Here is a 111378-nt window from a genome sequence, read left to right as displayed (position 1 = left end):
TTCACAATCACCCGCGGTCTTCCTCCTCACTTGGCACAACTGGAGGCTCTGGTGTCAGCCGTTATACTGAAGAAGTAGAGGTATGCCGGACAAGCGCAATGGCGCTTGCGGTACCAGTCCATAGGCGAGCTGTTTGTAGATCTCGATAGCGATATGAAGCGGCGATACTCCCCGCGTCATGGTGCAGTTGCAGGCTATCGTGATATGAATCAACAAATTTTTTTATCAAAATTGTAATACTCCTACATTAGTAGGAAAGTTACAGTTTTCATGAGGTGGGGTCGGTATTGGCCCTGGGTCGAGCGGGGGAACCTCGGCCACTCATGTCGGATTTGAATTTTCATTTCCCAAAGTCAGAGGGTAACCATGATTAAGAAGATTGGTGTATTGACCAGTGGTGGTGACGCACCTGGTATGAACGCGGCTGTTCGCGGTGTTGTTCGTGCAGCATTGTCTGAAGGCCTGGAAGTTTACGGTGTTTACGACGGCTATCAGGGCCTGCACCAGAACCGTATTGAAAAGCTGACTCGCTCAAGCGTATCAGACGTCATCAACAAAGGCGGTACATTCCTGGGTTCTGCTCGTTTTCCTGAGTTTAAGGAAGAGAAAGTTCGCCAGCAAGCGATCGAAAACCTGAAGATCCACGGTATCGACGCACTGGTTGTGATCGGTGGTGACGGTTCGTACATGGGTGCGAAGAAGCTGACTGAAATGGGCTACCCATGTATCGGTCTACCGGGCACAATTGATAACGACGTTGCAGGTACTGACTACACCATCGGTTACCTGACGGCGCTGAACACGGTTATCGATGCGATTGACCGCCTGCGTGACACGTCTTCTTCTCACCAGCGCATTTCGATTGTTGAGGTAATGGGCCGCCACTGTGGCGATCTGACCCTGATGTCTGCGATTGCCGGTGGTTGTGAGTACATCATTACACCAGAAACGGGCCTGAACAAAGAAGAGCTGCTAGCGAAGATCAAAGAAGGGATCTACAAAGGCAAGAAGCATGCGATTATCGCTCTTACCGAATTGATGACCGATGCCAACGAGCTGGCGAAGTACATCGAAGACGAAACCGGCCGCGAAACACGTGCAACTGTGCTGGGCCACATCCAGCGCGGTGGTCAGCCTACAGCCTTCGACCGTATCTTGGCATCACGCATGGGTGCCTACGCGGTGGATCTGCTGATGGAAGGTCACGGTGGCCGTTGTGTGGGAATCCAGAACGAGCAGATGGTACACCACGACATCATCGATGCTATCGAGAATATGAAGCGTCCAGTGCGCAAAGATCTGTACGAGTTGGCTGACAAGCTGTTCTAAGATCTGCTGTGATAGAAAAAGCCGGCCGAGTGCCGGTTTTTTTATGCCGCTGCCGTTGTGGCTGCAACAAAAAAGCTACCCGAGGGTAGCTTTTCTATTTGTTGTTCTTAGCCAAGAACAGGATTATTTCTTCGCTTCAGCTGCGGCTTTAGCGATTGCTGCGAAGCTGGCTGCGTCTAGCGCTGCACCGCCAACTAGCGCGCCGTCGATGTCTGGCTGTGCGAAGTAAGCGGCAGCGTTTTCTGGCTTAACTGAACCGCCGTACTGGATCACAACTTTCTTCGCTACTTCTTCGCTCTTCTCAGCGATGTGAGCACGGATAGCGGCGTGGATGCGCTGTGCGTCATCAGCGGTTGCTGCTTTACCGGTACCGATAGCCCAGATTGGTTCGTAAGCGATGATCGCACCTTCAAGCGCTTCAACACCTTGAGTGTTGATCACTGCGTCGATTTGACGAGCACAAACTGCAACTGTTTCGCCAGCTTCGTTCTGTGCTTCTGACTCACCGATACATAGTACAGGTGTTAGGCCGTGCTCTTTTAGGAACGCGAACTTCTTGGCAACGAACTCGTCAGACTCGTTGTGGTAGTCGCGACGCTCAGAGTGACCGATGATGATGTGGCTTGCACCAAAGTCTTTCAGCATCTCTGGAGAGATATCGCCAGTGAAAGCACCGCTCGCGTTAACGTCAACGTTCTGTGCACCTAGGATGATTTTGCTCTCAGCTTTGCCGATCAGTTGCTCAGCCAGGTCAAGGTACATAGCTGGTGGCGCAACGGCAACGTCTACACCTTCAAGACCCTTAAGTTCAGCATCAAGGCCCTTAAGAAGGTTAGATACCATTTCTTTGCTACCGTTAAGCTTCCAGTTACCCATAACCACAGGATGGCGCATAGCTTTTCTCCATATCAAATTGACTTAAAAAATACTCAATAGCTTAGCATACAGCCCGGGGGAGCTACCCGCCATTAGCGGTGCTAAACACTAGGCTATAGAGTATCACTGGACGGGGTTGCCTGCGGTCTTATCTGTTAACACCGAAAGCAGCGCCAACATTACCACAGCTTAGGAAATCAATTTCCTGTCCGAAATCATATCTGTGCTCGGTTGTACCCTTTTCCCCGCCAAAAGTGAACCGCTACGCGGGAATTTTTTTCACACTGGTGCGAATCGCACCATGGCGGGGAAAAAAAAGACAGTGATCCGTGATTGAAATATAGCCTGTATCTTTGGCGTCGTGGGATAAGATCCGCTAAGGTTGAGGCCCATTTTAGGATAAAGCTATGCGAAGTATAGCTTTTTCCGGTCAAAATAAGTGAAGTGTAAAGCGCAAGGAGGAGCGGATGCCTAACTTAGTGATGGAGTATGCTGAGCCCGTGGTCGAGCGGGTCAATATTCCGGGGCTTCTCGATGATCTACATACCATTTTGCTCGAGTGCGGTATCTTCGAGCCTGAGTCGGTGAAATCGCGCAGCTACCGCTGCCATAATTGGCTGGTGGGCGAGAGCCGCGATCTCGATACCTTCATCCATATCGAGCTGACCATGCTCTCCGGCCGCAGCGCCGAGGTCAAGCGCGAATTATCCCGCGCCCTGATGAGCGCTCTAGAACAGCATGCCAGTACCATCAATAGCCTGACGGTGGATATCCGCGATATGGACAGCGACTGTTTCCTCAAGGTTAGCTGTTAGGCTGATTTGTCTTGTGAGCCCGGCCGGGCAAAGGGCTTTATTTCGGCCTGATGTTCGGTCAGGGTCTGCGGTGCGTTGAGGGCTTGGGCAAACCGCTTGAGCTGCTGCTGCAGCTCTGCCATCAGCATGATATTGGTATGGTTAGGGTTCTTGCCTTTGGCGATCACCTGGTTGATATGGCTCATCTGAGCCCGCAGCCGGGGCTGCATCTCGCTGCTGGCATTGCGGATGATCTCCTCGCTCATTGCCAGCCGCAGGGCTTCGAGCTTCTCCGGCTCCTTCTCGGCCATGGTTCTCAATTCATCAAATGGTGGCAGTGTCTGCATCGTACTTCCCCTTACGCCAAAAACCGCGGTGCGTGGACTGGCGTGATGCCTATCCGCGCGGTTGCTATGCAATAAAGTTAGTTGTCAGCAGGGCGATAAACTGGCTCAGGAATGAGACACGGCAGCATTTTGTCGGGCAGGAAGAAGGGCAAGCCCGGCTGGCCGGGCCTGCCGTAGTTTACCAATAGTGTTCGGTGGTGATTTGACCGGGCTGGCGGCGCAGGTTTTTGCTAAATCCCTTTTGCTCCAATACCGCTTTGGTTTCCCGAACCATTTCAGGGTTACCACACAGCATGATTTGGCTTTGCTCAGGCGTGAGGGTGAGGCCGACATGGCGCTCTAGCATGCCGTCCGCGATGGCCTGGGGGATACGTCCCGGCAGAGCCGGGGGGGCCGGCTCCCGGCTGACGAAGGGCTGGACGATCAGCTGCTCCGGGTACAGCTCTTTAAGCGTATTGATCTCGGCCTGATAGCTCAGGTCAGCCGAAAAGCGTACCGCATGGACCAGCACGATTTTGCGAAATCGCTGCCAGGCCGCGGACTCGCGCAGGATGGAGAGGTATGGGCCGATGGCGGTACCGGTTGCCAGCAACCATAGGTGATCGCTGTCAGGAACCTCCTCCAAGGTGAAGAAGCCGTTGGCGCGGGCGGAGATGAATACCTGCTGGCCAGGCTTGAGGGCGTGGAGCCGGGGGGAGAGCAGGCCGTCGGCGACTCGGGTGGCATAGACTTCGATCTGATTGCTAGAGGGAGGGTTAACGAAGGAGTAGGCGCGCTGGATCATTTTGCCGTCGATCTCCAGCCCCAGCTTGGTAAACTGGCCAGCTTTGAACGGCTCGATATTGGCTTGCAGCACTAAGCTGAACAAGTCATTGTTCCAATGACGGTTTTTGATAACCTCTGCAGGGATCCAGTCAGCCATAATGTTCTCCTCGTTATGATTTTATTATTCGATATGCACAGCGCCTCTCTCCGGCAATGATGTGTTCCTGTCTGTTGACCTGGTATTCGCTGCCCAGCAGGCGTTGGAAAACTGCCAGCTCGGACTGGCACAGTGATGGGCAGCGTTGGGCCGCGTGGCATATCGGGCAGTGGTTTTCTATCAGCACGAAATCTTCACCGTCCTGATGAAGCTCGGCCATGTAACCTTCCCGCTCCCTGAGTGTAGTCAGGATTTGCAGTTTTTCTGCGATATTTTCCACCCCGGCCAGTTGGGCTTGGTATTGTTCAAAGGTTTGAGCCTCTCGCCGATCGACAACTTTGCTCAGCCCATCCAGGCCAAACAACTCTTCGACAGAATCAAGCATTTGAATAATAAGATCGCCATGGCGATCGGCAAAACGGCGATGGCCTTTTTGGGTCAGGCGCCAATGGCGGGTTGGCCGGCCGACTTTGGCTTTGATGTCTTCGAAGTCGACTAGGCCATCTTCTTCTAGCCCCTGAAGGTGTTGGCGCACTCCCATGGTGGTGAGCTGGAAGTCCTCGGCCAGCATCTTGGCGGTAACCGGGCCGTCACGCTTCATCCGGTAGAGTATTTTGTCGATGGTTTTCATGGCCACCCCAGGTAACAAGTTAGCATAGTTAATTATGTAGTCAGGTTGGTAAATAAAGCAACAACTTTACAAAGTCAAAACGCGGCAGGTGGTAAGTAGGGCAGCTGTGGGGGGGCGGAGACAAAAAAGCGCGCCGATTGGCGCGCTAGATAGAAGAAGAGCGATATCTTACAGGATGTGGCCCTTGATAGCGTCGTCTTTGCGATCCAGGTAGTGGGTCGACTTGATTCGACGGATAGTACGGCACTTGCCGCGGATCAGTAGGGTTTCCGTGGTCGCGATGTTGCCCTGGCGGCTGATGCCATCCAGCAGATCACCCTTGGTGATGCCAGTACCGGCGAAGATCACGTTATCGCTCTGTGCCATGTCTTCCATGCGCAGCACGGTGTTTGGCTCGATACCCATTTCACGGCAGCGGTCGATTTCCATCTGGCCGTGCTCGCGGTTTTCCGGTGTGTCGCCTTTGACTTCGTGGCGAGGAAGCAGGCGGCCGTGCATGTCACCGCCCAGCGCGCGGATTGCGGCGGCAGAGACCACCCCTTCTGGCGCGCCGCCGATGCAGTACATAATATCGACTTCGCTGTCAGGCATACAGGTCAGGATAGATGCCGCAACATCGCCGTCTGGTACGGCGTAGACGCGGATACCCATGGCTTGCATCTCGGCAATAACCGCATCGTGGCGCGGTTTCGCCAGCGTGATCACAACCAGGCTTTCCAGGGTCTTGCCCAGGGCTGCAGCCGTTGCTTCCAGGTTTTCTGCCAGCGGCTTGCTCAGATCAATCACGCCTTTGGCACCCGGGCCGACAACCAGCTTTTCCATGTACATGTCAGGCGCTTTGAGGAAAGAGCCTTTCTCGCCAGCGGCCAGTACCGCCAGGGCATTGTTCTGGCCCATCGCTGTCATGCGGGTCCCTTCGATTGGGTCTACCGCGATATCTACTGCATCACCGCCGGTACCGACCTTCTCGCCGATGTAAAGCATAGGCGCTTCATCAATTTCGCCTTCACCGATTACGATTTCACCTTCAATCTCGGTTTGGTTAAGCAGCGAGCGCATAACCTCAACCGCAGCACCGTCTGCTGCATTCTTGTCGCCACGGCCTAGCCATTTGTAGCCAGCCAGTGCAGCGCCTTCAGTGACACGAGAAAATGCCATCGCCAAATCGCGTTTCATGATTACTCCAGAAATAGAAATCAGTGGGCTAGGGCCTGTAGGCTACAGGCCCGAATAAATCTGGCGGCGATTCTAACACAGGTTGCAAGGAAACGTTTGCGTTAGCGCAAAAATGTTTATTTCTTGGTGGTTCGCCGCCAGTCGACGAAAAAAGGCCTGCTAGTGCAGGCCTTGATAGAAAACTTGGGTAACGCTTGAAGCGTGTACTACGGGACGGGAATTAGATGTCGTCTTCGACTGCCCAGCCCTTGGCACACTCGACTGCGCGCTTCCAGCCGTTGTAACGGCGGTTACGCTTGCCATCGTCGTTGCAGGCGACGAACTTGCGATCCAATACCGCTTTGTCTTTCAGTTCATCGATACTGCCCCAGAAGCCAACAGCCAGACCAGCGAGGTAGGCGGAGCCCAGTGCGGTGACTTCGGTAACCACGGGACGATGGACTTCGGTATCAAGGATGTCTGACTGGAACTGCATCAGGAAGTTATTGGCCACGGCACCACCGTCGACACGCAGGGTACCCAGCTTGATGCCGGAGTCAGCCTGCATCGCATCCAGTACGTCACGGGTCTGGTAGGCGACACTTTCCAGCGTTGCACGGATGATGTGGTTGCTGTTTACGCCACGAGTCAGGCCGACGATAGCACCACGGGCATATGGGTCCCAGTATGGGGCGCCAAGGCCGGTGAATGCAGGAACGACATAGACCCCATTGGCACTACCGACTTTTTCGGCGAAGTATTCGGAGTCTTTGGCGTCATCAAGCAATTTCACTTCATCGCGTAACCACTGGATAGAGGCGCCGCCCATAAATACCGCACCCTCAAGGGCGTAAGCCACTTCGCCTTTAGGGCCGCATGCCAGCGTGGTCAGCAGGCCGTTGTGCGAGGTCACTTTTTCCTTACCGGTATTCATCAGTAGGAAACAGCCCGTTCCGTAGGTGTTCTTGGCCTGGCCTGGTTCCACACACATCTGGCCGAATAGGGCTGCTTGCTGGTCACCGGCAATACCGGCGATTGGAATACGGGTACCGCCCTTACCACCGATGTTGGTTTCGCCGTAGACCTCAGACGACGATTTCACTTCCGGCATCATAGAAAGCGGAATATCCAGTGCTTTGAGAAGTTTTTCGTCCCACTCCAGGGTGTTGATGTTGAACACCATGGTGCGCGAAGCATTGGTGTAGTCGGTAACGTGGACGCGTCCCTGGGTCATCTTCCAGATCAACCAGGTATCCACGGTACCGAACAGCAAGTTACCGGCTTCGGCCTCTTCGCGGGCGCCTTCGACATTGTCGAGGATCCACTTGATTTTAGTGCCAGAGAAGTAAGGGTCGACCACCAGACCGGTGTTTTCGCGGATGTATTCTTCCAGGCCGGCTTTTTTCAGCTCTTCACAGGTATCTGCCGTACGGCGGCACTGCCATACAATGGCGTTGTAAACCGGCTTACCTGTGTTCTTGTTCCAGACAATGGTGGTTTCGCGCTGGTTGGTAATACCGATACCAGCGACTTGGTCCGAGCGGATCCCAGCTTTGGCCAGGGCTTCAACCAGTGTTGAGCTCTGGGTCGCATAGATTTCTAGAGGATCATGCTCGACCCATCCAGCCTTGGGGTAAATTTGGGTGAATTCACGCTGTGACGAGCACACAATGTTGGCGTTGTGATCAAGCACCACGGCACGGGAGCTGGTCGTACCCTGATCGAGTGCAACAATGTACTTTTGCTCAGTAGTCATAACGGTTTCCTCTCATTGTCATTATATAAGGGTAGTAGAGTGTGGTGTTCGGATCGGCCTGTGCGGAGGCAGGCCGATAATGTTCTCGCTTTATGAAGTTGTTACTAGGCGTTTGCGGCTTCTTCTGCCGTGTCTTCGCACTGGTTCGGCAGGGTGCAGCGGTTGCCTGGCAAGTAGGCACCGATGGCTTTCGGGTATAGCCAACCACCGAAGGCGGCACCCATGATAGGGGCAAGGATAGGTACAATCATGTACGGGATATCTTTACCACCGGTCAAAGCCATATCACCCCAGCCAGCTAGGAAGGCGAAGAATTTAGGGCCAAAGTCACGGGCCGGGTTCATCGCAAAACCGGTGAGTGGACCGAGTGAGCCACCGATAACCGCAATCAAGATACCGATCAGCAGCGGGCCCATTGCGCCACGTGGCGCGCCGTTTTTCTCATCACCAATTGCCAAGATGGCAAACATCAGTACCGCAGTGATCACAAACTCCACCGCGAAGGCACCGGCAAATGACAGTGCGGCATGCGGGTAGGTCGAGAATATGCCGGCAGTCGCCAGGCTAGCTTCGCTACCACGAACAATACCGTTGGCCGCTTCGAACTCGATGAACAGGTTGCTGTACAGGCTGTAGATCAGCGCCGCGGTGCAGAAAGCACCGAGTAGCTGGGCAGCAATGTATGGCAGGACTTTACGCTTATCGAAGCCGTGGAAAAGGGCAAGGGCAATGGTGACGGCTGGGTTGATATGGGCGCCGGAGACACCCGCGGTACAGTAGATGGCGATGGCCACACCAAGGCCCCACATAATACTGATCTCCCACTGGCCGAACTCGGCCCCTGTCAGCACCAGAGCGGCGACACAGCCGACGCCGAAGAAGATCAGCAGCCCAGTACCAATGAACTCGGCCAGGCATTCGCCGAGCAGGGTGTGTTGTTTTTGGGTAGTCATTGTTCAGTCCTTTTGTCTAATGTCGTAGGGGTATAGCTATTTTTGTATTTATGTGGGGCTAATGTACTCGAATCTACTAAGAATAAAATTGCCCTGCGCGAAAACTGTGCGTTCGAGCATAAAATGTTTTTTTGTTTTGCGCGTTCGCGCAAACGGTTGCCGTTTTGCGGGAAAATCCCCCATTGCTACTGGTTGCGTAGTTGCTCGGGCGGGGTAAAAATGTGCCTTGATGGTAGGTGTTTGTTTATATAATAAAAAATCCGACCTAAAAAGGTCGGATGTGCCAGAGGGGCAAATTCTTGGAAAATTCCAAGAGAGATACGATCAAGGTAAAAATTAGCATGCTGTTGGTGCATTAAAATAGAGTTTGATCGCAATTCTACGCATTTGGCTGTGTCGCAGGATGAAATTTGTACGGCTTGCTCATTTCTTTTGCCAAGCGGTAATAGCGAGGCGACAGTGGTATTGCAAACACATGGAAAGCAAGGATTTGATTAAATTCGTGCAAAATTTCCCCATTTACGACAAAGCATGGTATTTGTAGATGTCAGAAGGCGGTAGCCTCGTTAGAATAGGCGGTAATTAATCGTAAACGTGCCTGTGGGACGTTGCCTTAAACGGTTAGGGCAAACTGATAGGCTGAATACAGGTGGACAATATGTCATTAGAAATGTTGGAAAAGCTGGAAGCCAAAGTACAAATGGCTGTTGATACAATTTCTCTGCTACAGATGGAAATTGAAGAACTAAAAGAAAAAAATGATAGCCTGGCTGGCGAAGCGCAGGCACTGCGTTCTGGCCGCGAAGAGCTGGAGCAAGAGAATAACAAACTGCGCCATGACCACCAGGCATGGCAGGAGCGTGTTCGCGCGTTGCTGGGCAAAATGGAACACGTGGAATAAGCGTACTTTTGCTGGCAGCCGAAGTGTCTGCTACCAAAAATAAAAACAGAGCCGAAGGGCTCTGTTTTTTTATGTCTGTACAATAGGCGCAACTGGGATAAGCGCTAGTCGATATCCAGCGGCTCGGGGGACAGGATCACACCGGTATTGTCGGCATAGATATGATCTTCCGGCAGGAAGGTGACCCCACCGAAATTGACGGCGATATCCATTTCGCCGATGCCGTTTTCATCGGCGCCGACAGGGATTGAAGCCATGGCCTGAATCCCGATATCCAGCTCGTCGAGATCATCCACGTGGCGGACACAGCCATAAATGATCAACCCTTCCCACTGGTTATCGGCTGCCAGCTGGGCAAGCTCGGCATCGAGTAAAGCTCGGCGCAGCGATCCGCCGCCATCGACCAGCAATACTCGGCCGGCCCCCGGCTCTTGCAGCGCAGTGCGGAGCAGCCCGCAGTCCTCGAAGCATTTGACCGTGGTGACTTGGCCGCCGAAGGAGCTACGACCGCCATAGGAGCTGAACATGGGTTCGACGACGTCAACTTTGTCGAGATAGATATCGCATAACTCGGACGTATTGTATTCCATAATCGCGTTTCTTCTGTGGCAATTGAAAAGGGTTAGTTGGCCGCTGGCTGGCGCGGCCAAACTTAACTTGTTGAAAGTATAACTAGTTAATAAGCTTTCGCACAAGGAGATATCCTTGCCGCTAGCATGGTTACTTAGGCGGCAGCCAGCACCACCCCCGCGGCGAACAGCAAGTTGGTCAGCAAAGCGCATTTGACCATGGTCGCCATCATCGGGCGCAGGGCCGCACCGTCAGCCGATTGCAGTACCTGTTTGCCGTGTTTGAACAGCAGCGGGGCACTGAGGATAAACAGCCAGCCGAACGGCGAATGCAGCTCCAGCAAGGCAAACAGTGCCAGACACAGCACGCTGCCAACCAGCAAGAAAAGGTGGTACTTGCGGCCCCATTCCGGCCCCATGCGAACGGCCAGAGTCAGTTTTCCGCACTCGCGATCGTTGTCGATATCGCGCAGGTTGTTGATATTGAGCACGCCCACGGCCAGCAGGCCACAGGCCGTTGCCGGCAGCATAATGATCGAATCAATCTGTCCGGCCTGCAGGTAATAGGTGCCTGCGACACCTAGCCAACCGAAGAACATTAATACCGAAAGATCGCCCAAGCCACGGTAGCCGTAGGGCTTATTGCCTACGGTGTAGGCGATTGAGGCGACAATCGCCATCAGGCCGAGCAGCATGAAACCAACCATATCCTGCAGGTTGTTGGTGGCGATGAAGATCAGGCTCAAGCCGCTGATTGCCGTCAGGGCAATATTGAGCAGCATGGCCTTGCGCATGGCTCCTGGGGTGACCAGACCTGACTGCATGGCGCGCTGCGGTCCCAGCCGCTGGTCGTTATCCGTGCCTTTTACCGCGTCACCGTAGTCATTGGCGAGGTTGGAGAGAATTTGCAATAACAGAGCGGTCAACAGGGCCAGGCCTGCTATGACTGCGGAGAAACTTCCTTGCCATCCTGCTACTGCACTACCACAAACAATTGAGGCGATGGCCAGGGGCAGGGTCTTCGGCCTTGCCGCATCGAGCCAAATTGTGAGAGAAGATGATTTCATAATGTGATTTACCGATAACCGAGTAGGTGCTTATTATGGCGTAACTGTAGCAGGGGGCAACTTTATCGCCACTTTGTTTGTTTGAGAACAAAAAAACGGCACCCGCTGGGGGTGCCGTTTGTTGTCATGCGCTGGGATGGATCACAGGATGAAGCGGCTGAGATCTTCGTCTTCGACTAGCTCGCCCAGGCGTGATGTCACGTAGGTATCGTCGATCACAATCTTGTCGCCGGATTTCTCAGAAGCGTCGTAAGACAGCTCTTCCATCAGACGTTCCATCACCGTGTGCAGCCGGCGGGCACCGATATTCTCGGTACGTTCGTTCACCTGCCATGCCGCTTCGGCCAGCTTGTTGATCCCGCTCTCGGCAAACTCGATGTCCACCGACTCGGTTGCCATCAGGGCTTTGTACTGCTCGGTCAGAGACGCATTCGGCTCGGTCAGGATGCGCTTGAAGTCGTTGCTGGTCAGGGCTTCCAGCTCTACACGGATCGGCAGACGGCCCTGCAGCTCAGGGATCAGGTCTGATGGCTTGGCCACTTGGAAAGCACCAGAGGCCACGAACAGGATGTGGTCGGTACGTACCATGCCGTGCTTGGTTGAGACTGTGCTGCCTTCAACCAGCGGTAGCAGGTCGCGTTGGACACCTTCGCGCGATACATCCGGGCCGGAGGTGTCGCCGCGTTTACAGATCTTGTCAATTTCGTCGAGGAATACGATACCGTTGTTCTCGACCGCGAAGATCGCCTGCTCTTTGAGCTCTTCCTGGTTAACCAGCTTGGCGGCTTCTTCTTCGGTCGCGGCTTTCATCGCGTCCTTGATTTTCATTTTTCGCTTCTTGGTGGTGTTGCCCGCCAGGTTCTGGAACATGCCCTGAAGCTGGTTGGTCATCTCTTCCATGCCTGGAGGCGCCATGATCTCGACACCCATTTGCGGGGCGGCAACATCAATTTCGATTTCCTTGTCATCCAGCTTGCCTTCACGCAGCTTTTTGCGGAATGACTGGCGGGCCGAAGAGTTGTTGTCGGCTTCTTCGTTCTGGCCCCAGGCATCGCGTGCCGGCGGCAGCAGGATATCCAGGATACGGTCTTCGGCCAGTTCTTCGGCGCGGAAGCGCACTTTTTCCATCGCCTGTTGGTGGGTCATCTTCACTGCGACATCCGTCAGATCGCGAATGATGGTTTCGACTTCTTTACCCACGTAGCCCACTTCGGTGAACTTGGTGGCTTCGACCTTGATGAACGGCGCATTGGCCAGTTTGGCCAGGCGGCGGGCAATTTCGGTTTTACCGACACCGGTTGGGCCGATCATAAGAATATTCTTCGGGGTGACTTCGACACGCAGCTCTTCAGGGAGTTGCATGCGGCGCCAGCGGTTACGCAGGGCAATGGCCACTGCACGCTTAGCTTTGTCCTGACCGATAATGTGGCGGTCAAGCTCATGGACGATTTCGCGAGGAGTCATTTCAGACATAGCCCTTCCTTATTTCTCTTCAAGCTCTTCAATGGTGTGGAACTGGTTGGTGAAGACGCAGATATCACCGGCAATTTTCAGTGATTTCTCGGCGATTTCGCGGGCGCTGAGATCGGTGTTCTCCAGCAGGGCTGTTGCTGCGGCTTGGGCGAAGTTGCCGCCTGAGCCAATGGCGATCAGGTCGTTTTCAGGCTGAACCACATCACCGTTACCTGTGATGATCAGCGAGCCGGTCTCATCAGCGACGGCCAGCAGGGCTTCCAGTTTGCGTAGCATACGGTCGGTACGCCAGTCTTTTGCCAGTTCCACTGCCGCTTTTAGCAGGTGGCCTTGGTGCATTTCCAGCTTGCGCTCGAAACGCTCGAATAGGGTGAAGGCGTCCGCTGTACCGCCGGCAAAGCCAGCCAGCACTTTGTTGTTGTATAAACGGCGCACTTTGCGGGCGTTACCTTTCATAACGGTGTTGCCCAGGGATACCTGGCCATCACCAGCGATAACGACTTTACCGTTTCGACGAACAGATACGATAGTTGTCACGGTCTTACCTCTTTTGGTCTGCTCCGGCCAATTGCCGGTCTCGATATATTGCAGATCTGGGGACGGGGTGAAGAAGTTTCAAGGGGAAAAAGAAAAGGATGAAGGGTAAAGGCGGGAGTGGTTGTGATGCTTGTTGAACACAGAATTAAATTTCAAAGACGCATAAATACAATCCCTGTAGCTCTAACTCACCTTCCATGGTGAGTAAGCTTTGAAATTTAACCCTGTGAACAAGCTGAAAAAATAGGTTAATTTTCCATATCTTGCTGTTGCTTATTCCCAGAACCAGATCGCGCATGGCTCGATACCGGCACGGCGCAGCTGGTTGCGATCACTCTCCGCCTTGCGCTTTTGCGGGTACGGGCCGAGCACCACCCGGTACCAGTTGCCTTTTTCGCCCTGGCTGACCTTGACTTGGCTGGTCAACCCCTGGAAGGCAATCATCGCCTTGCGCTCTTCGGCTTGGCTCTCGCTGCGGTAGGCGCCGCACTGCATCAGGTACGGGCGGGTAGGAGCTTGCTCTTTCTTGGCTTCAACCTGGACTTCCTTGTTTTCCAGCTCTTCGATGTAACGCCACTTCTCCTCCGGCTTCGGCGGTAGCGGCTTGGTCGTTTTGGGCGTGGTCACAGGTTGCGGTTTGACCGGCTTGGCCGGCTCAGACTTGGCTGCCGGTGGGCTGGTTTTCGGCTGAGATTGGGGCGCCGGGTTGGCGGACAGGAAGTACAGTCCATAGCCCAAGGCACCGACCAAGCACAGGGCGACAGCGGCCCATTTGAACGGGAAACCATTACTTGGGGCTTGATTGCGGTTGCCACGGGGTTTCTTGGCGGCGGCTCGGCCGCGTTTGACGTAATCTTTGGTAGCCACGGTGTTGATCAGTTTAAGATGATTAGAATAAACCTATGGTACAAATTTGCGTCAGCTCTGACCAGACCTTGCGATGCATCCTGACTTTCAGGTTGCACCGTAAGGCATGGGTTTTGTGAGCTCGCCCTAAAAAAACAGCCAATACGGCCGGTTAGGGTTAATTGGCCGGTGGCGCGGCACTTTCCCTGATGACCAGCTTGGCATCGAGCAGGCGAGAGCCGGAGGCGATATCTTTGCCCTTGAGGATATCGAGCAGCATCAGCATCGACTGGCGGCCGATCTCATAGCGCGGCTGGGAGACTGTGGTCAGCGGCGGATCGCAGTATTCGGCAAACTGGATGTCATCGAAGCCGACAATCGACAGGTCTTGCGGTACCCGGAAGCCCAGTCGCTTGGCCTGCTGCATGGCACCAATGGCCATGACATCGTTGTGGCACAGCAGGGCGGTTGGCGGTTCCGGCAGCGACAGCAGCGCGGTCACGGCCCGGGCACCACCGGCAAAGCTGAAATCACTCTTGACGGTATACGCCGGATTCAACTCGGCCCCGGCGCGGCGCAGTGCCTGCTGGTAACCCTGCGAGCGGAACTGGCACAGGGCGGCACTGTCGGGACCGGCAATTTGGGCGATGTGCTTGTGGCCCATCTGGGTCAGGTAGTTGACGGCCTCGAAGGCTGCGGTCAGGTTATCGATATGGACGGTCGGCAGCTCGAGCTCCGGCGCAAATTCACACGCCATAACCATCGGCGGCAAGTTCTTCTGCTCGGGTTTGCTGACATCAAAGGGCAGGTCGGTGCCGAGCAGTAACATCCCGTCAGCTTGCTTGGTGAATACGAGGTTTACGAATGAATTCTCGCGGGTTTTCTGTTGCCCGCTATCGCCAAGCAGGACCAGGTAGCCATGCTCCATTGCCGCTTCTTCGATACCGCGAATGATTTCGGTGAAATAGGGATCACAGATATCGGGTACGATAGTGACGATGGTTTTTGATTCGTTGCGACGTAGATTCCTAGCCAGTGAATTGGGTGAATAGCCAGCATCCATGACAGCTTGCTCGACCTTTTTCCGGGTCGATGCTGACACTTTTTCCGGGTTCATCAGGGCACGGGAAACCGTGGCCGTCGAGACACCGGCGAGCTGGGCAACATCCTTCATTGTCGCCATAGTTAAGGTTCCTCTCTATTATTTTTCTCTCTTTTGCCGCTGGGGGATCATGGCCAAAACGGCCGATACCTGAGCCAGCGAGCTTGTTATTGTAGGCTGTCTGCCGGGGATTAAACATGCTTTAAACAGCATAAATTACATCCGATATGTGATGTACGTCGCATTGTTCATTTTAAGTTAAATCTTGCGGTTCGACATCAATTGACCAGCGGATCTTCTTGGCGAGGGGCAGCAGGGCAATCGCCGGCTTGGCGACCGACAGCCATTGCTGCAGCGCCCTGCGGCTCGGTGCTTGCAACAGCAGCTGCCAGCGGTAGCGCCCCGCCCGGCGAGCCAGTGGAGCCGGGTTGGGCCCCATCACCTGAGTATCCTGGCTGGCGACAGGGCTGGTCTCGAAAATCCCCCGTACCTGCTGCAGAAACTGTTCGACCAGCTCGCTCTGGTTGGCCTCGGCCCGAAGCAGGGCGAGGTAGGTAAAGGGCGGCAGCCAGGCCTGCTTGCGCTCGTTCAGGGCCTCGGCGGCAAAGTGGTCATAGCCCCTGTAGAGCAGCGATTGCAGTAGGGCATGTTCCGGGTGGTGGGTCTGCAGGACCACCTCTCCGGGCTTGCTGGCCCGGCCCGCGCGCCCGGCAACTTGGATAAACAGCTGCGCCAGGCGCTCGCTGGCCCTGAAATCGTTGCTGAACAATGCGCTGTCGACATCAAGCAGCGCAACCAGAGTGACATCGGGGAAATGGTGCCCCTTGGCCAGCATCTGGGTACCAATCAGGATTTGGTACTCGTTGTTGCGAATTGCCTCGAGGTAATTCTCTAGGCTGCCCTTGCGCCGGGTGCTGTCGCGGTCGATACGTACTGTCTTGAAGGTTGGAAAGAGCGTCTCGAGCTGCTGCTCGAGCTGCTCGGTACCGACCCCGACCGCGTTGAGCTGGGTCGAGCCACACTGGCCGCAATGGTGCATCATCGGCCGCTGGGTGGCGCAGTGGTGGCAGCGCAGTTCGCCGCTCTGCTGGTGGAAGGTGTAGTAGGCATCGCAGCGCTGGCATTCGGCCAGCCAGCCACAGTCATGGCAGATCACCGCCGGGGCGAAGCCGCGGCGGTTGAGAAACAGCATTACTTGGTTGCCGGCCTCGAGGTGCTGGCGCATCCGGGCGATCAGCGGGGCGGATAACCCGGCCTCGAGGAACTGTCCCTTGACGTCGAGCACGCCGTGGCGGGCGGCCTGCGCCGAGCCCGCCCGGCGCGACAGGATCAGGTGGTGGTACTTGCCGCTCTTGGCGTTGTGCAGGGTCTCCAGCGCCGGGGTGGCCGAGCCGAGGACTACGGGGATATTGGCCTGGCTGGCGCGCATTACCGCCAAGTCTCTGGCATGGTAGCGCAGGCTGTCTTGTTGCTTGTAGGAAGCGTCATGCTCCTCGTCGACAATAATGATGCCGAGGTTGGCAAACGGGGTGAACAGCGCCGAGCGGGTGCCGATGATGATTCCGGCCTGGTTGTCCCGGCCAGCGAGCCAGGCCGACAGGCGCTCGGTGTCGTTGAGCCCGGAGTGGATGGTTTCCAGCGGCACATTGAAGCGGCGGCGGAAGCGGTTGATGGTCTGCGGGGTCAGGCCTATCTCGGGGACCAGGATCAATGCCTGCTTGCCGGCGGCCAGCACCGGTTCGAGCAGGTTGAGATAGACCTCGGTCTTGCCCGAGCCGGTGACGCCTTCGAGCAGGTAGCAGCCGAAATCCGGGTTGGCGTTGACGCTGGCAATGGCCAGGGCCTGCTCTTCGTTGAGCCGGGGCTTCTCCTCGGTGACGGCAAACTGAGACAGCCAGTGGCGCAGGGCAGGGGTTTGCTCGATGGCTTCGATCCAGCCTTTATCGGCCAGTGCTTTAAGGGTCGCACTGCTAACCTCTTCGGCCAGCATGGCCTCGTGGCTCAGCGCGCCCTGGCGCAGCATGGTCAAGGCTTGGACCTGGCGCGGGGCGCGCTTGAGGGTGGTCAGCGGCTGATTGTGGCCACTTTCGGTCAGCTGCCACATTTTCAGTGCCGAGGGGGCGGCCTCGCGGCCTTTGCGCAGTAGGGCGGGCATGGCGTTGGCCAGGCTGTCGCCGAGCGGGTATTGGTAATATTGGCTGGCCCAGGTCAGCAGCTTGAACAAGCTCGGCTCCCACAGCGGAGCCGAATCTAGTACGGTGTGGATGGGCTTGAGCTGGTTGATGGCAAAGTCGGAGGTATCGGTCAGTGCCATTACGATTCCGACCAGTTGCTGGCGCCCGAACGGCACTTTGACCCGCCCGCCGACGACAGGCTGCTGGCCGGGCTTGACCAGGTAATCAAATTGCTTGTCTAGGGGAACAGGAAGGGCCACTCGGGCAATGTTGGGCGTCATATTTAACCGCTAAATCCGCATCTACTAAGATAGAGAAGTGTACCTTGCCCGGCGTCAGGCGGCAAAGCGGCGAAAAAAGGCGCATATCGGTTGATCTGGGCTGCGCGATTGATTACTATACGCCGCCTGAATTTGGCGTATTGGCAATGTCGCCGTTACGCTTGTTATTAACGACGTGTGGTGCCCGGCTTTGGATCGGGAGAGCGACACGGCCTTACTTTTGAGGTTATCCCATGAAACAAGGTATTCACCCAGAGTACACAGCAGTAAACGCACGTTGTTCTTGCGGCAACACTTTCGTATTTAACTCTACTATGGGTAAAGACATCAACCTTGATGTATGCGACAAGTGTCACCCATTCTACACTGGTAAGCAGCGTCAGGTTAGCTCTGGTGGTCGTATCGACAAATTCAACAAGCGTTTCGGTGCGCTTTCTAGCAAGTAATTGCCAGATGAATTTCGAAAAAAGGGATGCGCAAGCATCCCTTTTTTTATGCCCGTTTTTTATCCCACGTTTTACCCGCTTTATACCTAATCTGCATGTCTCGGCCCGTGGCGCTGGTAAATCACACCGAGAGTTATCCGTCAGGCCGCCATATTCCCCTCAGGTGTCGGGCATTCCGCCCGGGAATCATTGGATCGACCAGATGTTCGGTGCTAGGATTTCGTGCTGCCATAGAATATGATCTATGTCTAAATTCCAAAATAAAGTCACCTCCAGTCAGGATTTCGAACACTATGTCTGAAGATTTTCGCCAACAGGCCCTTCATTACCATGCTTACCCAGTACCCGGCAAAATTGCTGTAGAGCTGACCAAACCGGCCAATACCGTAGAGGATCTCGCGCTTGCCTACAGCCCGGGTGTTGCTGAGCCCGTGCGTGAAATCGCGCAAAACGCGGAAAATGTTTACAAGTACACCGGCAAGGGCAACATGGTTGCGGTGATCACCAACGGTACGGCAATTCTGGGTCTAGGCAACCTTGGCCCATTGGCTTCAAAACCTGTGATGGAAGGTAAGGCTTTGCTGTTCAAGCGTTTTGCTGGCCTTGACTCGATCGATATCGAAGTCAAGCACCGTACGATTGATGAGTTCGTCGATACGGTTGCCAATATTGCCGATACGTTCGGCGGTATCAACCTGGAAGATATCAAGGCGCCTGACTGTTTCGAAATCGAAAAACGCCTGATTGAGCGCTGCCACGTCCCGGTGTTCCATGATGATCAGCACGGTACGGCGATTGTGACTGCAGCGGGTATGCTCAATGCGCTGGAGCTCCAAGGCAAGAAGATCAGCGAAGCGGTGATTGTCTGCCTGGGTGCCGGTGCGGCGGCGGTGGCGTGTATGGAGCTGCTTATCAAGTGCGGTGCCCAGCGCGAGAAGATCTACATGCTTGACCGCAAGGGCGTGATCCATACCCGTCGTGACGACATCAACGAATACAAGCAGCTGTTCGCCAACAACACTGACAAGCGTACTTTGGAAGATGTGATCGAAGGGGCCGATATCTTTGTCGGGGTATCAGGCCCGGATCTGCTGGCACCGGAAGCGCTGAAGCTGATGGCAGACAAACCGGTGGTGTTTGCGTGTTCTAACCCGGACCCGGAAATCAAGCCTGAGCTGGCCCATGCGGTGCGCGATGATCTGATCATGGGGACCGGCCGTTCGGACTACCCGAACCAGGTTAACAATGTCATCTGCTTCCCGTTCATTTTCCGTGGTGCCCTGGATGTTCGTGCCAGCGAGATCAATGACGAGATGAAGCTGGCCGCGGTGGATGCTATCCGGGCGCTGGCCAAAGAGCCGGTACCGGCTGAGGTGATTGCCGCCGCCGGTGCTGACAAGCTGGAGTTTGGCCCGGATTACATCATTCCTAAGCCGATGGATCCTCGCCTTCTGCCACGCGTGGCCAAGGCCGTAGCCCAAGCCGCCGTGGAATCGGGCGTGGCCCAAATCGACATGCCAGCCGGTTATATGGAAGCGAAATAATTTTCGTACATTGCACCGTAAACGAAAAAACCAGCCGCAAGGCTGGTTTTTTTATCGTCAAAATACGGTGGCATTATTGACGCAGACGAATGCACATAGGCTTATTCGGTAATGTCTTCGTAGTTGATCCCCATCTCTTCCATCAGGGCCTTGGCTTCGGCCGGAAGGTCGTCTGGACGGTCTTTACGGATGTCGTCATCAGTAGGAAGCGGCTGTCCGGTGTAGGCGTGCAGGAAAGCCTCGCACAGCAGCTCACTGTTGGTAGCATGGCGTAAGTTATTGACTTGGCGGCGGGTACGCTCGTCGGTCAGAATTTTCAGTACCTTCAATGGAATCGAAACTGTAATTTTTTTTACTTGCTCGTTTTTCTTACCATGTTCCGCGTAAGGGCTGATGTATTCGCCATTCCACTCTGCCATTTTTTACCTTCTCAGCGATATAAAAGTGATGAAATATAGTATGCCTGAATTTTAGCGGGATTTACCGCCATAAGCAAAGACATATAGACGTCTAGAAGTGTTGACGTCCTCTTTGTTTGTGGTTATGTTGTTGCATAAAAGTTATTCACCAGGGCCGCCCTGACAAGGAAAGTAATTATGTGTGACAAGAAGCTAGCCACCGTCGCTGTTCGCACCGGCATCGAATCTGATACCCAGTACAATGCTGTGGTACCCCCTCTCTATTTGACCTCGACCTATAGTTTTGCGCAGTTGGGCGAGGTGCCACAGTATGATTACTCCCGCTCTGGCAACCCGACCCGCAATACGCTGGCCGATGCGCTGGCTGAGCTGGAAGGGGGGGCTGGTGCCGTCGTAACCAACTGCGGAACGGCGGCGATTAACCTGCTGGCTTCTGCATTGATCGGGCCGGATGATTTGATTGTTGCCCCCCATGATTGCTATGGCGGTACTTACCGCCTGTTCAATTCCCGGGCGGCGAAAGGCGATTTCAAAGTCCGCTTTGTCGACCAGACCGATCCGGCAGCCCTGGCCGATGCACTGGCGCTGCAGCCCAAGTTGATTTGGGTGGAAACCCCGTCGAACCCCCTGCTGCGTATTGTCGATGTGGCTGAGCTTTGTGCCGCGGCCAAGCAGGTTGGCGCGCTGGTCGCGGTCGACAACACTTTCCTGTCTCCTATCCTCCAGCAGCCTATTGCCCTTGGGGCAGATTTTGTTGTCCACTCCACCACCAAATACATCAACGGCCATTCGGATGTGGTCGGCGGTGTGCTGATCGCCAAGCAGCAAGAGCATGCCGAAGAGATCGCCTGGTGGGCGAACTGTATCGGTGCAACCGGGGCGCCGTTCGATGCCTATATGACCCTGCGGGGCCTGCGTACACTGGCGCCGAGAATGCGCATGCACGAAGAAAACAGCCGCCAGATCTTGGCCTACCTCCAGCAGCAGCCGATGGTGGGGACGATTTACCACCCGAGCCAGCCGGAGCACCCAGGCCATGCTATCGCCCTCAAGCAGCAGAAGGGCTTTGGGGCGATGCTGAGCTTTGAAATAGCGGGCAGCATGGCGCAGCTGGAGGTGTTTGTGAAGGCGCTAAACTGTTTCTCATTGGCTGAATCGCTCGGCGGGACCGAAAGCCTGATTTGCCACCCGGCCAGTATGACCCATCGTGCGATGTCAGATGAGGCCCAGGCCGAAGCGGGTTTGAAGCCGTCTCTGCTGCGGCTGTCGGTAGGGCTTGAAGATCCCGAGGACTTGATTGCCGATCTGGAACAAGCCTTCAACCTAGCGGCGGAGGGCGTGTAAATGAGCGTTTTGGAAACACGTCAGCTGCATAAGTTCGGGGGGAGCAGCCTGGCTGATCCGCAGTGCTACCTGCGGGTCGCGGAGATCTTGCGCGAGTATTCGAGCGCGAGTGATTTAGTGGTGGTGTCGGCGGCCGGCAAGACCACTAACCGTTTGATTGAGTGGCTTGAGCTGTTGGAGAAAGACGGCCGTCGGGCTCACGAGGCGTTGCAGTCGCTGCGTAAGTTCCAGCAGGAACTGATAGAGTCGCTGCTCGAGGGGGAGGCAGCCGATGCGTTGTTGACCCAGCTGCACCTTGAGTTGGGGGGGCTGTCCGCCATGGCGGAAAAGCCGCTGACCGAGGCGGAGCAGTCCTGGGTGCTGGGCCACGGCGAGCAGTGGTCGGCGCGGTTGTTGGCCGCGTTGTTGAACAAGCAGCAGCTGCCGGCTGTCAGCCTCGACTCGCGCTGCTTTCTGCGCGCCGAGCGGGCAGCCCAGCCGGAAGTCGACCGCGCCCTGTCTTGGCCGCTGCTCAAGGAGCAGTTGGCCCAGTACAGCCATCAACGGGTGGTGATCACCGGATTCATGGCCCAAAACGGGAGCGGCGAGACGGTGCTGCTCGGCCGCAACGGCTCTGACTATTCGGCCACCGTGATCGGAGCGCTGGCGGATGTCGAGCGGGTCACGATTTGGAGTGACGTCGCCGGTGTCTACAGCGCCGACCCGCGCAAGGTTGCCGATGCCTGCCTGCTGCCACTGCTGCGCCTTGATGAGGCCAGTGAGCTGGCGCGCTTGGCGGCACCGGTATTGCATAGCCGTACCTTGCAGCCGGTGGCACAGAGTGCCATTGATCTGACCCTGCGTTGCAGCCACCAGCCGGAGCAGGGCTCGACCCGGGTTGAGCGAGTCCTCGCCTCGGGACGCGGCGCCAAGATCATCACCTCGCTCGATGACGTGTGCCTGATTGAACTGTCGGTGACCCGAGCCCATGACTTCGCACCGATTGCCACCGATATCGAGCGCTTCCTGCAGCGTACCCAGCTGCAGCCGCTTGCCAGCAGCGTTGAGCCGGACAAAGGCCGGGTGCAGCTGGCTTATACCGCCGAAGTGGTCAATAGTGTGCTGGCCCAGCTGCAAGATAGCGGCATCGTGGCGGAGCTAAGGTTGCGCGAGGGCTTCTCGCTGGTGGCGGCAGTGGGGGCCGGGGTGGTGAACAATGCTGTGCATTGCTACGGCTTCTACCAGCAGCTCAAAGGCCAGGCGCTGGAGTTTATCGCTGAGTCGGAATCGGGTCTGAGCTTGGTCGCGGTGCTGCGCAAAGCCGATACCGATAGCCTGATCCAGGGGATCCACCAGAGCTTGTTCCAGGCCCAGAAGCGTATTGGCCTGGTGCTGTGTGGCAAGGGCAATATCGGTAGCCGCTGGCTCGAGTTGTTCGGGGCCGAGAAGGCGACGCTGGAAAAGCGTCACGGAATGAGCTTTACCCTGGTTGGGGTGGTTGACAGCCGTCGTCACTGGATTGACTTTGACGGCATCGATGCCGGCCGAGCCCAGCATGCCTTTGATGACGAAGCGGTGGAATATGAAGGTAGCGAGTGGCTGTCGGTGCTGGCCAGCCACACCTATGATGACGTGATCGTGCTGGATGTGACCGCCAGCAGCGAGCTGGCTGCGCGCTATCCGCAGGTGGCCGAAGCGGGGCTGCATCTGATTTCGGCCAACAAGGTGGCAGGCTCTGCCTCGGGTGATGATTACCATCAGGTGATCGATGCGTTCGCCAAGAGCAGCCGGTTCTGGCTCTACAACGCGACCGTCGGGGCCGGCCTGCCGGTCAACCATACGGTGCGTGATCTGCGCGAGAGCGGCGATGTAATCATTGCCTTGTCGGGGATCTTCTCCGGAACCTTGTCGTGGCTGTTCCAGCAGTATGATGGCTCGGTGCCTTTCTCGCAGCTGGTCGAGCAGGCCTGGCAGCAGGGGCTGACCGAGCCAGATCCGCGCCATGACCTGGACGGCAGCGATGTGATGCGCAAGCTGGTGATCTTGGCTCGAGAATCCGGTCTGTCATTGGAGCCTGAGCAGGTCAGGGTGGAAACCTTGGTGCCTGAGTCGCTGGCTGCTCTTGGGGTCGATGACTTTTTCGAACAGTCCGTAGAGTTGGATGAGCTGCTCTATGAGCGGCTGGGCAAGGCCCAGAAAGAGGAGAAAGTCCTGCGCTATATTGCCCGGCTTGATCGCCACGGAAAGGCGGCGGTGGGGATCGAGGCGTTGCCGCGCGAGCATGCTCTGGCTAACTTGCTGCCTTGCGATAACATCTTTGCGATTGAAAGCCGCTGGTACCGCGATAATCCGTTGGTGATCCGTGGACCGGGGGCGGGCCGTGATGTGACGGCCGGGGCGCTGCTGTCGGATATCAACCGCCTGGCGTCGATGTTGTAATCAGGCTGCCAACTACCGCCTCTCGTCAGTGAAATTCACTGGCTAAAGGAAGGTGATCCAGTGCAATGGTCTGGGTGGTTGAGCTTGCCTAGCTCAAGTGTCCATGACTATCGTTTATGACCGACAAGCCCGCTGTTTGCGGGCTTTTTAGTGGCCGGGCAATGTTGAAGATCCTGCAATTTGAAGTTGAGAAATATTCATGATCATCGTGTTGACATTAAATTGGTTACAAGACATTCTGTAGACATATAGACGTCTAAACGGTTATTTGGATGACGTCAGTTTTAGGGAGCGGCCGCGTGCCAACAAGAGTAAGGAATGGATTATGGGGTATTCATACGCAAGCCACTTGGATTCACTGAACCAGAATATTGCTGACATTGACGGCAACATCAATGTGTCGTTCGAATTCTTTCCGCCAAGCAGCGAGCAGATGGAGCAGACGCTGTGGAATTCCATTCACCGCCTGAAAACGCTGCAACCTAAGTTCGTCTCGGTGACTTACGGGGCTAACTCGGGTGAGCGTGACCGTACCCACTCGATTATCAAAGACATCAAGGAGCAGACCGGCTTGGTGGCGGCACCGCACTTGACCTGTATCGATGCGACCCGCGATGAACTGCGCAGCATTGCCCGCGACTACTGGAACAACGGTATCCGCGATATCGTTGCCCTGCGCGGCGATTTGCCGGCCCAGGGGGTCAAGCCGGATATGTATGCGGCGGACTTGGTTGAGCTGCTGCGCTCGGAAGCCGACTTCGATATCTCGGTGGCAGCGTACCCGGAAGTGCATCCTGAAGCCAAGAGTGCCCAGGCCGACCTGATCAACCTCAAGCGCAAGGTCGATGCCGGTGCCTGCCGTGCCATCACCCAGTTCTTCTTTGACGTTGAAAGCTACCTGCGCTTCCGTGACCGCTGCGTGGCGGCGGGGATCGATGTTGAAATCGTACCGGGGATCCTGCCGGTTTCCAACATGAAGCAGGCCAAGCGCTTTGCCAACGCCAATAACGTCAAGATCCCGGGCTGGCTGGAGAAGCAGTACGAAGGGCTGGACGACGATTTGCTCAGCCGCCAGATGGTAGGGGCCAGCAATGCGATCGATATGGTGCGGGTACTGAGCCGCGAAGGGGTGAAGGACTTCCACTTCTATACCCTTAACCGCGCCGAACTGACCTATGCCATCTGCCATACGCTGGGGGTGCGTGCCAAGGCCTGATGCGAGAAGGCCGGCACCAAGTGATAAATAAAAGAAAAGCCGCTCGGAGCGGCTTTTTTATGTTCTTCGCTGAAGTTAAAACTTACAGGGCAACAGGGCTGCCAGCGGAGTCCATGTCTTTCAGCTCAGCCAGTACTTCTTCGGCCCAGTCAATCCATGCCTGACGGTTGTGGATCGCTCGGCGAAGGGTTAGACGGTCAAGACGGGATTGGCGATCGAGGTTCTTGTGGTCAGCAAAATGGATTTTCTCCATTTCGTTGTAATGGTTGATTAGTGTGTGTGACTCTTCGATCAGGCCTTCAAGCTGCTGCTGCATCGGCTCTGAATTGTGGACACCGCACACGACCAGCTTGGCAGAAAATTCATCGCGGATGGTTGGGTTTCGGGCTGGCTCTTGGAACCACTCAAACAGTGCCTGACGGCCCAGATCGGTAATGGAATAGACCTTGCGATCGGGTTTGCCTTCTTGCGGCTCCAGTTTGCAGGTTACCTGGTCATTGCCGGCCATCTTGTTCAGCTCGCGGTATACTTGCTGGTGGCTGGCTTTCCAGAAGTAGCCAATACTGTGGGAAAACTCTTTGGTGATATCGTAACCGGTGGCATCTCGGTTACTCAACACAGTCAAAATAACGTGTGGTAGTGACATCTCTTCTATCCGTTAAAATACTACAAAAAAATAACTCAATCGGCATGGCCTGAGACGGCCGCAACGTACCCATCGCTCATTGGCGTTTTTATAATCGTGCTGTTGCAGTGCCTGATCAAGATCACGTAGCATACACATCAATGAGCTAATTTTCGACATCAGAGCGTGATATCGACGAAAACTGGTGCAACCAATTGCCCGTCTTGTGATGCTGGTCTATATATTGCCTGTTATTTGCTATTCATTCTTTGATGCAAATTGTTTTGCATCAAACAATTTCACTGCGTGTGGTTTAGTTTAGTTAAACCCGTGTTGGCAGTACTGTCTCAATAGTGAGGCGATGTGAAGTTGTGGAGAAAAGAAAAGGCTAGCGCATCAGGCGCTAGCCTTTTATGTCGAATATGTCGCGTGCCGGTTAGCCGGTGTTTCGCATACCGGTCGCGATACCAGCAATGGTGACCATCAGTGCTTCTTCCAGCATCGGCGATGGCGTCTCCTGGCGGCGGGTACGGTAGAGCAACTCGGCCTGCAGCATATTCAGCGGCTCGACATAGATGTTACGCAGGCGGATTGACTCGGCACCCCATGGGTTTTGTTCCATCAGGTGGGCACTGTTTTCCACGTTCAGCACCGCCTTGATGTCTTTTTGCAGTTGCTCACGTAGCTTCTGTCCCATAGGCCACAGTGACTTGTCGGTCAGGCGCTGGTCGTAGTATTCCGCAATGCCGATATTGGTCTTGGTAAATACCATTTCCAGCATCCCCAGGCGGGTTGAGAAGAATGGCCACTCGCGGCACATTTCCTCAAGCTGAGCGGCATGGCCCTTGTCAATCGAGAACTGGATGGCCTCACCGGCACCCAACCAAGCTGGCAGGATCAGGCGGTTCTGGCTCCAGGCGAAGATCCATGGGATCGCGCGCAAGCTTTCCACACCGCCTTTCGGGTTACGCTTGGCTGGACGTGAGCCCAACGGCAATTTGCCCAACTCGAGCTCAGGGGTTGCCGCACGGAAGTACGGGACAAACTCCGGATTGCCACGCACCACATCGCGGTAAGCGTCGCAGGACACTTCAGACAGCACATCCATCAGCTCGCGCCATTCTTGCTTCGGCTGCGGAGGCGGCATCAGGTTCGCTTCCAAAATTGCGCTGGCGTACAGGCTCAGGCTGTTTACCGCTACTTCTGGTAGACCCAGTTTGAAGCGGATCATTTCGCCTTGCTCTGTCACACGCAAGCCGCCTTTCAGGCTACGTGGTGGTTGAGACAACAGGGCCGCGTGCGCTGGCGCGCCACCTCGGCCGATAGAGCCGCCACGGCCGTGGAACAGGGTCAGCTCGACGCCAGCTTCCTCACACACCTCAACCAGCGACTCCATCGCATGGTACTGGGCCCAGCCTGCGGCCATGACGCCGGCATCTTTGGCGGAGTCGGAGTAACCGATCATTACCATCTGGTGGTTCTGGATATAGCCACGGTACCAGTCGATGTTCATCAACTGCTTGATCACGCCCTCGGCATTGTTGAGATCGTCCAGGGTTTCAAACAGCGGGCAAACATCCATACGGAACTTGCAACCGGCTTCTTGCAATAGCAAGTGAACAGCCAGGACATCAGATGCGGTGCGGGCCATGGAAATCACATACGCGCCCAAGGCTTCGCGAGGCTGGTCGGCAATGGCCTTGCAGGTTTCGATCACTTCTTTGACTTCGTCAGAAGGTGCCCAGTCGCGCGGTAGCAACGGACGTTTGGAAGACAGTTCGCGCACCAGGAAGGCGACTTTGTCCTGCTCGCTCCATTGGTCGTAGTCGCCGAGGCCAAGGTAGCGGGTTAGCTCGGAAATCACGTTGGAGTGACGGGTGCTCTCTTGGCGGATGTCCAGACGAACCAGGTGGACACCGAAACACTTGATGCGGCGCAGTACGTCGAGCAACAGGCCATCGGCGATGATCCCCATGTCACAGTCGTGGAGTGAGCGGTAGCAGGCGTAAAGCGGATCCCACAGCTGGCTGATATCGTCGATGATACCGTAGCTTGGCGCGTCGAGGCCTTTGATCTTGGCATCTAGCACATCACGGGTATTGGTCAGCTTGGCACGCAGATCTTTCAAGATGGCACGGTAAGGTTCATGCTCGTCACCGGCAAGATCGCGGACCTCGTCGTTGCACTTGACCATCGACAGCTCGCTGACCAGCTCCTTGACGTCCTGTAGGTAGAGATCGGCAGCTTTCCAGCGCGAGAGCAGCAGTACTTCACGGGTCACTTCAGAGGTCACAAACGGGTTACCGTCACGGTCACCACCCATCCAGGATGAGAAGGTGACCGGGGCTGCGTCGATTGGCAGGCCTTCGCCCAGATGAGCCGTTAGCTTCTCGTCAAACTGGCGCAGGAACTCCGGCACCGCTTGCCATAGCGAGTTTTCAACCACCGCAAAGCCCCACTTGGCTTCATCAAGCGGTGTCGGGCGTTGCTTGCGGATCACATCGGAATGCCATGCCTGGGCGATCAGCTGTTCAAGGCGGCGTTCGACGCGCTGGCGCTCGCTGGTGGACAGTTCGCTCAATTCCAGTTTGGACAGGCATTTATTGATCTGTACCAGCTTGTGGATCATGGTCCGGCGGGCAATTTCCGTCGGGTGGGCCGTGAGTACCAGGTCAATGTTGAGATCGCGTACTGCCTGGATCGAGTCGAATTGGCTGATGTCCTGCTCATCCAGCTTGGCGAACAGGGCATCAATAGAGTCTGGGCTGCAGATATGTTCTTCGCTGTGGCGGGAAACCGTGTGGTACTGCTCGGCAATATTGGTCAGGTTCAGGAACTGGCTGAAGGCCCGGGCTACAGGCAGCAGCTGGTCATCCGGCAGGTTCTGCAGCTCGTCGATCAGCTTGGCACGATCGTCCTGGTTTCCTGCGCGGGCAGATTTGGACAGTTTGCGGATGGTCTCTACTTTGCTCAGTAGCTCCTCACCATGCGCTTCCTTGATTGTCGTCCCCAGCATGTGGCCGAGCATACTGACGTTGCTTCTAAGCGCGCTGTACTTTTCGTTCATATCGCATCCATCTCGTAAATTTATTACATCCGATTAACTCAATAGACAACAATCTAGCCGTGTTCAGGCTTTGAGGTCAACATTGTTCGGCAGAACCGGTAAGAAAACGACAGTGCATTGATTTTTATCATGTTATGAAAGCAGATTTGTAACAAAGTATTCTGAAATACGGTGTGATAAAGCACAAAATCTGTGTGCTTGTTGTGCAATATGTCGATAAAGGTGGCATTTGGGCGGTAATTTAGTGCTTTGTGCTGTGGTTTGCAGGGGAGGGGCCAACCGAGCCGGGGCCCTCCTGATTGATTTGCGTTTTTTCCTCTCCAGGGAGTTGACAGCGATAGGAAATATCGGTAAACATATTAATTCAAAAGATGTGAATAAAAATATTCACGCCGCGTCAGGGTTAACATGCAAGGAATGTTAACCGAATGGCATCAGATATTGTAACGGCACTGAAATAGGTACGAAGCCCCATGAACCAAGCGACTAGCCAATCACAACACGCCCTCCGACGACGCTGAGTTTCGCTTGGTGCCTCTGCGCACCCCATCTCGAGGCAGCCTGGCTGCTAGCTCCACCCTCTAAACCAAAGCACCCACAAACCAAAAGACACGGATTGATTATGTTGAACACCCATATTATCGGTGCCAGCGGCTACACCGGCGCAGAGCTGGCCAAAATGGTACACCTACATCCACACCTCAAGCTGGCAGGTTTATATGTGTCAGCCAACAGCCTCGATGCTAACAAGCCGATCAGTGAACTCCACGGTCAGCTAAAAGGCGTTGTCGACTTGCCGTTACAGCCGCTTTGTTCACCACAGGATGTCGCCCAGGCAGGAGATATCGTTCTGCTGGCAACCGCCCATGAAGTGAGTCATGACTTGGCGCCGATTTTTTTGGTGCGTGGCTGTCAGGTGTTTGATTTGTCAGGGGCATTTCGGGTGCAGGGTGACACTTTCTATACCCAGTACTATGGCTTTGAGCACCAGTTCCCGACGTGGCTGGAGAAAGCGGTTTATGGCCTTGCCGAGTGGAACCATGATGCTATTGCCAGCGCCCAGCTCGTTGCTGTGCCGGGCTGTTACCCAACCGCTTCGCAGTTGGCTTTAAAACCACTACTTGAAAGTGAGCTATTGGATACCCAGCAGTGGCCGGTGATCAACGCAGTCAGTGGTGTGTCCGGGGCAGGCCGCAAGGCATCAATGACCAACAGCTTTTGCGAAGTCAGCCTGCAGGCCTACGGTATTTTCAGCCACCGCCACCAGCCTGAAATCGCCACCCACCTCGGCCAGCAGGTGATCTTTACTCCCCATCTCGGCAACTTCAAGCGAGGGATCTTGGCGACCATCACTGCCAAGCTGGTCGACGGTGTCACCACTGAGCAGGTTGAAGCTGCGATGCAAGCTGCCTATGCCGCTGACGGCGACAAGCATGCCGTTCGTTTGCTGGGCCAGCAGGCGGCGAAGCTGCAGAGTGTGGTCGGCACCTGCTTCTGTGATATCGGTTGGCAGATACAGGATAGACACATAATTTTAACGTCTGCGATTGACAACTTGCTCAAGGGCGCGTCATCGCAAGCGATGCAGTGCATAAATATTCGAAATGGTTTTCCACAGCTTACAGCGTTGGTCTAACGGTCAGGAGAGTAGCAATGAGTCAGGTTCCTTTGGTGATAAAGCTAGGCGGTGCAGTGCTGTCTTGCGGTGAAACCCTAGAAAAATTATTTGGTGCGATCGGTACCTACCAGCAGCAGGCGCAGCGCCCGCTGGTTCTGGTGCATGGCGGCGGCTACCTGGTCGATGATCTGATGGCCAAGTTGCAGCTGGACACGGTGAAAAAAGAAGGCCTGCGGGTCACGCCGGTTGAGCAGATCCCTTTCATCGCCGGAGCATTGGCTGGTACTGCCAACAAGCTGCTGCAGGGGCAGGCAAAGAAAGCGGGTGTTGCTGCGGTCGGCCTGAGCTTGGCCGATGGTGGCCTGTGTAACGTGACCGAGCTGGATCCTGAGCTGGGCGCGGTGGGCAAGGCCGAGCCGGGGGACAGCAGTCTGGTGAGTCAAATCATGCAGGCGGGGTTCTTGCCGATTGTCAGCTCGATTGGCCTTGATGGCACCGGCCAGCTGATGAATGTCAATGCCGATCAGGCTGCGGTGGCCGTCGCGGCAGCCCTGGACGGTGAGCTGGTACTGCTGTCGGATGTCAGCGGGGTACTGGATGGCAAAGGCAAGCTGATCAGCGAGCTGACCGAGACACAGGCTGAAACACTGATCGCTCAGGCGGTGATCACCGATGGCATGGTCGTCAAAGTGCGCGCCGCCTTTGAAGCCGCCAATGCCCTAGGGCGCTCGATTGAAGTGGCGACCTGGCGCTACCCGGACAAACTGGCGGCGCTGTTTGATGGCCAGAGCATCGGGACCAAATTTTCTCCGCAGGCGTAATGCCTACGGTAAAGAACACAGTTAAGACACACATTAGTACATATGGATTGAGATAACGCCTGAGCGGGAAGACCGTCGAACAGGCATCAGGAGAGAGTTATGAGCAAAGTAAATAAAGTGGTATTGGCTTATTCCGGCGGTCTGGACACCTCGGCAATCATTCCTTGGTTGAAAGAAAACTATGACTGCGAAGTGGTGGCATTCGTGGCCGATGTCGGCCAGGGTGAGGAAGAGCTGGAAGGCATCGAAGAGAAAGCCTTGGCTTCTGGTGCATCGGCCTGCTACATCGCCGATCTGAAAGAAGAGATGGTCAAGGATTACATCTACCCAAGCTTGAAGACCGGTGCGGTTTACGAGGGCAAGTACCTGCTGGGTACTTCGATGGCCCGTCCAATTATTGCCAAGGCGCAGGTTGAGTGTGCGCTGGAAGTCGGTGCTGATGCCCTTTGCCATGGCTGTACCGGTAAAGGTAATGATCAGGTCCGTTTCGAAAGTGCCTATGCGGCGCTGGCACCGCAGCTAGAAGTGATTGCACCGTGGCGTGAATGGGATCTGCGCAGCCGTGAAGCCCTGCTGGATTACCTGGCCGAGCGCGATATCCCTTGTTCTGCCTCGCTGGAAAAAATCTACTCCCGTGATGCCAATGCTTGGCATATCTCTACTGAAGGTGGTGTTTTGGAAGAGACGTGGAACCAGCCGAATGAACTGTGCTGGGTATGGACCAAGGATCCTGAAGCGGCGCCGGATAAACCTGAGCTAGTTTCGATCCTGGTTGAGAAGGGCGAAATTGTCGCGGTGGACGGTGAAGCCATGTCGCCATACAACGCGCTGGTTTACCTCAACGAGAAAGGTGCCGAGCACGGCATTGGCCGTATCGACATCGTCGAGAACCGCCTGGTCGGCATCAAATCCCGTGGCTGTTACGAAACCCCGGGCGGCACCATTATGAATGAAGCCCTGCGTGCGGTAGAGCAGCTGGTACTGGACAAAGACTCCTTTGAGTTCCGTGAAAGCATTGGCCTCAAAGCGTCCCACCTGATCTACGATGGCCGTTGGTTCACGCCGCTTTGCAAGTCTTTGCTGGCTGCCGCACAAGAGCTGTCACAAGATGTGAGCGGTGAGGTTGTTGTCAAACTGTATAAAGGCCAAGCTACGGTAGTACAGAAGCGTTCGGCCAATAGCCTGTATTCCGAAGAGTTCGCCACCTTCGGTGAGGACGAGGTATACGACCACAGCCATGCTGGTGGTTTCATCCGCCTTTACTCGCTGGCAAGTCGTATCCGTGCGCTGAACGAACAGAAGAAATAACCCAGACCACGACATTATAAATAACGAGCAAGTCGAGCAAGATACACAGGAGAAAGGCCATGGCACTATGGGGCGGACGGTTCAGTCAGGCGGCTGACACACGGTTTAAGCAGTTCAACGATTCATTGCGTTTTGATTACCGTTTGGCGGAGCAGGACATCGTCGGCTCGATCGCCTGGTCGAAGGCGCTGCGCCAGGTCAATGTGCTGACCGACGAGGAGCAGCAGCGCCTCGAGCTGGCACTCAACGAGCTGAAGCTGGCTGTAATGGAAGATCCGGAGCAGATTTTGCGTTCTGATGCTGAGGATATCCATAGTTGGGTTGAGCAGCAGTTGATCGGTAAGGTCGGTGACCTGGGCAAGAAGCTCCATACCGGGCGTTCGCGTAATGATCAGGTAGCGACCGATCTCAAGTTGTGGTGTCGCCAGCAGGGACAGCAGTTGCTGTTGATGCTGGATCAGCTGCAGAACCAGCTGGTAACGGTGGCTCGCCAGCACCAAGCGACAGTCTTGCCGGGCTACACCCACTTGCAGCGGGCCCAGCCGGTCACTTTTGCCCATTGGTGCTTGGCTTATGTCGAGATGTTCGAACGTGACTACTCGCGTTTGTCTGATGCGCTGAACAGGTTGGATACCTGCCCGCTGGGCTCCGGCGCGCTGGCTGGTACCGCTTACCCGATTGACCGTGAGGTGCTGGCCCATAGCTTGGGTTTCCAGCGAGCGACCCGCAACAGTCTTGATTCGGTGTCGGATCGCGACCATGTGATGGAGCTGCTGTCGACCGCATCGATTTCGATGTTGCACCTGTCGCGGATGGCAGAAGATCTGATCTTCTACAACTCCGGTGAATCAAACTTCATCGAGCTGGCCGATACCGTCACCTCCGGCTCGTCCCTGATGCCGCAGAAGAAGAATCCGGATGCCCTGGAGCTGATCCGTGGCAAATGCGGCCGGGTTTACGGCGCGATGACCGGCATGATGATGACAGTCAAGGCGCTGCCATTGGCCTACAACAAAGACATGCAGGAAGACAAAGAGGGGCTCTTCGATGCACTCGACAGCTGGTATGAGTGCATGGAAATGGCAGCACTGTGCTTTGAAGGCATCAAGGTCAACAAGGAGCGGACGCTGGAAGCGGCGATGCAGGGCTATTCCAATGCCACTGAGCTGGCAGATTATCTGGTCGCCAAGGGGATCCCGTTCCGTGAGGCCCACCATATTGTCGGTGTCGCCGTCGTTGCGGCGATCGAGAAAGGCTGTGCGCTTGAAGAGCTGTCGCTGGCCGAGATGAAGGCCTTCTCCGAGGTCATTGACGAGGACGTATATCCAATCCTCACCATTGAGTCTTGCTTGGAGAAGCGCTGCGCCTTGGGCGGTGTGGCACCGAATCAGGTCGACTTTGCCATTGGTCAAGCAGAGAAGCGTCTCGAGAAACGCTACTCGCCTGGGGTGAAAGTAAGGGGGGCGCGTCTGACCGATCTTGATGCGCTCGAGGGGATGGTTGCTTACTGGGCCGGCCTTGGCGAGAACCTGCCGCGGATGCGCAATGAACTGGTGCGTGATATCGGCTCGTTCGCCGTTGCTGAGCATCATGGAACGGTTACCGGTTGTGCATCCTTGTATGTCTACGATTCAGGCTTGGCCGAAATTCGTTCGCTGGGCGTGGAAGCGGGCTGGCAGCAGCAGGGGCAGGGCAAGGCGATAGTCGAGTACCTGATTGAGAAAGCTGGGCAGATGGCGATCAAAAAAGTGTTCGTGCTGACCCGGGTACCGGAATTCTTCATGAAGCAAGGTTTTGTACCGACGTCGAAATCGCTGTTGCCTGAGAAGGTGATGAAAGACTGTGACCGCTGTCCGCGCCAACATGCCTGTGACGAAGTGGCGCTGGAAGTTCGCATGGATCAGGAGCAGGTTATCCCGACGATCAATGTGGCCTGAGCCTTAGCGCCAGCATGATACGATTCTCTTAGTCTATTTGCCCGGCAATTATGTCGGGCTTTTTTTATCTACCGACTTTGCTCGAGTAGCCTTTACGCGCAGTTGCCACGCGCGAATGCCATGGGCCAGCAGTAGCAAGGTCGTACTGCTGGCGGCAACAAAGACGGTGATGGCTTCGATGGTGGCCGGCTGGTGGCGGTAGAAGGTAAGCCAGATGAACCAGCCAAACGGGCTTAATACTGATAACTGGCGAATACAACGTCGGCAGCGTCCGAGTTTGTGCCAGAATTCAGAGCGAGTGCAGGCTTGGCATCCCATGTGGTTATTCTCCTTTATTTACTCGAGCCAGTTTATCTTTGATGACAGCTGCCGGAAACAAAAAAAGCCCTCACAAGGAGGGCGGTTCGGTAATGCAAGGGAGAGTTCTGTTCAGTCTGGTCTTGGTCTTAACAACCCGGGCCACAGTCTAGACAATGCTTGATCATTTCAGGGCCTAAGTGCAATTTGGCGTTCAGATCGCGCAGCGCAGTACGGACACCTTCTTCGATAACCGGGTGGTAAAACGGCATATCCAGCATGTCGGCAATCGTCATCTTGTTCTGGTGTGCCCAGGCCAGCAGGTGTGCCAGGTGCTCGGCATTCGGGCCCATCATCTCTGCACCCAGGAAGCGGCCGGTGCCTTGCTCACCGTAGACATGCAGGATGCCTTTGTTGCGTAGCATCACACGGGAGCGGCCCTGGTTTTCGAACGACACTTCACCGGTCTCGAAGCAGCCGCATAGACCCAGGCGCTCGGTAATTTCTTTGTAGGTCTCGCCGACCATGGCAATCTGCGGGTCCGAGAACACCGCTGAAATCTTCGAGCGGCGGTGGCCAGCTCGGATATCCGGGAAGCGGCCTGCATTGTCACCGGCGATACGACCCTGATCTGCGGCTTCGTGCAGCAGCGGAATTTGGTTGCTGGCATCACCGGCGACGAAAATCGAGTCAACCGAGGTCTGCATGGTGTAGTAATCGGCGACCGGTACTCCGCGGGCATCCAACTCCATGGTGGTGTTGTCGATATCCAGCTTGTCGACGTTAGGGCGGCGTCCGGTCGCGGCCAGCACGTACTCGACGTTGATCACTTGCAGCGCCCCTTCTTGGTCGAGGTATTGGATCTCAACCTCGTCACCGATACGCTTCATGCTCTCGATGCGTACGTCTGCATCGAGGTAAAATTCTTCATTGAAAGTCTTGTTGGCGTAGGCCATGACTTCCGGGTCGGTCAGCGGGCCGACTTGGCCACCCAGGCCGAACATTACCACTTCCACACCTAGGCGTTTCAGTGACTGGCCGAGCTCAAGGCCGATAACACCCGGGCCGAAAACCGCCACCGCTTTTGGCAGATCATCCCAGTTGAACACGTCATCGTTGATGATCAGGCGGTCACCCAACTCGTTCCACACCTCAGGGTAGGCCGGGCGTGAACCGGTGGCAATCACAATGCGTTTGGCATGGATGGTGGTATAACCGTCAACAACCAGGGTGTTGTTGTCGATAAACTTGGCATAGCCGGCAATTTTGTCTCCGGCTGGGATCTCGTCCACCCCTTCCAGAACAAAGCCAACGAAGCGGTCGCGCTCGCGCTTCACACGGTCCATGACTTCGCGACCGTTGATCACGATTTCACCTTGTGGGTGGATACCGAAACCAGGAGCTTTTTCGATCTGGTGAACGCTTTCTGCCGCAGCAATCAGCAGTTTAGATGGCATGCAGCCGACGCGGGCACAAGTGGTGCCGTAAGGGCCGCCTTCGATTATCACAACGCTGTCGGTATGGGCTTTGGCTGCACGGTAAGCGCCAAGTCCTGCGGTACCGCCGCCGATCACTGCAACATCAACATTCAGGGTTTTCATATCTTCTTCTCTTCAATCAAGCTGGGCCAGAAACGCTCTTGCCGTCAAGCCCTGCAATATTTTTTGCCGGTCTGGGCCCGCCTGGCGGGCCCTTTGTCGGTAGGTGGCGGATTAGCCTAGGTAGGCTTCCAGTTCTTCGCTGCCACCGATGTGTTGACCGCCGATGAATACCTGAGGGACCGTACTGCGACCTGAGATAGCGCGCAGGCTAACGGTGGTGGCATCTTTGCCCAGTACCACCTCTTCGTAGTTCAGGCCTTTGTCGATCAGGTTCTGCTTCGCTTTGGCACAAAAAGGGCAGCCTGGCTTAGTGAAGACGGTGATTGACTCCTGTAGCTTATGCTCAGGGGCAATGTAGCTCAGCATGGTGTCCGCATCAGACACCTTGAACGGGTCGCCCGGCTCGTCGTTTTCGATGAACATTTTTTCAACCAAACCGTTTCTCACCAGCATGCTGTAGCGCCATGAGCGGGCACCGAAGCCGAGATCTTCCTTGCCGACCAGCATACCCATGCCTTGCGAGAACTCGCCGTTGCCGTCCGGAATGAACGTAATGTTCTCTGCTTCCTGATCCGCCTGCCATGCGTTCATCACGAAGGTGTCATTGACTGATACACACAGAATGTCGTCAACACCGTGCTCGGCAAAGACCGAAGCCAACTCGTTGTAGCGAGGCAGGTGGCTGGATGAGCATGTTGGGGTAAATGCACCTGGGAGGCTAAATACAATCACCGTCTTGTTGGCAAACAGCTCTTGTGTCGTAACATCGACCCATTGGTCGCCCTGACGAGTGTGGAAAGTTACCTGAGGGATTGCTTGGCCTTCTTTAGATGCGAACATGATTATTTCCTTTGAATTTTAATGCGTTGTTTGTTGCAACCGGAGCCTTGTCTTCGTTGCTCCCTGTTGATGTGATGATTATGCAATTTTGACATTGATAGCTCTAATCGTTTGGTGCTATGGTTTTGATAGTTAATTTCTATCAAAGTGGTAACTGATGAATATCCGTGATCTCGAATATCTGGTGGCGCTGTCCGAGCACAAGCATTTCCGCAAGGCGGCCGAAGCCTGCTTTGTCAGCCAACCGACCTTGAGCGGACAGATCCGCAAGCTGGAAGAAGAGCTGGGCGTGGCCTTGCTGGAGCGTACCAGCCGCAAGGTGCTGTTTACCGATGCCGGTTTGGCGCTGGTGGCGCAGGCGCAAAAGGTACTGCTGGAGGTCAAGGTGCTGACCGAGTTGGCCAGTGAGCAGGGGGGCAGCATGTCTGGGCCTTTGCATATCGGGTTTATCCCGACGGTCGGGCCGTACCTGCTGCCGCATATTATTCCCAAGATAAAAGCCAGCTTTCCCGAGCTGGAGCTGTTTCTTCATGAGGCGCAAACCCATCAACTGGTACAGCAGCTGGAAGACGGTAAGCTGGACTGCATCATTCTGGCTGCGGTGAAAGAAAGTGAGCCGTTTATCGAGTTGCCGCTCTACCACGAGCCGATGGTACTGGCGGTGCCAGAAGACCATCCTTGGTCGCAACGCCAGTCGCTGCCGATGGAAGAGTTGCATGGCCATACATTGCTGATGCTGGGGGACGGCCATTGCTTGCGGGATCAGGCGATGGGATTTTGTTTTGCCGCCGGGGCACAGGAAGACGGTAGTTTCAAAGCGACCAGTTTGGAAACCCTGCGCAATATGGTCGCGGCGGGCAGCGGGATCACCCTGATGCCCAAGCTGGCGACCCCGAAAGAGCAGCGCCGGGACGGGGTCTGCTATATTGCAGCCGAAGATCCGGTCCCGAGCCGGTTGATCACCTTGGCCTATCGTCCAGGCTCGCCGCTAAAAGGGCGCTATGAAAAATTGGCGGCGTTGATCCAGGGTCACCTGGAAGCGCAGTTGCCTGCCTGATATTGGAAAGGCAAATAAAAAACAGAGCGCCGAGGCGCTCTGTTTGGTTTTGACTGCTAGCTGTGGATTGACGAGGTTTAGAACAGCTCGTCAGAGCTATCTGATTCGAAAATGCCTTCTGAAACCGAGTCGCTGACCGACTCCGTTGGCTCGGTGCCTTCCTCGAAATATTCGAACATCGAGGTGTAGTCGTTCTGGTTGCTTAGCTTCCCGCTGTCACGGTCGATACGGACCTGGATAATGTGCTCCGGTAGCTGCTTGCGCTGTACCGGGACATCTTCCAGGGCATTTTTCATAAACTCGATCCAAGCTGGCTGGGCGGTTTTTGCACCCGCTTCAGCGCCTGAGATCTGGTTTTTGTCATCGTTATTGTTCCAGGCTGTACGGCCAAGGTTGCGGCTGTGATCATCGAAGCCGACCCAGGCTGTGGCGACAATACCCGGGGCAAAACCAGAGTACCAAGCATCTTTTGAGTCGTTGGTGGTGCCCGTTTTGCCACCGATATCGCGGCGTTTGAGCACCTGGCCACGCCAACCCGTACCGTTCCAGCCCGTGCCGTGGCGCCAGTCACCGCCACCCCAGATATTGCTTTCCAGCATCTCGCGGACCAAGAAGGCATTCTGCTCTGAGATCACTTGCTGGGCGTAATGGGGCCCAGCCTGCTGAGGCTCGTCAACCAGCACTTCTTCACTGAGTGCAATGTCGTCGAGGATCGGGTTAGAGGTTGGCTGCGCAGATGCTACGCCTTGCTGGTACTGGCACTCCTCGCTGCAGACGACTGTTGGACTGGCTTGGTACACCACGTTGCCATTCGGGTCTTCAACACGATCGATGAAGTGTGGCTCGACGTAGTAGCCGCCGTTAGCAAACACGGCAAAGCCTTGTGCGACTTCCAGCGGGGTCAGGCTACCGGCACCCAGAGCCAGAGGCTCGGCGCGAGGTAGATCTTGCTTTTTAAAGCCGAAACGGGTCAGGAAATCGATGGTTTCGTCCAGGCCGACATTCTGCAGCACGCGAACGGCCATTACGTTCTTAGACTGTGCCAGACCAATACGCAGGCGGGTAGGGCCGTTGTAGGTTGGTGGTGAGTTCTTCGGACGCCACGCGGTCCCCATACTCTGGTCCCAGCGGTTGATCGGGGCATCGTTGACCAGGCTTGCCAAGGTCATACCGTTGTCCAGTGCAGCCGAATAGATGAACGGTTTGATGGCCGAGCCGACCTGGCGAACCGACTGGGTGGCGCGGTTGAATTTGCTGTGGACGAAGTTGAAACCGCCGACCATGGCTTTGACCGCACCGTCTTGTGGTGAAACTGCGACGAAAGCCGTATTGGCATCAGGCACCTGGCTCAGTACCCAGTTTTCACCGCGCTGCTGGATCCAGATCTGCTGGCCGGAAGCCAAAATATCATCGGCGCTGCTCGGAGCTGGCCCCTGACGGTCATCGGTAATGAACTTGCGGGCCCACTTCATGCCTTCCCAGCCAAGAGTGCGCTGTTCGCCGCCTTTAGCCAGTACGGTAGCCGTTTTGCCCTCCACCTGCGTTACCACGGCTGGGACGAGCTGGCCATAAGTTGGCTGCTTGGTAAGGTGGTCGTTGATTTGCTCGTCTGACCATGCCGTTTGCCCCGATTTCCACAGTGTTTCAACCGCCCCGCGGAAGCCGTGGCGTTGGTCATAACCTAGCAGGTTATCAATGGCTGCCTGCTGGGCTGCAGTCTGCAGCTTAGGATCGGCCGTGGTAAAGACACGCATGCCTGAGGTGTAAGCATCTTCACCGTAGCGGTTGATCATCCAGGCGCGAGCTTGCTCGGCAAAGTATGGAGCGCTGAGCTCGATTTCGGCGGTGTGATAGCGGGCGACGACGGGCTCAGCGCGGGCTTGGTCAAACTCTGCCTGGGTAATGTGGTTTTCAGCCAGCATACGGCCCAGCACCACATTACGGCGGGCCGTGGCACGGCTCACCGAGTAGAGTGGGTTCATGGTCGATGGGGCTTTTGGTAGGCCGGCAATCACCGCAATTTCGCTCAGAGTCAGCTGGCTGACGTCTTTGCCATAGTACACCTGTGCCGCAGCACCCACCCCGTAGGCTCGGTAACCCAAGTAGATTTTGTTCAGGTATAGCTCGAGGATTTCATCTTTACTGAGCAGCTGCTCGATGTGGATGGCAATGAAAATCTCTTTGACCTTACGCATGATCTTCTTCTCGTTGGAGAGGAAGAAGTTACGCGCAAGCTGCTGGGTGATGGTACTCGCCCCCTGCTTGGCCGATCCAGAGGTGGCGACCACGAATGCCGCTCGGGCGATACCAATCGGGTCGATGCCCGGGTGATCGTAGTAGCGGCTATCTTCTGTTGCGAGAACCGCATTGATCATCTGCGGTGGGATTTCATCAAGCGTTAGCGGGATCCGGCGTTGTTCGCCAAACTGGGAAATCAGTTTGCCGTCGGCGCTGAATACCTGCATAGGTGTTTGTAATTCAACATTTTTCAGGGTGGCAACATCAGGCAGTTCTGGTTTTACGTAAAGGTAAAAACCAAAAATTGTAGTGACTCCAAGAATTATGCAAATGATTGCAAATATGAGTAATCGCTTTATGAACTTCACTTGAGATTTCCCGTTACACCAACATTCATGCGTTTCATCGGTTTCCACTAATAGTATAAGGGTAACTAATGGAAAATTAACGCTAAATTGCCGGTGTTTGTTTTAAATAAGTAATTTGCTTTTCTGTCTAAGAGGGAGCATAGCACGGTATGTTTCGGAACCCACTAACAATTGGGATTGATATCGGCCATCACAGCATTAAAGCCGTGGCCTTACGACAGAAAAAGTCAGAGCTCGAGCTGGTTGCCTTTGCCGAAGTGGAATTGCCCACCCCAGTGTTAAACAACCAGGGTAGCGTAAATGCCCCTGCGTTGTTGTCAGCAGTGCGTAAATTAAAGAAGGGGCTGCCCTTTGGCGCGCGGCGGGCGGTGCTGGCCCTGCCCGATAGCGCGATCATCAGCAAGGTGATCCAGCTTGATAGCCATCTCACGGAAGAGGAGTCAGTGTTTGCAGTTGAGCAGGCGATCAGCGCCTCGTCGCCGTTCCCTGTCGAAGAGCTCAGGCTGGATTTCTTTCCTATCCCCGCGGAGTCATTTGGCGAACCGGCACAGACCCACCCGGTTCAGGTTTATGCAGCCCGTCGGGAAAACGTCGATAGCCGGGTGGACGCGCTGCGCCAAGTCCGGCTCTCCCCAACCGTGGTGGAACTGCAAACCCATGCCTTGGTATGGCTTGAGCAGTATCTGGCCGAGCGGCAAGGCCGCGATGGCGACTGGGGGGTGGTCGATATTGGCCAGACAGCGACGGCTATTGGGATCCGGGGACCGACCGGTTCGGTTTATCGGCGGGAGCTGGCAATGGGGTGTGAGGCAATGGCGCAGATAGCGCAGAGCCTGCCCGTAGGCGGCGGTAACGCCAGCCGGGCCGAACTGTTTACCAAGCAGTTGGCGGACCAGCTGAAGCGGCAATTGCAGCTCTATAGCACCACCTATCCTCGCTCTCCTCTTCAGGGGATTTGGTTGTCGGGCGGTGGGCAGCACCATGTTATCGAGGAAATGCTGGCAAGGATGCTGTCGATATCTGTTCGCAGGATAGAGCCGCTGTTTGGATTTCGTCGTTCGGCCAAGCTGGATCTTATGCTCGAAGGCGGCTCCTTCGGTCAATTTGCCGTGGCTGCGGGGCTGGCTATCAGAGGGTGTCGCGAATGATAGCAAAAGTCAATTTACTCCCTTGGCGGGAAGAGGGGCAAAAGCGCTACCGGCAGCGCTTCGGCTTGATGCTGGGCGGGGCTGTTGTGGTGGCGGTCTTGCTGGTTGGCTCGGGCGGCTGGTTGTTCGAGATGCAACTCGATATTCAGTCGGGGCGCAATACTCGGATACAACAGGAAATCAGTGTGCTTGAAAACAAGCTCTCGCTGCTGCCGGAGATGGATACCCAGCGAGAAGCCCTGCTCAAGCGGCTGAGCGTGATCACCGATATCCAAAAAGGCCGCAACCATATCACTCAGTTGCTCGGATTGCTGCCCGGTTTGGTGCCGCAGGGGGTGTATCTCGATGATATCTCGCTGACTGGCGAACAGGTCAGGTTCAGTGGCAAAGGGGAATCGAACGGGCATCTGGCGACTCTGCTGGCCAATGCCGAACAATCAAAGTGGGTACGGGATGTCACCATGCACTCGATAGTCCGCGACCATGACAAAGAAGCCTTGATCCAGTTTAAGGCGTCGTTTGTGCTGGCCTCATCGCCGGCCAGCAGCGATGGAAGGAGCCGCAATGATTGATTGGCAAGACTTGGAACTTGATGAAATGCCCGATTGGCCGTTGACGGCCCAGGCACTGGTTGTCCTTATCGTTGCTGGTGTCGTGGCATTGGCTGGGTACTGGTATTGGGTTTCTCCCCGGCTCGACAGCCTGGCAGAGCTAAAGTCCCAAGAGCAGGAGCTGCGGCTGCAGCTTGTCCGGCGGGCCAACCAGGTGGCGGCGTTGCCGAAAGTCCGTAGACAGGTGGATATGTTGCATGCTCGCTACCTGCAAGTGGTGGAGCAGTTGCCCGAAGAGGATGAGCTATCGAGTCTGCTGGCCAGTGTGAATGATATCGGAGTGCGCAATGGGCTTGAGTTTCAGCGTATTGAGTGGGCTGCTCGGGTTGAACACCCGCTGTTTTTCGAATTGCCACTCCATATCAATGTGGTGGGCCGCTATGAGGATATTGGCCGCTTTGCTGCCGATATTGCTCAACTGCCACGCATTGTCTCGCTGAAGGATATCGATTTGCGCCGGAGCCAGTCCCGGCCGGGAGTGCTTCAGCTTAAGGTGGCGGCAACGACCTATCGCTTCAAGGCACCGTCAATGGAGGGAGCATGACGATCAAGCCAATTATTGTCCTCGGGCTCTGGCTGGGACTGATGGGATGCCAAGCCAATGATGACTCAGTCGAGCTGTTTATCAACCAGGCATATCAGCAGGCGGTTGCCCGGGTTGAACCGCTGGATGAGCAACCGGTTTTTGTGGCGCAGGTGTTTACGATGAGTAGCGAGCGTTCTCCCTTCCAACGACCTCTTCATGAGTCAGGCATCCCCGGAAGGGAAGCAGGAAAGGCGTGCTGGCAGCCGAGACAGAGGGAGCGAACATCGCCATTGGAGGGGTTTTCGCTTGATCAGCTCAGTATGCGTGGCGTGATAGGTGGTGGGACTAGTGAGTGGGCGTTGATCCATACCCCCGATGGCGCATTGGTCAGGGTGCGGGAAGGAAGTTATGTCGGTAGAAACCATGGCCGGGTACTGGCCGTTAAGGCCGATCAGGTGGCTATAGAGCAAATTATGCCAGACGGGGACGGCTGTTGGTTGAAGATCCCCGCCACATTGAAGCTGGCATCGCAAGCATTACCAGAATAGAGATAGAACGGATGACAAGGAATTGGTTGCAGGCCCTGCGGTTGAGATGGGCAAAGGGAGTAGCACGGGGTGGCTGGAGGGTCTTGCTTGGTGTGGCGTTGCTGCATGGCCATGCGGTTGCCGCCACCGCGGTTACGCAGATCAGCAATATCGACTTCTCCCGTAATGTTAAGGGGGGCGGCGTGTTGGAGGTGGTATTGTCGAGCGGGGCCATTGAGGTCGGTGCTCGGCGGCTGGATAAGCAACTGGTGATCGAGTTGCCGCAGGTAGAGCTGCCCGAGGAGTTGGTCTATGTGCTGGATGTCAAGGAATTCGGCACCCCGGTGCTTGCCGTTGAAACCTTCCAGATGGCCAGCGGTAGCCGGTTGGTACTGGCCGTTGAAGGGGATTACCGTTACGACTACACCACCCGGGATACGGCTGGGAGCGCGTCACTGTTAGTGACGGTACAGCCGACCGTGCAGCCGCAGGGAGGAAGAGGTGGCAAAGCGGGGATCCGCTACGATAGCAAGCCGATTTCGATTAACTTCCAAGATGTGCCGGTGCGCAATGTGCTGCAGCTGATCGCCGAGTATAACGACTTCAACTTGGTGGTTTCGGACTCGGTGCAGGGTAACCTGACCTTGCGTCTCGACGAGGTACCCTGGCAGCAGGTACTGGACATCATTCTGCGGGCTAAGGGGCTGGACAAGCGCGAGCAGGGTTCGGTATTGATGGTGGCCCCCAAGGAGGAGCTTGCACGCAGCGAGCAGCAGGTGTTGGAATCGAAGCGTAAAGCCGAGGAGCTGGCCTCCCTGCGTTCGGAAATCTTCAAGATCAATTACGCCAATGCGCTTGAACTCGGAGGGCTGCTGCAGGGGGCCGATGACGGGATCAGCATGCTATCGGCCCGTGGCTCGCTGCATATCGATGAGCGCACCAACTCTCTGATCATCAATGATATTCCAGACAGCCTGGCTAATATCCGTGACATTGTGGCGGCGCTCGACATCCCGGTACAGCAGGTCGAAATCGAAGCCAGGATTGTTACCATCAACGAGGGGGATATCGATGAACTGGGCGTCCGCTGGGGGATCCTCAAGACCAATGGCAGCTCGACACTAGGTGGCTCGATTGAAGGGAATTTGGCGTCGGCCGGGTTGTTGGATATCACCGATGGCGAGAAGGCGGTGGAGAACTTCCTCAATGTCAACCTGGGGGCAACCTCTCCCGGTGCCTCGAGCATTGCCTTCCAGGTCGCCAAAATGGGCGATATCTTGCTCGACCTGGAGCTCTCGGCCCTGCAGTCGGAACAGAAGGCCGAAGTGATCTCCAGTCCGAGGTTGGTGACCACCAACAAGAAAATGGCCTACATCGAGCAGGGGACTGAAATTCCCTACCTCGAGGCGGCTTCCAGCGGTGCCGTTTCGGTCAGCTTCAAGAAAGCGGTGCTGAGTCTGATGGTGACCCCGCAAATTACCTCGGACGGAAACTTGGTGCTGGATCTGGTGGTGACCCAGGACAAAAAAGGTAAGGTGGTGCAAACCGGAACGGGCGAAGCGGTGGCCATCGACACCCAGCGTATCGGTACCCAGGTGCTGGTGGCAAACGGCGAGACGGTGGTGCTCGGCGGGATCTACCAGCATGCCATCACTAATGCGGTACGCAAGGTGCCGCTGCTGGGGGATTTGCCCGTGCTGGGGGCACTGTTCCGCCATCGGCTGGAAGAGCTGGGCAAGAAGGAGCTGCTGATTTTTGTCACGCCCAAAATTGTCTACCAGTGATGAATTTGGCCGCGCGCTGGGACAATAATCGTCCCAGCATTGCGCCAGAACGGAATTAATCCCCACCTAGCTATTGCCAACAGCGGCCTTGTCCTGAGATAATTTTCGATCTTATCACGAATTAAATGTGAGGAAGTTGGCGCCTCGGGCTTGATTTATCGAAGCCTGCGGGCGGTGTCGTTTTATTAACCGCGCGTAAATATTGCTAAAAATGGCTGAAAAACGAAATATTTTCCTGGTCGGCCCAATGGGTGCCGGCAAAAGTACTATCGGTAGACACCTTGCACAGCAGCTGCATATGGAGTTCTTTGATTCAGATACTGTGATTGAAGAGCGTACCGGTGCTGACATTAGCTGGGTATTCGATGTTGAAGGTGAAGACGGTTTCCGTACTCGTGAAGAGAACGTGATTGACGATCTGACTCAGAAGCAGGGGATTGTTCTGGCAACGGGTGGTGGCTCGGTGAAGAGCAAAGAAAGCCGTAACCGCCTTTCTGCCCGTGGCATTGTGGTCTACCTTGAGACGACTATCGAGAAGCAGCTGGCACGTACTCAGCGCGATAAAAAGCGTCCACTACTGCAAACTGATACTCCTCGCGACGTATTGGAATCACTTGCAGACGAGCGTAATCCGTTGTATGAAGAAGTAGCAGACTACGTGGTTCGCACTGATGATCAGAGCGCCAAGGTAGTTGCTAACCAAATCATCAAAATGCTAGAAGAGCGCTAATCGAAAAGAGAGCTGACCATGGAACGGATCAACGTCAATCTTGGTGACAGAAGTTACCCTATCTCAATCGGCGCCGAGTTATTTGATAACCCGGCGTTGTTTTCCTCTGCCATCCCGGCAGGCCGACGCGTTGTTGTGGTCAGTAATGAAACGGTAGCCCCGCTGTATGCCGAGCAGATCATCGGGACTATCCGTTCGCTGCCAAGCGAAGTCGCATTGCTGTCACTGCCCGACGGCGAGCAGTATAAAACCCTCGATACTTTCAACCAGATCATGTCTTTCCTGCTGGAAGGTAACTATGGCCGTGATGTGGTCCTTGTCGCCCTGGGCGGCGGGGTGATTGGGGATATCGTCGGCTTTGCGGCTGCCTGCTTCCAGCGCGGGGTGGACTTCGTGCAAGTACCGACCACATTGCTGGCCCAGGTCGACTCCTCGGTCGGCGGCAAGACGGCGGTCAACCATCCGCTGGGCAAAAATATGGTTGGGGCGTTCTATCAGCCCAAAGCGGTAGTGATCGATAACCACTGCCTGCAGACCTTGCCTGCCCGCGAGTTTGCAGCAGGTATGGCGGAAGTGATCAAGTACGGCATTATTGTCGACGCTGATTTTTTTGTTTGGCTCGAACAGAACATCGACAAGCTTCAAGCCCTTGATAATGATGCCCTGAGTTATGCCATTGCCCGTTGCTGCCAAATCAAAGCCGATGTGGTGGCGGCCGACGAAAAGGAATCGGGGGTTAGGGCATTGCTTAACCTTGGCCATACCTTCGGTCATGCTATCGAGGCCGAAATGGGCTATGGCAACTGGCTACACGGAGAAGCGGTGGCTGCTGGCACGGTACAGGCTGCCCGTACCGCACAACTGCAGGGGCTTATCGCAGAGGAACAGGTCGAGCGTATTATCCGCTTGCTGGAAAAAGCCAACCTGCCGGTAAAAGGCCCGGCAGGGATGGACTTTGAGGCTTACATGAAGCATATGATGCGAGACAAAAAAGTACTTTCAGGTCAGCTGCGTTTGATCCTGCCGACCGGTATTGGCAGTGCAGAAGTTGTCGCTGGCGTACCGGAAGACGTACTGCGCCAAGCGGTACAAGCCTGATCCCGTAGGTTGCCTATGAGCCGCGGCCTACACCTGAACCCGCTGGATTTGGATTCCCAAGTCCAGCTTCTTTCCCGACTGCAGTTTCTCACCCGCTTTAGCTCCAACCTTATCCAGGTGACGGGTAATGAAGGGGCCGGCAAAACCTGGCTCTCCCAGCGTTACCTCGAACACTGGGCCGGTGACTCCCGCCAGTCTTTGCTGCTTTGCCATCCCAACCAGCAGGACGGTCAGCACCGCTCGATTATCCTCCAGCAGCTTGCTCCCCGTGCCGTGTTTAATGAACAGGACCCGCTTGGCCAGAGTCTTGAACGTTTGTGTCAGGGCCAGCCGGTCAATGCGTTGATCGTGGTGGATGATGCGCATTTGCTGAGCCAGGAGCTGGTGGCTGAGCTGTGGGGGATTGTGCAGCAGGCCCGTCTGTACCCGGACTGGCAGGTCAATGTGCTGCTGTTTAGCCTCAGCAGCAGGCTGGATAAATACCTGGGCCAGCTGGTGCAGGGCCAGGGCAACGCGCCGCTGGAGGTGGAAATCGGTCCGCTGTCGGAACAAGAAGCCCAGTTGATGGTCGAAATGTTGTTTGATGGCGAGCACATTGATGCACAGGGAAGGCGGCGGATCCGCGAGCTGGCTTCAAGCTGCGCCCCGCTGCCGGGGGAGTTGCTCAAGCTCGAATTAGCAGAGGATAAGGATATGGCTGAAAAAGTATCCCGCAAGGTATCGCCGCTGGCGCTGCTGGGCGGATTGGTTGTGGTTGTGGCTGCCGTGATAGCCTGGTGGTTCATGCCGCCTGGCGATGAGCGCCCGACCCAGGGGGGGATCCCTCAAGCACAATTGGATCGCTTGCCGGATGAGCCGGCTGATACGGCCATCGTCGACGGGAATGCGGTTTCGCAGGCACCGGACTCGACGCTGACCGTAGAAGAGGACAGCCATGCCCTGCCGCCGGATGTGTCGGTCGAAGGGCTGACGGTCGGCCGGCGTGATAGTGCCCCACGGGTTGTCGTGCCTTCTGATGTGGTCGACGCGATGCTGGACGAACAGCAGCTCGGCGGTACTGGCGAGCAGGCGGTCGCCGAACGCCAGGACAGCCTGCAGCCGAACTTGCCCGAAGGGCAGCCGGTAGCGCTGCCTGAAGTTCACCCCGATAGTGACAGCCTGCAGCCAGTCCCCGTGGCGGGGGAAGACTCCGCGGCCCAAGCTGAGCCGCCGGTTGACGTGACCGGGCTTGGTGCCACAGAAGACTCTGCGGTAGAGGAAGGGGCGGCGGTAGAGGAAGGGGCATCGGTTGTCGCTGCCACTCCTGTTGCCGCTCAAGAGTTGGGCAGCAAGCTGCGTGGTGTTGCGCCTGAGCACTATGCCTTGCAGCTGGCGGCAATGCGCTCATTGCCGACCGCCCAGCAGTTTATCCTCGATTATGATATCGAAACCTTGGCCGATGTGTACGAAACCCGTCGCAACGGTGTGGCGTGGTTTATTATCGTCACCGGCGATTACCCGGATGTGCAGTCGGCACGCCTTGCCGAAAGCCGTCTGCCGGCCCGGTTGCAGTCGGTTGATCCCTGGGTGAAATCTTACCGTCAGATCCATACCGAAATGGATCGGGCTAAATAACCCGTTTCTTTGTCAGATATTTCCCTCAAGCGGTACAGACACAGATTGAAATGGTGTACAATCCGCCACCTTTCGTTACAAAGTCGGTATTGGTGGTCAGCTGAATGAAAAAGCATCGTGCATTCCTGAAATGGGCTGGAGGTAAATATTCTCTGGTCGAGGAGATCGAGCGCCACCTGCCGCCTGCGAGAAAACTGGTCGAGCCCTTTGTCGGTGCCGGCTCGGTTTTTCTCAATACGGACTTCGAGCAGTACCTGCTTGCCGATATCAATCCCGACTTGATAAACCTCTACAATATCCTCAAGGACAGTCCCGAGCAGTATGTGCGTGACTCCAAGGCGATGTTTACCCCGGAATACAACCAGAAGGGGGCGTACCTGGAGATCCGTGAGGCGTTCAACAACACCCGGGATCCGTACCTGCGCTCCTTGTACTTTCTGTATATGAACCGCCACGGTTTCAACGGATTGTGCCGCTACAACAAGAAAGGTGGCTTCAACGTGCCGTTCGGTTCGTACAAGAAACCTTACTTCCCGGAAGATGAGCTGTATTTCTTTGCCGAAAAAGCCAAGCGGGCGACCTTTGTCTGCGAAGGCTACCAGCAGACTTTTTCGCGGGCGCGCAAGGGGTGTGTGGTGTACTGCGATCCGCCGTATGCCCCGCTCTCGACCACGGCCAACTTTACGTCATATGCCGGCAATGGCTTCAGCCTCGATGATCAGGCGGCTTTGGCCGATGCCGCCGAGAAGGCGGCGACTGAGCGCGATATTCCGGTGCTGATCTCCAACCACGACACCACCTTGACCCGCCGCTTGTACCACGGTGCCGAGCTGTCTGTGGTTAAGGTCAAGCGCACCATCAGCCGCAATGGCGGTGGCCGTAACAAGGTCGATGAGTTGCTGGCCCTGTTTAAGCCGCCACAAAATTAAACTCTGCCGGCTAGCTATTCGTTACCAGCTGGCTGATAGCGACCAACACTCCGACAAATAATGCGATAGCAGCGATCCCGGCCACAATAAATGGCAGCGGACGCTGCTGGCTGAAATCTATCTCCCTGTTTTTCTCCGACTGTACCCCAAATAGTGCCCCGGCGACGCTTTTCACTAAGTTGGGGCGGGGCGGTTTGCGCTCGGCCATGGCTTATCTCCGTATAAAAAAGTCACTGTGAGTTTCTATATCTACCGCTTGCGAGATCCGGCTGCCCGAACATAAGTGTAGCTGCCCTGTGGCACACCCATAATGAAATCCGGTAAGACATCATCTTGAGGATCGGGTAGAATTGCGCCGACTTCCGATAACGTTTTCGTTTGTACCGTATAGAGGCTGAACATGAAGGACTTTTTGATCGCTCCATCTATCCTGTCTGCAGATTTTGCTCGTCTTGGCGAGGATGTAGAGAAAGTATTGGCAGCAGGTGCCGATGTTGTGCACTTTGACGTGATGGACAACCACTACGTACCGAACCTGACTTTTGGTGCGCCGGTGTGTAAGGCCCTGCGTGACTACGGTATTACCGCGCCGATCGACGTACACCTGATGGTGAAGCCGGTGGATCGCATTATCCCTGACTTTGCCAAGGCGGGCGCAACCATGATCACCATCCATGCCGAAGCGACCGAGCACCTAGACCGTTCACTGCAGTTGATCAAAGAGCACGGCTGCCAGGCCGGTGTGGTATTCAACCCGGCGACCCCGCTGCACTACCTTGACTACATCATGGACAAGGTCGACATGATCCTGCTGATGTCGGTGAACCCTGGCTTCGGCGGCCAGTCGTTCATTCCTGCGACACTGGACAAGCTGCGTGAAGTGCGCAAGCGCATCGACGCTTCAGGCCGCCAGATCCGCCTTGAAATCGATGGTGGGGTGAAGGTTGACAATATCCGTGAAATCGCCGAAGCCGGTGCGGATATGTTTGTGGCAGGCTCGGCGATTTTCAGCCAGCCGGACTACAAGGCAGTGATCGATGAAATGCGTGCTGAGCTGGCCAAGGTTGAGCGCTAATGAGCCAGTTGAGCGGTATTGATTTTATTGCTTTTGACCTCGACGGCACGCTGCTCGACAGCGTGCCGGACTTGGCTGACGCTGCAGACAAGACCATGCGCGCCCTGGGCCGTGCGGGTGTGACGGTTGAGCAGGTCACCACTTGGATTGGCAACGGGGCCGATATTCTGATCGGCCGTGCCCTGAGCCAGAGTGTTGATGTTGACCCGGATCTCGACCCTGCCTTGCACCGTGAAGCCAGGGCGTTGTTTGATCGCTTCTACGAAGAAGGCGGTCATGAAAAGAGCGCGCTTTACCCTGGGGTAAAAGAGACACTGGCGGCTTTCCATGAGGCTGGAGTCCCGATGGCTATCGTGACCAACAAGCCGGCTCAGTTCGTACCGCACTTGCTGGAAGAACATGGCATCGCCGAGTATTTTGTCGATGTCATCGGTGGTGATACCTTCCCGCTGAAAAAACCGGATCCATATGCCCTGAACTGGCTGCTCGACAAACACCAGATCACGGCAGAGAAGATGTTGATGGTCGGTGACTCCCGTAACGATATCTTGGCGGCGAAAGCGGCGTCATGTTATGTTGTGGGGCTGACTTACGGCTACAACTATGGCCAGCCGATCAGCGAAAGTAACCCAGATATTGTACTGGATCACTTCAGTCACTTGGCAGAAGTGGTTAAACTAGGCGGCTAGTACGTTCGGTGTTGTGCCGAGCCTGGATTGATATTGTGTCTGCGGCAGAGAGCCGCAGCTTTTTTGTGACATAGGAAAATCTCATCATGACCAAACCCATTGTATTGAGTGGCGTACAGCCTTCAGGTGAATTAAGTATCGGTAATTATCTGGGTGCGCTGCGTCAGTGGGAACAGATGCAGGATGATTATGATTGCCAGTACTGTGTTGTAGACCTGCATGCCATCACTGTGCGCCAGGACCCAAAAGCGCTGCACGAAGCGACACTGGACGCGCTGGCGATTTGCTTGGCTGTTGGTGTAGATCCAAAGAAGAGCACCCTGTTTGTTCAGTCGCACGTGCCTGAGCATGCCCAGCTTGGCTGGTTGCTGAATTGCTACACTCAGATGGGTGAGCTGAGCCGCATGACCCAGTTCAAGGACAAGTCGCAGCGCCACGCCAACGATGTGAACGTTGGCCTGTTCGGCTACCCGGTACTGATGGCGGCCGATATCCTGCTATACGGTGCCCACCAAGTACCGGTTGGCAGCGATCAGAAACAGCACCTTGAGCTGGCGCGTGATATCGCGACCCGTTTCAACAACATCTACGGCGATGGCGAAGCGATCTTCCAGGTGCCTGAACCATACATCCCGACCGTCAACGCACGCGTGATGAGCCTGCAGGACGCAACCAAGAAGATGTCGAAGTCGGATGATAACCGCAAGAACGTGATCACCCTGCTGGAAGAGCCGAAGGCGATCATCAAGAAGATCAACAAGGCCCAGACCGATACTGAAACACCACCGCGTATCGCCCACGATATCGAGAACAAAGCCGGGATCTCCAACCTGATGGGGCTGTACTCGGCAGCAACCGGCAAGACGTTTGCTGAAATCGAAGCGCAGTACCAAGGCGTTGAGATGTACGGCCCGTTCAAGAAAGACGTCGGTGAAGCGATTGTGGCGATGCTCGAGCCTATCCAGTCGGAATACCACCGTATCCGCGCTGACCGTGCCTTCCTTGACGAGGTGATGAAAGCCGGTGCCGAGAAGGCGTCTGCCCGCGCAGCTGAAACGCTCAAGAAAGCGTACGCAGCAGTCGGTTTTGTGGCTCGCCCATAATGCCAGCGCAGCGCTAAACACCGAAAACCGGCCTCTGGCCGGTTTTTTTTCGTCTATGCTTGCCTTTCTGCTGTCCTGCTGCACAATAGGCCGCTGTATTTTCCAGGGAGCAGAAGTACCCATGCTATTGATGATCGATAACTACGACTCGTTTACCTACAACCTGTACCAGTATTTCTGTGAGCTGGGGGCCGAGGTGAAGGTGGTACGTAATGATGACATCGATATTGCTGGCATCGAGGCGCTGGCCCCGTCCCACCTGGTGATCTCGCCGGGCCCCTGTACCCCGAATGAAGCGGGGATCTCGCTGGCGGCTATCCGCCATTTTGCCGGCAAGCTGCCAATCCTCGGGGTTTGCCTCGGCCATCAGTCCATTGCACAGGTGTTTGGTGGCGACGTCGTCCGCGCCCGCCAGGTGATGCACGGCAAGACCTCCCCGGTTATCCATACCGACCGCAGCGTGTTTGCCGGGCTGAATAACCCGCTCACCGTGACCCGCTATCATTCGCTGGTGGTCAAGGCTGAGACGTTGCCTGATTGCTTTGAAGTCACGGCGTGGACGGAAAAAGACGGCGTGCGCGATGAAATCATGGGGATCCGCCATAAAACGCTGCCGATCGAAGGGGTCCAGTTCCACCCGGAAAGTGTCCTGACCGAGCAGGGCCATCAGCTGCTGGCGAATTTCCTTCGCCGTTGAGTGTGTCAGCCGCTGGCAGCAGGAAATGCTGCCACGCCCGGTTTGTGCCTCATTTTTTGTCCGCCCCCTCGTTCATCTCTGCACCAAAATTCGTGGAATCTGTCTCCTGGGCCGTCTCAATGGCGCGATCCTTGTCACCTTTCTTAACATTTACTTAGCTTTTTTGCTTTTTTTGGCACGGAAAAATTATGCAGCTTCGGGGCGGAAAATGATTTTATTTCCTTGCAGGAAAAACACCTTTTAGTGAACTGGGCTTAATAAGTTTTCCACAACCCCGCATAAATATGTATTTTGTAGGTAATTAACCGGTAACCTAGCGGGAATAAAAAAATATTCTGCTATTGGAATTGGTTAATAAAATGTAAATACTATGCTTAAGGCAAAAACGAGAGAAGGAAACGATAATGGCAAAGGAGTATAGCGTCGATCGTCAGGTGTTCGATGAAGTAATGGTGCCATGTTACGCACCGATGCAGATGATCCCGGTCAAGGGGCAAGGTGCTCGGGTGTGGGACCAAGACGGGCGGGAGTATATTGATTTTGCCGGCGGCATCGCGGTGAGCTGTTTGGGCCATTGTCACCCGGTGATGGTGGATGCGCTCAAGGCACAGGCTGAGAAGATCTGGCATCTCAGCAATGTGATGACCAACGAGCCGGCACTGCGATTGGCTAAGCTGCTCACCGAACACAGCTTTGCCGAAAAAGTCTTTTTTGCCAACTCCGGGGCCGAGGCCAATGAGGCTGCGTTGAAGCTGGCCCGTCGTTATGCAGCGGATAAATATGGCCCGGAGAAGTCCGAGATTATCTCCTTCAAGCAAGGGTTTCACGGCCGGACCTTTTTCACCGTGACTGTCGGTGGCCAGGAAGCGTATTCCGATGGTTTCGGGCCCAAGCCGGGTGCGGTTACCCATCTTGCCTATAACGACCTGGCCAGTCTGGCCGAGCACATGTCGGAGCGGACCTGTGCGATCATGATGGAGCCGCTGCAGGGCGAAGGCGGTATTGTATCGCCGACACCTGAGTTTGTTCAGGGCGTTCGCGAGCTGTGCAACAAGCACAATGCCTTGCTGATCTTCGACGAGGTGCAGACCGGGAATGGCCGGACGGGGGATTTCTATGCCTACCAGGGGTTGGGAGTGACGCCGGATATCCTCAGTACCGCCAAATCCCTTGGCGGCGGTTTTCCTATCGGTGCGATGTTGACCACAACCGAACTGGCTGCGCATCTTAAAGTCGGTACCCATGGCTCGACATACGGTGGTAACCCGCTGGCTTGTGCGGTGGCCGAGGCGGTGGTCAGTGAAGTGACCAAGCCGGAAGTGCTGGCGGGAGTCAGGCAGCGCGAGCAATGGTTCCGCGAAGCCCTTGCCACAATCAATGCCAAGTATCCGGTGTTTGCCGAAATTCGCGGCAAAGGCTTGTTGCTGGGGGCGGCACTCAATGAGGAGTGGCAGGGCCGGGCAAGAGATATCCTTGTTGCCGCCGGTGAAGAAGGGTTGATGGTGCTGGTAGCCGGGGCCAATGTTGTGCGCTTCACGCCATCGCTGGTGATTGACAAAGCTGATATCGACGAGGGCATGGCCCGGCTTGAACGTGCCATCGCCAAAATTTATTCATAGTCTATGTTAACCGGGGGCGGCTGGCAGGAGCTTGGCCGCAACCTCCGGCCCCGTGCCGGTTTCTCATTAGTTGGCAGCATTGCTGCAGCTTGCATCAGGAGGGAGTTCGATGCTGGTTATACGTCCTATTACTGCCGCGGATCTGCCGGCACTACTACAGTGCGCGCAAGAGTCAGGCCATGGTTTCACCTCGCTACCGGTTAACGAGGAAATCCTCGCCAACCGGATTCAACATTCCGAAGAGAGTTTTGCCAAGTCGGTGATCCAACCGGGCACGGAAGGATACCTGATGGTGGCGGAAGATACCGAGACCGGGGAAATTGCTGGGACGACGGCGATCGAAGCCGCTATTGGGTTAGATAATCCGTTTTATACCTACCACCTGAGTACCGTGGTCCACTCGTCTCGCCGGCTCAATGTCCATAACGTGGTCAAGGTGCTGACTTTCGGCAATGACTACACCGGCGTGAGTGAGCTTTGTACTTTGTTCCTGCGTCCGGAGTGGCGACAGGGGCTCAATGGCCGCCTGCTGTCTAAGTGTCGTTTCCTGATGATGGCACAGCACCCGGAGCGCTTTGACAAGACGGTGATCGCAGAGATGCGCGGGGTATCGGATGAAGACGGTAATTCCCCGTTCTGGGAATGGCTAAAAGAGCACTTCTTCTCGATTGACTTTACCCTGGCTGACTACCTGACTGGTATCGGCAAGAAGGGCTTTATCGCCGATTTGATGCCAAAGCTGCCGATTTACGTCAACTTGCTCAGTCCCGAAGCCCAGGCGGTGATCGGTGAAGTGCATGAGAAAACCCGCCCGGCACTGCGTCTGCTGGAGAAAGAGGGGTTCACCTGCCGTGGTTATGTCGATATTTTTGATGCCGGCCCGACTGTTGAGTGCGATGTCAGAAATATCGAGTCGGTCCGCCATTCTCAGGTGTGTCGGGTCGAGATCGGCCAACCGGCCGGGCTGGCCGATTGCATTGTCAGCAACACTTCATTTACCCACTTCCGTGCGGTGGTCGACAAGGTTGATGTGCTGGATGGCACCGCGCTGCTTAGCCCTGAGGCGGCTGAGGCGCTGGACGTTAAACAAGGGGATCAGGTGCGCCTGATCGCCCAGTAAAGGAGAACATCATGACTCAATGGATTGCAGGTCGCTGGCTCGCCGGCGAAGGGCAGGCGATGCAGTCGCTCAATCCCTATACCGCTGAAGTGGTGTGGCAGGGCCAGGCCGCAACGGCTGAGCAGGTCGAGCAGGCGGTGTCTGCCGCGAGGGCAGCCCTGGTGGGCTGGCGCAATACCCCGTTTGCCGAGCGCCAGGCGATAGTCGAACGGTTTGCCGAGTTGGTCAAGGCCCACAGCGAGGCCATTGCGGTGGTGATTGCCGAGGAAACCGGCAAGCCGCTGTGGGAGACCCGCACCGAAGCCGGGGCTATGGTCGGCAAGATTGCGATATCGGTGCGCGCTTACCATGAGCGGACCGGCGAGAAGCAGAAAGAGGTGGCAGGTACCCAGGCTGTGCTGCGCCACCGTCCGTTGGGGGTGATGGCCGTCTTCGGGCCTTACAATTTCCCGGGCCATTTGCCTAACGGCCATATTGTGCCGGCGTTACTGGCGGGCAATACCGTGGTGTTCAAACCCTCTGATCTGACGCCAAAAGTGGCCGAGGAAACCATGAAACTGTGGCAGCAGGCCGGGTTACCGGACGGGGTTATTAACCTGGTTCAAGGGACCAGGGAAACCGGCGAAGCCCTTGCCGGCGCGAAAGGAATCGATGGTTTGCTCTTTACCGGCAGTGCCAATACCGGTCACCTACTGCACCGCCAGTTTGCCGGCCAGCCGGGTAAGATGTTGGCACTCGAGATGGGGGGCAACAACCCGATGGTGATCTCCCGCCACTTTGGCGAGCTGGATGCGACTGTCTACACTATTATTCAGTCTGCCTTTATCAGTGCCGGCCAGCGTTGTACTTGTGCCCGACGGCTCTATCTGCCGTCTGGCGAGGAAGGTGATCGTATTTTGGCCCGTTTGATTGAGCTGACCCGGCAAATCCGGGTGGGCGGCCAGTTTGACGAGCCGGCACCATTTATGGGGGCGCAAGTCTCGCTCCAGGCCGCTGACAACATTATCCAGGCCCAGTCACGATTGGTTGAGATGGGCGGCGAGCCGCTACTACCGGCGACCCGTGGCCAGGGGGCGATTGTCACTCCGGGGATCATCGAGGTCAGCCAGATTGCCGAGTTGCCGGATGAAGAATATTTTGGTCCATTGCTGCAAGTTGCCCGCTACGGCGAGCTGGTTGAGGCGGTGGAGAAGGCCAATGATACCCGCTACGGCCTGTCGGCAGGTCTGGTGTCGACCGACGACAGCGAGTGGCAGTATTTTGTCGAGCATATCCGGGCCGGGATCGTTAATCGCAACCGCCAGCTAACGGGAGCCAGTGGCGATGCGCCATTCGGCGGCCCGGGGGCGTCGGGGAACTTACGGCCGAGTGCGTATTACGCGGCAGACTACTGTGCATACCCGATGGCATCGATGGAAGGTGAGAAGCCGGAGTTACCCGCTCAGCTTTCACCGGGTCTCACGCTGTGAGAGCCATCGTCAATCATTCACTAGCCAAAGAGGATAGCGAGCACATGGAAAGGGTAGAGCAACTATTTGAACAGTTATGGCAGGATTATATCCAGCGTCTGTGCCCCTCGGCTGCTCAGGTTCACGATCTGCTGACCGAGGAGGAGCCGCTGCTCAACGACCATATTGCGCTGCGGACATTTAACTTACCGATGGTCGGTCTTGACCGGTTGGCGGCCCCGTTTATCGCGCTTGGTTACAAGCCGTGTGGCCGCTACCACTTCGAGGCCAAAAAGCTGTACGCCGAGCATTTTGAGCATCCCAACCCATTGGCACCCAAAGTGTTTATCAGCGAATTGATGGTCGGCCAGTTTAGCTCCCTGCTGCAGCAAACGGTCAGGGATCTGGTTGAACAGGTGCCCGAGCAGGCCATGCATGATCCAGCCTTTTTGTATGGTGGCCGGTTATGGGACCTGGACTACGCGACCTATGAGTTGCTGGCGGCCGAGAGCGAGTATGCCGGCTGGCTGGCCGCCCATGGCTTTGGTGCCAATCATTTCACCGTCAGCCTCAATCAGCTCGAGCAGTTTACCGAGGTGGCCGAGGTCAATCACCTGCTGCGCCACAACGGGTTTGAAATCAATAGCTCAGGCGGTGAGGTCAAGGGGAGCCCCGAGGTGATGTTGGAGCAGTCGTCGACCATGGCAGATAGGGTAGAGGTCGGTTTTACCGATGGTGTCTATACCATTCCCGGCGGCTTCTATGAGTTTGCCAAGCGTTACCCTAAGGAAGACGGTGAGCTGTATTCCGGTTTTGTTGAGGCGTCAGCTGACAAGATCTTCGAAAGTACCGATGTAAACTGACGCTGTCGTACTCGCAGCGGTTAGTGTAAGCCCTAGCGCCTGTGGCCTCCGTGGTCGCAGGCTTGTTCTATGGACTGCACTAATGCTTGAAACTGTCGAGTGGGTAGCCCAGGTGCGTTTCTGGCGGATAGCGTTTCACCCTTTCGTGCTGCTCGAGATAGTGGCGGCTGTCACTGAACCCGGTCATTTCGATGGTATCTGGAAGCGGTGAAATGACCCCGCGCTGTACGTGGTGAGAGCTGTGTGGCGAATAGCGTTCGATATCCATACCGGTATTCCATTACAGGTGATGAGGGTTGATATGCACAATGTAGCATTGGACGGAATAGATACAAGCATAAAAACAGTGATGCACTAGACACTAATGCTGTGTAAGTATGAAAAGGGTTGGCGAACGGCAATAAAAAAGCCGCATGATGCGGCTTTTGGGGATCGACTTGTTTCAACGGGTTGCTTAGCGCGTACCGTAAACAACAATGGTTTTACCATGGGCGGAGATCAGGTTCTGCTCTTCCAGCATCTTCAAAATGCGGCCCACAGTTTCGCGGGAACAGCCAACAATCTGGCCGATTTCCTGGCGGGTGATCTTGATCTGCATACCGTCTGGGTGAGTCATTGCATCTGGCTGTTTGGCCAGGTTCAATAGCGTCTGTGCGATACGGCCGGTAACATCCAAGAACGCCAAGTCACCGACTTTCTGGCTGGTCACCTGAAGGCGGCTTGCCATCTGTGCTGACAGGCGCATCAGGATATCCGGGTTGACCTGGATAAGCTGGCGGAATTTCTTGAACGAAATTTCTGCGACTTCACAAGGGGTCTTGGCACGAACCCATGCGGTACGCTCCTGGCCTTCTTCGAATAGGCCTAATTCACCGATGAAGTCACCTTGGTTTAGGTAAGACAGGATCATTTCCTTACCTTCTTCATCCTTGATCAGGACCGCAACAGAACCTTTGACGATGTAGTAGAGCGTCTCTGCTTTTTCACCCGCGTGGATCAAAGTACTCTTTGATGGGTATTTATGAATGTGGCAATGGGAAAGAAACCACTCTAGAGTTGGATCTGTTTGAGGTTTACCTGGAACCATATTACTAACTTCCTCTGCGTTTGTTGCCCAACAACGACGTCCTTCAAAATGAGGCTGGGCCTAATCATAATTAGCTCGTCGTTTAGGATATTCAGTCAACCGCTGGGCTGCAAGCTCACGTGAATAATTAGTTCAGATTTTATCTTTTTTCGGCGCGCTTTTCTTGATATTGATCTATCTGAAAAGGCCATTTTGTAGTCATAAGTGTGCACATGATCACACAGTTGCTAGATAGTGCCAAAAGCCCCTAAAAGTTGTAAGGAGAAAGCAATGCAATCACGAGTGAAATGGGTCGAGAATATGACCTTTCTAGGACAGTCAAATTCTGGCCACAGCGTGGTTATGGACGGTAACGGTGGCGAAAAAGCACCGAGTCCGATGGAGTTGGTGTTGATGGCTGCAGGCGGGTGTAGCTCGGTGGATGTGGTTGACGGTCTCAAGTCGGCGGGGCAGAAAATTACCGGTTGCGAAGCGCAGATCTCCTCGGTTCGGCGCGAGCAGGCCCCGCGTATTTTTACCACGGCCAACTTGCATTTCGTCGTTACCGGAGAAAACTTGGATGAAGCCGTTGTGGCCAAGATGGTGACAGACTCGCTGGAAAAATACTGCTCGGTATGCCTGATGTTGGGGGAAGGGGTCGAGATGACCCATTCGTATGAGGTGGTAGAAGAGTAATACTGCGGCAAAAGATGGCGATGGGCCAGGGGCAGAGTAAAATCCCGCCTATCGCCTATCGCCTATCGCCTATCGCCTATCGCCTATCGCCTATCGCCTATCGCCTATCGCCTATCGCCTATCGCCGCTCTTACCCGATCTTCCCCGTATCAATCAGCTGCTGGATCAGCGGCCGCATGATGAGCTCCATCGCGAAGCTCATCTTGCCGCCGGGTACCACTAGGGTGTTGTGGCGCGACATAAACGAGCCCTGAATCATCGACAGCAGGTAGGGGAAGTCGACATTTTTGATCCCGCGGAAGCGGATCACCACGAAGCTTTCATCCAGGCTCGGGATCCCCTTGGCACTGAGGGGGTTGGAGGTATCGACCGTTGGTACTCGCTGAAAGTTGATATGAGTACGGGAAAACTGCGGGGTGATGTAATTGAGGTAGTCATCCATCGAGCGCACGATAGACTCCATTACCGCCTCGCGGGAGTGGCCGCGATCCCGGGTGTCCCTGACAATTTTCTGGATCCACTCGAGGTTGACGATAGGCACCATGCCGATAAGTAGGTCGACATGCTGGGCGGCATTGACCTCGCCATCAACCACCCCGCCGTGTAGCCCTTCATAGAACAGCAGGTCGGTATTTTCTGGCAGGGTCTGCCAAGGCGTGAACGTGCCTGGCATCTGGTTGTACGGCACGGCTTCGTCAAACGTGTGCAGGTAACGGCGGAACTGGCCGCTGCCGTCTTCGCCGTACTGGCGGAAGAAAGTCTCCAGCAGCGGGAAGTCGTTGGCCTGGGGCCCGAAATAGCTGATATGGCGGCCTTGCTCTTTGGCCTTGCGGATTTCGACGTCCATTTCCGGACGGGTGAAGCGGTGAAAACTGTCGCCTTCAAGCCAGGCAGCATTGATGCCCATCATATTGAACATCTTACGGAATGCTTCGGAGGTGGTAGACGTACCCGCCCCCGAGGACCCTGTTACTGCAATAATGGGGTGTTTTGCAGACATGACAAACCCTGTCGTTAACATTAACGGAAAGAGTTATTAACAGGGCTGGGCGGCAAGGTCAAGCCGGGATGTCAAAAATGCAGGGTCGACAGAATTTGCGAGGGGTTAGCGGTGACCCAACTGGCGTTTGGATTTGATGTCGATGGTTTCATGCAGTTCCGAGTAAACGATCACCGCCTCGCCGCTTTCCAATTGCTGGCGCACCCTGGCTACCTTGGCGGCCAGTGACAGCTCGCGTTCACCGTAGTCGGTCCCTTCGCGCAAGACGAAATGTTCGATGAGGTTGGTCAGGGTTTCGGGATCAATGTCTTGCCAAGGGATATTCATAACGGCACTTTTTCTGTTGCAGACGATACGACGATTATATTGGCAAATACATCAGTTGTAGAGGGATAAGAGCGGTTCTAAGGCTCTGAGGTTCTATGGCCCTATGGGTTAAAGCCTGAAATATTAGAAAGTTAAAGGTTTGACACAGGCTGTCGGCTTTAAGATTCTGTTTGCAGGACCCAGAGTTTCACTCCTGAACTAGGAGCTAGAACCTAGGATTTTGTGAAACCACGCTGGCACTGTCTTCTCCAGCCAGAAGTCCGGTTGGCGCCACGAACCGGTGACGAAGCCGACATGGCCGCCGTACTGGTACAGATCATATCGGATATGGGGGGGAAGCGGGTCGGTGGGGATCACGGCCTCGGTCATGAACGGGTCGTCCTTGGCGTGGATCACCCGCAACGGGATGGCGACATCGCCCAGTCGGGGCAGCCCGCTGCAGCGCTGGTAGTAATCGGCGGCATCCTTGAAGCCGTGCAGCGGCGCGGTGACGAACTCGTCGAATTGCCACAGGGTGTCGAGCTGTTTGGCATCATCGCCCGAGAGAGGCATCGCATCGGGCAGGGCGGCGATCTTCCGCCCCAGGTTGCGCTTCATCGAGCCAAGTAGGTACTGCTGGTAGACTTTGGAGAAGCCTTGCTGGATCCGCTCCGAGCAGGCAGCTAGATCCAGCGGGGGAGAAATCACCTGGGCGGCCGTAAGCTGCGAGTGGTCGCCACTTTCGGCTAGGTAGTTGACCAACATATTGCCACCGAGCGAGACCCCGACGGCAAAGAAAGGGCGCCCGGGGAGTTGCTGGCGCAGCCACTGGATGAAAAAGCGGGCATCGCTGGTTTCCCCCGAATGGTAGCCGCGTGGCTTGCGGTTCAGCTCGCCGCTGCAGCCGCGAAAGTGCATCATTACCCCGAGCCAGCCCTGTTGCTTGGCGGCATGGAGCAAACCGTTGGCATAGGGGCTGTGGAAGCTGCCTTCCAGGCCGTGGAACAGGATCAGCACCGGTTGGCGGGGCAGGCAGTCGGCAGCAGGCGCAGTCCAGGCCAAATCGAGGAAGTCACCATCCGGCGTCTCGATCCGCTGGGTAAGGGGCATGAACAATGGCCTGCGGCGCAAAAAGCGCGGCAGCAGGGTCTGCAGGTGGGGATTGGCAAGCCCTTTGGCTGGATGGAAAGCCATTGTCATAACGTTACCTCGATGTTATTTCGCCAGCAGTTTGTCAATTAATGCCATGGCTCCCAGGCGATGGCAATAGCGGGCCAGGTTCGCGGCCGGCTCTTGCTCTGCTACGCGGCGAAGCGGCATTTGGTTTAGCGCCGCAATCAAATCATGTTGTTGCTGGCGCTCCATCTGCAGTTCGAAGTCCTTGAGTTGCTCGTACCCGTTGCTATCTAGCTGGGGTTTCAGTGCTCGGCGCATATGACGGTAGCGCTCGAGCAAGCCTTCGGTCGGCTGGAGGCTGTCCTCCAGCTGCAGCAGCTGAGCGTGCGAGAGGCCAATGGCCTGTGCATCGAGCCAGATCATCAGCAGGGCCAGATTGACGCTACCTTTGTGGAACGTCTGCAGAGCCAGGCAGGCGGCCTCGACGTCCGCCTTGAAATAATGGTTGTAGCTGAACTGCCAAAAAGCATCATGGCTCAGTGCATTACTCTGGGGCATGCTGCTGCTCCATCGCCTCGAGTTCTTCCTGCAGCTCCATCCATTCCATCTCGACCTCTTCTAGCGATGACTTGGCATCGGCTTGAAGCTGCAGCTGTTCGTTGAGGCGTGCCTTGTTTTCCGCCTCGTAGATGCTGCTGTCGCTGAGCTGGGCTTCGGCATCAGCGATAGTGGCATTGAGCTTGTCCATCTTGGTTTCAAGCTGGGTGATTTTCTTGCGCAGCGGGGCGGTGAGCTTGCGCAGCTCGGCCTCGAGGCGCTTTTGCTCTTTGCGCGAGGCGGCGCTGTTGTCCTTGGTCACATCCGGCTTGCTGGCCTGTAGCTCGCGGCGCTCGTTGCGCTGCTGTTCGGTCAGCCACTTGTGGTAGTCATTGAGATCACCGTTGAACGGTACGACTTGGCGATCATGGACCAGATAGAGATCATCGGTGGTAGCACGCAGTAGGAAACGGTCGTGGCTGACAATCACCATGGCACCATCATAAGACTGCAGGGCAAGCGTGAGCGCCTGGCGCATGTCGAGATCCAGGTGGTTGGTCGGTTCATCGAGTAGCAACAGGTTAGGGCGCTGCCATACAATCAGCGCCAAGACCAGACGGGCTTTCTCGCCACCGGAGAACGGGCCGACCTTTTCCAGCGCCTTGTCACCCAAGAAGCCGAAGCTTCCGAGATAGTCGCGCAGTTGCTGCTCGGTGGCCTGCGGGGCAATACGGGCCATATGCTGAACCGGGGTGTCGTCCATGTACAGGGTCTCGAGTTGGTGCTGGGCAAAGTAGCCAATCTTCACACCTTGCGAGTAGGCCAGATCCCCGGCCTTGGCAGGCAGCTCGCCGGCCAGCATCTTGATCAGGGTCGACTTACCGGCACCGTTGCGGCCCAGCAGGCCGATGCGGCTGCCCGGCACCAGATTGAGACGGATCTTCTCGAGGATCAGGTTGTCGCCATAGCCGGCGGCAACTTGGTCCATCATCAAGATAGGGTTCGGCAGGGCGCTCGGCTCGCGGAATTCGAAGCTGAACGGGTTGTCGAACTGGGCCGGCAGGACTTTTTCCATTCGCTCCAGCGCCTTGATCCGGCTCTGGGCCTGACGGGCCTTGCTGGCCTTGTAGCGGAAGCGGTCGATATAGGACTGCATGTGGGCCATCTGCTTCTGCTGCTTCTGGTACATCGCCTGCTGCAAGATCAGCTTCTCTGCCCGCTGGGTTTCAAACGACGAGTAGTTACCGGTGTAGCTATTCATGGTCTGGTTTTCGATATGGATGATCCGGTTGACCACAGGGTCAAGGAAATCACGGTCGTGCGAGATCAGCACCAAGGTACCGCGGTAGCTCTGCAGCCATTTCTCCAGCCACATCACGGCATCGAGATCCAAGTGGTTGGTCGGTTCATCGAGCAGCAGAAGATCGGAGCGGCACAGCAGGGCCTGGGCAAGGTTGAGGCGCATCCGCCAACCACCCGAGAATTGGGTCAGGTGCCAGCTCATTTGCTCCTGCGAAAAGCCCAGGCCGTCCAGTAGCTCAGCGGCACGGGCACGGATACTGTAGCCACCGATGGCTTCCAGCTTGCCGTGCAGCTCCGCGACCTTGGTGCCGTTGTCAGCTTGCTCGGCGGCGTGCAGATCGGCTTCCAGCTGGCGGTATTCACGGTCACCGTCAATCACGTACTCCAGCGCCTCGCGCTCGAGGGCCGGGGTTTCCTGGGCGACCCATGCCAGCTCCCAGTTGGCCGGGTACTGGCAGTTACCGGCATCGACACTGAGCTCATGCTTGAGCAGGGCAAACAGGGTGGATTTACCACAGCCATTTTTGCCGACCAGACCGACCTTGTCGCCCGGGTGGATAGTCGCCGTGGCTTGGTCAAGCAGGATCTTGCCACCGCGTAGAAGTTGGATATCGGAAAAAGTGATCATTGACTGTGCCGGGGATGCCCGCTCCGCAAAAACTAAATGCAAGAATAAGTGCGGAGTCTACCGCAAAGCGGCGGTGACCGCTAATATCGCCCAGCAACACCAAAAGAGACGCATGCATTTGGTTAACGTTGATTAATCGAACTTGTTTGGCTGCAATTATGTATTATGTGAATATAGGTTAATGAAAAGTTGTAACTCATGGTGAGATAGACCTATTTTACCGCTGAACAAGGAATGCTATGCCAGCCAAAGGACTTCCACGCATACTCGTACTCTATGCCCATCCCGATCCGGAGGCTTCGGTCGCTAACCGCGCCATGCTGGCGGCAATTGGCCGTTTGCCCCATGTCACGGTCCATGATCTTTATGCGGCCTATCCCGACTTCTTTATCGATATCACCTTCGAGCGTGAGCTGGTCAGGGATCATGATGTCATCGTGTTCCAACACCCGCTGTATATGTATTCCTGCCCGTCGCTGCTCAAGGAGTGGATCGATGTGGTCTTGAGTAAGGGGTTTGCCCATGGTGAGGGCACCCAGACCCAAGGCAAGTACTGGCGCTCGGTGATCACCACCGGCGGGGCGGCGGAAGCCTATACCCCGGATGGCTACAACCGCTGCAGTGTCGATGAAATCCTTCGCCCGTTCGAGCTCAGTGCCATGCTGTGCCGAATGAAATGGCTGCCTCCGCTGGTGCTGCACTGGGCGCGGCGAATACCGGCCGAGGAGCGCAAGCAACACGCCGAGAACTACCGCCAATGGCTGGAAGCACCAATGGCATTGATGGAGGAGGCGAAGTATGGCGAGTGATGTGTTGTCGGTCAGTGTCGTTTTCCTTGCCGCCGCGGTGGTGGCGGTGCCGATCGCCCAGCGGTTGGGGTTGGGCTCGGTACTGGGCTATCTGCTGGCGGGGATTGCCATTGGCCCGTGGGGGCTGAGGCTGATCTCCGATGTCGATGCGATTCTCCATTTTTCCGAATTCGGTGTGGTGCTGCTGCTGTTCCTCATTGGCCTGGAGCTTAACCCCAAGAAGCTGTGGCAGATGCGTAAGCCGATTTTGGGGCTGGGCGGTAGCCAGGTGGTGGTCACCAGCTTGGTGATTGCGGCCTCGGTGCTGTTGTTGGCGGGACAATCATGGCTGCCAGCGGTGTCTTGGCGTGATGCCCTCGTGGTCGGGATGGGATTGGCCTTGTCATCGACGGCGATTGCCCTGAGGGTGATCGAAGAGCAGAGCCTTGGCGGCAGCGAAACCGGCCAGTCCGGGTTTGCGGTGCTGTTGTTCCAGGATATTGCTGTGATCCCGATGCTGGCAGTACTGCCGGTATTGGCGGGCGGCGGTGGTGGCAGCTGGATTGATTTTGCCTGGATGATCGGCGGTATTCTTGCCTTGTTGGTTGGCGGCCACTTTTTGTTGCGGCCATTGTTTCGCTGGGTGGTGATGAGCGGTGTACGCGAGTTATTCAATGTCGCAGCTCTGCTGCTGGTGATCGGCATTGCCCTAGGCATGCAGTCTTTGGGGTTGTCGATGGCGCTCGGGACGTTCTTGGCTGGCGTGCTGCTGGCCGAGAGTGAGTACCGGCACGAGCTAGAAATCGCTATCGAGCCGTTCAAGGGGCTGTTGCTGGGGTTGTTTTTTATCTCGGTCGGGATGGCCGTCAACCTGGGCCTGCTGCTGCAATACCCGTTGCTGATATTGCTGGCGGTGATGGCACTGATCAGCATCAAGGGCCTGATCCTGTACGCGCTGGCCCGTATCTTCGGTATCCGCGCCAAGTCGCGCAGCCAGATGGCGGCGATCCTCAGCCAAGGCGGGGAGTTTGCCTTTGTCCTGTTTACCGCGGCAATGGGCGAAGGGCTGTTGGGCCGTGAGCTATCGGCGTTCCTGCTGGTGGTGGTCAGTCTGTCGATGATGACGACGCCGCTTATTTTGCTGTTGCAGGACAAGTGGTTTGTCCGCACCTTCAAAGCGGAAGCCGAGGCCGAGCTGGAATCCGATGTGATTGACCGCGAGCCCCGGGTGATCATTACCGGTTTTGGCCGCTTTGGTCAGGTGGTGGGGCGCTTGCTGTTCGCCAACAAGATCCGGGTAACGGTACTGGAGCGCGATCCGAGCCAAATCCAGTTTCTGCGCAAGTTCGGTTACAAGGTCTATTACGGCGATGCGACTCAGCTGGACTTGCTGCGCGCGGCCGGGGCCGACAAGGCAGAGGCCATCATCATCTGCACTGACGAACCTGACGAGGTGATGGAAGTGGTCGAGTTGTGTCAGCAGTACTTTCCCAATCTGAAAGTACTGGCGAGGGCCCGCAGCCGGGTTGAAGCTCACCAGTTGCTTAGCCATGGCGTTGAGAACTTTTCCCGCGAAACTTTTGCCGGTGCCCTTGATTTGGGGCGCCAGGCCCTCATATCTCTGGGTATGCATCCCTACCAGGCCAAGCGGGCTGAAGCCCATTTCCGGCGCTTGGATACTACCGCGCTAAGAGATCTGTTGCCGCAGCACTCGGAAGATGTTCATCTGGCAACCCGGGCCCGTGAAGCGCGTAAAGAGCTGGAAGAGATCTTTGATAGGGAGATGCGAGGAGAGCGGGAGCGTCATAATGGCTGGGATTGACCAGCCTCTAAGCGATAGTGACAACTACGAACACAGTGCAAGGAGCGAAAGCATGGCCAAGAAACGCTTTATCGCCGGTGCAGTCTGTCCAAGCTGTAGTCAGCAGGATACGCTGCGCTGGTGGCAGGAAAATGAGGTCGAGCGGGTCGAGTGTGTGGCCTGCGGCCATAACGATGTGAGAGCCCCTCAGTCGGTCGAGCAGAGTGAGCAGCTCTCTTCGCAAACTAAACAACAGGTTATCGGGGTATTCAAGCCCGAGGACTAAGTAGGTTGGACAGCCCTTAAACAGAATATTGGCATCTTGCTGCCATTATCCGGTATCATGCGGGCGAAATCCTTTGATACCCAGTTCAAAATTGGAGTAAACATGAAAGTCGCTAAAGACATCGTAGTAAGCCTGGCTTACCAAGTGAAGACCGAAGACGGCGTGGTTGTTGATCAGTCGACAACTGAAGCACCTCTTGATTACCTACACGGCCACAACAACCTGATCGTAGGTTTGGAGAAGGCGCTTGAAGGCCGCGAAGCTGGCGACAAGTTTGAAGTGACAGTTGCTCCAGAAGAAGCGTATGGCGAGCACATCGACGCGATGGTTCAGCGCGTTCCGGCTGACGTTTTCCAGGGCGTAGACGAAATTACGGTTGGTATGCGTTTCCTAGCAGACACTGACCAGGGTCCAATCCCTGTAGAAGTGACTGAAGTTGACGGCGACCACGTTGTGGTTGACGGCAACCATATGCTAGCTGGCCAGACTCTGACTTTCGGCGTAGAAGTTGTTGCTGTTCGCGCGGCGACGGAAGAAGAAATCGCTCACGGCCACATCCACCAAGGTGGCGGCTGTTGTGGCGGCGGTAGCTGCGGCGACCACGACCACGGTGACAGCGAAGAAGGCTGCTGCGGCGGCGAAGAAAAAGGCGGCTGTGGCTGCTCGCACTAATCATCCTTAATGATTGAGTGATCAAAAACGGGAAGCATTGGCTTCCCGTTTTTATTTTCAAATCAATAATGCGGTGGTGGAGTTTCTTCCGACTCGCTGGCCAGGTTCGATGGCTCCATCCCCTTGACCTTGCCGACCATGAACTTCAACTGAGTCTGCATCTTATCAATCAGGAACTGCTGTTCGGTCAGGGCCTGGTTGAGGTCCTCAATGGTTTGCTCCTGGAAAGCCTGCTTCATTTCAAGCTCGTCGATACGGGCCTGTAGCTGTTCGATTTCTTTCATTGCGTTATTCCGTCGCCCACTGCTGGGCGATACCTGCTGACGTTCCCGAGATCACATGACCGTCGGGCGTAATGGCCACATCATACACCACCGCGGCGGGTGGTCGAGTATCTTGTTTGGCTGCGGCTTCCCAGCGGCCAAGGTTGTCCCCACTTTGGGTATCCCATAACTCTATCCGGCGGGCCGGGGTGCCGGTCGCAAGTTGTTGGCCATCATCTGAAAAACGGGCACTGGAGATAATCTGTTGGCGCAGGCGCACCGCCAGCGAGGAAACCTGTTTGCCGCTTGGCAAATCCCAGATAAGAATATTGTTGCTGCCGTCGGCGGTCATCGCCAGTTTACCGTCGCGCTGCAGGGCTACCCGGCTGATCCGGCTTTGGTGCTCAAAGTGCTGCAGGATCTGGCCGCTTTGGGTATCCCACAGATAGGCTGAGTGGTCATTGCCGCCTGAAAGGGCATAACGGCCATTGGCTGAAATCGCAACGGAATTGACTTTTTCTCGGTGGGCAAGGAACTCTAGCCGTCTTCCGCTGCCCAAGTCGACGTACAGTGCTTTGCTGTTGGACAGCGCCATCAGCACATGCTGGCCATTGTTGGCAATCGCCACATCGCGGATCAGCCCGTCGGAAATGGACCATAACCCTTCGGATTGGCCCCAGGCGAGATCCCAGACAGCAAAGTTCTGTGCAGTGGCGGTAATCGCATAGCGGCCGTTATCAGAAATCTGGCTGCTGAGTACCGTATTGTGATATGGATCTTGAGAACCAAAATCAGCTAACTTTTTGTTTTGCTGTAAGTCCCACAGCACGATACCTTGTTGGTCTGAGTGGTAGAGGGCAAACCGTCCGTCCCGGCTGAGGCTGAAACTGGTGGTGCCTTCCGGAGCGAGTTGCCAGCGATTTAACTCTTTGCCGGAAAAAAAACAGCCAGTGAGGATGAAAAGTGCCAAAATGAAACATGGCACGTATCTTTTTGTTTGCATTAAGGTCTTGTTCCACTTGGTTAACACATAGTGTCATTGCTTTATGAATGCACTGTCGGCAGTGAATTCATAAGGTGCTTATTAGTATATTGATCTACAGTGCTTTTCATACCGCTTGATGAAAAGGCTGAAGACTGATTTTTGAGGCATTGCCTCAGTTTAAAATGGAGAAATACATGAAACCTGTTCTAAAGATGTCTGTTTTGGCTGCAACGATCCTGCTAGCTGTCGGCTGCCAAGATGAAAAAGCAGCGGAGACAAAATCGGCAGAGCCTGCAAAAGTAGAGCAGGTGGCAGCTGAAGCCGCACCTGCGACTTTTGCTTCTGAGGATGACAAAGCTGCTTACGCAATTGGGGCGTCGTTGGCCCAATACTTGGCGGCCAATCTGGATCAGCAGAAAGAGCTGGGCTTGGATCTGAGCCGTGAGCAAGTACTGGCGGGCGTTACCGATGTGTTTGCGGGTAATAGCCGCCTAACGCCGGAAGAAACCCAGCAGGCGTTGCAGTCACTCGATCAGCGTGTATCGGAAATGGCAATGCAACAAGCGCAGGAAGAAGCTGAGAAGAACATGAAAGCCGGTGAAGAGTACCGTGCCGAGTTCGAGAAAAAAGATGGCGTGGTGAAGACCGACTCTGGCCTGCTATACCAGGTTGAAACGGAAGGTGAAGGTGACAAGCCTGCGGCTACTGACACGGTTAAGGTACACTACAAAGGTATGCTGACCGATGGCACTGAGTTCGACAGCTCGTACGCCCGCAACCAACCGGCAACCTTCCCGCTAAACCAGGTGATCTCAGGCTGGACTGAAGGTGTTCAGCTAATGCCGGTTGGTTCTAAGTTCACATTCGTTATCCCGCCAGAGCTGGCATATGGCTCTCAGGCCAACCCAAGTATCCCGGCTAATTCGACGCTGGTATTCGAAGTCGAACTTCTGGATATCGTGAAGGCTGACAAGCCAGCTTCTGAAGAAGAAACGCAGTAATCGACAGCCCGTTTGCCGATAACATTGATTTGAAAAACCCAGCATTTGCTGGGTTTTTTTATTATTCTAGTTGTATATGACGCGAAAATGTTCAGGCTAGTGTCCGAAATCTGATAAACTTGCAAGCAAGATTTTAAAATTTATCAATCGCCGTGAAAGCTTTTCCCGGCGAGGCATAGTCTATTCTATTAATTTTTCCCATTTCTATGGCGCAGAAGTTAAATAGAATGGGCAACAGCAAGGAAGATAGACGCGTGGTATCTACTGAAAACTTTGGCTCAGAAGTGATGGTCGAGAGTGACTTGATTGAGCCGCGTGCTTTTAGCGAGCACGATTACATTATCTTACGTTCGTATGAGGCGGTGGTTGACGGTTTGGCGGCCTTGATTGGTCCGTTCTGTGAAATCGTGCTGCACTCGCTGGCCGATCTGAACACGTCGGCGATTAAGATTGCCAATGGTGAGAATACTGGTCGTAAAGTGGGCTCGCCGATCACCGATCTTGCCCTGCGCATGCTGCGAGATATCGAAGGCTCTGAGCGTAACTTCTCTCGTGCCTACTTTACCCGCGCCAAGGGCGGTGATTTGATGAAGTCGATCACTATCGCTATCCGCAATGGCGACAATGACATCATCGGTCTATTGTGTATCAACATCAATTTGGATGCGCCGTTCTCGCAGATCCTGCAGTCCTTTATGCCGACTGATGAAGCCAAGCAGGCGGCCTCGAGTGTCAACTTCGCCAGTGATGTCGACGAGCTGGTGGATCAGACGGTCGAGCGTACCATCGAAGAGATCAATGCCGACAAGAATGTGTCGAATAATGCCAAGAACCGCCAGATCGTGATGGAACTGTTCGACAAAGGCATTTTTGATATCAAAGATGCGATCAACCGGGTGGCCGATCGTCTCAATATTTCCAAGCATACGGTCTACCTCTACATCCGCCAGCGTAAAACCGAGGATGGCGAAAAATGAGCCTGAACTATGTGCTGGTGGTGGAAGGCCCGGCCTACGGGACCCAGTCGGCACGCTCGGCCTACCAGTTTGCCGCCGCGCTACTGGCTGAAGGGCACCGTTTGTCACGGGTGTTCTTCTATCAGGACGGAGTTTATAACGGTTCTGCCCTGACGGCACCGGCCTCGGATGAGTTTGACTTGGTTGCGGCTTGGCAGCAGTTAGCACAGGAGCATGGCACTGAGTTGCAAACCTGTGTCGCGGCGGCATTGCGCCGCGGGATCATCGGTCCTCAGGAAGCCGAGCAGAATCAGCTGGCAGGCAGCAATCTGGCAGCAGGCTTTGTACAGGCGGGGTTGGGTGGCTTGGCCGAAGCCATGCTGACCGCCGATCGCGTCATTCAGTTCTAACGGGATCATCATGACAACTTTAGGTTTTGTATTCCGCCAGGCGCCGCATGGTGTTGCCTCGGGCCGTGAAGGCCTGGATGCTGTGCTGGCGACATCCGCCTATAGCGAAGATATTTCGCTGTTCTTCCACGGCGACGGTGTCTACCAGTTGCTGGATGGTCAGCAGCCGAAAGAGATTTTGTCACGCGACTATATCGCCACGTTCAAGATGCTCGAACTCTACGATATCGAGCAGGTTTATGTTTGTCTCCAGTCTTTGCAGGCCCGTGGGCTAACCACGGACGACTTGCTGATTGATGTTATTGCCTGTGAGGCGGCAGAGTTTTCCGACCATCTGCATGCCTGCCATCGCGTGCTGGCATTCTAGGCCCTAATTCGGTGAGGCACCGTATGCTCCATATTTTTACCCGCTCCCCATTTCAGTCCCAAGCTTTTGACGAAGCCGCTGCCGTGATCAGCCAAAATGACTCGATTTTGTTGATCCAAGACGCAGTTATCGCTGCTACGGTTGAAAATAGCCCAATTTTTTCGTTCCGCGATGCCGGCGTAAAAATTTATTTACTGGCAGAGGATTTGACTGCGCGTGGGCTGGAGGGGAAACTCAAGTCTGATATCAATGTTATTGATTATAAAGGTTTTGTTGGCCTTACGGTCGACTGCGAAACGCAAATAAAGTGGGTCTGACAGGCATGCTCAAACCTTGGAAAACCCGTGGATATCAGGTTGATTAAGAAATAATCATTTGATTGATCGCTGGTTACATCTTGACACCCTTGGGTGCGATGCCTAAAATTTCGCGTCCTCCTGTTGTTGGGAGGCAGATTTTTCACATTTACGAAAGTAATATTTTCAGGAGCTATTTAATGGCAACTATTAACCAGTTGGTACGTAAGCCACGTGCTAAGCAAGTTGTAAAAAGCAACGTGCCTGCACTAGAAGCGTGCCCACAGAAGCGTGGTGTATGTACTCGTGTATACACTACTACTCCTAAAAAACCTAACTCAGCACTTCGTAAAGTTTGTCGTGTACGTCTGACAAACGGCTTCGAAGTAACATCGTACATCGGCGGTGAAGGTCACAACCTTCAGGAGCACTCAGTTGTTCTAATCCGTGGTGGTCGTGTTAAAGACCTTCCGGGTGTGCGTTACCACACCGTTCGTGGTGCACTTGACTGTGCAGGCGTAAATGACCGTAAACAAGGTCGTTCTAAGTACGGTGTGAAGCGTCCTAAGTCTTAATGGATTCCGTTAAGTAAGGCCAAACACTAAAATTATTTAATTTTGAAGAAACTGAAAAGTTTTGGATAACCTGAAGAAGACAACGGAGAATATCCATGCCACGTCGTCGCGTAATCGGTCAGCGTAAGATCCTTCCAGATCCAAAGTTCAAATCTGAATTGCTGGCAAAATTCGTTAACATCCTAATGGTTGACGGTAAGAAATCTACTGCTGAGAAAATTGTTTACTCTGCACTAGACACAATGGCTGAGCGTTCTGGTGAAGAACACCTAGCTATCTTTGAAAAAGCTCTTGAAAATGTACGTCCAGCGGTAGAAGTTAAGTCTCGCCGTGTGGGTGGTTCAACTTACCAGGTGCCTGTAGAAGTACGTCCAGTACGTCGTAACGCACTAGCTATGCGTTGGTTGGTTGAAGCTGCGCGTAAGCGTGGTGAAAAATCTATGGCTCAGCGTCTTGCAGCTGAAATGCTAGATGCGGCTGACAACAAAGGTTCTGCTGTTAAGAAACGTGAAGACGTTCACCGTATGGCAGACGCGAACAAAGCGTTCGCACATTACCGCTGGTAATCACCTCGGTAATACAAATAGGGCGCGGCAAGCTTGGCTTGTCGCGCCTAAACCATACTCTAAGGACTCCCTTAGTAAGAGGATACTGCCGTGGCTCGTAAAACGCCTATCGAGCGCTACCGTAACATCGGTATTTGTGCTCACGTTGACGCCGGTAAAACAACAACTACCGAGCGTATCCTGTTCTATACAGGCTTATCTCACAAAATTGGTGAGGTTCACGACGGCGCAGCTACCATGGACTGGATGGAGCAGGAGCAGGAGCGTGGTATCACTATCACATCTGCTGCCACTACAACCTTCTGGCGTGGTATGGAAGCTCAGTTCCCTGAGCACCGCGTAAACATCATTGATACCCCTGGACACGTTGACTTTACCATCGAGGTAGAGCGTTCATTGCGTGTACTTGATGGTGCGGTTGTTGTTTTCTGTGGTTCATCGGGTGTTGAGCCTCAGTCTGAGACCGTTTGGCGTCAGGCTGACAAGTACGAAGTACCGCGTATGGTTTTCGTAAACAAGATGGACCGAGCTGGTGCTGACTTCCTGCGTGTAGTTGACCAGATCAAAAACCGTCTTGGTGCGAACCCAGTGCCAATTCAGTTGAATATCGGTGCTGAAGACGAATTCAAAGGCGTTGTTGACCTTATCAAGATGAAGGCCATCAACTGGAATGAAGATGATCAGGGTATGTCATTTACCTATGAAGACATTCCAGCTGATATGGTTGAGCTTGCTGAGGAATGGCGTCAGAACCTGGTTGAATCAGCCGCGGAAGCGACTGAAGAGCTGATGGACAAGTACCTTGAAGAAGGTGAGCTGTCTGAAGCGGAAATCAAGGCCGGTCTTCGCCAGCGTACGCTAGCGAACGAGATCGTACTGGCAACCTGTGGTTCAGCATTCAAAAACAAAGGTGTTCAGGCTGTACTTGATGCAGTGATTGAATTCCTGCCTTCGCCAACGGAAGTGAAAGCGATCCGCGGTGAAGACGAAAACGGTAACGAAGTTGAGCGCCACTCAAGCGATGACGAACCATTCTCAGCGCTTGCGTTCAAAATCGCGACCGACCCATTCGTTGGTACCTTGACCTTCATGCGCGTTTACTCTGGAGTTGTAAATTCAGGCGACACCGTCTACAACTCAGTAAAAGAAAAACGCGAGCGTTTCGGCCGTATCGTACAGATGCACTCGAACAAGCGTGAAGAAGTGAAGGAAATCCGTGCGGGTGATATCGCGGCAGCGATTGGCCTGAAGAACGTCACCACCGGTGACACCCTGTGTGACCAGGACCATAAAGTGGTTCTAGAGCGCATGGAATTCCCAGAGCCAGTCATTCAAATCGCTGTTGAGCCTCGCTCTCAGGCTGACCAAGAGAAAATGGGTATTGCGCTAGGTAAACTGGCTGCAGAAGATCCATCATTCCGCGTCGAAACAGACGATGAATCTGGTCAGACTTTGATTTCAGGTATGGGTGAACTTCACCTAGATATCATCGTTGACCGTATGAAGCGCGAATTCAGCGTTGAATGTAACGTTGGTAAACCGCAGGTGGCATACCGTGAAACGATCCGTGGCAAAACGGAAGTGGAAGGTAAGTTTGTCCGCCAGTCTGGTGGTCGCGGTCAATATGGTCACGTATGGCTGAAAATCGAACCGTCGGAGCCTGATGAAGGTTTCGTGTTCGTGGACGAAATCGTTGGTGGTGTGGTACCGAAAGAGTACATTGGTGCTGTTGCTAAAGGTATCGAAGAGCAGATGAACAACGGTGTGCTGGCTGGCTATCCTGTACTGGATGTCAAAGCGACCCTGTTCGACGGTTCTTACCATGACGTTGACTCCAACGAAATGGCATTTAAGATTGCCGGTTCTATGGCATTCAAGAAAGGTGCGCTACAGGCGGAACCTGTTATTCTTGAGCCATTGATGAAGGTTGAAGTAACCACTCCGGAAGATTGGATGGGTGATGTCGTTGGTGACCTTAACCGTCGCCGCGGCATGATCGAAGGGATGGACGAAGGCCCTGCTGGCCTGAAGATTGTCCGTGCCAAAGTACCGCTTTCGGAAATGTTCGGTTACGCAACCGACTTGCGCTCAGCGACCCAGGGTCGTGCGTCATACTCAATGGAATTTAGCGAATACGCTGATGTTCCTAAGAATGTCTCCGACGCTATTATCGCCGAGCGCGGTTAATCGCAAGATCTATATTGCGCCAATGGCTATTGGCGCATAAAATAGCAACTTCTGACGCGTCCCATATTAATTTCGGTGGGGCGTATCATAACTAGGAAGGAACACGATCGTGTCTAAAGAAAAATTTGAACGTACGAAACCGCACGTTAACGTTGGTACTATCGGCCACGTTGACCACGGTAAAACTACTCTAACTGCTGCTATCTGTACTACTCTAGCTAAAGTATACGGTGGTGAGGCAAAAGACTTCGCATCTATCGATAACGCTCCAGAAGAGCGCGAGCGTGGTATCACAATCTCTACTTCTCACGTAGAGTACGATACTCCAACTCGTCACTACGCACACGTAGACTGCCCAGGACACGCCGATTACGTTAAAAACATGATCACTGGTGCTGCGCAGATGGACGGTGGTATCCTAGTTGTTGCTGCAACTGACGGCCCAATGCCTCAGACTCGTGAGCACATCCTACTAGGCCGTCAGGTTGGTATCCCATACATCATCGTGTTCATGAACAAGTGTGACATGGTTGATGACGAAGAGCTTCTAGAGCTAGTTGAGATGGAAGTTCGTGAACTTCTTTCTGAGTACGACTTCCCAGGTGACGACTGCCCAGTAATCATGGGTTCTGCTCTTGGCGCGCTAAACGGCGAGAAAGAGTGGGAAGACAAGATTGTTGAGCTAGCTGAAGCACTAGACAACTACATCCCAGAGCCAGAGCGTGCGATCGACCGTCCGTTCATCCTACCTATCGAAGATGTATTCTCAATCCAAGGCCGTGGTACTGTTGTAACTGGTCGTGTTGAGCAGGGTATCATCACTGTAGGTGACGAAGTAGAAATCATCGGTATCAAAGACACTACTACAACTACTTGTACTGGTGTTGAGATGTTCCGTAAGCTTCTTGACGAAGGCCGTGCTGGTGAGAACGTTGGTGTTCTTCTACGTGGTACTAAGCGTGACGAAGTTGAGCGTGGTCAGGTTCTTGCTAAGCCAGGTTCTATCACTCCGCACACTACTTTCGAGTCAGAAGTATACGTTCTGTCTAAAGACGAAGGTGGCCGTCACACGCCATTCTTCAAAGGCTACCGTCCACAGTTCTACTTCCGTACAACTGACGTAACTGGTACTATCGAGCTACCAGAAGGCGTAGAAATGGTTATGCCTGGTGACAACATCAAGATGGTTGTTACTCTAATCGCTCCTATCGCGATGGACGAAGGTCTACGCTTTGCGATCCGTGAAGGCGGTCGTACAGTAGGTGCTGGTGTTGTTGCTAAGATCGTTGCTTAATTTGCAATAGTCTAACGACACTAAGAAAAGGGAAGCTTCGGCTTCCCTTTTTGCTATCTGGCTTATGGGTTTGCATTTTTAGTCATGTTTGTCTTTATATTTGTAAATCGCATAAACCCTAATTTTCTATTGCCAAACGATCTATTGAAGTCGTGGGTTACAACTAGTAATGCAAACCATTCTCGTTTATATTCTTTCCGTCAACACTAGGATGGAATGAATATGTACGTTTGCCTCTGCCACGGTATTTCCGACAAGAAGATCATGAAACTTGCTGATCAGCATGGCATCAGTGATGTCCGCGGTATTCGCCAGTTCACCCCGTTGGGTTCGCAGTGCGGCAAATGCATTCGCCAGGCCAAAGAAGTCATCGAGCAGGCGACGGTCACTCGGTACAAGAAAGCCAGCTAAAACACCGCTTTCCACGCTGTCTCTTTTGACACGCTTCCGATCGGTTCTATGCTTATGGGAACTGACAGAGGAGTGTTTTGCAATGAAAGCTGATCCGAAAATCATCCAGCACCTTAACAAAGTCCTCGGCAACGAGTTGGTTGCCATCAACCAGTATTTCCTCCACGCCCGCATGTACAAAGACTGGGGCTTGAAACACCTTGCCGACAAGGAATACCATGAGTCCATCGACGAGATGAACCACGCGGATCATTTGATTGAGCGTATCCTGTTTTTGGAAGGGCTACCCAACCTGCAAGATCTCGGCAAACTCAATATCGGTGAAGATACCCAGGAAATGCTTGAATGCGACTTAGCGTTGGAGATGGCCGCGATTCCGGATCTGCGAGATGCGATTGCTTATGCTGAAGAAGTAAGGGACTACGTGTCGCGGGATCTGTTCCAGGATATCCTCGAAGACGAAGAAGAGCATGTCGACTGGCTCGAAACTCAGCTTGGCCTGATTGAAAAAATGGGGATAGCCAACTACAACCAGGCCCAGATTGTTGATGTAGACGATTAGGGTAGGGGAGTGGTGGCGCTTGGCTATCGGCCATAGGCAAGTGGCATAACACGAATAACGGTTTCAATTAATGTATTTTGGTGGGGGTGCTTATGATAATGCATCGCCCATCGCCCATCGCCCATCGCCCATCGCCCCAACAGTCACTTACCACTAATTCTGCCTGATTTTCAAACAAGGCTTGCGTTAAAAACTGTGATCTGTATAATGCCTCCCACTGCCTGAGGATATAGCCTTGTAACTGCAGTTGTGAACCAATAAGCGTTGAGGAAGAAGCTGCTAGTCAGCTTGCTAAATGTATACTCTGACTTATGTTCGCAGTCATTAAATTGACTGACAATGTGTCCGATAGGGACACTACGTTCACATAAATCAATCGGCATTCTCTCGTCTTTACGAGTCTGAGTGGCGATATTGTTTGTGTAATTTTTATTATTGGAGCTCTGTCTCATGCAGAACCAACGTATTCGTATCCGCCTTAAGGCGTTCGATCACCGTTTGATCGATCAGTCGACTGCGGAAATCGTTGAAACAGCTAAGCGTACTGGCGCGCAGGTTAAGGGTCCAATCCCACTACCTACTCGCAAAGAGCGTTTCACTGTTCTTATTTCTCCTCACGTTAATAAGGACGCACGTGACCAGTACGAAATCCGTACTCACAAGCGCCTTATCGACATCGTTGAGCCAACAGACAAAACTGTTGACGCTCTTATGCGTCTAGACCTAGCTGCTGGCGTTGATGTTCAGATCAGCCTAGGTTAAGGGGAGATAAGAGAATGATTGGTCTAATCGGTCGTAAAGTGGGCATGACCCGCGTATTTACCGAAGATGGCGTTTCTATCCCAGTAACTGTGGTTGAAGTTGAAGCTAACCGCGTTTCTCAGGTTAAATCTGTAGAAACTGACGGCTACAACGCAATCCAGGTAACTACTGGTTCAAAGAAAGCTAACCGTGTTTCTAAGCCAGAAGCTGGCCACTTTGCGAAAGCAGGTGTTGAAGCGGGTCGCGGTCTTTGGGAATTCCGTCTAGAGAACAACGAAGAGTTCGCTGTTGGCGCTGAGCTAACTGTTGAGCTGTTCAACGAAATTAAAAAAGTAGACGTTACTGGTACATCTAAGGGTAAAGGCTTCCAGGGTGCTGTTAAGCGCTGGAACTTCCGTACTCAAGATATGACTCACGGTAACTCCTTGTCTCACCGTGCTCCTGGTTCTATCGGTCAGTGTCAGACTCCAGGTCGCGTATTCAAAGGCAAGAAAATGGCTGGTCACATGGGTGCTGAGCGTGTAACGACTCAGAACCTAGAGATCGTACGTGTTGACGCTGAGCGCAATCTGCTTCTTATCAAAGGTGCAGTACCAGGTGCTACAGGTGGCAACGTGATCGTTAAACCAGCTGTTAAAGCGTAACGTCGAGGAGTTAGTAATGGAATTGGTAGTCAAAGGCGCTGACGCGCTAACTGTCTCCGAAACTACTTTTGGGCGTGACTTCAATGAAGCGCTTGTACACCAGGTAGTTGTTGCTTACGCAGCAGGTGCTCGTCAGGGTACACGTGCTCAGAAGACTCGTTCTGACGTTTCTGGTGGTGGTGCTAAACCATGGCGCCAGAAAGGTACAGGCCGCGCTCGTGCAGGTACAATCCGTAGCCCACTATGGCGTACCGGTGGTGTAACTTTCGCTGCTCGTCCACAGGACCACAGCCAGAAAGTTAACAAGAAAATGTACCGTGGTGCTATGAAGAGCATTCTTTCTGAGCTTGTTCGTCAAGAGCGTCTAATCGTTGTTGATGACTTCTCTGTAGAAGCACCTAAAACTAAAGCGCTAGTAGCTAAGCTGAAAGAGCTTGAGCTTACTGATGCGCTGATCGTAACTGGCGAACTAGATGAGAATCTATTCCTAGCTGCACGTAACCTATACAAAGTAGACGTACGTGATGCTAAGGCAATCGACCCAGTTAGCTTGATCGCTTTCGATAAAGTTGTGATGACTGCAGCAGCAGTTAAAGCAGTTGAGGAGATGCTAGCATGATCACTGAAGAGCGTATTCTAAAAGTTCTACGTGCTCCGCACATCTCTGAAAAAGCAACTATGGCTGCTGAAAACGGTAACACTATCGTATTCAAAGTAGCTAAAGATGCGACTAAGAAAGAGATCAAAGCAGCAGTTGAAAAACTGTTCGAGGTTGAAGTTAAGTCTGTAAATACTCTTATCACTAAGGGTAAGACCAAGCGTCAAGGTATGCGTCAAGGCCGTCGTTCAGACGTTAAGAAAGCCTACGTTATCCTGAAAGAAGGTCAAGACATCGACTTCGCTGGCAGTGCAGAGTAAGGCTAGGAGCAAAGAAGAATGGCTATTGTAAAATGTAAGCCGACTTCCCCAGGTCGTCGCCACGTAGTTAAAGTGGTTAACTCTGACCTGCATAAGGGTAAGCCGTACGCACCACTACTAGAGAAAAAATCTAAGTCTGGTGGTCGTAACAACAACGGTCGTATTACAGTACGTCACATCGGTGGTGGTAACAAGAATGCTTACCGTATCATCGATTTCAAACGTACTAAAGACGGTATCCCAGCGAAAGTTGAGCGTCTTGAATACGATCCAAACCGTAGCGCAAACATCGCTCTAGTTCTGTACGCAGACGGTGAGCGCCGCTACATCATCGCACCTAAAGGTCTTCAGGCTGGTGACACTATCCAGTCTGGCGCAGATGCTGCTATCAAAGTTGGTAACACTCTACCAATGCGCAACATCCCAGTAGGTTCAACAGTACACTGTGTTGAACTTAAGCCTGGTAAAGGTGCTCAGCTGGCTCGTTCAGCTGGTGCATACGCTCAGATCGTTGCACGTGCAGGCACTTACGTGACTCTACGTCTACGCTCTGGTGAGATGCGTAAAGTTCTTGCTGAAGGTCGTGCGACTCTAGGTGAAGTTGGTAACGCAGAACACATGCTACGTGAGCTAGGTAAAGCTGGTGCTTCACGCTGGCGCGGTGTTCGCCCAACAGTACGTGGTGTTGTAATGAACCCAGTAGACCACCCACACGGTGGTGGTGAAGGCCGTACTTCTGGTGGTCGTCACCCAGTTACACCTTGGGGTGTTCCTACTAAGGGTTACAAGACTCGTAAGAACAAGCGTACCGACAAGTACATCGTACGTCGTCGTAACAAGTAATTTATATCAGAGGATAAGCCATGCCACGTTCTCTCAAGAAAGGTCCTTTTATTGACCTGCACTTGCTGAAGAAGGTAGAGAAAGCGGTGGAAAGCGGTGACAAGAAGCCTGTTAAGACTTGGTCCCGTCGCTCAATGATCATCCCTCAGATGATCGGTTTGACCATCGCTGTCCATAATGGTCGTCAGCACGTTCCTGTTTTCGTTTCTGAAGAAATGATCGGTCACAAGCTAGGCGAATTTGCACCAACACGCACTTACCGCGGCCACGCTGCGGATAAGAAAGCTAAGAAGCGCTAAGAGGAGTATAGGTAATGGAAGCTATCGCTAAACATCGCTTTGCTCGCATCTCACCGCAGAAAGCTCGTTTGGTTGCAGATCAACTGCGCGGTAAGCCAGTTGCTCAAGCTCTAGAAATTCTACAGTTCAGCAACAAAAAAGCTGCTGATCTAATCAAGAAAGTTCTAGAGTCAGCTATCGCTAACGCAGAACACAACGAAGGCGCAGATATTGATGATCTATCAGTAGCTAAAATCTTCGTTGACGAAGGTCCTACCATGAAGCGTATTATGCCTCGTGCTAAAGGCCGTGCCGATCGCATCTTGAAGCGTTCTAGCCACATCACTGTTGTTGTAGCAGACCGCTAAGAGACTAGGAGAGAAAGCAATGGGTCAAAAAGTACATCCTAATGGTATTCGTCTTGGCATCGTTAAGCCATGGAATACCACTTGGTTTGCTAACAGCCAAGAGTTCGCTGACAACCTAGACGGCGACTTCAAGGTACGTCAGTTCCTTACTAAGGAACTTTCAAAAGCGTCTCTATCACGCATCGTTATCGAGCGTCCTGCTAAGAGCATCCGTGTGACTATCCACACTGCTCGTCCAGGCGTTGTTATCGGTAAGAAAGGTGAAGACGTAGAAAAACTACGCGCTCGCGTTGCTAAGATCGCTGGTGTTCCAGCTCAGATCAACATCGCTGAAGTACGTAAGCCTGAGCTAGACGGTCAGCTAGTTGCAGACAGCATCGCGTCTCAGCTAGAGCGTCGTGTTATGTTCCGTCGCGCTATGAAGCGTGCAGTTCAGAACGCTATGCGTCTTGGCGCTAAAGGTATCAAGGTAGAAGTAAGCGGTCGTCTAGGCGGCGCTGAAATCGCACGTTCTGAGTGGTACCGTGAAGGTCGTGTACCTCTACACACTCTACGTGCTGACATTGATTACGCAACTTCTTCGGCTCACACCCAGTACGGTGTAATTGGCGTTAAAGTTTGGATCTTCAAAGGTGAAGTTCTAGGCGGCATGCCAGTAGAAGAGCCAAAGGCTGACAAGCCTAAGAAGCAGCGCAAAGGCCGTAAATAAGGAGTTTATTGATGCTGCAACCTAAACGCACTAAATTCCGCAAGACCCACAAGGGTCGTAACCGCGGTCTAGCGAACGGTACTGACGTAAGCTTCGGTACATTTGGTCTTAAAGCAGTTGGCCGTGGCCGTATTACTGCTCGCCAGATCGAAGCAGCTCGTCGTGCGATGACTCGTCACATCAAACGTCAGGGCCAAATCTGGATTCGTATCTTCCCAGACAAACCAATTACATCTAAGCCTCTTGAAGTTCGTCAAGGTAAAGGTAAAGGTAACGTTGAATACTGGGTAGCTCAAATCCAACCTGGTAAAGTTCTGTACGAGATGGATGGTGTTCCTGAAGCGCTAGCACGTGAAGCATTCAACCTTGCTGCACGTAAGCTACCAATCAAGACAACATTCGTAACTAAGGCGGTGATGTGATGAACGCACAAGATCTGCGCGCTAAAAGCGTTGAAGAACTGAATGCTGAGCTTGTGAACCTACTGCGCGAGCAGTTCAACCTGCGCATGCAGGCTGCAACTGGTCAGCTACAGCAGACTCACACTCTAAAAGCAGTACGTCGCGATATCGCACGTGTTAAAACCGTTCTGACAGAGAAGGCTGGCGCATAATGAGCGATAAAATTCGTACTCAGCTTGGTCGCGTAATCAGCGACAAGATGGACAAGTCTATCGTTGTTGCTATCGAGCGTAAGGTGAAACACCCAATCTACGGTAAGTACATCACTCGCACGACTAAGCTTCACGCACACGACGAGAACAACGAGTGTGGCCTAGGCGACACTGTTGAGATTCGTGAGTGCCGTCCACTGTCTAAGACTAAGTCTTGGACTCTGGTACGCGTAGTAGAAAAAGCTCGCATCTAAGCGAACTTAACTACGATATAACAGAGCGGCCCCGAAAATATTTTGGGGCCGTTCATTTTTTGTCTACCCAACGGTCGAAAAGAGTGTTATCATTCGCCGCCTTTGAAGAAAAGGCAAATCGACCCGTGATGGGTCTAGATGTTTAAAATTAGCGGAGCACTAACATGATCCAAATGCAAAGTATGCTTGACGCAGCGGATAACTCCGGCGCTCGTAGCGTAATGTGTATTAAGGTTCTGGGTGGTTCACACCGTCGCTATGCACATATCGGTGATGTCATCAAGGTTACTGTTAAGGAAGCGATTCCTCGCGGTAAAGTTAAGAAAGGTGACGTTCTGAAAGCGGTGGTTGTGCGCACTCGTAAAGGCGTACGTCGTCCAGACGGCTCTGTCATTCGCTTTGACCGTAACGCTTGCGTATTGTTGAACGACAACACTGAGCAACCAATCGGTACTCGTATCTTCGGCCCTGTGACTCGTGAGCTTCGTGGCGATAAGTTCATGAAGATCGTTTCACTAGCGCCTGAAGTACTGTAAGGAGCGACTAAAATGGCAGCTAAAATCCGTCGTAACGACGAAGTTATCGTTCTTACTGGTAAAGACAAAGGTAAGAAAGGTAAAGTAACTAAGGTTCTAGCAACCGGTAAAGTAATCGTTGAAGGTATCAACCTTGTTAAGAAGCACCAGAAGCCAGTACCGGCTATGGGCATCCAAGGTGGCATCGTTGAAAAAGAAGCTGCAATCGACGCTTCTAACGTTGCAATCGTTAACGGTGAAGGTAAAGCGGACCGTGTAGGCTTCCGATTTGAAGACGGCAAAAAAGTTCGTTTCTTCAAGTCGACTGGCGAAACTATCAAGTAATTTTTGGAGTAGTACTATGGCGAAACTGCATGATTACTACAAAGAGACTATTGTAAAAGAGCTTGCTGACAAGTTCGAATACAAGAGCATCATGCAAGTCCCAAGGATCGAAAAAATCACACTTAACATGGGTGTGGGTGACGCGATCAACGACAAGAAGCTTCTAGAGAATGCTGCTGCTGACATGACTGCAATCGCAGGTCAGAAGCCGCTAATCACTAAAGCTCGTAAGTCTGTTGCTGGCTTTAAGATCCGTGAGGGCTACCCTATTGGCTGTAAAGTAACTCTACGTGGCGAACGTATGTGGGACTTTTTCGAGCGTCTAATCTCAATTGCTGTACCTCGTATTCGCGATTTCCGTGGTCTAAACCCGAAATCATTCGATGGTCGTGGTAACTACAGCATGGGCGTTCGTGAGCAGATTATCTTCCCAGAAATCGATTACGATAAAGTAGATCGTGTACGTGGTCTTGACATCACTATCACTACTACTGCGAATTCTGACGAAGAAGCTCGTGCTCTGCTGTCTGCTTTTAACTTCCCATTCCGTAAGTAAAAGTAAGGGTTACTAATGGCTAAAGAATCAATGAAGGCACGCGAAGCTAAACGTGCCAAGCTAGTAGCTAAGTTCGCTGAGAAGCGTGCTGCGCTAAAAGCTCTAATTAGCGACGTGAATGCGTCTGAAGAAGATCGCTGGAATGCAGTGCTTAAGCTTCAGTCACTACCACGTGATTCTGCGAAGTCTCGTCAGCGTAACCGCTGTAACCAGACTGGACGTCCACACGGCTACCTACGTAAGTTTGGTCTATGCCGTATCAAGGTTCGTGAAGCTTGCATGAAAGGCGAGATTCCGGGTCTGCGTAAAGCAAGCTGGTAATTTTTTACCATATTAGAATCACGGAGTATTGACTTATGAGCATGCAAGATCCGATTTCGGATATGCTGACCCGCATTCGTAACGGTCAGGCAGCGAAAAAAGTTGCTGTTAAAATGCCATCTTCTAAGCTGAAAGTTGCAATCGCTGCACTGCTTAAAGAAGAAGGTTACGTGGCTGACTACACCATCTCTGGTGAAGTTAAGCCTGAGCTAGAAGTTACTCTTAAGTACTTCGAAGCTAACCCAGTTATCGAGCAAATCCAACGTGTATCACGTCCTGGTCTGCGCATCTACAAGAAGAAAGATGCACTTCCATCAGTGATGGGTGGCCTTGGTATTGCTGTTGTTTCCACTTCCAAGGGTCTGATGACCGACCGCGCTGCACGCAAAGCGGGTCTTGGCGGTGAGATTATCTGCTACGTAGCATAATAGGAGTAGGAAATGTCTCGTGTTGCAAAAGCACCAGTAGTTATTCCTGCCGGCGTAGAAGTTAAGCTTAACGGTCAGGAAATCACTGTTAAAGGTGGTAAAGGCGAACTAACTCGCGTTATCCACGAAGCAGTTGTTCTTTCCCAGGAAGAGAACGCTATCACTTTCGGTCCTCGCGAAGGTTTCGAGAAAGCTTGGGCACAGGCAGGTACTGCACGTGCACTAGTTAACAACATGGTTGTTGGTGTTACTGAAGGTTACACCAAGAAGCTTACTCTTAAGGGTGTAGGTTACCGTGCTGCTATCAAAGGCAACGCAGTAGCTCTAACTCTTGGCTTCTCTCACCCAGTTGAGCACGAACTTCCAGCAGGTATCAAAGCTGAATGTCCTTCACAAACTGAAATCGTACTAACAGGTACTGATAAGCAGGTTGTTGGTCAGGTAGCTGCTGATATTCGCGCTTACCGTAGCCCTGAGCCTTACAAAGGTAAAGGTGTTCGTTACGCCGATGAAATCGTGCGTACTAAAGAAGCTAAGAAGAAGTAAGGTAACACTATGGATAAGAAAGCATCTCGTATCCGTCGTGCGACCCGTGCACGTCGTAAGATTGCTGAACTGGGTGCAACTCGCCTAGTTGTACACCGTACTCCACGTCACGTGTACGCTCAGGTTATCGCACCAAATGGTTCTGAGGTAATCGCAGCCGCTTCTACAGTAGAAAAAGCGATCCGTGAGTCGGTTAAGAGTACTGGTAACAAAGACGCTGCTGCAGCTGTAGGTAAAGCTATTGCTGAGCGCGCGATTGAAAAAGGCATCTCTACAGTTGCATTCGATCGTTCTGGTTTCCAATACCACGGCCGTGTAGCTGCACTAGCAGAAGCTGCTCGTGAAGCTGGTCTGAAATTCTAAGGTAGGCGGAAGATGGCTAACGAAAAAACACAATCAGATTTGCATGAAAAGCTGATCGCTGTTAACCGTGTATCTAAGACGGTTAAAGGTGGTCGTATTTTCAGCTTTACTGCACTAACTGTAGTTGGTGACGGTAACGGTCGCGTTGGTTTCGGTTACGGCAAGGCACGTGAAGTTCCTGCTGCGATCCAGAAAGCGATGGAAAAAGCACGTCGCAACATGGTTAATGTTGCCCTAAACGAAGGTACTCTTCACCACGCTGTTAAAGGCCGCCACACTGGTTCTAAAGTGTACATGCAGCCTGCATCAGAAGGTACTGGTATCATCGCCGGTGGTGCAATGCGTGCAGTGCTAGAAGTTGCGGGTGTTCGCAACGTACTAGCTAAAGCATACGGCTCTACAAACCCAATCAACATCGTTCGCGCGACAATTGACGGTTTGAGTGGCATGAACTCTCCAGAAATGATCGCTGCGAAGCGTGGTCTTTCTGTTAAAGAAATTCTGGAGTAATTGACATGGCTAAGACTATTAAAGTTACGCAGACCAAGAGCTCTATCGGCCGTCTGCCTAAGCACAAAGCTACTTTGCGTGGCCTAGGCCTTCGTCGCATCAACCACACTGTAGAACTTGAAGATACTCCGTGCGTACGCGGTATGATCAACAAGGTTATCTACATGGTTAAAGTTGAGGAGTAATCAGAATGCGTTTGAATACTCTATCACCGGCTGCGGGTTCTAAGCCTTCTGCGAAGCGCGTAGGCCGTGGTATCGGTTCAGGTCTGGGTAAAACTTGTGGCCGTGGTCACAAAGGTCAGAAATCACGTTCAGGTGGTTCTGTACGTCCAGGCTTCGAAGGCGGTCAAATGCCTTTGAAACAGCGTCTACCAAAATTCGGTTTTACTTCTCGTAAGAGCCTTGTAACAGCTGAAGTTCGTCTAGGTGAGCTAGCGAAAGTTGAAGGTGACGTAGTAAGCCTTGAAACTCTTAAGGCTGCGAACGTAATCACTAAGAACATCGAGTTCGTGAAAGTTGTACTTTCTGGTGAAATCGCTCGCGCTGTAACAGTTAAAGGTCTACGCGTGACTAAAGGCGCTAAAGCTGCTATCGAAGCTGCAGGCGGTAAAATCGAGGAATAATTAACTCGAGGATGAGGTACAGATGGCTAAACAACCAGGACAAGATTTTCGTAGCGCCCAAGGTGGCCTAGCAGAGCTTAAGACACGCCTATTATTCGTTTTAGGTGCTATCTTAATTTTCCGAGCAGGCTCTTTTGTGCCTATTCCTGGTATTGACGCTGCTGTACTTGCCGATCTGTTCGAACAGCAAAAGGGTACCATCATTGAACTGTTCAACATGTTCTCTGGTGGTGCACTTGAGCGTGCTTCCATTCTAGCACTGGGTATCATGCCGTATATCTCGGCATCGATCATTGTCCAGTTGCTGACGGTTGTTCACCCGGCTCTTGCCGAGTTGAAGAAGGAAGGGGAGTCTGGCCGTCGTAAGATTAGCCAGTACACCCGTTACGGCACGCTTGTTTTGGCAACCTTCCAAGCAATTGGTATTGCAACGGGGTTACCAAGTATGATCCCGGGTCTGGTTATTAACCCAGGCCTTGGATTCTACTTTGTTGCGGTTGTTAGTTTGGTTACCGGTACCATGTTCTTGATGTGGTTGGGTGAACAGATTACGGAGCGTGGCATAGGTAACGGTATATCTTTGATTATTTTCACTGGTATCGTTGCAGGTTTGCCGCCAGCTATTGGACAGACAGTGGAGCAAGCGCGTCAAGGTGAATTGCACGTACTTCTTCTACTATTAATTGCAGTGATCTCTTTCGCTGTTATTTACTTTGTAGTGTTCATGGAACGTGGTCAGCGCCGTATCGTCGTTAACTACGCCAAGCGTCAGCAGGGCCGTCGTGTCTTTGCTGCCCAGAGCACTCACTTGCCGTTGAAAATCAACATGGCAGGGGTAATTCCAGCGATTTTTGCATCAAGCATTATTCTGTTCCCGGGTACACTGGCTCAGTGGTTCGGTCAGAATGAGAACCTAGGTTGGCTAAGTGATATTTCACTGGCGCTAAGCCCAGGTCAGCCACTTTACGTGATGCTGTATGCTGCTGCGATTATTTTCTTCTGTTTCTTCTATACCGCGTTGGTGTTTAACCCTCGCGAGACAGCAGACAACTTGAAGAAGTCTGGTGCGTTCGTACCTGGTATTCGCCCGGGTGAGCAGACCGCGAAATATATAGATAAAGTGATGACTCGCCTGACATTGGCTGGCGCGTTGTATATTACCTTTATCTGTCTGATCCCCGAGTTTATGATGATTGCATGGAATGTCCGCTTCTATTTCGGCGGTACTTCACTACTAATCGTAGTTGTGGTCATTATGGACTTCATGGCTCAAGTTCAGACACATCTGATGTCTCAACAATATGAGTCTGTTTTGAAAAAGGCTAATCTTAAGGGCTCAGGCCGTTAAGATCCCATTTACGGAGTTTAGCAATGAAAGTTCGTGCTTCCGTTAAGAAAATCTGCCGTAACTGTAAAGTTATCAAGCGCAACGGTGTTGTGCGTGTAATTTGCAGTGAGCCAAAGCACAAACAGCGCCAAGGCTAATTAGCAGAAATATTTCTTGCAAATTGAAGGTAGGTTGGCTAAATTAGCCAACCAATCTTTTGTGTGTGCAAAAGAATTGTTCCACCGCTGCGTATCCTAAACGGGCTTTGCAGCGGTTATTCTTGAAAAGTACTAGGAGTGAATAGTGGCCCGTATTGCAGGCATTAACATTCCTGATCAAAAACATTCTGTAATCGCTCTTACTGCGATCTACGGCATCGGTAAGACTCGCTCAAAAGCTATCCTAGCTGAAGCGGGTATCGCTGAAGATGTTAAGATCAGTGAACTAACTGAAGAGCAGATCGATCTACTGCGTGATGGTGTAGCTAAGTACACTGTAGAAGGTGATCTACGTCGTGAAGTTTCCATGAACATCAAGCGTCTAATGGACCTTGGCTGTTACCGTGGTCTTCGTCATCGTCGCAGTCTACCACTACGTGGACAGCGTACTAAAACCAACGCACGTACCCGTAAGGGTCCGCGCAAGCCGATCAAAAAATAATCGGAAGGTAGAGTACAATGGCTAAACAACCAACTCGCGCTCGTAAGCGCGTACGTAAGCAAGTTGCTGATGGCGTTGCGCACATTCATGCTTCTTTCAACAACACAATCGTAACCATTACTGACCGTCAGGGTAACGCTCTATCTTGGGCTACTGCAGGTGGTTCTGGTTTCCGTGGTTCTCGTAAGTCTACTCCGTTCGCTGCACAGGTTGCTGCTGAGCGCGCTGGCGAAATGGCCAAAGAGTATGGCGTTAAGAACCTGGAAGTTATGGTTAAGGGCCCTGGTCCTGGTCGTGAGTCTACTATCCGCGCTCTAAACGCTGCGGGTTTCCGTATCACTAACATTGTTGATGCGACTCCGATCCCTCATAACGGTTGTCGTCCACCTAAGAAACGTCGCGTATAACGTTTCGTTTCTAGGAAAACTGGAGAAAGAACATGGCAAGATATTTGGGTCCTAAGCTGAAGCTTAGCCGTCGTGAAGGCACAGACTTGTTCCTTAAGTCTGGTGTACGCGCGATTGATACCAAGTGTAAAATTGACAATGCACCTGGTGTGCATGGTGCTCGTCGCGGTCGTCTATCTGACTACGGCGTACAGCTTCGTGAGAAGCAAAAAGTTCGTCGTACTTACGGCGTACTAGAGAAGCAATTCCGTAACTACTACAAAGAAGCTGCTCGCCTTAAAGGCAACACAGGTGAAAACCTGCTTCAGCTTCTTGAAGGTCGTCTAGATAACGTAGTTTACCGCATGGGTTTTGGTGCTACTCGCGCTGAAGCACGTCAGCTGGTAAGCCACAAAGCGATCCTAGTTAACGGTCAAGTCGTAAACGTTCCTTCTTTCAAGGTAGCGGCAAACGACGTTGTTAGCATTCGTGAGAAAGCTAAGAACCAAGCACGCATCAAAGCAGCTCTAGAAGTTGCTACTCAGCGTGAACTACCGACTTGGGTCGAAGTAGACAGCAGCAAACTAGAAGGTACTTTCAAGCGCCTTCCAGAACGTTCTGATTTGTCTGCCGACATCAACGAACACCTGATCGTCGAGCTTTACTCTAAGTAAGGCTATAGTTAAGAGAGGACACAATGCAGGGTTCTGTAACAGAATTTCTTAAGCCACGTCTTGTTGATATTGAACAAGTTAACACGACGCATGCAAAAGTAACTCTTGAGCCGCTAGAGCGTGGTTTCGGCCACACTCTTGGTAACGCTCTACGTCGTATTCTTCTATCTTCAATGCCGGGTTGTGCCGTAACTGAAGTAGAGATCGACGGTGTGTTACACGAGTACAGCACCAAAGAAGGAGTACAGGAAGACATCCTTGAAATCCTTCTAAACCTTAAAGGCCTAGCCGTTAAGGTTGAGGGTAAAGACGAAGTTATCCTTACTCTGAATAAATCTGGTGCAGGCCCTGTTGTTGCAGGTGACATCACCCACGACGGTGATGTTGAGATTGCGAACCCAGAGCACGTAATCTGCCACCTAACTGATGACAATGCTGATATCAGCATGCGCATCAAGGTAGAGCGTGGTCGTGGCTATGTACCAGCGTCAGCTCGTATTCACACTGAAGAAGACGAGCGTCCAATTGGTCGTCTGCTAGTTGATGCAACTTTCAGCCCAGTTGACCGTATCGCATACGCCGTTGAGGCAGCACGCGTAGAACAGCGTACTGACCTTGATAAGCTAGTTATCGATATGGAGACTAACGGTACTCTTGATCCTGAGGAAGCGATCCGTCGCGCAGCTACTATCCTAGCTGAGCAGCTGGATGCATTCGTAGATCTTCGTGATGTACGTGTTCCTGAAGAGAAAGAAGAGAAGCCGGAGTTCGATCCGATCCTACTGCGTCCTGTAGACGATCTTGAACTAACTGTTCGCTCTGCTAACTGTCTAAAAGCAGAAGCGATCCACTACATCGGTGATCTTGTTCAGCGTACTGAGGTTGAGCTTCTTAAGACTCCAAACCTTGGTAAGAAGTCTTTGACAGAAATCAAAGACGTGCTGGCATCACGTGGTCTGTCTCTAGGCATGCGCCTAGAAAACTGGCCGCCAGCATCTATTGCTGAAGATTAATAGTTACTGATATCTAGTTAGAAGGATTAGGTCATGCGCCATCGTAAGAGTGGTCGTCAACTCAACCGCAACAGCAGCCATCGCAAAGCGATGTTCAGCAACATGGCTGGCTCTCTGGTACGTCACGAACTTATCAAGACTACCCTGCCTAAGGCAAAAGAGCTGCGTCGCGTAATTGAGCCATTGATTACCCTAGCAAAGACTGACAGTGTTGCTAACCGTCGTCTTGCATTCGCACGTACTCGTGACAACGAAGTTGTTGCGAAACTATTTAACGAACTGGGTCCACGTTTTGCTCAGCGTCCAGGCGGTTACACTCGCATCATGAAATGCGGTTTCCGTGCTGGCGATAAAGCCCCTATGGCTTACATCGAGCTAGTAGACCGTCCTGAAGCTCAGGAAGAAGCTGCTGCTGAATAAGCACTAGCGCGTTAAATAAAAAGAGGCCGAGTCTTAGACTCGGCTTTTTTTTTGCATCTGTTTTATTACTCATAATGGTAAGGATGCGGATGTATGATTTATCTGATTGTCGACAGCTCGGGATTTGGCGGAATAGAGAGCCACATCCAGCAGTTAGCTATACTGCTTCAGTCCAAGCAGGCCGATCTTGAAGTTGTTTACCTCCAGCATTACCCTTCTCACCCGCAGTATACGGAGCTAGAGCAGCACCAAATTCCCTACCGTTTCCTTAGCGAGAGCTCTGTGACTTCTTTTTTCCGTCAGCTAAAGGCGGATGACATCGTCCATGCCCACGGCTACAAGGCCTCGGTCCTGTCCCGTTGCGGCCGGTTACTGGCTCCTTACCATTTGGTGACCACTTTCCATGCTGGCGAGGCGGTGTCAGGCAAGCTGGCCTTCTATGAGTGGCTCAACCGCTATACCTCAGCCTTTTCCTACAACCTTGCCGTCAGTGAAAAAATCAAAACAGACTTGCCATTTCGTTGCGAATTGCTGCGCAATTTTGTCCATTGCCAAAACGCTATCGATAGCCGAAGCCGCCATTCGACGCTGCAGGTTGGGTTTGTCGGCAGGTTAAGTCATGAAAAGGCCATCGATCGCTTTGTTTCTCTCAGCACACAACTACCGTATATCAGGTGCCACGTCTTTGGTGATGGCGACCAAGCTGGGATGCTGCAAGGTCGGCCTGTCATCTGGCACGGTGCCGTGCCTGCGATGGAACCCTATTGGCACCGGCTTGATGTCTTGCTTATTACCTCTCGGGCTGAAGGTATGCCTATGGCAGCCCTCGAAGCTATGGCGCACGGTGTCGTGGTGTTATCTACGGATGTGGGTGAAATGCCCACACTGTTGGATCAAGAGTGTTTGGTGGCCGAGGCGCACTGGCAGGATCTCGCTGCAAGGGTGAAAGATCTCGATAATGCCGGTGACGAAGCCTGGCAGCGGTTGTCAGAGCGGCAACACCAGCTAGTCAAAAAACATTACAGCGGTGAAGCGTGCTGGCAACAACTGGCACGGATCTATCGAATGGTATGATGGCTAATCGCTGCTATCTGCTACGCGCTGTATCTTAGGGGGAGCAGGTCAGGGTGAATAGAGCCCGGTCGTCTTCATGGTTTTGTGGAGTGCGTTGCCAGAGATACTGGTGGCGTTCGTTACTGGGCATCAGCACCATGTCCTGCCTTTCGCGTTCTGTCAGCACCGCTTCCAATAAACCATCGCTGTAGCCGTGCAGGCTATGGCCCTTATCCAGTTTCATGCGATATCCCCCAGACTGAGGCGATTCGAATAACCCTAACAATCCAGTAGACTGGTGAATATGATGGCATGAGCTAGCACAATGGATCGGCTTTGGCATTCCGGCGTTGTAGAGGGTGATGAGGTTGTCGGTAGCAAGGTGAAGGACCAGTAAGCACACCAAGTTATTTGCCTGAGCTTGATAGAGGTATTGGTTGAGGCGGCGGCAAAACTGCTCTGGGGTGATGTCCGGATCTTGGAGCAGTCCCAGGATCACCCCGTAGCTGATCCCGCCATTGGCTTTTGCGATGATGCCATGTCCCATCAGATCGCCGAGGATCACCATAGTGGAGCCATCTGGTCGCGGCTGATGAATAAAGAAATCACCACTGATCTCTGGTTCCCGGCTTAGCTGGAGCCTAAAGTTACCCAGGGTCAATGTCGTTGTGGTTGTCGCCTCGGCTCTAGGTATGGCGGTGTGCTCAAATTGTTGCAACAGGTTGTCTTCGAAGGCATTGAGTAAGTTGGTATGGCGTTTGAGGACCCGCTCTAATACTTGGAGTAGGCGCCACTTGTCGATCGGCTTGGATAGGAAATCATCGATTCCCGACAGGGTCACTGCCGACATTGTCTCAGAGACCGTATCTCCGGAGAGAAACACAAAAGGCAGCAGACGGTGGTGCCGGATGTTGGCGACTGAGCGGCGGAACTCCAGGCCGTTAATGTTCGGCATCCACAAGTCAGTGAGGACCAAGTCGCAGCGGTTGTTCTGCAGCCACCTCAGCGCATCGCCGGCATGGCTGAAAATCGACAACTGGTAATCTTGTTCGAGATAGCTTGTCAGCGTCGCGAGTTGGCTGCGGCTGTCATCAACAATAACGAGATGTTTTTGGGGCGATGGCTGGGGAAGAGTAAAGACAATCGTATTTTGCTCGGGGGTGATGTCGTAGCAAAAGTCCGGAAATATAGCCCTGATAATCGCTAACCCCATACCCGACTCAGCAGGTAGCTCCGGCAAATCTGCACTGGCGAGGTGTTGGGCTTGGGCTGGCCATGGTGAGCCATTGTCGGCAATGCTCAATCGATAGTGGCCGGTGCTTTTGCCGTAACTAATCGTGCAGTGCGTCGCAGCCACCTGCTGGTGATCAAGCAGGTTGGCACAGTACTCGCTGCAAACTAGCTTGATGTTCTGAATTAAGTCAGGGGCCAGCAGTAGCGCCTGGGCTTTTACGTCCAGCACCCGGCGTATATTGGCTATGTTTTCATAACTTAGCGCAAACTGGCGCTGGAACAAAACCTGATTCATCCCGATTGATCCTTAGTCGTAACTTGGCTATTGGTATTTTCCCTGTAGCAGCGGACTGTTTTGAAGGTAGTCGATAAGCAGGCATTTGAGGCTCTGGGGTAACCACCGTGCTTTCCCATTCAATACCCTGATGATCTCTTCGGCCAATGAGGGGTTGTACTGATCGTTGACCAAGGTTCCGAGTAAGCTGACATCGTTCTGGTCCAGTTTATGGATACAGGTCAGTAGCTCGCTCTCGGTTGTTTTTGCGGCGGCAAGACAGAGAATGGTGGCATCGCTGGCATGGCTGATCGTACCGATAGGTAAGTTACGCCAGTTGGTCTGGGTCAGGGTGCCGACATCGCATAGGATATAGTGGTAGCGTTGCTTCCAGCGCTCAATCGCTTGGCAAAAACTGTCGGGTTGACGCAAATCTAGCACTGTTTTCTCATCTCTCGGACGGGGCAGTAGTGTTAGCTGTTCGGTGAGCTGGAGCATGGCCTCGGCTTCCCCTTGTCCGTTGCTGTGCCAGGGCTTGGCGGTACACCCCTGGCCGGATCCGGTCAGATCCAGATCTATCAGCAGTACCTTATGATCTTCCGCGCAGCGGCGCGCCAGCCAGTTGCAGTGGGTTGAGGTGCCACATTGGCTTGAGGCGCCTGCCAGAGTGATCACTCTGGCGTGATGGCGATGGATTTGGTGGAAGAGTTGCTCATATTCGCCGCTAAGCCAAGGTTTCATAATGCTGCTCCTAGGGCGATCAGGGTAAAGATCCCCAGCACGTCACGCAGCCCTTTGCGCCATTGCTCGCCCACCGAGTCGTTGAGGTTGGGGACATAAACCGTATCGCCGGGACGAAGTAGGGGCAGGGGATAACGGGCCGGGTCGATGACATAGTCGCGTAGATTGAATGTCTGGGCTTGGTCGCCACAGCATGAGGTGTTGACGATCATGATTCGCTCGATATAGGCATTGTCTGAAGGGCCACCCGCTTCGGCCAGTAAATCGAGGATATTCATTTGGTTATTGAAGGCATAACGGCCGGGTTTGTTGACCGAGCCCATCAGTCTGACCACCTGCTCGGCTGGCTTGTCGAGCCAGTTGCCTTCCATTTTGGGAACATAAATAACATCCCCGGGAACCACTTCGGGCAGCAGGCTTTCATCTCCGGTCTCAAAATAGAGTGAGAGGTTGAGAGTCGTCACCCTTGCCGTGTTGCCGTTACGGTGGCTGATGCGGATCTGGCGTAGATCAGCGTCGCCATCGGGGCCGTCTGCGGCAGAGAGGATATCGAGAAAGCCCAGCTCTTTGTTGAAGGCATAGCGACCAGGGGCGCCGACCTGACCGAATACATAAATAGAGTCATCGGCAGATTGGCGTACCCAGCTCGACTTGTTGTCTGTCGGATCGTGGGGAAGCTCGTCAATAATGATGGTATCGCCTGCGGCTAGGCGGGGGAGTTGGCTGAAGCTTCCCCCTTGGGTGATAAAGCTCTCTAAGTCAAAGTAAACCACACTGTTTCCGGTTCCTGCTTGGTCACGCAGCAAGCGAATGTTGCTGAGGTTGGCCTGCTGCTTGGGCCCTCCTGCATGGGAGAGGACATCCAGTAGGCCCATACTGCTGTTCCACTCGAATCGACCGGGATTGTTGACCGCACCGATAATTTTGATCGCACGGTCATTGGTTATCTTGAGCCAGGACTTTTCGTTGAAGTCTATTTTTTCAGGAATAAAGATAACGTCGCCGGGAGCAATATCAGGCAATGGATATTGAGCCGGGTTTTGGGTATAGGTGACCAAGTTGATGCTGACCGGGATTCCCTCGCTACGAAGCAGTTTGATTTGGGTGGTATCGGCAAAGCGAGTCGGCCCGCCGGCGTTGGCGAGCACATCGACAAAGCCAGTAGCGGGGGAGCTTTCATAGGCTCCGGGTGCCTGGACCTCTCCCATAACGTAGACGGTTCGAGTGGTTGTGTTGATATCCTCAACTTCGATAGGAGCAAAGATGGTGGTACCCGGCTTGACGGGAGGAAGTTCGGTGGTAACCCCGGTATCTAAATAGGCTTTGAGATCGAAGAGGTAGGGGACGTTATCGGTGATCACCCTAATTTTGGTGACATCAGCATAGCGGGTGACGCCATCGGCACGCATTAGGGCATCGACAACGGTCATTCCGGGTTTGTAGCTGAAGGTTCCGGGATTTCGCAGTTCACCGAAGATGGTGATCCCTTGCTCTTCGTCGGCATCGCCCCCTTCCCTCAGTGAGGCCGCATCAAAATCGACTTCGACGTTTCCGAGCAGCGGTGAGGCCGGGACAAATATGGTATCACCCCCTTGCAAGGCTGGGAGCATGCCAGGATCGCCGCTGTCGAGATAGGCCTTGTAATTGAACAGTACGGAGCGGCCGTTGCGGATCAGCTTGAATTGATCCAGCTGGGCGCCAGGCCGGGCCCCTCCGGCGGTGGATATTGCCATCTGAACATTGGCGCCGGGCTTGAGCGAAATCATTCCGGGCTGCTCGACATAGCCGAGAACCTGCACCCGCAGGACTTGCTCGAGGATACTGAGCCTGAATTCGTCGAGGTTGCGGTACACGGTCCTGAGACGTTCTCGCAATTGCTGCTCGGCTTGCTGCTGGCTTAGCCCTGCAATGGGGACTAAGCCAACCTCAGGCAGCCTGATCTGGCCTTGATCGTCGATCGTGAAGGGTTCATTGAAATCGCGCTCTCCCGGCAGTTGGAGAAAGACTCGGTCCCCGGGGGTAAGGGGATCTCCCCTGGCCGGGGAGAATACGACAATGCATAGTATTAGCAGAAGCCATTTCATAGTGTACCCGGAGTTATCTGTTCGCGGACCGCATGCCAGTCACTGAGAGAGTATACCCGGTGTGGGGCACGGGTATGGTGATCGACCAGTACTCGGGCATCGACTTTACGATTGCTGAGCCGCTGAGTCTTAGAGCGGGGATCTTCAAACGATTCCTTTTTCCCGGCACTGGAAATCGAGATCTGATGGGCATCGACCCCTTGTTCGACAAGAAAGCGCCTAACTGTATCTGCCCGGCGCATTCCCAGCTGGTAGTTGGCTTGCTCTGTCCCGATGGTGTCGGTATGACCGGTCAGCTGGAGCTGCCAGTGTGGCTGGCGTTTCAGAATAGCAGCTGCACGACGCAATGCATTTTGGTAATCGGGCAGCAGCTCTATCCGGTTAAAGGCAAACTGGTTATCGACTCGCATCAATAGCAGCAGTTGCTCCTTGAGCTGTACTTCGCTGTGGCGGGGAGCTAAACATTCTGTGTGGTGTTCAAGCCAGTCCATCAGTCGCTGGGTCTTGGCAAGCTGGGTTTGATAGGCAAGCAGGGTGATGTCGGCGTCGTCTTTAAAGCCGGCTCTAGCTTCTTGGCTTGCCTGGTCATGGAGGTTTGCGAGCTGCTGGTATTGGGCAGGAATACACTGCCGGGCCCCCCGGATCGTTAGCAGCTGGAGTTCGAAACTATGGTGCTCAAGCTCATGCCATTGCTCAGTATCCGGAGGCGAATACGGGGTATCTCCGGTGGTGGGCCAGGTGGTGCAGCCACTGGCGAGCAGTATCATCAGCAAGTTTGGCAGTTTTCCCATATTAACATAACTCCGCCGAGGTGATCAGCGGGATCACCTTGTCGATCCTTAACATTTTCATCAGCTGCCGCGGCTGACCGTTAACATTGAGTAGGTGTAAGCTTTTTCCTCTGCATTTTAGCCGTTTATACAAGAAAACGATGGCACCAATACCACAGGAGTCAATAAAGTGCACTTCAGTCATATCGATGATCATCTCATCGTTGTCGGTTTGGCTCAGCATTTCGAACTCCGGCTCCATCTGGCGGGCAAGGTGGGCATCGAACTCATCTTGGAGCCTCAAGCCGATATTGGCCTTTTTTACTGTTTGGTTCATAACTAGCCTCTAGGTTGTTGTGTTTATTCAATAAATACAAGAGCTGTGCCAACTATTGCCCGCGTCGACTCACCATGATGTAAATGGTTTTAAAAATAATGAACAGATCCATTTTGAACCACTGTAGCGGTGAACTAAGAGCCAAGGCATAGGCGTGATCAAAGGCGATTTTATTTTTGACGTCTTCCAGGCTGTTGTCATAGCCCTGGCTGACTTGCGCAAGGCCGGTGAGCCCGGGCTTCAGACCTGCGGTTCGCTCGAGGTAAAATGGCAATGCATTTTGCAGCGAGCCACAAAATTCAGGTCGCTCAGGCCTTGGCCCGATCAATGCCATATCGCCATTGAGGACATTGAGCAACTGGGGCAGCTCATCGAGCCGGGTGACACGCAGAAAGTGGCCGATGCGGGTAATGCGGGAGTCATTCTGCCGGGCCCATACTGCCCCAGATTTCGACTCTGCATGGTTGAACATAGAGCGAAATTTAATAATTTCAAACAGCTCGACTTGTTCCTCGCTGATCCGGCCGACACGCAGCTGGCGATAGAAGATGGGGCCAGGGGAGTCAAGCTTGATCAACAAGGCGATCAACGGCCAGACCGGTAACGTTAATACCATGCCGATTGATGCCAGCAAGATATCACTAGTGCGCTTGAGTAGCTGGGTCGACAGGGCCTGGTAGTTTGACAATGGGGGGAGGTGGCGCCAGCCACTGCGAAAGTGGCCCAGCAGGTAACGGAGCATACCTATCAGAGAGGCTGCATAGCTGCTGACAAAATAATGCAGTTTATCGGTAGCTTTGCTGGACACGCCAAATAGCGGCAGGGTGGCAGCGATATACCCTGCTGCCTGCAGGACTATCAGGGCTAGGGCTAAGGCTGAACCCTGGATGGCCAAGCTAAGCGAGAGTAACAAGTATCCGATCAAAATGAAAGGCATGACGGTTCTCATGGCTTTGCCCGATGTGAAAAGCCAGCGCGCACCATGATGGGAGTGGCGAAACACGAAGCGGCAGCGGATCAGTTGCTGCAGATTGCCGGCACCAATGCGTTGGCGGCGCTGGTAGGTATCCTGAGCGGTGGATGGGGAGAGTTCGACACTGTTGATATAGTGGTTGAACTGGACCTGGAAGCCTTGCTTGATCACCAGCATGGTCTGGATGAAATCATCATTGATGGTATCTTCCGGCAAGTAGGAAAAAAGCGGGGCGCGGACAATATAGAATGCCCCATTGCCGCCCATGACACTGCCGAATTTTGCTTCTGTCTGGCGAATTGAGTTCTGCCACTGCCAGTACTGTTGCTCACCGCTGGTGGCTTCGGCCAATAGGTAGTTACAGGTCAAGGCCCCGATTTTCGGATTGGTGAAGCTATTGGCGGCTTGGCGAAGGGCATCAATGGAGAGCAACGCCGAGACATCGGACATGGCGATCAAATCCGCTTGGTCTCTAACCATGCTGAGCAGCTGGTTGATGCGTATCACTTTGCCTTTGTTTTCCGTTTCAACGATGCACTCTAGCTGAATCCCTGCTCCGGCATACTTGGCTTGCCATGCTTGTACCAGCGCGGCGGTATTGTCACTGCAACCATCGCAGCAGACCCAGACAGAGAGCTTTTCGGCTGGGTAATCGAGCACCACCAGATTGGCTAGCTTGGCGTCGATAAACTCTGCCTCGTTATGGGCTGGAATCATGATGGCGACCGAGGGAAGTGTTTTGGCCTCGGAACAAGGCCCTGTGGTTGCCTCCGCTTGTGCAGAGTCTGGCGCTGTTCGCCCCAGAAATACCATCAAAGCGGTATAGATGATGTGGTGATAGATAATCACGGCAGTCATTGCGAGTAGTATTATCCAGCTCATAGTCATAGTGATTTCGTTATCTTTTTCCGAGCGATTCATATGAAGCCGTCATTTCTCGAACATCGGCTAACAGACGGATATATTGGGTTGTTTGCTGGCAGTCATGGCTAGGTATACGGAATTTCTCCTCTAAGCTCAGGGCCAGTAATGCGGGTTGTTCTGGCGGGAGCAGGTGACCGCTGTGAGGGCAGATCAGGTCAGGGATCCCGCCGACATCAGTGGCGACAACAGGCTTGCCGCAAGCCTGGGCTTCAAGCAATGCCAGGGGCAGCCCCTCCTGGCGGGAAGGCATGCAGAACAGGTCGATGGCGCGGTAGAAATCCAGCATGTTGTCACAGCGGCCGAGCCAGTGAACGCGGCCCGCCAGCCCAAGCTGCTGCGACATGTTTTGCAGCTTTTCTCGTTCCGGGCCGTGGCCTGCCACAACGACGTGGTAGGCCTCTGGTAGCTTTGCCAGCGCTTCGAGCAGGGTATCTAGCCCCTTTTCATGGACCAAGCGACCGGCACAGCCAATGAGCCGTTTATCCGTGGGTAGCAACAGGCGTTGCCTTGCCTGGTTGGTTTGCCCCGGGCAATAGTGCTGGGTATCGATCCCGTTGACAATGACATGATCGGCGGTGATCCCCCGGGCTTTGAGGTGGGCGGCAACGCGCGGCGCGTCGGCAACAAGCTGGATACTGCTGCCCATCAGCAGGCTACGGGTGAGCAAGCGCTGCTTGGCATCATCGAGGTGCCAGCTGTCGTGTTCTGTTTGGATGTGGGTGATCCCGCTGAGCCCGATACACGCCATACGACTGTAGAGTAACGGGCCCAAGTGGTGGGAATGGACTACATGGGCTTGCAATGAGCGGATAAGGCGGCGCAGTGTGAAAACGGTTTTCACGCTGCGACCAGAAGGTTTGCCGAGGAAGAATAAGCGATCCGCAAGGGGGGCTAGCTCGGGCCATTGTTCGATAGCTTGCGCTTTGCAGCCTTCCAGTGCGACGACGTACACTTGATTGTCGGCAGAGGCAAATCGCACCAGGTTGAGTACCAGTCGCTCAATACCGCCGGGACTTAGATGCTGGACAACCTGAAGAGTCGTAGTGGTCATGCTGTCTCCTCGGGAAAGTGGGGAATGCGTATTAGCACGGGGGCCTTGGCCAGACGGACGATCTGCTGGCTTTGGTACAGTCGGGTATCAAGCAATTGCACTGCGCAAACCAGTGATAGCCCGAGGCCGAAACCGACCACAATCCCCATGGTGAAGTTGAGCCACCACGGCCAGTTCAATGGCTGGTTAGGGACGCTGGGACGTGCAATGATCTTGAGTTTGTCGGGTTCTTCGAAACGCCCGAGTTGGCCGGTTACCTTGGCCATTTCGTAGCGCTCGAGTAGCTGGTTGTATATCTTGGCCTTGACGTCATAGTTGCGCTGCAGCACGGTCAGCTCTTTTTCCAGTTGGGTAAACTCGACCCGTTTTCTCTCCAAACGTGATGCCTGGGCCTGGAGCAAGTTGAGCTCCCCCTCCAGCGATTGGATTTGGCTTTCTGCCTGCTGCAGTTGTTCGAACTGGCTGATCAGCAGCGGTTGGTTAGGGTTATCGAGTTGCTGAGTATTGCTGGCGATGCGCTGCCAGAGTTGGCCAATCTCTTGAGCATTGAGTGATTGTTGCTGGTCAACTAAGCGCGAACGCTCTTGCTTCAGGCGATTTAGCTGGCGAAGCACGGCCTTGACCGAAGAGTGGAGATCGGTATAACGGGCCCTGAGTATGGTCAGCTCAGCTTCGGCTTTGACAATCTCCGCTTCGAGCATCCCAACAATAGGATTGGTACTGGCAAGGCGGCCATAGAAGTTATCGCGTTTGGCGTGGGCGTTGAGCAGTTCGCGTTTGGTCTCTTGGATAAGGGTGTTTATCTGGGCATCATTTTGGATTCGGCTTCCTTGTAGCTGGGGGAGGTTGCCGGCATTGTCTGATTTGAACGTCGCCAGGGCGCTTTCGGCATTTTCCAAGTCGGTCAGGGTTGCTTCGAGCTGCTGCTGGAGAAATTGCTCGGAGTTGTCAACCGAGGCACGGCCTGGAGCGCGTAGCTTATCGAGAAACAATGCTGAGAGCTTGTTGAGAATGTGCGGCATTTCCGCGGGTGTGTGCCAATTCAGGCCTAATTGAACCAAGTCACTGCCGACCAAGTTGACACTGAGATTGCTATTGAGCTGGCCGACAACCGTATTGAGTTGGCTTTGGTTACCGGCAGGAGAGAGTCCCAAGTCGATAGCGACTTGCTCCAGCACAAATTGGCTGTGGAGTAACACCCGCAACGCTTTGATCCGTTTTTGGAGGTTCATCGAAATTGACAGGTCTTCCAAAAAGGGATTTAGCATCGCGGCTTCCTGAACCAGGATTGTGGTTTGGGCGAAATAACGCTTGGCCTTCACGGCACCGCCAGCCGTCATGAGCAAGGGCATGATGACCATGGGAAGCAGCAGCAGGTAGCGATGATTCCACAGCGCCTGCAGTAGCGGATACAGCTTGGCGAAGAGTTGGTGTCTCATGGCGATTGTCTTTGCAAAACTAGGGTATCGGCAATCTGACTGGGCGCATATTCCAGGTGCAGTGGAATGCTTTGGCTCTCCGCCAACTTGCTGACAGCATGGATTCGTTTCTGGCCCTGCATCAATGCATCAAAAGGATTGGCCAAGTCTGCCGGCGCCACTTTGGCAATTAACTGGTGATAGGGATTGTCGGCCAAGAATTGACTAATTTTTCTTTGTTGTTCGGACGTCAGCGAGATTTGCTCCGGGCTGAAAAAAAGTGTCAGGCTAGTCAGAGGTGGGGGCGAGGCGCAGCCAAATACCAGTAGGCAGCCGATGACAACCAAGATTCTTTTCATGCATCCCCCTGAGGTATTAAATTGCTACTACATATATTGGTAGCAAAAAAAGTGCCCGAAGTTAGCTAAATTGTAATCTGACGCCTGAAATCATTGACATTACTCAGGGGCTCAGCCCCTGCTGAATGGCCTCGACGGCTTGTATCGCACGGTGATCCCAGCTTTCATTTGCTACGGCTCTATAGGCTTGTCGCGAATAGCTCTGTCTTTGCTGGGGTGTCCACTGGATGTAGTGGTCGATAGCGGTCAACCACTCATCGGTGCTGGTGGCGGTGGTGATGACGGAATGGTAAGGAAGCGTTGCGGGATAGCGGCTGCTGATCACTGGGCAGCCCGCGGCTAGATATTCTCTGAGTTTTAATGGGTTACATGCCTGAATTTGCTCATTATCAACAAAGGGTAGGATAGCCATGGTCCAGTGTTGCAGGTAGCGGGCTAGCTGGTGGTGGGGCTTGGCGGGTAATAAGATGATATTTCCTTGCTGGCGCAATGTCTCGATATCACTATCTTGGCGGCCGATAAAGTAAAAATTGAAATTGGGCCGGGCCTTGGCAAGCCTGAGCAGCAAGGGCTGATCCAGCCAGGCATTAAGGCTACCATAGAAACCGATACTGGGCCGCGATAGGTCGATATCATCAGGACAATCGGTTGGTTTTGCAAAATGCGACAAATGTACCCCGTGCGGTAGCAGAACGGTTTTGCTGGCGGGAAATCTTTCTTGAAGGGCGGGGCTACAGGCAAAAATGAGATCAGCCCGAGCTACCAAGCGCTGTTCGGCCCTGGTAGCCTGTTGGTGATCGACGCCAGCCAGAGCGGAAAAATCATCGCCACAGTAATACACGACTAAATCGCCGTCGCAGATATCGAGGTAATCAACCGCACTGGGTAGCGCCGCCCAAATTATCCGCTGGGATTGCTTTGCATTGAGGTGCCGTCTGAGTTGCCGTTTGAGTAACTGCCTGTTGAGGTGCCTGAGCAATGAAGATTGTGCCATTGGCCATACCATTGGCTTGGTGATGGTTGCTGGCTCTAAGGCCGTCAGGCTTGGTACGGTTGCTTTAGGGCACGGCCGAGCGCTTAACTTCGGCCTGGCGGCGCAGATTTTTTCCCATACCCGCTTGAGATCCCTGCGGGTCAGTGTCGGTTGGCGTAAGCCGATGGAGTTGATCCAATGGACCGGATACTTTTCCCCGATTGCCTGCAATATGTGTTGGCTGCTGGAGGGGTGACGCCCCCAATCCTCGCCGAAAACCAGAAATTCCATCTCAGTACTCCAGCGGCTTGATCACTCGAGCCGGGTTTCCTCCGGCGAGCACGCCGGGGGGGATGTCTTTTGTTACGACACTGCCTGCGGCGATCACGCTTGCTTCACCGATGGTAACGCCGGCCATCACCATGACGCCGGTGCCAAGCCAGGTATTGCGGCACAGATGAATATCACCTACCTGGTTCTCGGTGTCCGGCTGGCCATCAGCCCGGGCGATGGGATCGATAGGGTGGCCGGGAAAACCGGCGAGAAAGACTTGACCGGCAAGCCTGACATTGTCGTCAATCCGAATGGTACGCCCCACCGCAAGGGTGTTCTGCCAGCCGATATCGACATTGTTCCCCACGATAAGCCGGGGCTTTTGCTGCCCCCATGCCCGTCCGCAGTAGGTTGCGATACCGGAGAGGCGGCATTGTTCGCCGATTTGAATATCCAGCGGGCCAAGGACTTGTGGCATACCACAAGCGAGGTGGAGTTGGCGTGGCCGGTTGGCGAGGCGGGAGATAAACATGGGGGTGAAGTAGCACTTTTGCAAAATGCAATGCAAGCTTTGCTTAACAGCAAGGTGCAAGTGATATATACAACGGTGCACTCCCGGAATACAAGGAAAGTAGCATCCGCGTAACTGACGGATCCCGTTTTTAAGGAGCGCAAGGTGGCTAGGTGCCAGATGGGCCTTGACGAACGCGCGCATGGTTAGCCTCCTGATTAAGGGTTAGTCTATCTAAAGCCAGTAACAGGCCGATCAATATATACAGCGGCCAGGTGGTACCCTGGGTGAGGAAAGTGCCGCCGACACAGAATGACAAGGTGCCAAGCCACAGCCCCTGCGCCAGTGGTTTCATTTCATGAGCCTCAAGCCGTTTGAGAAGCTGGTAGCTGACACGCAGGGCTCCGATAAGCATAAGCAGGAATAATACCAGCCCGACAAAACCTGTTTCCGATAGGATCTGGAGCCAGGTGCTGTGTACCGCATGGTTTTTGCCATCCCAGTGCGGCGAATAGAAGTAGTAGTTATAGAAGAAGTTGTTGAGGCCAACGCCGGTGAAAGGGTTGCTGATAGCCATGTTGAAGGCCGCTTGCCAAGCGTAGATACGGCCCATCGCCGACTCATCGATGCCAGCTTCGGCAGCGCCGCCTGAGCTACGCTCGCTGATCCCCGCCAGTAGCACCAAGGCCAGTAGTCCGATCCCGCTGATAACGGTAGGCAGCACAATCGAGCGGCTTCTCATCAGGGCCATAGCAAAGACGACACTGGCAATCCCCAATAACCCGCCGCGGCTTTGGGTCGCCAGGACGCTCATGATCATGGTGAGCAGCACCAGCACCGACAAAGCCCGTTGCCACTTCGGGCCGTGGAAGCTGTACGCCATGGCAAATGAAACCGGGAACTGTAGCACCAAGGCCAGATCATTGGGATCGCCGAGCATTGAACCGATATCCCGACTGATAGTGACCCGAGTGCCTTCCACCAGGCCGATGCCATTGGCTTTGTTGAAGAGGGCCAAACCACCAATCAGCAATCCGCTGAGCAATAGCAGGTAAGGAATGATTTTGAGCTGTGCCAGCCGCTGCGGTAGCCAACTGATAGCGAAGACCATGATCACTATTTTGATGAAATTGCCATTGAGGCTGGCGAAGGCTTCGCCCCGATTGGTCGCAAATACGCAGGAGACCAGTACCCAGCCGCTAAACAGTAAAATCAGGGTCTGTAAGCGATGCCAGCAGATCGTCTCTCTCTGCGACCAGAGCTGCCAGCCCAGCCCTGCCAGGCTTGCCAAGGCTAACAGTTGGGGGATCTTCAGTGGCATCAGTACTGGGAAGGCTTCATGGATCCTGAAATAGGAGAAGATGATAAAGCCGACACAAACCAGAAAGGCTTGGCTGATGACAAAAGGCAAAACGAATAACAGGCTAACGACTAACACCAAGTTACCGTGAGACATCCAGGTCAGACAAATCAGGCAACAGCTGGTCAGCGCGAGGAGCCATTGGTTTGGTCGCGTCATTAGCCGCTCCCCAAGCCTTTGTTAAGCCCTGACGGCTCTCTTTTTTTGGTTATTTGCTTGCCAAGCCATGGCCAGCTGACTTGGATGGCCAGTAATAGCAGGCAGAGCGCCTCATACATGATAGATAATTGAAAGTGACTGAACAGTAGCATGGCCACAAGAGCATAACTGGCACCCAATCGATAGAGTGGGTAGGGCAGGCGAAGGTAGTGTTGGCTCCAGCCAAAAAAGAGGCCGGCCCGCACCAGCTGCAAAGCGATACTCGCCCAGATAAAGGCATAAAGGCCGAAATTGGGCAGGATGAATAACAGCAGTAATACCGCACAGCTGGCGCTGATCACGCCTATCAGCATGATGCTTTTGCCGTCTTTCTGGAAATAGCAGCCGATATTGAGCAATGTGCTGGCATGTTTGAACATGATAGCAATGCCCAGTAGGGGCAGTATGTTGGCGCTGGCATGAAATTCGGGCGGAAGCCATATCAGCAGGAAGCGAGAGCCGATGGTGATGATCCCCGCGGCAACTAGGCTGCTTAGCTGGCAGCCAAGGACGCTGATCGTGGCGGCGTGTTGGCGATCGGCTTGAGTGCGCAGTAGACCAAAGCGCTTGGGAAACCACCACAGCCCGAATGGCTCGAGCAACAAGCTGGCAGCGATTGCCCACTGGATAGCGATGGCATAGGGGGCGAGGGAGGCCAGTCCCAGCGTTTGTGCTATTGCCCAGCGTTCAGCTCCGAGCACCATGAAGTTAAGCACTCCCGACAGGGTAATTGCCCAGCCATATTTGAGTAGCAACGAGTTATTGCCCAGCTTGGGAGAGGGAAAGCTTTTGGCTAATACGATGACTTGCACTATCTGGGCAACCAAGCCCGCAGCCATGATCCCCTCGATGCCGTAATGGGGAGCAAGGAGGACAATCCCTACTCCTTGGGTCAGGGCAAACACAACCTGGGCGGTAACAAAATGTGTTGCTTGGTTGCGGATCCGCAAAATGGCCAAGGGCACGCAGCAAAGTGTATTGAGAAACAGGGTAACGAGCAGGCAGCGGAGGGCAAACTCGTCAGGCATGCCGGGCAGGACCTGCTGTATTTGAGGTACCGCCAATTGGCCGATAATAGTTAGCCCGCCGGCAATTGTGAGTATGAGCCCAAACGCCGAGCTGAAAATGGTCATTGGCTCTTGTTGTTCATGGGCAAAGCGGTAGATAGCATCGCTGATCCCAAATGACATCGCTAGTGTCAGTAAGCAGCTCAGGGTGACTAGCACATCCAAGCGACCAAACTGTTCCGATCCCAGCCATTGGGTGACAAAGGGCTGTAGTCCCAAAGCGATGAGCTTGCTGCTGATCAACCCAACGGCGTACACCGTCATCGTCATGGAGACGTTCATGAAGCTTCTACTTGGGCAGAGAGCTTTTGGGCCTGTGTTCGAGCAGTAAATTGATCCATGACCCGTTTAAACGCCTTTTCCCTGAGCGGAGCGAGTGCCGAGGCCGGCTGGTGGCGGAGATATGCCATGGCGTCGGCCAGTGCGGAATGATCATTCATGGGAACCTGAAGGCCATATTGTTTTTCGAGGATTTCATCGCATCCAGATAAGTCAGTTGTTATGACAGGAAGGCCCAATGCCATTGCTTCTTTGATAACAAGTGGGCCAGTATCTTTATCACCATTGGGGGCGATGGTGAATGGGGCGACAAGGGCTTTGTAATCATTGGCGTGCTGGCGGTACCAAGCTGATTCCTTATGGCCCAAAAAATGAACTTGCGGACGGTTGTGAGAATTAAGCCCGAGTTGATAGGCGAGTTGGTTGAGGCCCGGTCGCAGCGGACCGTCTCCAACAATATCCAGATTGGTATCAGGGGGGAGTTGGCTTAGTGCATAAAGCAATGTACCAAGTCCTTTCTTCTCAACCAATCGGCCAATGAACAAGAAGTCTTTCTTTGGCTGCCAATTGGTATTGAGTGGTGGATATTGGGATGCGTCAATACCGCAAGGTATATGCAAAACTGGACTTTTTGTTGCAGTTTGCAGTTCATTTTGCATCTCTTTGGTGACAGCGCAGATAAAACTGGCGGCTTTCAGTTTGCTGTCAATGTCCTGTGGTGTGGCATAGATATCAGCGCCGTGGCCGACAAAAGAGACAGAAATATTGAGCAGCTTTGCCGCGACAATTGCCGTTGCCGTGCTGTGCCAGGCAAAGTGGGCATGGAGATGTTCGCATTGGTCTCTCTTGGCCAAGTAAGCCAGCTGCAGTCCTTGTCTTAGTAGTGACAAGTATGTAAACCCTTTTTGCTGTCTGAGAAATGTGTGGCAGCGATGAATGTTCCACAGCCCTTCAAATGGGTAGGTTGGTGCTGTGGATAGGTAGCGGCAATGTTGCTTGAGCTCGTCGTCCGCAGGCTGGAAATGCTGTCCTGGACTGAAGGCATAGGTCTGGACTGGATGCCCCAGTGCTTTCATTGCCCTGATCTCAACACCAACAAAGGTTTCGGATAACGTTGGGAATACCGGTATCACATAACCAATCTTCTTCATTGCTCAATCCTCGCGGTGTCTTTGCCCGAGCTAGAGGTGGCTGCTTGAGCACTATCTCTTGGGCTTCCAGGCAAGTGCTCCCCTTAATCACATATCCAATATTGATGCCAATACGCATTGGCGTGTCGATTGCATTGATTAGCGAGGTAAATTGACAGAGGTGAATCGGATGAGCTCAGAAGCAGAAGTGAGTGTTGTTATTCCAAATTATAATTGTCTGCCAACGCTACCACGTGCCATCGAAAGCATCAGGATGCAAGGAATACCAGTTGAGATCATAGTAGTGGACGATGGTTCAACCGATGGCTCACGTGAGTGGTTGGCTAGGCAAGTGGACATCACATTGTTGTTGACAGAACGGGCGGGGGTGTCGCAAGCAAGAAACGTTGGGGTTTCGCATTGCTCCAATGAGTTAATTGCTTTTCTTGATGCTGATGACTATTGGTTGGAAAACAAGTTACCCCAGCAACTATCGTTGCATCAACATTTCCCGGAGCTGGTATGTAGTTTTACCGATTACATGCATGTGAGTGAGGCAGGGCGGCCTATTATCAGCTGTTTTGAATATTGGCCGCGCTTTAGGAAGCAAATAGGCAATAATCCAGTCGTGGTCTTGACGTCGCTTACCCCATTACTCTATGCCGAGAACGTGGTCGGTACCAGTACCGTCGTCGTAAGAAAGCAAACCCTAATCGAGGTTGGGGGGTTCGATCCTTACTTGAAATCGGCTTCTGATTGGGATTTGTGGTTGAAAGTAGCAGAGCAAGGTGCCGTTGGGGTTCTTAATACTAACTTTTGTCATTACATTTCAGATAGAGCTGATGCAATAAGTCGTGATCATAACAAGCGGCTCGAAGCGATGAAGCGTATCCTTGACCGGCACCGTCCTAAAGTTAGCAAACACCCAGCGGAACTGCTGGCGGGGTATTTGCGCTGGGTGACAGGGAAGGCGGAATATAATCGGCTGAAGAAAGCCTATTGCTATGCGGCCTGCCAGGAGATCATGGTGCTGTGTTTCCAGCCGAGTAAACGAAGAGTGAAAGCCGCAGGGCGGGATATATTGAGTGTTTTGACGCTAAAGTAAACCGGTTTGGATTGCCTGGTTTGTTTTTTGTTCGGTCGGCGTTTTTTTTTGTTTTTATGCTTGCCAATAATAAATCTCTCCCTATAATGCCGCATCACCGACACGGAATACGGCAACTTATTAAGCCGGAGACGTAGCGGTAAGGGAATCCACTCTAAAAAAAGAAATTTTCAAAAAGTGTTTGACACTGAGGATTGATTGGATAGAATGGCTGCCCTGTTCAACGAGAGATTGTTTCGATAATCACTGATAATACGTTGAATATATTGTTCTTTAACAATTTGACCATGCAATCTGTGTGGGCACTCGTGAAATGATAGTCAAAAAGAATTATCAATGAAACTGAGTGACCAAATCGAATCGTAAGATTCGGCACAGTCAATTCATTCATTACTTCGGTAATGGATTAACAGTATTCATTGAGCCAAAACTTTAATTGAAGAGTTTGATCATGGCTCAGATTGAACGCTGGCGGCAGGCCTAACACATGCAAGTCGAGCGGCAGCGACATACACAATCCTTCGGGTGCGTTTATGGGCGGCGAGCGGCGGACGGGTGAGTAATGCCTGGGAATATGCCCTGATGTGGGGGATAACCATTGGAAACGATGGCTAATACCGCATAATCTCTTCGGAGCAAAGAGGGGGACCTTCGGGCC

Annotated in this window: 122 protein-coding genes and 1 rRNA gene; 77 read left to right on the top strand and 46 right to left on the bottom strand. The window is 53.8% G+C overall.

The annotated features are described in order from the left end of the window. Positions 1-54: 54 nt before the first annotated feature. Positions 55-180: a hypothetical protein gene (locus tag C9J03_RS27090; protein ID WP_276329424.1), complete on the bottom strand. Its 126-nt coding sequence runs from the start codon at positions 178-180 to the stop codon at positions 55-57. 186 nt (positions 181-366) lie between these two features. On the opposite strand from C9J03_RS27090, the gene pfkA reads away from it, so the two are divergent. Further along, the gene (gene pfkA / locus C9J03_RS04680; RefSeq protein ID WP_039458612.1) at positions 367-1329 is read left to right on the top strand and encodes a 6-phosphofructokinase; all 963 of its coding nucleotides are present in this window, start codon (positions 367-369) and stop codon (positions 1327-1329) included. A 123-nt stretch (positions 1330-1452) separates the two neighbouring features. On the opposite strand, the gene tpiA is transcribed toward pfkA, so the two are convergent. Beyond that, a complete protein-coding gene (gene tpiA, locus C9J03_RS04675; protein WP_039458615.1) occupies positions 1453-2223 on the bottom strand; it encodes a triose-phosphate isomerase in 771 nt (256 codons plus the stop codon). 449 nt (positions 2224-2672) lie between these two features. Between tpiA and C9J03_RS04670 the strand changes: the two genes are divergently transcribed. Next, a complete protein-coding gene (locus C9J03_RS04670; protein WP_044622342.1) occupies positions 2673-3020 on the top strand; it encodes a 5-carboxymethyl-2-hydroxymuconate Delta-isomerase in 348 nt (115 codons plus the stop codon). Here the strand turns inward: C9J03_RS04670 and C9J03_RS04665 are convergent. The 6 genes from C9J03_RS04665 to C9J03_RS04640 form a co-directional block, all read right to left on the bottom strand. Further along, positions 3017-3346, bottom strand: coding sequence for a DUF3135 domain-containing protein (locus C9J03_RS04665; protein ID WP_044622343.1), 330 nt, complete (start codon positions 3344-3346; stop codon positions 3017-3019). The two genes, C9J03_RS04670 and C9J03_RS04665, sit on opposite strands and share 4 nt — an antisense overlap. Positions 3347-3524: 178 nt before the next feature. After that, complete coding sequence (locus C9J03_RS04660; protein ID WP_044622344.1) at positions 3525-4268, bottom strand: ferredoxin--NADP reductase; 744 nt, start codon at positions 4266-4268, stop codon at positions 3525-3527. 13 nt (positions 4269-4281) lie between these two features. Then, the gene (locus C9J03_RS04655) at positions 4282-4899 is read right to left on the bottom strand and encodes a helix-turn-helix transcriptional regulator (RefSeq protein ID WP_039458627.1); all 618 of its coding nucleotides are present in this window, start codon (positions 4897-4899) and stop codon (positions 4282-4284) included. A gap of 168 nt (positions 4900-5067) precedes the next feature. Beyond that, on the bottom strand, positions 5068-6075 hold the full coding sequence (gene glpX / locus C9J03_RS04650) for a class II fructose-bisphosphatase (RefSeq protein WP_044622345.1): 1008 nt from the start codon (positions 6073-6075) through the stop codon (positions 5068-5070). A 220-nt stretch (positions 6076-6295) separates the two neighbouring features. Then, positions 6296-7810, bottom strand: coding sequence for a glycerol kinase GlpK (gene glpK, locus C9J03_RS04645; protein WP_044622346.1), 1515 nt, complete (start codon positions 7808-7810; stop codon positions 6296-6298). A 104-nt stretch (positions 7811-7914) separates the two neighbouring features. Next, positions 7915-8763, bottom strand: a complete 849-nt coding sequence (locus tag C9J03_RS04640; RefSeq protein ID WP_044622347.1) for an MIP/aquaporin family protein — start codon at positions 8761-8763, stop codon at positions 7915-7917. Positions 8764-9421: 658 nt separating this feature from the next. On the opposite strand from C9J03_RS04640, the gene zapB reads away from it, so the two are divergent. Further along, the gene (gene zapB, locus C9J03_RS04635; RefSeq protein ID WP_039458641.1) at positions 9422-9664 is read left to right on the top strand and encodes a cell division protein ZapB; all 243 of its coding nucleotides are present in this window, start codon (positions 9422-9424) and stop codon (positions 9662-9664) included. 104 nt (positions 9665-9768) lie between these two features. On the opposite strand, the gene rraA is transcribed toward zapB, so the two are convergent. The 7 genes from rraA to priA all read right to left on the bottom strand — a co-directional run bounded on the left by rraA (position 9769) and on the right by priA (position 17713). Beyond that, entirely contained in the window at positions 9769-10254 is a 486-nt protein-coding gene (gene rraA, locus C9J03_RS04630; RefSeq protein ID WP_044622348.1) for a ribonuclease E activity regulator RraA, read from the bottom strand. A 134-nt stretch (positions 10255-10388) separates the two neighbouring features. Further along, complete coding sequence (locus C9J03_RS04625) at positions 10389-11300, bottom strand: 1,4-dihydroxy-2-naphthoate polyprenyltransferase (protein ID WP_044622349.1); 912 nt, start codon at positions 11298-11300, stop codon at positions 10389-10391. 141 nt (positions 11301-11441) lie between these two features. Then, positions 11442-12773: an HslU--HslV peptidase ATPase subunit gene (gene hslU, locus C9J03_RS04620; RefSeq protein ID WP_044622350.1), complete on the bottom strand. Its 1332-nt coding sequence runs from the start codon at positions 12771-12773 to the stop codon at positions 11442-11444. A 9-nt stretch (positions 12774-12782) separates the two neighbouring features. Beyond that, positions 12783-13310 (bottom strand): ATP-dependent protease subunit HslV, encoded by a 528-nt coding sequence (gene hslV, locus C9J03_RS04615; protein WP_039469076.1) that lies wholly within the window; start codon positions 13308-13310, stop codon positions 12783-12785. A gap of 273 nt (positions 13311-13583) precedes the next feature. Further along, the gene (locus tag C9J03_RS04610) at positions 13584-14177 is read right to left on the bottom strand and encodes an SPOR domain-containing protein (RefSeq protein WP_044622351.1); all 594 of its coding nucleotides are present in this window, start codon (positions 14175-14177) and stop codon (positions 13584-13586) included. A 157-nt stretch (positions 14178-14334) separates the two neighbouring features. Further along, positions 14335-15339 carry a DNA-binding transcriptional regulator CytR gene (gene cytR / locus C9J03_RS04605; protein ID WP_039469068.1) on the bottom strand — a complete coding sequence of 335 codons (1005 nt, stop codon included), beginning with the start codon at positions 15337-15339 and terminating at the stop codon, positions 14335-14337. Between the two features lie 172 nt (positions 15340-15511). Continuing rightward, the gene (gene priA / locus C9J03_RS04600; protein ID WP_044622352.1) at positions 15512-17713 is read right to left on the bottom strand and encodes a primosomal protein N'; all 2202 of its coding nucleotides are present in this window, start codon (positions 17711-17713) and stop codon (positions 15512-15514) included. Between the two features lie 233 nt (positions 17714-17946). Here priA and rpmE point away from each other — a divergent pair, with 233 nt between their 5' ends. Continuing rightward, on the top strand, positions 17947-18159 hold the full coding sequence (rpmE, locus tag C9J03_RS04595) for a 50S ribosomal protein L31 (protein WP_008988141.1): 213 nt from the start codon (positions 17947-17949) through the stop codon (positions 18157-18159). A 293-nt stretch (positions 18160-18452) separates the two neighbouring features. Continuing rightward, positions 18453-19703, top strand: coding sequence for a malic enzyme-like NAD(P)-binding protein (locus C9J03_RS04590; protein ID WP_039469059.1), 1251 nt, complete (start codon positions 18453-18455; stop codon positions 19701-19703). Between the two features lie 101 nt (positions 19704-19804). Here C9J03_RS04590 and metJ read toward each other — a convergent pair whose 3' ends face one another. Next, entirely contained in the window at positions 19805-20122 is a 318-nt protein-coding gene (gene metJ, locus C9J03_RS04585; protein WP_039469057.1) for a met regulon transcriptional regulator MetJ, read from the bottom strand. A gap of 177 nt (positions 20123-20299) precedes the next feature. Between metJ and C9J03_RS04580 the strand changes: the two genes are divergently transcribed. The 3 genes from C9J03_RS04580 (at position 20300) to metF (ending at position 25100) form a co-directional block, all read left to right on the top strand. Beyond that, positions 20300-21466, top strand: a complete 1167-nt coding sequence (locus tag C9J03_RS04580) for an O-succinylhomoserine (thiol)-lyase (protein ID WP_044622353.1) — start codon at positions 20300-20302, stop codon at positions 21464-21466. Then, positions 21467-23884: a bifunctional aspartate kinase/homoserine dehydrogenase II gene (locus C9J03_RS04575; protein ID WP_044622354.1), complete on the top strand. Its 2418-nt coding sequence runs from the start codon at positions 21467-21469 to the stop codon at positions 23882-23884. 325 nt (positions 23885-24209) lie between these two features. Then, the gene (gene metF, locus C9J03_RS04570; RefSeq protein WP_044622355.1) at positions 24210-25100 is read left to right on the top strand and encodes a methylenetetrahydrofolate reductase; all 891 of its coding nucleotides are present in this window, start codon (positions 24210-24212) and stop codon (positions 25098-25100) included. 82 nt (positions 25101-25182) lie between these two features. Here metF and C9J03_RS04565 read toward each other — a convergent pair whose 3' ends face one another. Both C9J03_RS04565 and ppc read right to left on the bottom strand, forming a co-directional pair. Continuing rightward, the gene (locus C9J03_RS04565; protein ID WP_044622356.1) at positions 25183-25746 is read right to left on the bottom strand and encodes a PadR family transcriptional regulator; all 564 of its coding nucleotides are present in this window, start codon (positions 25744-25746) and stop codon (positions 25183-25185) included. A gap of 415 nt (positions 25747-26161) precedes the next feature. Continuing rightward, a complete protein-coding gene (ppc, locus tag C9J03_RS04560; protein WP_044622357.1) occupies positions 26162-28792 on the bottom strand; it encodes a phosphoenolpyruvate carboxylase in 2631 nt (876 codons plus the stop codon). 622 nt (positions 28793-29414) lie between these two features. Between ppc and argC the strand changes: the two genes are divergently transcribed. From argC to argH, 4 genes are all read left to right on the top strand, one after another. Beyond that, positions 29415-30428, top strand: a complete 1014-nt coding sequence (gene argC, locus C9J03_RS04555) for an N-acetyl-gamma-glutamyl-phosphate reductase (RefSeq protein ID WP_044622358.1) — start codon at positions 29415-29417, stop codon at positions 30426-30428. 17 nt (positions 30429-30445) lie between these two features. After that, on the top strand, positions 30446-31231 hold the full coding sequence (gene argB / locus C9J03_RS04550) for an acetylglutamate kinase (protein ID WP_044622359.1): 786 nt from the start codon (positions 30446-30448) through the stop codon (positions 31229-31231). A 99-nt stretch (positions 31232-31330) separates the two neighbouring features. Further along, positions 31331-32539: an argininosuccinate synthase gene (locus tag C9J03_RS04545; RefSeq protein ID WP_044622360.1), complete on the top strand. Its 1209-nt coding sequence runs from the start codon at positions 31331-31333 to the stop codon at positions 32537-32539. A gap of 59 nt (positions 32540-32598) precedes the next feature. Next, complete coding sequence (gene argH, locus C9J03_RS04540; RefSeq protein ID WP_044622361.1) at positions 32599-34476, top strand: argininosuccinate lyase; 1878 nt, start codon at positions 32599-32601, stop codon at positions 34474-34476. A 48-nt stretch (positions 34477-34524) separates the two neighbouring features. On the opposite strand, the gene C9J03_RS04535 is transcribed toward argH, so the two are convergent. From C9J03_RS04535 to C9J03_RS04525, 3 genes are all read right to left on the bottom strand, one after another. Then, on the bottom strand, positions 34525-34794 hold the full coding sequence (locus C9J03_RS04535) for a DUF3624 domain-containing protein (protein ID WP_044622362.1): 270 nt from the start codon (positions 34792-34794) through the stop codon (positions 34525-34527). A 128-nt stretch (positions 34795-34922) separates the two neighbouring features. Continuing rightward, complete coding sequence (locus tag C9J03_RS04530) at positions 34923-36374, bottom strand: dihydrolipoyl dehydrogenase (protein WP_044622363.1); 1452 nt, start codon at positions 36372-36374, stop codon at positions 34923-34925. 111 nt (positions 36375-36485) lie between these two features. Continuing rightward, positions 36486-37214, bottom strand: a complete 729-nt coding sequence (locus tag C9J03_RS04525; RefSeq protein ID WP_044622364.1) for a glutathione peroxidase — start codon at positions 37212-37214, stop codon at positions 36486-36488. 157 nt (positions 37215-37371) lie between these two features. On the opposite strand from C9J03_RS04525, the gene oxyR reads away from it, so the two are divergent. Continuing rightward, entirely contained in the window at positions 37372-38271 is a 900-nt protein-coding gene (gene oxyR, locus C9J03_RS04520; protein ID WP_039469026.1) for a DNA-binding transcriptional regulator OxyR, read from the top strand. A gap of 77 nt (positions 38272-38348) precedes the next feature. Here the strand turns inward: oxyR and C9J03_RS04515 are convergent, their stop codons facing one another. Then, complete coding sequence (locus C9J03_RS04515; protein ID WP_044622365.1) at positions 38349-40877, bottom strand: penicillin-binding protein 1A; 2529 nt, start codon at positions 40875-40877, stop codon at positions 38349-38351. Positions 40878-41026: 149 nt separating this feature from the next. Between C9J03_RS04515 and pilM the strand changes: the two genes are divergently transcribed. The 9 genes from pilM to dam all read left to right on the top strand — a co-directional run bounded on the left by pilM (position 41027) and on the right by dam (position 49844). Further along, positions 41027-42025 (top strand): type IV pilus biogenesis protein PilM, encoded by a 999-nt coding sequence (pilM, locus tag C9J03_RS04510; RefSeq protein WP_044622366.1) that lies wholly within the window; start codon positions 41027-41029, stop codon positions 42023-42025. Continuing rightward, positions 42022-42597, top strand: a complete 576-nt coding sequence (locus tag C9J03_RS04505; protein WP_044622367.1) for a PilN domain-containing protein — start codon at positions 42022-42024, stop codon at positions 42595-42597. Before pilM ends, C9J03_RS04505 begins: the two co-directional genes overlap by 4 nt. After that, positions 42590-43180 carry a type IV pilus inner membrane component PilO gene (locus C9J03_RS04500; protein WP_044622368.1) on the top strand — a complete coding sequence of 197 codons (591 nt, stop codon included), beginning with the start codon at positions 42590-42592 and terminating at the stop codon, positions 43178-43180. The genes C9J03_RS04505 and C9J03_RS04500 overlap by 8 nt, the downstream gene beginning before the upstream one ends. Beyond that, positions 43177-43710: a pilus assembly protein PilP gene (locus tag C9J03_RS04495; protein ID WP_052260980.1), complete on the top strand. Its 534-nt coding sequence runs from the start codon at positions 43177-43179 to the stop codon at positions 43708-43710. Before C9J03_RS04500 ends, C9J03_RS04495 begins: the two co-directional genes overlap by 4 nt. An 11-nt stretch (positions 43711-43721) precedes the next feature. Continuing rightward, entirely contained in the window at positions 43722-45473 is a 1752-nt protein-coding gene (locus C9J03_RS04490; protein WP_082060563.1) for a type IV pilus secretin PilQ, read from the top strand. 211 nt (positions 45474-45684) lie between these two features. Next, a complete protein-coding gene (aroK, locus tag C9J03_RS04485; RefSeq protein WP_039469017.1) occupies positions 45685-46203 on the top strand; it encodes a shikimate kinase AroK in 519 nt (172 codons plus the stop codon). An 18-nt stretch (positions 46204-46221) separates the two neighbouring features. Beyond that, a complete protein-coding gene (gene aroB / locus C9J03_RS04480; protein WP_044622369.1) occupies positions 46222-47301 on the top strand; it encodes a 3-dehydroquinate synthase in 1080 nt (359 codons plus the stop codon). A gap of 15 nt (positions 47302-47316) precedes the next feature. Next, positions 47317-48915: an AAA family ATPase gene (locus tag C9J03_RS04475; RefSeq protein ID WP_044622370.1), complete on the top strand. Its 1599-nt coding sequence runs from the start codon at positions 47317-47319 to the stop codon at positions 48913-48915. A 104-nt stretch (positions 48916-49019) separates the two neighbouring features. Then, the gene (gene dam, locus C9J03_RS04470; RefSeq protein WP_039469012.1) at positions 49020-49844 is read left to right on the top strand and encodes an adenine-specific DNA-methyltransferase; all 825 of its coding nucleotides are present in this window, start codon (positions 49020-49022) and stop codon (positions 49842-49844) included. Positions 49845-49854: 10 nt separating this feature from the next. Here dam and C9J03_RS04465 read toward each other — a convergent pair whose 3' ends face one another. Then, the gene (locus C9J03_RS04465; protein ID WP_044622371.1) at positions 49855-50052 is read right to left on the bottom strand and encodes a DUF2970 domain-containing protein; all 198 of its coding nucleotides are present in this window, start codon (positions 50050-50052) and stop codon (positions 49855-49857) included. Between the two features lie 192 nt (positions 50053-50244). Here C9J03_RS04465 and rpe point away from each other — a divergent pair, with 192 nt between their 5' ends. The 8 genes from rpe to C9J03_RS04425 all read left to right on the top strand — a co-directional run bounded on the left by rpe (position 50245) and on the right by C9J03_RS04425 (position 58458). Beyond that, a complete protein-coding gene (gene rpe, locus C9J03_RS04460; RefSeq protein WP_039469006.1) occupies positions 50245-50919 on the top strand; it encodes a ribulose-phosphate 3-epimerase in 675 nt (224 codons plus the stop codon). Continuing rightward, on the top strand, positions 50919-51608 hold the full coding sequence (locus C9J03_RS04455; protein WP_044622372.1) for a phosphoglycolate phosphatase: 690 nt from the start codon (positions 50919-50921) through the stop codon (positions 51606-51608). Before rpe ends, C9J03_RS04455 begins: the two co-directional genes overlap by 1 nt. Before the next feature lie 86 nt (positions 51609-51694). Then, positions 51695-52711: a tryptophan--tRNA ligase gene (gene trpS / locus C9J03_RS04450; protein ID WP_039469001.1), complete on the top strand. Its 1017-nt coding sequence runs from the start codon at positions 51695-51697 to the stop codon at positions 52709-52711. A 121-nt stretch (positions 52712-52832) separates the two neighbouring features. Next, positions 52833-53408, top strand: a complete 576-nt coding sequence (locus C9J03_RS04445) for an aminodeoxychorismate/anthranilate synthase component II (protein WP_039468998.1) — start codon at positions 52833-52835, stop codon at positions 53406-53408. Positions 53409-53812: 404 nt separating this feature from the next. Then, on the top strand, positions 53813-55027 hold the full coding sequence (locus tag C9J03_RS04440; protein ID WP_044622373.1) for an aspartate aminotransferase family protein: 1215 nt from the start codon (positions 53813-53815) through the stop codon (positions 55025-55027). Positions 55028-55136: 109 nt separating this feature from the next. Then, positions 55137-56147 (top strand): arginine N-succinyltransferase, encoded by a 1011-nt coding sequence (astA, locus tag C9J03_RS04435; RefSeq protein ID WP_044622374.1) that lies wholly within the window; start codon positions 55137-55139, stop codon positions 56145-56147. A gap of 11 nt (positions 56148-56158) precedes the next feature. Beyond that, a complete protein-coding gene (gene astD / locus C9J03_RS04430) occupies positions 56159-57616 on the top strand; it encodes a succinylglutamate-semialdehyde dehydrogenase (RefSeq protein ID WP_044622375.1) in 1458 nt (485 codons plus the stop codon). 44 nt (positions 57617-57660) lie between these two features. Further along, entirely contained in the window at positions 57661-58458 is a 798-nt protein-coding gene (locus C9J03_RS04425) for a DUF1338 domain-containing protein (protein ID WP_039468983.1), read from the top strand. 79 nt (positions 58459-58537) lie between these two features. On the opposite strand, the gene C9J03_RS04420 is transcribed toward C9J03_RS04425, so the two are convergent. Continuing rightward, positions 58538-58726 (bottom strand): hypothetical protein, encoded by a 189-nt coding sequence (locus tag C9J03_RS04420; protein ID WP_039468981.1) that lies wholly within the window; start codon positions 58724-58726, stop codon positions 58538-58540. A 186-nt stretch (positions 58727-58912) separates the two neighbouring features. Continuing rightward, positions 58913-59545: a cAMP-activated global transcriptional regulator CRP gene (crp, locus tag C9J03_RS04415; RefSeq protein WP_036801200.1), complete on the bottom strand. Its 633-nt coding sequence runs from the start codon at positions 59543-59545 to the stop codon at positions 58913-58915. A 270-nt stretch (positions 59546-59815) separates the two neighbouring features. On the opposite strand from crp, the gene C9J03_RS04410 reads away from it, so the two are divergent. After that, a complete protein-coding gene (locus C9J03_RS04410; RefSeq protein ID WP_044622376.1) occupies positions 59816-60220 on the top strand; it encodes an OsmC family protein in 405 nt (134 codons plus the stop codon). A gap of 130 nt (positions 60221-60350) precedes the next feature. On the opposite strand, the gene C9J03_RS04405 is transcribed toward C9J03_RS04410, so the two are convergent. The 5 genes from C9J03_RS04405 to C9J03_RS04385 form a co-directional block, all read right to left on the bottom strand. Next, a complete protein-coding gene (locus C9J03_RS04405; protein ID WP_044622377.1) occupies positions 60351-61220 on the bottom strand; it encodes a phosphoribulokinase in 870 nt (289 codons plus the stop codon). Between the two features lie 105 nt (positions 61221-61325). After that, entirely contained in the window at positions 61326-61547 is a 222-nt protein-coding gene (locus tag C9J03_RS04400; protein ID WP_044622378.1) for a YheU family protein, read from the bottom strand. A 198-nt stretch (positions 61548-61745) separates the two neighbouring features. Beyond that, a complete protein-coding gene (locus C9J03_RS04395) occupies positions 61746-62720 on the bottom strand; it encodes a hydrolase (protein ID WP_420812997.1) in 975 nt (324 codons plus the stop codon). A gap of 21 nt (positions 62721-62741) precedes the next feature. Continuing rightward, the gene (locus tag C9J03_RS04390; protein ID WP_044622380.1) at positions 62742-63200 is read right to left on the bottom strand and encodes a TIGR02444 family protein; all 459 of its coding nucleotides are present in this window, start codon (positions 63198-63200) and stop codon (positions 62742-62744) included. Next, a complete protein-coding gene (locus C9J03_RS04385; protein WP_044622381.1) occupies positions 63187-65109 on the bottom strand; it encodes an ABC transporter ATP-binding protein in 1923 nt (640 codons plus the stop codon). The genes C9J03_RS04390 and C9J03_RS04385 overlap by 14 nt, the downstream gene beginning before the upstream one ends. A gap of 239 nt (positions 65110-65348) precedes the next feature. Between C9J03_RS04385 and kefG the strand changes: the two genes are divergently transcribed. From kefG to slyD, 4 genes are all read left to right on the top strand, one after another. Beyond that, positions 65349-65918, top strand: coding sequence for a glutathione-regulated potassium-efflux system ancillary protein KefG (gene kefG / locus C9J03_RS04380; protein WP_044622382.1), 570 nt, complete (start codon positions 65349-65351; stop codon positions 65916-65918). Beyond that, complete coding sequence (gene kefB / locus C9J03_RS04375; protein ID WP_044622383.1) at positions 65908-67719, top strand: glutathione-regulated potassium-efflux system protein KefB; 1812 nt, start codon at positions 65908-65910, stop codon at positions 67717-67719. Before kefG ends, kefB begins: the two co-directional genes overlap by 11 nt. A 52-nt stretch (positions 67720-67771) precedes the next feature. Beyond that, positions 67772-67984: a YheV family putative zinc ribbon protein gene (locus tag C9J03_RS04370; protein WP_039469089.1), complete on the top strand. Its 213-nt coding sequence runs from the start codon at positions 67772-67774 to the stop codon at positions 67982-67984. Between the two features lie 102 nt (positions 67985-68086). Beyond that, positions 68087-68656, top strand: coding sequence for a peptidylprolyl isomerase (gene slyD / locus C9J03_RS04365; protein WP_039468951.1), 570 nt, complete (start codon positions 68087-68089; stop codon positions 68654-68656). A gap of 62 nt (positions 68657-68718) precedes the next feature. On the opposite strand, the gene C9J03_RS04360 is transcribed toward slyD, so the two are convergent. Both C9J03_RS04360 and C9J03_RS04355 read right to left on the bottom strand, forming a co-directional pair. Further along, positions 68719-68940 carry a SlyX family protein gene (locus C9J03_RS04360; RefSeq protein ID WP_039468948.1) on the bottom strand — a complete coding sequence of 74 codons (222 nt, stop codon included), beginning with the start codon at positions 68938-68940 and terminating at the stop codon, positions 68719-68721. Between the two features lie 4 nt (positions 68941-68944). Next, a complete protein-coding gene (locus C9J03_RS04355; protein WP_044622384.1) occupies positions 68945-69922 on the bottom strand; it encodes a WD40 repeat domain-containing protein in 978 nt (325 codons plus the stop codon). Positions 69923-70098: 176 nt separating this feature from the next. On the opposite strand from C9J03_RS04355, the gene fkpA reads away from it, so the two are divergent. The 40 genes from fkpA to C9J03_RS04150 all read left to right on the top strand — a co-directional run bounded on the left by fkpA (position 70099) and on the right by C9J03_RS04150 (position 93681). Next, a complete protein-coding gene (fkpA, locus tag C9J03_RS04350) occupies positions 70099-70905 on the top strand; it encodes an FKBP-type peptidyl-prolyl cis-trans isomerase (protein ID WP_044622385.1) in 807 nt (268 codons plus the stop codon). 254 nt (positions 70906-71159) lie between these two features. Continuing rightward, positions 71160-71882, top strand: coding sequence for a helix-turn-helix transcriptional regulator (locus C9J03_RS04345; RefSeq protein ID WP_039468940.1), 723 nt, complete (start codon positions 71160-71162; stop codon positions 71880-71882). Then, entirely contained in the window at positions 71879-72271 is a 393-nt protein-coding gene (tusD, locus tag C9J03_RS04340) for a sulfurtransferase complex subunit TusD (RefSeq protein ID WP_039468936.1), read from the top strand. The genes C9J03_RS04345 and tusD overlap by 4 nt, the downstream gene beginning before the upstream one ends. A gap of 10 nt (positions 72272-72281) precedes the next feature. Next, the gene (tusC, locus tag C9J03_RS04335) at positions 72282-72638 is read left to right on the top strand and encodes a sulfurtransferase complex subunit TusC (protein WP_044622386.1); all 357 of its coding nucleotides are present in this window, start codon (positions 72282-72284) and stop codon (positions 72636-72638) included. 23 nt (positions 72639-72661) lie between these two features. Then, a complete protein-coding gene (tusB, locus tag C9J03_RS04330; RefSeq protein ID WP_044622387.1) occupies positions 72662-72955 on the top strand; it encodes a sulfurtransferase complex subunit TusB in 294 nt (97 codons plus the stop codon). A gap of 179 nt (positions 72956-73134) precedes the next feature. Further along, the gene (gene rpsL, locus C9J03_RS04325) at positions 73135-73509 is read left to right on the top strand and encodes a 30S ribosomal protein S12 (protein ID WP_004399892.1); all 375 of its coding nucleotides are present in this window, start codon (positions 73135-73137) and stop codon (positions 73507-73509) included. Between the two features lie 95 nt (positions 73510-73604). Continuing rightward, positions 73605-74075, top strand: a complete 471-nt coding sequence (gene rpsG / locus C9J03_RS04320) for a 30S ribosomal protein S7 (RefSeq protein WP_039468866.1) — start codon at positions 73605-73607, stop codon at positions 74073-74075. 90 nt (positions 74076-74165) lie between these two features. Next, on the top strand, positions 74166-76262 hold the full coding sequence (gene fusA / locus C9J03_RS04315) for an elongation factor G (protein ID WP_039468863.1): 2097 nt from the start codon (positions 74166-74168) through the stop codon (positions 76260-76262). Positions 76263-76371: 109 nt separating this feature from the next. Beyond that, the gene (gene tuf / locus C9J03_RS04310; protein ID WP_044622388.1) at positions 76372-77556 is read left to right on the top strand and encodes an elongation factor Tu; all 1185 of its coding nucleotides are present in this window, start codon (positions 76372-76374) and stop codon (positions 77554-77556) included. A gap of 222 nt (positions 77557-77778) precedes the next feature. Then, positions 77779-77967 (top strand): bacterioferritin-associated ferredoxin, encoded by a 189-nt coding sequence (gene bfd / locus C9J03_RS04305; RefSeq protein WP_039465447.1) that lies wholly within the window; start codon positions 77779-77781, stop codon positions 77965-77967. Positions 77968-78049: 82 nt separating this feature from the next. Then, positions 78050-78529 (top strand): bacterioferritin, encoded by a 480-nt coding sequence (bfr, locus tag C9J03_RS04300; RefSeq protein WP_039465444.1) that lies wholly within the window; start codon positions 78050-78052, stop codon positions 78527-78529. A 450-nt stretch (positions 78530-78979) separates the two neighbouring features. After that, positions 78980-79291: a 30S ribosomal protein S10 gene (gene rpsJ / locus C9J03_RS04290; protein ID WP_002541412.1), complete on the top strand. Its 312-nt coding sequence runs from the start codon at positions 78980-78982 to the stop codon at positions 79289-79291. Positions 79292-79305: 14 nt separating this feature from the next. Further along, positions 79306-79935, top strand: coding sequence for a 50S ribosomal protein L3 (gene rplC / locus C9J03_RS04285; RefSeq protein WP_039465436.1), 630 nt, complete (start codon positions 79306-79308; stop codon positions 79933-79935). 16 nt (positions 79936-79951) lie between these two features. Next, a complete protein-coding gene (gene rplD / locus C9J03_RS04280; RefSeq protein WP_039465432.1) occupies positions 79952-80554 on the top strand; it encodes a 50S ribosomal protein L4 in 603 nt (200 codons plus the stop codon). Next, positions 80551-80853: a 50S ribosomal protein L23 gene (gene rplW, locus C9J03_RS04275; protein WP_039465430.1), complete on the top strand. Its 303-nt coding sequence runs from the start codon at positions 80551-80553 to the stop codon at positions 80851-80853. Before rplD ends, rplW begins: the two co-directional genes overlap by 4 nt. An 18-nt stretch (positions 80854-80871) precedes the next feature. Next, positions 80872-81696, top strand: a complete 825-nt coding sequence (gene rplB / locus C9J03_RS04270; protein ID WP_039465426.1) for a 50S ribosomal protein L2 — start codon at positions 80872-80874, stop codon at positions 81694-81696. A 20-nt stretch (positions 81697-81716) separates the two neighbouring features. Next, positions 81717-81995, top strand: coding sequence for a 30S ribosomal protein S19 (gene rpsS / locus C9J03_RS04265; RefSeq protein ID WP_007469141.1), 279 nt, complete (start codon positions 81717-81719; stop codon positions 81993-81995). 14 nt (positions 81996-82009) lie between these two features. Beyond that, on the top strand, positions 82010-82342 hold the full coding sequence (gene rplV / locus C9J03_RS04260) for a 50S ribosomal protein L22 (protein ID WP_007469139.1): 333 nt from the start codon (positions 82010-82012) through the stop codon (positions 82340-82342). Positions 82343-82361: 19 nt separating this feature from the next. Then, entirely contained in the window at positions 82362-83051 is a 690-nt protein-coding gene (rpsC, locus tag C9J03_RS04255) for a 30S ribosomal protein S3 (RefSeq protein ID WP_039465420.1), read from the top strand. Between the two features lie 11 nt (positions 83052-83062). Next, the gene (rplP, locus tag C9J03_RS04250) at positions 83063-83473 is read left to right on the top strand and encodes a 50S ribosomal protein L16 (protein ID WP_039465418.1); all 411 of its coding nucleotides are present in this window, start codon (positions 83063-83065) and stop codon (positions 83471-83473) included. Next, positions 83473-83664, top strand: coding sequence for a 50S ribosomal protein L29 (rpmC, locus tag C9J03_RS04245; RefSeq protein WP_007469134.1), 192 nt, complete (start codon positions 83473-83475; stop codon positions 83662-83664). Before rplP ends, rpmC begins: the two co-directional genes overlap by 1 nt. Further along, positions 83664-83918: a 30S ribosomal protein S17 gene (gene rpsQ, locus C9J03_RS04240; RefSeq protein WP_039465415.1), complete on the top strand. Its 255-nt coding sequence runs from the start codon at positions 83664-83666 to the stop codon at positions 83916-83918. Before rpmC ends, rpsQ begins: the two co-directional genes overlap by 1 nt. Positions 83919-84082: 164 nt before the next feature. Further along, complete coding sequence (gene rplN, locus C9J03_RS04235) at positions 84083-84454, top strand: 50S ribosomal protein L14 (protein ID WP_004410450.1); 372 nt, start codon at positions 84083-84085, stop codon at positions 84452-84454. 12 nt (positions 84455-84466) lie between these two features. Then, positions 84467-84778: a 50S ribosomal protein L24 gene (rplX, locus tag C9J03_RS04230; RefSeq protein WP_039465411.1), complete on the top strand. Its 312-nt coding sequence runs from the start codon at positions 84467-84469 to the stop codon at positions 84776-84778. 16 nt (positions 84779-84794) lie between these two features. Then, positions 84795-85334 (top strand): 50S ribosomal protein L5, encoded by a 540-nt coding sequence (rplE, locus tag C9J03_RS04225; RefSeq protein WP_039465408.1) that lies wholly within the window; start codon positions 84795-84797, stop codon positions 85332-85334. Positions 85335-85349: 15 nt separating this feature from the next. Then, the gene (gene rpsN / locus C9J03_RS04220) at positions 85350-85655 is read left to right on the top strand and encodes a 30S ribosomal protein S14 (protein ID WP_039465406.1); all 306 of its coding nucleotides are present in this window, start codon (positions 85350-85352) and stop codon (positions 85653-85655) included. Positions 85656-85690: 35 nt separating this feature from the next. Next, entirely contained in the window at positions 85691-86083 is a 393-nt protein-coding gene (gene rpsH, locus C9J03_RS04215; RefSeq protein WP_039465402.1) for a 30S ribosomal protein S8, read from the top strand. A gap of 12 nt (positions 86084-86095) precedes the next feature. Continuing rightward, positions 86096-86629, top strand: coding sequence for a 50S ribosomal protein L6 (gene rplF / locus C9J03_RS04210; RefSeq protein ID WP_039465398.1), 534 nt, complete (start codon positions 86096-86098; stop codon positions 86627-86629). A 9-nt stretch (positions 86630-86638) separates the two neighbouring features. Beyond that, on the top strand, positions 86639-86992 hold the full coding sequence (gene rplR / locus C9J03_RS04205) for a 50S ribosomal protein L18 (RefSeq protein ID WP_039465396.1): 354 nt from the start codon (positions 86639-86641) through the stop codon (positions 86990-86992). Positions 86993-87004: 12 nt separating this feature from the next. Further along, positions 87005-87502 (top strand): 30S ribosomal protein S5, encoded by a 498-nt coding sequence (gene rpsE, locus C9J03_RS04200; RefSeq protein ID WP_039465392.1) that lies wholly within the window; start codon positions 87005-87007, stop codon positions 87500-87502. A gap of 5 nt (positions 87503-87507) precedes the next feature. Beyond that, the gene (gene rpmD / locus C9J03_RS04195; RefSeq protein WP_007469101.1) at positions 87508-87687 is read left to right on the top strand and encodes a 50S ribosomal protein L30; all 180 of its coding nucleotides are present in this window, start codon (positions 87508-87510) and stop codon (positions 87685-87687) included. Positions 87688-87692: 5 nt separating this feature from the next. Then, on the top strand, positions 87693-88127 hold the full coding sequence (gene rplO / locus C9J03_RS04190; protein ID WP_039465388.1) for a 50S ribosomal protein L15: 435 nt from the start codon (positions 87693-87695) through the stop codon (positions 88125-88127). A gap of 22 nt (positions 88128-88149) precedes the next feature. Further along, positions 88150-89475: a preprotein translocase subunit SecY gene (gene secY, locus C9J03_RS04185; RefSeq protein WP_039465384.1), complete on the top strand. Its 1326-nt coding sequence runs from the start codon at positions 88150-88152 to the stop codon at positions 89473-89475. 23 nt (positions 89476-89498) lie between these two features. Next, on the top strand, positions 89499-89612 hold the full coding sequence (gene rpmJ / locus C9J03_RS04180; protein WP_000868186.1) for a 50S ribosomal protein L36: 114 nt from the start codon (positions 89499-89501) through the stop codon (positions 89610-89612). Positions 89613-89757: 145 nt separating this feature from the next. Next, positions 89758-90114, top strand: a complete 357-nt coding sequence (rpsM, locus tag C9J03_RS04175) for a 30S ribosomal protein S13 (protein ID WP_036817714.1) — start codon at positions 89758-89760, stop codon at positions 90112-90114. 17 nt (positions 90115-90131) lie between these two features. Then, on the top strand, positions 90132-90521 hold the full coding sequence (gene rpsK / locus C9J03_RS04170) for a 30S ribosomal protein S11 (RefSeq protein WP_036817716.1): 390 nt from the start codon (positions 90132-90134) through the stop codon (positions 90519-90521). 32 nt (positions 90522-90553) lie between these two features. Next, positions 90554-91174 carry a 30S ribosomal protein S4 gene (gene rpsD, locus C9J03_RS04165; RefSeq protein WP_039465382.1) on the top strand — a complete coding sequence of 207 codons (621 nt, stop codon included), beginning with the start codon at positions 90554-90556 and terminating at the stop codon, positions 91172-91174. 23 nt (positions 91175-91197) lie between these two features. After that, positions 91198-92187, top strand: a complete 990-nt coding sequence (locus tag C9J03_RS04160) for a DNA-directed RNA polymerase subunit alpha (RefSeq protein ID WP_039465380.1) — start codon at positions 91198-91200, stop codon at positions 92185-92187. A gap of 33 nt (positions 92188-92220) precedes the next feature. Beyond that, positions 92221-92607 (top strand): 50S ribosomal protein L17, encoded by a 387-nt coding sequence (gene rplQ, locus C9J03_RS04155; RefSeq protein ID WP_007468807.1) that lies wholly within the window; start codon positions 92221-92223, stop codon positions 92605-92607. 93 nt (positions 92608-92700) lie between these two features. Then, positions 92701-93681, top strand: a complete 981-nt coding sequence (locus tag C9J03_RS04150; RefSeq protein ID WP_039465377.1) for a glycosyltransferase family 4 protein — start codon at positions 92701-92703, stop codon at positions 93679-93681. 34 nt (positions 93682-93715) lie between these two features. Here the strand turns inward: C9J03_RS04150 and C9J03_RS04145 are convergent, their stop codons facing one another. The 14 genes from C9J03_RS04145 to C9J03_RS04080 form a co-directional block, all read right to left on the bottom strand. After that, positions 93716-95188 (bottom strand): response regulator, encoded by a 1473-nt coding sequence (locus C9J03_RS04145; RefSeq protein ID WP_039465375.1) that lies wholly within the window; start codon positions 95186-95188, stop codon positions 93716-93718. A 27-nt stretch (positions 95189-95215) separates the two neighbouring features. Further along, on the bottom strand, positions 95216-95908 hold the full coding sequence (locus C9J03_RS04140; RefSeq protein WP_039465373.1) for a P-loop NTPase family protein: 693 nt from the start codon (positions 95906-95908) through the stop codon (positions 95216-95218). Beyond that, positions 95905-97992 carry an SLBB domain-containing protein gene (locus C9J03_RS04135; RefSeq protein ID WP_044622389.1) on the bottom strand — a complete coding sequence of 696 codons (2088 nt, stop codon included), beginning with the start codon at positions 97990-97992 and terminating at the stop codon, positions 95905-95907. Before C9J03_RS04135 ends, C9J03_RS04140 begins: the two co-directional genes overlap by 4 nt. Further along, entirely contained in the window at positions 97989-98783 is a 795-nt protein-coding gene (locus C9J03_RS04130; RefSeq protein WP_039465369.1) for an OmpA family protein, read from the bottom strand. Before C9J03_RS04130 ends, C9J03_RS04135 begins: the two co-directional genes overlap by 4 nt. A 1-nt stretch (position 98784) precedes the next feature. Continuing rightward, positions 98785-99099, bottom strand: coding sequence for an STAS domain-containing protein (locus tag C9J03_RS04125; RefSeq protein WP_039465368.1), 315 nt, complete (start codon positions 99097-99099; stop codon positions 98785-98787). A gap of 52 nt (positions 99100-99151) precedes the next feature. Then, positions 99152-100954, bottom strand: a complete 1803-nt coding sequence (locus tag C9J03_RS04120) for a sugar transferase (RefSeq protein ID WP_231569063.1) — start codon at positions 100952-100954, stop codon at positions 99152-99154. Between the two features lie 16 nt (positions 100955-100970). Further along, positions 100971-102047, bottom strand: a complete 1077-nt coding sequence (locus tag C9J03_RS04115; protein WP_044622390.1) for a glycosyltransferase — start codon at positions 102045-102047, stop codon at positions 100971-100973. Then, complete coding sequence (locus tag C9J03_RS04110) at positions 102044-103486, bottom strand: GumC family protein (RefSeq protein ID WP_044622391.1); 1443 nt, start codon at positions 103484-103486, stop codon at positions 102044-102046. The genes C9J03_RS04115 and C9J03_RS04110 overlap by 4 nt, the downstream gene beginning before the upstream one ends. Beyond that, a complete protein-coding gene (locus tag C9J03_RS04105; protein ID WP_039465359.1) occupies positions 103483-103824 on the bottom strand; it encodes a hypothetical protein in 342 nt (113 codons plus the stop codon). The genes C9J03_RS04110 and C9J03_RS04105 overlap by 4 nt, the downstream gene beginning before the upstream one ends. Positions 103825-103927: 103 nt before the next feature. After that, positions 103928-105088 carry a glycosyltransferase family protein gene (locus C9J03_RS04100; RefSeq protein WP_044622392.1) on the bottom strand — a complete coding sequence of 387 codons (1161 nt, stop codon included), beginning with the start codon at positions 105086-105088 and terminating at the stop codon, positions 103928-103930. A 1-nt stretch (position 105089) separates the two neighbouring features. After that, positions 105090-105785 (bottom strand): acyltransferase, encoded by a 696-nt coding sequence (locus C9J03_RS04095; protein WP_039465352.1) that lies wholly within the window; start codon positions 105783-105785, stop codon positions 105090-105092. Then, positions 105751-107100, bottom strand: coding sequence for an O-antigen ligase family protein (locus tag C9J03_RS04090; protein WP_044622393.1), 1350 nt, complete (start codon positions 107098-107100; stop codon positions 105751-105753). The genes C9J03_RS04095 and C9J03_RS04090 overlap by 35 nt, the downstream gene beginning before the upstream one ends. After that, entirely contained in the window at positions 107100-108488 is a 1389-nt protein-coding gene (locus C9J03_RS04085; protein WP_044622394.1) for a lipopolysaccharide biosynthesis protein, read from the bottom strand. The genes C9J03_RS04090 and C9J03_RS04085 overlap by 1 nt, the downstream gene beginning before the upstream one ends. Continuing rightward, positions 108485-109636 (bottom strand): glycosyltransferase, encoded by a 1152-nt coding sequence (locus C9J03_RS04080; protein ID WP_044622395.1) that lies wholly within the window; start codon positions 109634-109636, stop codon positions 108485-108487. Before C9J03_RS04080 ends, C9J03_RS04085 begins: the two co-directional genes overlap by 4 nt. Positions 109637-109805: 169 nt before the next feature. On the opposite strand from C9J03_RS04080, the gene C9J03_RS04075 reads away from it, so the two are divergent. Then, the gene (locus C9J03_RS04075) at positions 109806-110720 is read left to right on the top strand and encodes a glycosyltransferase family 2 protein (protein ID WP_052260854.1); all 915 of its coding nucleotides are present in this window, start codon (positions 109806-109808) and stop codon (positions 110718-110720) included. Between the two features lie 433 nt (positions 110721-111153). After that, positions 111154-111378 (top strand): 16S ribosomal RNA (locus C9J03_RS04070); the annotation flags it as partial.

It is taken from the genome of Photobacterium gaetbulicola, assembly GCF_003025515.1.
In the GTDB taxonomy this organism is placed as follows: domain Bacteria; phylum Pseudomonadota; class Gammaproteobacteria; order Enterobacterales; family Vibrionaceae; genus Photobacterium; species Photobacterium gaetbulicola.
This window is presented reverse-complemented; position numbering and strand designations above follow the sequence as displayed.

Coding starts and splice junctions, on each gene's coding strand:
- C9J03_RS04370 (WP_039469089.1), top strand. CDS start 67,772: ATGGCCAAGAAACGCTTTATCGCCGGTGCAGTCTGTCCAAGCTGTAGT.
- rpsQ (WP_039465415.1), top strand. CDS start 83,664: ATGAGCGATAAAATTCGTACTCAGCTTGGTCGCGTAATCAGCGACAAG.
- C9J03_RS04535 (WP_044622362.1), bottom strand. CDS start 34,794: ATGGGATGCCAAGCCTGCACTCGCTCTGAATTCTGGCACAAACTCGGA.
- rpsC (WP_039465420.1), top strand. CDS start 82,362: ATGGGTCAAAAAGTACATCCTAATGGTATTCGTCTTGGCATCGTTAAG.
- C9J03_RS04105 (WP_039465359.1), bottom strand. CDS start 103,824: ATGAAAAGAATCTTGGTTGTCATCGGCTGCCTACTGGTATTTGGCTGC.
- rpmD (WP_007469101.1), top strand. CDS start 87,508: ATGGCTAAGACTATTAAAGTTACGCAGACCAAGAGCTCTATCGGCCGT.
- rplQ (WP_007468807.1), top strand. CDS start 92,221: ATGCGCCATCGTAAGAGTGGTCGTCAACTCAACCGCAACAGCAGCCAT.
- C9J03_RS04145 (WP_039465375.1), bottom strand. CDS start 95,188: ATGAATCAGGTTTTGTTCCAGCGCCAGTTTGCGCTAAGTTATGAAAAC.
- astD (WP_044622375.1), top strand. CDS start 56,159: ATGACTCAATGGATTGCAGGTCGCTGGCTCGCCGGCGAAGGGCAGGCG.
- rraA (WP_044622348.1), bottom strand. CDS start 10,254: ATGGAATACAATACGTCCGAGTTATGCGATATCTATCTCGACAAAGTT.
- C9J03_RS04455 (WP_044622372.1), top strand. CDS start 50,919: ATGAGCCAGTTGAGCGGTATTGATTTTATTGCTTTTGACCTCGACGGC.
- C9J03_RS04395 (WP_420812997.1), bottom strand. CDS start 62,720: ATGGCTTTCCATCCAGCCAAAGGGCTTGCCAATCCCCACCTGCAGACC.
- rpsJ (WP_002541412.1), top strand. CDS start 78,980: ATGCAGAACCAACGTATTCGTATCCGCCTTAAGGCGTTCGATCACCGT.
- trpS (WP_039469001.1), top strand. CDS start 51,695: ATGACCAAACCCATTGTATTGAGTGGCGTACAGCCTTCAGGTGAATTA.
- glpK (WP_044622346.1), bottom strand. CDS start 7,810: ATGACTACTGAGCAAAAGTACATTGTTGCACTCGATCAGGGTACGACC.
- C9J03_RS04385 (WP_044622381.1), bottom strand. CDS start 65,109: ATGATCACTTTTTCCGATATCCAACTTCTACGCGGTGGCAAGATCCTG.
- C9J03_RS04475 (WP_044622370.1), top strand. CDS start 47,317: ATGAGCCGCGGCCTACACCTGAACCCGCTGGATTTGGATTCCCAAGTC.
- C9J03_RS04135 (WP_044622389.1), bottom strand. CDS start 97,992: ATGAAATGGCTTCTGCTAATACTATGCATTGTCGTATTCTCCCCGGCC.
- argH (WP_044622361.1), top strand. CDS start 32,599: ATGGCACTATGGGGCGGACGGTTCAGTCAGGCGGCTGACACACGGTTT.
- C9J03_RS04445 (WP_039468998.1), top strand. CDS start 52,833: ATGCTATTGATGATCGATAACTACGACTCGTTTACCTACAACCTGTAC.
- C9J03_RS04095 (WP_039465352.1), bottom strand. CDS start 105,785: ATGCGCGCGTTCGTCAAGGCCCATCTGGCACCTAGCCACCTTGCGCTC.
- C9J03_RS04085 (WP_044622394.1), bottom strand. CDS start 108,488: ATGAACGTCTCCATGACGATGACGGTGTACGCCGTTGGGTTGATCAGC.
- C9J03_RS04425 (WP_039468983.1), top strand. CDS start 57,661: ATGGAAAGGGTAGAGCAACTATTTGAACAGTTATGGCAGGATTATATC.
- argC (WP_044622358.1), top strand. CDS start 29,415: ATGTTGAACACCCATATTATCGGTGCCAGCGGCTACACCGGCGCAGAG.
- C9J03_RS04125 (WP_039465368.1), bottom strand. CDS start 99,099: ATGAACCAAACAGTAAAAAAGGCCAATATCGGCTTGAGGCTCCAAGAT.
- rplF (WP_039465398.1), top strand. CDS start 86,096: ATGTCTCGTGTTGCAAAAGCACCAGTAGTTATTCCTGCCGGCGTAGAA.
- C9J03_RS04660 (WP_044622344.1), bottom strand. CDS start 4,268: ATGGCTGACTGGATCCCTGCAGAGGTTATCAAAAACCGTCATTGGAAC.
- C9J03_RS27090 (WP_276329424.1), bottom strand. CDS start 180: ATGACGCGGGGAGTATCGCCGCTTCATATCGCTATCGAGATCTACAAA.
- rplV (WP_007469139.1), top strand. CDS start 82,010: ATGGAAGCTATCGCTAAACATCGCTTTGCTCGCATCTCACCGCAGAAA.
- rpmJ (WP_000868186.1), top strand. CDS start 89,499: ATGAAAGTTCGTGCTTCCGTTAAGAAAATCTGCCGTAACTGTAAAGTT.
- tusC (WP_044622386.1), top strand. CDS start 72,282: ATGACAACTTTAGGTTTTGTATTCCGCCAGGCGCCGCATGGTGTTGCC.
- secY (WP_039465384.1), top strand. CDS start 88,150: ATGGCTAAACAACCAGGACAAGATTTTCGTAGCGCCCAAGGTGGCCTA.
- aroB (WP_044622369.1), top strand. CDS start 46,222: ATGGAACGGATCAACGTCAATCTTGGTGACAGAAGTTACCCTATCTCA.
- C9J03_RS04655 (WP_039458627.1), bottom strand. CDS start 4,899: ATGAAAACCATCGACAAAATACTCTACCGGATGAAGCGTGACGGCCCG.
- C9J03_RS04130 (WP_039465369.1), bottom strand. CDS start 98,783: ATGGGAAAACTGCCAAACTTGCTGATGATACTGCTCGCCAGTGGCTGC.
- C9J03_RS04590 (WP_039469059.1), top strand. CDS start 18,453: ATGTCTGAAGATTTTCGCCAACAGGCCCTTCATTACCATGCTTACCCA.
- C9J03_RS04140 (WP_039465373.1), bottom strand. CDS start 95,908: ATGAAACCTTGGCTTAGCGGCGAATATGAGCAACTCTTCCACCAAATC.
- rpsL (WP_004399892.1), top strand. CDS start 73,135: ATGGCAACTATTAACCAGTTGGTACGTAAGCCACGTGCTAAGCAAGTT.
- aroK (WP_039469017.1), top strand. CDS start 45,685: ATGGCTGAAAAACGAAATATTTTCCTGGTCGGCCCAATGGGTGCCGGC.
- rplN (WP_004410450.1), top strand. CDS start 84,083: ATGATCCAAATGCAAAGTATGCTTGACGCAGCGGATAACTCCGGCGCT.
- C9J03_RS04440 (WP_044622373.1), top strand. CDS start 53,813: ATGGCAAAGGAGTATAGCGTCGATCGTCAGGTGTTCGATGAAGTAATG.
- C9J03_RS04565 (WP_044622356.1), bottom strand. CDS start 25,746: ATGTCACTACCACACGTTATTTTGACTGTGTTGAGTAACCGAGATGCC.
- C9J03_RS04545 (WP_044622360.1), top strand. CDS start 31,331: ATGAGCAAAGTAAATAAAGTGGTATTGGCTTATTCCGGCGGTCTGGAC.
- tusB (WP_044622387.1), top strand. CDS start 72,662: ATGCTCCATATTTTTACCCGCTCCCCATTTCAGTCCCAAGCTTTTGAC.
- C9J03_RS04360 (WP_039468948.1), bottom strand. CDS start 68,940: ATGAAAGAAATCGAACAGCTACAGGCCCGTATCGACGAGCTTGAAATG.
- rpmE (WP_008988141.1), top strand. CDS start 17,947: ATGAAACAAGGTATTCACCCAGAGTACACAGCAGTAAACGCACGTTGT.
- C9J03_RS04110 (WP_044622391.1), bottom strand. CDS start 103,486: ATGAGACACCAACTCTTCGCCAAGCTGTATCCGCTACTGCAGGCGCTG.
- rpsN (WP_039465406.1), top strand. CDS start 85,350: ATGGCTAAAGAATCAATGAAGGCACGCGAAGCTAAACGTGCCAAGCTA.
- rpsD (WP_039465382.1), top strand. CDS start 90,554: ATGGCAAGATATTTGGGTCCTAAGCTGAAGCTTAGCCGTCGTGAAGGC.
- C9J03_RS04390 (WP_044622380.1), bottom strand. CDS start 63,200: ATGCCCCAGAGTAATGCACTGAGCCATGATGCTTTTTGGCAGTTCAGC.
- oxyR (WP_039469026.1), top strand. CDS start 37,372: ATGAATATCCGTGATCTCGAATATCTGGTGGCGCTGTCCGAGCACAAG.
- rpsE (WP_039465392.1), top strand. CDS start 87,005: ATGGCTAACGAAAAAACACAATCAGATTTGCATGAAAAGCTGATCGCT.
- cytR (WP_039469068.1), bottom strand. CDS start 15,339: ATGGCGACAATGAAGGATGTTGCCCAGCTCGCCGGTGTCTCGACGGCC.
- C9J03_RS04575 (WP_044622354.1), top strand. CDS start 21,467: ATGAGCGTTTTGGAAACACGTCAGCTGCATAAGTTCGGGGGGAGCAGC.
- rpe (WP_039469006.1), top strand. CDS start 50,245: ATGAAGGACTTTTTGATCGCTCCATCTATCCTGTCTGCAGATTTTGCT.
- C9J03_RS04465 (WP_044622371.1), bottom strand. CDS start 50,052: ATGGCCGAGCGCAAACCGCCCCGCCCCAACTTAGTGAAAAGCGTCGCC.
- C9J03_RS04405 (WP_044622377.1), bottom strand. CDS start 61,220: ATGTCTGCAAAACACCCCATTATTGCAGTAACAGGGTCCTCGGGGGCG.
- rplB (WP_039465426.1), top strand. CDS start 80,872: ATGGCTATTGTAAAATGTAAGCCGACTTCCCCAGGTCGTCGCCACGTA.
- hslU (WP_044622350.1), bottom strand. CDS start 12,773: ATGTCTGAAATGACTCCTCGCGAAATCGTCCATGAGCTTGACCGCCAC.
- rpmC (WP_007469134.1), top strand. CDS start 83,473: ATGAACGCACAAGATCTGCGCGCTAAAAGCGTTGAAGAACTGAATGCT.
- rpsG (WP_039468866.1), top strand. CDS start 73,605: ATGCCACGTCGTCGCGTAATCGGTCAGCGTAAGATCCTTCCAGATCCA.
- priA (WP_044622352.1), bottom strand. CDS start 17,713: ATGACGCCCAACATTGCCCGAGTGGCCCTTCCTGTTCCCCTAGACAAG.
- C9J03_RS04625 (WP_044622349.1), bottom strand. CDS start 11,300: ATGAAATCATCTTCTCTCACAATTTGGCTCGATGCGGCAAGGCCGAAG.
- kefG (WP_044622382.1), top strand. CDS start 65,349: ATGCCAGCCAAAGGACTTCCACGCATACTCGTACTCTATGCCCATCCC.
- C9J03_RS04090 (WP_044622393.1), bottom strand. CDS start 107,100: ATGACGCGACCAAACCAATGGCTCCTCGCGCTGACCAGCTGTTGCCTG.
- C9J03_RS04665 (WP_044622343.1), bottom strand. CDS start 3,346: ATGCAGACACTGCCACCATTTGATGAATTGAGAACCATGGCCGAGAAG.
- C9J03_RS04500 (WP_044622368.1), top strand. CDS start 42,590: ATGATTGATTGGCAAGACTTGGAACTTGATGAAATGCCCGATTGGCCG.
- C9J03_RS04150 (WP_039465377.1), top strand. CDS start 92,701: ATGATTTATCTGATTGTCGACAGCTCGGGATTTGGCGGAATAGAGAGC.
- C9J03_RS04640 (WP_044622347.1), bottom strand. CDS start 8,763: ATGACTACCCAAAAACAACACACCCTGCTCGGCGAATGCCTGGCCGAG.
- pilM (WP_044622366.1), top strand. CDS start 41,027: ATGTTTCGGAACCCACTAACAATTGGGATTGATATCGGCCATCACAGC.
- metJ (WP_039469057.1), bottom strand. CDS start 20,122: ATGGCAGAGTGGAATGGCGAATACATCAGCCCTTACGCGGAACATGGT.
- rplO (WP_039465388.1), top strand. CDS start 87,693: ATGCGTTTGAATACTCTATCACCGGCTGCGGGTTCTAAGCCTTCTGCG.
- rplD (WP_039465432.1), top strand. CDS start 79,952: ATGGAATTGGTAGTCAAAGGCGCTGACGCGCTAACTGTCTCCGAAACT.
- C9J03_RS04400 (WP_044622378.1), bottom strand. CDS start 61,547: ATGAATATCCCTTGGCAAGACATTGATCCCGAAACCCTGACCAACCTC.
- bfd (WP_039465447.1), top strand. CDS start 77,779: ATGTACGTTTGCCTCTGCCACGGTATTTCCGACAAGAAGATCATGAAA.
- C9J03_RS04100 (WP_044622392.1), bottom strand. CDS start 105,088: ATGGAATTTCTGGTTTTCGGCGAGGATTGGGGGCGTCACCCCTCCAGC.
- rplP (WP_039465418.1), top strand. CDS start 83,063: ATGCTGCAACCTAAACGCACTAAATTCCGCAAGACCCACAAGGGTCGT.
- C9J03_RS04530 (WP_044622363.1), bottom strand. CDS start 36,374: ATGAAAACCCTGAATGTTGATGTTGCAGTGATCGGCGGCGGTACCGCA.
- C9J03_RS04115 (WP_044622390.1), bottom strand. CDS start 102,047: ATGACCACTACGACTCTTCAGGTTGTCCAGCATCTAAGTCCCGGCGGT.
- tpiA (WP_039458615.1), bottom strand. CDS start 2,223: ATGCGCCATCCTGTGGTTATGGGTAACTGGAAGCTTAACGGTAGCAAA.
- C9J03_RS04670 (WP_044622342.1), top strand. CDS start 2,673: ATGCCTAACTTAGTGATGGAGTATGCTGAGCCCGTGGTCGAGCGGGTC.
- crp (WP_036801200.1), bottom strand. CDS start 59,545: ATGGTTCCAGGTAAACCTCAAACAGATCCAACTCTAGAGTGGTTTCTT.
- C9J03_RS04490 (WP_082060563.1), top strand. CDS start 43,722: ATGACAAGGAATTGGTTGCAGGCCCTGCGGTTGAGATGGGCAAAGGGA.
- rpsK (WP_036817716.1), top strand. CDS start 90,132: ATGGCTAAACAACCAACTCGCGCTCGTAAGCGCGTACGTAAGCAAGTT.
- metF (WP_044622355.1), top strand. CDS start 24,210: ATGGGGTATTCATACGCAAGCCACTTGGATTCACTGAACCAGAATATT.
- dam (WP_039469012.1), top strand. CDS start 49,020: ATGAAAAAGCATCGTGCATTCCTGAAATGGGCTGGAGGTAAATATTCT.
- C9J03_RS04160 (WP_039465380.1), top strand. CDS start 91,198: ATGCAGGGTTCTGTAACAGAATTTCTTAAGCCACGTCTTGTTGATATT.
- argB (WP_044622359.1), top strand. CDS start 30,446: ATGAGTCAGGTTCCTTTGGTGATAAAGCTAGGCGGTGCAGTGCTGTCT.
- slyD (WP_039468951.1), top strand. CDS start 68,087: ATGAAAGTCGCTAAAGACATCGTAGTAAGCCTGGCTTACCAAGTGAAG.
- C9J03_RS04410 (WP_044622376.1), top strand. CDS start 59,816: ATGCAATCACGAGTGAAATGGGTCGAGAATATGACCTTTCTAGGACAG.
- tusD (WP_039468936.1), top strand. CDS start 71,879: ATGAGCCTGAACTATGTGCTGGTGGTGGAAGGCCCGGCCTACGGGACC.
- C9J03_RS04120 (WP_231569063.1), bottom strand. CDS start 100,954: ATGAGCTGGATAATACTACTCGCAATGACTGCCGTGATTATCTATCAC.
- pfkA (WP_039458612.1), top strand. CDS start 367: ATGATTAAGAAGATTGGTGTATTGACCAGTGGTGGTGACGCACCTGGT.
- C9J03_RS04525 (WP_044622364.1), bottom strand. CDS start 37,214: ATGTTCGCATCTAAAGAAGGCCAAGCAATCCCTCAGGTAACTTTCCAC.
- C9J03_RS04075 (WP_052260854.1), top strand. CDS start 109,806: ATGAGCTCAGAAGCAGAAGTGAGTGTTGTTATTCCAAATTATAATTGT.
- C9J03_RS04420 (WP_039468981.1), bottom strand. CDS start 58,726: ATGGATATCGAACGCTATTCGCCACACAGCTCTCACCACGTACAGCGC.
- astA (WP_044622374.1), top strand. CDS start 55,137: ATGCTGGTTATACGTCCTATTACTGCCGCGGATCTGCCGGCACTACTA.
- C9J03_RS04580 (WP_044622353.1), top strand. CDS start 20,300: ATGTGTGACAAGAAGCTAGCCACCGTCGCTGTTCGCACCGGCATCGAA.
- rpsS (WP_007469141.1), top strand. CDS start 81,717: ATGCCACGTTCTCTCAAGAAAGGTCCTTTTATTGACCTGCACTTGCTG.
- rplW (WP_039465430.1), top strand. CDS start 80,551: ATGATCACTGAAGAGCGTATTCTAAAAGTTCTACGTGCTCCGCACATC.
- kefB (WP_044622383.1), top strand. CDS start 65,908: ATGGCGAGTGATGTGTTGTCGGTCAGTGTCGTTTTCCTTGCCGCCGCG.
- rpsH (WP_039465402.1), top strand. CDS start 85,691: ATGAGCATGCAAGATCCGATTTCGGATATGCTGACCCGCATTCGTAAC.
- rplX (WP_039465411.1), top strand. CDS start 84,467: ATGGCAGCTAAAATCCGTCGTAACGACGAAGTTATCGTTCTTACTGGT.
- rplE (WP_039465408.1), top strand. CDS start 84,795: ATGGCGAAACTGCATGATTACTACAAAGAGACTATTGTAAAAGAGCTT.
- rplR (WP_039465396.1), top strand. CDS start 86,639: ATGGATAAGAAAGCATCTCGTATCCGTCGTGCGACCCGTGCACGTCGT.
- C9J03_RS04080 (WP_044622395.1), bottom strand. CDS start 109,636: ATGAAGAAGATTGGTTATGTGATACCGGTATTCCCAACGTTATCCGAA.
- C9J03_RS04495 (WP_052260980.1), top strand. CDS start 43,177: ATGACGATCAAGCCAATTATTGTCCTCGGGCTCTGGCTGGGACTGATG.
- bfr (WP_039465444.1), top strand. CDS start 78,050: ATGAAAGCTGATCCGAAAATCATCCAGCACCTTAACAAAGTCCTCGGC.
- C9J03_RS04505 (WP_044622367.1), top strand. CDS start 42,022: ATGATAGCAAAAGTCAATTTACTCCCTTGGCGGGAAGAGGGGCAAAAG.
- C9J03_RS04355 (WP_044622384.1), bottom strand. CDS start 69,922: ATGCAAACAAAAAGATACGTGCCATGTTTCATTTTGGCACTTTTCATC.
- ppc (WP_044622357.1), bottom strand. CDS start 28,792: ATGAACGAAAAGTACAGCGCGCTTAGAAGCAACGTCAGTATGCTCGGC.
- fkpA (WP_044622385.1), top strand. CDS start 70,099: ATGAAACCTGTTCTAAAGATGTCTGTTTTGGCTGCAACGATCCTGCTA.
- glpX (WP_044622345.1), bottom strand. CDS start 6,075: ATGAAACGCGATTTGGCGATGGCATTTTCTCGTGTCACTGAAGGCGCT.
- zapB (WP_039458641.1), top strand. CDS start 9,422: ATGTCATTAGAAATGTTGGAAAAGCTGGAAGCCAAAGTACAAATGGCT.
- rplC (WP_039465436.1), top strand. CDS start 79,306: ATGATTGGTCTAATCGGTCGTAAAGTGGGCATGACCCGCGTATTTACC.